Raw genomic sequence first — 113,592 nt, forward strand, 5'->3', positions numbered from 1 at the left:
CAAAAGAGCCTGGTGGATAAACGCGGCAAACGCAAAAATCGGCCTGCCCGCAAGGCGACGCTCTGCCTGCGCAGTGGCAGCATCACCCTCAAACAGGGGTCACTCACGCTCAATGCGGTGCTGGCCGAGGAGGTCAATCCTCCCAAGGGCGAAACGCCATTGAAATGGTTGCTGCTGACCAGCGAGCCGGTAGCGTCACTCGCACAAGCGTTGCGGGTCATCGATATTTACACCCATCGCTGGCGAGTTGAAGATTTTCATAAGGCGTGGAAAACCGGAGCGGGAGCTGAGCGGCAACGCATGGAGGAGCCTGATAACATGGAGCGCATGGTGTCGATCCTTTCGTTCGTGGCGGTCCGCCTGTTACAGCTCAGGGAAAGCTTCACGCTCCCGCAAGAACTCAGGGCCCAGGGGTTACTCAGGGAAGCAGAGCACGTAGAAAACCAGTCATGTGAAACGGTGCTAACCCAGGATGAATATCAGTTGCTGAACTATCTGGACAAGGGAAAACGTAAACGTAAAGAGCGAGAAGGCAGCTTGCAATGGGCCTACATGGCGATAGCCAGATTGGGCGGTTTTATGGATAGTAAGCGAACAGGGATTGCAGGCTGGAGCTCACTCTGGGAAGGCTGGCAAACACTGCAAAGTAAACTGGACGGCTTTATTGCCGCCAAAGAGATGATGGCTTCGGGGATCAAGATCTGATCAAGAGACAGGCCCCGACCTTCTCCAGACTCTTCACCTCTACCTCTGTCTTGTTCCAGCTGTGGTCCACTTCACCACGGATGCGGATCAGATCGTCCGGGCCCACTTCGGTGCCACGCCACACATCCTGATCCACTTCGACTTCCACCTCGCCACTGGCGTCACGGAACACGTAGTTCTCGCCGCCCAGATGCTTGACCAGCTTGCCTTCCAGGGTGGCCCAGCTGTCATCGGCCAGATCCTTCAACTGAGCGACGGAAACCTTGTTCTGCTCCTGCGGACCTGTATAGGCCGCCATGGCGGAAGAAGAGATGGACATCAGGGTCAACAGACCGACTACGCTCGCCTTGTTCATTTCATGCTCCTGTTATTGGGTACAGGAGCAGTGTGCAAGTCGGGGCGTGAAATAAACGTGAAGGCTCCCCATTTGGGTGAAGGGGATGTGACCGTAATCGACTTAATCAGCCTCGCCTGCTGCGCAATTTAATTTGGCTGGATACCTTACAAAATGGCAAAACAGCTTCCCAGCCCGTTTGCCTATCGAGGAAAAGCCCGCAGGCACCACCTGCTTTCAAATCAATGAGAACAACAAAATGAAAAAATGGTTTGTGTGTTTATTGGGACTGGTCGCGCTGACAGTTCAGGCAGCCGACAGCCGTCCCGCCTTTTCCCGGATCGTGATGTTTGGCGACAGCCTCTCCGATACCGGCAAGATGTACCGCAAGATGCTCGGTTTCCTCCCTTCCAGCCCCCCCTACTATGAGGGTCGCTTCTCCAACGGGCCCCTCTGGCTGGAGCAGTTGACCACGCAGTTCCCGGGTCTGACCATAGCCAACGAAGCGGAAGGCGGTGCTACCGCCGTGGCTTACAACAAGATCTCCTGGAACCCCAAGTATCAGGTCATCAACAACCTGGACTACGAGGTCACCCAGTTCCTGGAAAAAGACCGCTTCAAGCCAGACGATCTGGTGATCCTCTGGTTCGGTGCCAACGACTATCTGGCCTATGGCTGGAATACGGAGCAAGATGCCAAGCGGGTACGCGATGCCATCAGCGACGCAGCCAACCGCATGGTGTTACACGGGGCCAAGCAGATATTGCTTTTCAACCTGCCGGATCTGGGTCAGACCCCGAATGCACGCAGCCAGAAGGTGGTCGACAAGGTCAGCCATATCTCCGCCTATCACAATCAGCTAATGTTGAACCTGACACGCCAGCTTGCCCCCGTCGGGCTGGTGAAGCTGTTCGAGATCGACAAGCAGTTCGCCGAAATGCTGAGTGACCCGCAAAACTTCGGCCTGAGCGACACAGAGAATGCCTGCTATGGCGGAGACTATTTGGGGAAACCCTTTTCTTTGCTCAGTGCCAGCACCGACAGTCGTCTCTCCGCCTTCAACCTGCAGGATCGCCTTGCCATCGCTGGCAACCCGCTGCTGGCACAGGCCGTAGCCAACCCTATGGCTCGCCGCAGCGCCAGCCCCCTCAACTGTGAGGGCAAGATGTTCTTTGATGATGTACACCCGACCAAGGTCGTACACGCCGCCCTGAGCGAACGTGCCGCCACCTTCATCGAGAGCCAGTACGAGTTCCTCGCCCACTGATGACAAGGGGTATCTGACGTTCAGCCGTCATTTCCAGGGTCTTGGCGCCGTGTCTGTGGTGTCTGGATAAAAAAACGGGAGGCCTCTGGCCTCCCGTTTTCATTCATGACCGCCTCAGGCGCCCTTGCGCACCTCTGCCGCAATCTGGTCGAGCAGCTGTTGCCAGCCCAGCCCCAGCTCGCTGACAAGGGAACCGTAGCCATCCTCTGGCAACACCCGCACCTGCTGGAAGGGGACGTCACGCAGGACGGTGCCCTCTTCCGTCAGCAGTCGCCAGCGGCCACTGAGCACGGCACGCCCGTCATGGCGCCCCTGGAAGCGCTCGACCGAGATGGTCAACACTGGCCCCTTGCGGGCACCATCCTGACGCACCACCCAACCCGGCAGCCGGCTGGAGAGACCGTTCAGGGTCAACTGATCGAGCTGGGCATCGAGGAAACCCGCCCAGCGATGGTACTCGGCGAAGTGCAACTCCTTGCCTTCCAGCTGATAGACCAGGCTCATCCTGTCCAGCTGGCCGGACAGAGAGACCGGCTTCAGCACCAGCTGGTGCAGCGGTTGCGTCGTCATTATGGTCGGCTGCTGCGCCTCGGCATCGAGGGAATAGTAGTGCAGCGTCGTCGGCGCAGAGCTGCATCCCGCCAACAGGCCCAGCAAGGCCAGGGTCATCATCTGTTTTTTCATTATTGGCCTCGCTTGGGCTCAGGATCACGGGGACGGGCGCGATCGAAGATCAACGAACTCGGCTGCTCGTTGAGCGAATGCACCAGTGGCTGCAACTCACGCATCAGCTGATTGAGCGACTGCACCGACTGACGCAGATCCTGATTGGTCTGGGAGTTGGCATCGTACTCTTGCAGCGTGCTCTGCAACTGCTTCAGGCTGTCGTTCAGGGACGCCGGTAACTGCTGGGTCGCACTCTGGCCGGTAAACTTGTCCAGATTGGCGCTCACCGCGCTGACGCTCTTGAGGGTCTGCTCCAGGGTGGCCAGGGTATGGTTGACCTGGTTCAAGGTCTTGGCCGTGTCCATGTCGACGAACTTGTCGAGGATCAGGTTCACCTTGCGCTCAATCTGGTCCAGCCCGGCCTGCACGGTCGGGAACACCTGATAACCGGCCAGCTCGGTGGGCTTGAACTTGGGTGCATCCGGATAGAAGTTCAGATCCACCACCTTGCCCCCGGTCAGCAGACTGGAGGTCTTGAGCGTGGCCCGCAGTCCTTCCTTGAACTGCTTGCCGAACAAGGCACGCCACTGCTCCTTCTCCGCGTTGGCATAGCGGTGAGAAAGACGCTGCACCTCGATGCTTGCCAGTACCGGGATCTGCCGGTTCTGGAACATCTGTACCCCTTTCTCGTCAATGAGATAGGGGGCCGAGATGACGGTGCCGACCCGAATGCCGCGATACTCTACCGCCGCGCCAGGATGCAAGCCGCCGACGCTGTCCTCGAACAGGAACACATAGTCGATGAACTGATCCAGACTACCGGCCAGCACGCTGGCCTGATCCTGGAACAGGGTAAACTCATCCATCGGCTTGACCGGCTCGCCAGGCGCCCAGCCGGGGGGCAGGCCCATGGTGATGCCGCCGTCGAGCAGGCTCTCGAGCGAATCCATCTTCACCTTCATCCCCTCGCTGCTCATGGAGACCTCGAAGCCCGGGGTCATCCAGAAGCGGGAGTTGCCGCTCACCAGCACGTCATAGGGGGCGTTGATGAAGATCTGGTACTGCATTTCGCTCTTTTCTGGCAGGAATCTCGCCTCTTCCACCTGACCTATGGTGAAGCCCTGGTAGTTAATGGGCGAGCCCACCCCGAGTGCACGGGTATCCCGGCTACTCAAGGAGAGCCGCAGCCCCTTGGCGTCCTGAGATGCCAGCGGTGGCTTGTCCAGCATGGCGTACTCGTCCAGCGGCCTGCCCTTCTTGCCGGGGGCCAGCTCGATGTAGGCACCGGAGAGCAGGGTGCCAAGACCCGAGACCCCGTCACGGCCGACCCTGGGCTTAACCACCCAGAACTGGCTGTCTTTCTTGAGCATGCCGGCGGCGGCATTGGTCAGGCGAGCCTTCAGCACCGCATGGCTGTAATCCTCGCTGAGCTCCACCGCCTCAATGCGGCCCACTTCCACCTCGCGGGAACGGATCACCGTCTTGCCCGCCACTATGCCTTCGGCGGTGGCCACTGTCAGGGTGAAGCTGGGACCTTGCGAATACCAGTGCTGGAACAACATCCAGATGCCGATGAACAGCGCCAGCAGCGGCACCATCCAGATTGCGGCCGCCGAGCTCAGAAAATCAGAGCCGGGTTTCCACCTTTTCTTACGCTCACTCACGTTCGCGCTCTCCTTGTTGTAAATCCCAGATCAGGCGGGAATCGAAACTCATGGCTGCCACCATAGTAATCAGCACCACACCCGCAAATGCGACGGCCGCAGGGCCCGGATATATGGTCATCAGGTTGTCGAGCCGGATCAGGCCCGCCAGAATGGCCACCACGAAGACGTCGATCATCGACCAGCGTCCCACGAATTCAGTCATGCGATAGAGCTTGAGCTTGCCAAGGGGCGAGGCACCGTGGCCGCGCTGTACCATATAGCAAAGCCACAACAGTGCCATGATTTTCACCAGCGGCACCACCACGCTGGCGATGAAGATCACCGCGGCGATGGGATAGGAGCCCAGGGCCCACAGCAAGACCACGCCGCCAAGGATGGTAGAGGGGCTGTCATCGCCGAGAAATACCGTATCCATAATGGGATAGAGGTTGGCGGGCACATAGAGGATCACCGAGGTCAAGAGCAGAGCCCAGGTCCGGCTCAAACCACCCGGCTTGCGGCTGTGCAGCTTGCCGCCGCAGCGCGGACAACTGTGTTCGCCCACCTCGCTCAGGGCGCCGCAGATGTGACAACCCACCAGCCCGGACGCCATGGCAGTGGCCTCGGCATCCAGCTCTCGGGCCCCGGTCGGGCCGAACAGCCGTTGCCACAGCCACATCCGGTCCAGTGACGAGATCGTCTTGATGAGCAACACCGTATAGCCGACAAAGGCCCAGAACGACAGCCCCATCTTGATGTCTGCCATCCCCATCAGCTTGACCAGCGAGATGAGCACCCCGATCAGGAACACATCCACCATCAGCCAGGGCTTGATCCGGCACAGCAGGCGACCGAGGGAGCGCAGGGCATTGCTGTGCAAGTCCTTGTCGATCCGCCACAGCACCAGCATGATAGAGCCAACGTAGACCAATGGCAGACCAATCAGGGTCAGGCTCAGCACTGCGCCCAAAAACAGATAGCCCTGATCCACCAGGGTGGTGATGCACTGCATAAACGTCATCTCCTGCCCTATCCCTTTGGCCGAGAACGACATAAAGGTGAAGGAGTTGGAGAGCACGAACATGATGATGGCCGCAAAGCCGTAAGCGATGGGCCTGCGCTCCTGGTCCGGTAAATGACGGCTCAGGGTATGGCCGCAACGCGGACAGCTGCTCGTCTCCCCGACGGCCAGCGCGGTGGCCGGCACCAGCAGGTCACACTCTTCGCACGCGGTCGCGTCATGGGTATAGGTGGATAGGTGTTGGTTTGAAACCGGATGCAAGATAAAACCCCAGCATGAGGCCCGCCACTGGGCCTGATCTGCCAATTATTACCGCAGCAGCCCCCTGCCGACCAGCTCTGTCGTTGCCCCATCCGGGATGGGAGTGAGAATGACTTTGACAAGCCAGTGACCATTTAGCACAATCAAACGCCACTTTTTTTTCCGCGGGACAATAATTTATGACAACTGAATCCCCAAGCTACTCCACGATCGAGCAAGCCTTCTCCCTCGGGAACGGGCAAGATTCTGCCCTCAACTGGTTGCGCAAGAATCGCAGCCAGGTCGCCATCTTCCTGGTGAGCGGCATCAAGCTGGAGGGGACCATCAGCGGTTTCGACCAGTACAGCGTGCTGTTGACCGATGCCCATGGCAACCAGCAGCTGGTCTACAAGGCCAAGATCTCCACCATCGCCATGCACTCCGGCCGTCCCCAGGTCAGCATACAGCGCGCCCGCAAGCCGCGCGTCTCCATGGCGCCGCGTCCCCATGGCGCCCCCGGTCGTTACGATGACAATCAGGGCGGCAGTAGCAGCGAGCAGTAATATGCTTGCCTGAGTCACTCCCACGCCATTGCTGCGTCAAAGGGTGACCGAGTCCATTCTCATTTATCATGCCTGTCCCGTATGAGAATGGACTCCACTCTTGCTCTGAGTGGCGTCGCCTGTTTCACCTCCCCTCGCTTCAATACTGCAAGTCGACTGGTTTTCCATCCCTGACCATGCAGGTCTGCATGCCCGCAGCCTGACCGGCTTGTACGCCAATCCCCGTATCCTCGAACACCAGACTAGCTGCAGGTTCGATACCCAGCCGATGTGCAACCAGCAGAAACGTATCGGGATGGGGTTTGTGCAGCGCCACATCGTCAGCGGTCACCACCACGGGGAAGTAACGATCCAGCCCGGTATTGCGCAGCACGGCCTCAGCATTGATACGGGGCGAACCCGTGCCTATTCCCATGGGAAGCAGGCCGTGATAGCGCTGTACCAGTGCCAGCATGGCCGGAAAGACGGTGACCTTGTGCAGGTTGGCCACGTAGTGATCCGTCTTGCAACGGGTCACCACCAGCGGATCCAGGGTGATCTGCTGCTGCTCGGCGACCAGCAGGGCGATTTTGCGGCTCGGCATGCCACCTAGCTCATAGAACCAGTCGGCATCGAAGTGAAAGCCAAACTCCCGGGCAGTGTGTGCCCAGGCGGCAAGGTGCAGTGGCATGGAGTCCACCAGGGTGCCATCGAGGTCAAATACCAGGCCTTGAAATCCGGAGAGGGTCATGGTGCGGGATCTGTGTCTGAACATGGGCCCCCATTCTAGCCAGAGCCGCGCCCCGTCGCCATGACCTGGGTGGCGAGAAACGCTTGCCCCCACATTTTTGCCTGAAAAGAGATGGGGTCAGCTTGGCGGGAGCCAGCGGGTAGCTGGGCTCGCAGCGGCCAGTCTCCCGGTTTATCGGTTTTCCCCTGCGCAAACAGATAAAAGAGCGGCCCCTCACAGGGCTCAAACACCCGCTTCACATCCTTGGGCTGATGGGCTTTGAGCTGCTCGGAGAGTAACCACCCATCCAATACCAAGCTCACCAAACAACGCCCAGCTGGCGGCGGCCTTGCCGAGCGCAGTTGCGGCGATCAGCTCGCAGCATTGCATCGTGAGAAGAGTCCATTCGGCGGGATCGGCAAGCGGAGAGTCCATGCCATAGGTAACGAGGGCAAGACGACAATTGAAGAGGGATGGCGACGTCACACCATGGGCTCACCGATAGGCTAGCGTACACGCCCTCCCCTGGGATTTGGCATGATAGAGCGCCTGATCGGCCTGTTCGGTCAAGCTCTGCCATGTGCAATCCAGCGAGGGAACCAGATAGCTAAAACCTATGCTAACCGTAATGAAATCAGTAACTCGGGAAGCCGGATGAGTGATCTTTAATTCATGGAGCCCCTCGTGAATCCGCTCCGCCAACCGCTCGGCCTCTCCGGGTTGTGGGCCGCACAGCAGGATCACGAACTCCTCCCCGCCATAGCGGGCCACCAGGTTGGTGCGCCGCCGCTCCGCCTCCTGCAGCAAACTGGCCACCTGTTGCAAACATTGATCCCCTTTGGCATGGCCGAAGTGATCGTTGTAGGACTTGAAGTCGTCCACGTCGATCATCAGCACCGCCAGCAGGCCCTGGTGACGACGGGCCCACTCCCACTCCCGCTGCATGGTGAGGTCCCAGTGACGACGATTGGCTATGCCGGTCAGGGGATCCTCCAGCGACAGCAGCGACAGTCGCTTGTTGGCCTCCTCCAGCGCCCGGTTGGTCTCCGCCAATTGCATGGTGCGCTCGCTGACCCTCAGCTCCAGCTCCCGATTGAAGCGCTCCAGTGCGGCCTGGGTGCGCTGGCGGATCAACAACTGGGAGAGCATGGCCGCATACTGCTTGAAGATCTCGCTCTGGTACGCCTTGAGCGGCCGCCGCCACAACAGGTTGTCGGCTGCGATCCAGCCGATGGGAGTGGCACCGTCCCACAGTGAAACCATGGCATTCCAGCCACGCCCCACCTCCTGCTTCTCGTAGTAGAGCGGCGCATCTTCCAGCACCAGCACATAGTCCTTGCGGCGCAGGGCCTCCTGCACCGCGGGATGCTCAGGAATGGCGCTGATGAAGTGGCGCTCGTCAATGAGTTCACCCGCTTCGTTGGTGCCCCAGGTGCCGTGCATGGTCTTGAACTCGGCGTCGACCAGGAAGATGGCGATGCGGTCGAACTGCAGATCCTGACGGGCCAGCGCCACCGCATCGTGCAGCAGTTGATGCTCGCTGTCGCAACGGGAAAGTTTGACCCCCACCTGATGCAACGCCTGCAACATGCTGAGGAAAGAGTCTTGCAGCGCCTGGCTGCGGATGAGATCGGCCTGGGTGTGCCTGCGTTGATCCCGCTCCTGATCGATCTGGTTGGCGAGCAACCGGCTCTCCAGCTCGGCGGCTAGATAGTGCATCAGCAGTTGGATGCTCTGCTGCTGGCGTCGGGAGAGGCGATCGAGACGACGGCGGGTCTCCAGATAGACCACGGCCTTCAACCCCTTCTGGCGTTTGAGCGGGAAGCAGGCACGCAGGCGCGGAATTTCGGGTTCGACCGTCTCCCAGACATCGGTCGTCGGGGCTATCTGCTCCACCACCAGCTGGCCCTTGTCGAAGGCCTGTTCGATGAAAATGACGGGGAGTTTGAGGGGGGCAGCAATGTCTGCATTCAGGCAGACCAGCCCCTGATCGAGCTGAAAACTGTAAAGTTGGGACTCGGGAGCCCGCAACCAAAGGTAAATTTGTTCGGCTTCTGTCTTTTCCCTGACCGTTGCCAGCGTCACTTCACAGAGGTGTTCAAAACTGGTGAAGTGCTCTGGATCCCATTCCTGCATACCTGCCATCCTTGGTTGTATCCAAGCGAGTATATCGGCAAACTTTGCCATTAATTGACCAGGCAGTCAAAAGCGCGATCCAGAGCCCAATTTTTATAACAGATTCAATGCCTGCATTGCACTGCGGATGCGTTCGCGGGTCGCCTCGGACAGCGGCATCACCGGCAGGCGGCACTCCTCACTGCAGAAACCGAGCAGGGAAACCGCATATTTGGCACCGGCCGGGCTCGGCTCGGCAAACATCGCCTGATGGAGCGGTATGAGCTGGTCTTGCAGTTCACGCGCTGCTTGCCACTTGCCCGCCAGCGTCAGATTCTGCACCTCGGCCACCAGCTTGGGAGCCACGTTAGCAGTTACCGAGATACAACCCTGGCCACCACCTATGTTGTAGGCCACAGCGGTGGCATCTTCACCGGAGAGCCAGGCAAACGGCGTTTTGATCAGCTGGCGCTCGGTCCAGGGGCGGGCCAGGTCGCCGGTGGCATCCTTCACGCCGGCGATACGCGGCAGTTCGGCCAAGCGGGCCAGGGTAGCCGGTTGCACATCAACAATGGCACGCGGCGGAATGTTGTAAACGATGATGGGCTTGGTCGTCGCGTCGTGCACCGCCTTGAAGTGGTGATAGAGCCCCTCCTGATTGGGACGGTTGTAGTAACCGGCCACATGCAGGGTTGCATCAGCCCCTGCCTGCTCGGCGTGGCGGGTGTACTCAATGGCTTCGACCGGGTTGTTGGAACCGGCGCCGGCAATCACCGGGATGCGCCCTGCCACCTGCTTGACCACCAGCTCGACCACCCGGCAGTGCTCGTCATGAGTCAGGGTCGGACTCTCGCCCGTGGTGCCCACAGGTACAATGCCGTGGGTACCCTGCTCGATGTGCCACTCTACCAGACGCAGCAGCGCCTCTTCATCCAGCTTGCCCTGTCGAAACGGGGTGATCAACGCAACGATTGAACCTTGAAACATGGGCTTTCCTTCTCCTAAATAACGCGTATATGGCAATAAAAAACCCCGGTACGATGCGCGCAACCGGGGTTTTAAGTTTCTCAGCGATGAGAGGTTACGCGCGAACGTCGGCAGGCCCAAATGTCAGGCTTTTTTTGTGCTTTCGTTTCAACCCGTTGAACCGCATTTCATCATCTCTGGTCAAAAAATGGTGTCTGGGCATATTTCGGGAACACGGCATAAATGTCAAGGCGAAAGGGGCTATGTATAATGGCCGCCCAAAATTGAGCGGAGAGACCCGATGAGCAGCCCTATCAGTGCCGTCAGCCAGATGCTGGAACGAAACCAAGCCCTCTTTGTCGGCAAGCGGCTACTTGTCTGTGGCGCGCTGGAGGATGACTATCCGCGCCAGCTGGCCGCTCTGGCCCAGACCCTGACCGTCTTTACCACCGATTACTGCTACTACCGCAGCCAGCAGGCGGCCCTGGGCGAAGGGATCCTGTTCGACCACCAGCTCGGTGGTGCCCCCCGCTTCGACGCCCTGCTGCTGCTGATGCCAAAGGCCAAAGCCGAGGCGCAATATCTGCTGGCCATGATGACTCCCCTGCTGGAAGCCGGCGCCGACCTGTTCCTGGCTGGTGAAAACCGCAGTGGCATCAATGGCGCCGACAAGCTGCTGGCCCCCTATGGCGAGAAGCCGATCAAGCGTGATTCGGCGCGCCGCTGCTCCCTCTACCACGGCGAGCTCTGCAAGCCGGTCGCCCCGTTCGAACTGGAAAGCTGGTTTGGCCGCTACCCGTGCAAGGCGGGTGACACCGAACTGACCGTGCTGGCGCTGCCCGGGGTATTCAGCGCCGCCGAGCTGGATCTCGGCACCCAGATGCTGCTGGCGGCGGTGCCACCGATGCAGGGCGAGCTGCTCGATTTCGGCTGTGGCGCAGGGGTGATTGGTTCAGTGCTGGCCAAACGCAATCCTGACCTCAAGGTCAACATGGTGGATATCAGCGCGCTGGCGCTCGAATCGAGCCGCCGCACCCTGGCGATCAATGGTCTGCAGGGCAAGGTGCATCCCTCTGATGTCTATTCGGATGTTTCCACCCGTTTCCAGCACATCGTCTCCAATCCACCATTCCATGCGGGTCTCAAGACCTTCTATGCCGCAACCGAAACCTTCCTCGCCAGGGCACCGGAGTTTTTGCTGCCAAATGGCTCGCTGACCATTGTTGCCAACGCCTTCTTGCGCTACCAGCCTATACTGGAAACACATTTCAAACGGGCGGACGTGATCAGCAGTGATGCCAAATTCAAGGTCTATCTGAGCAAAGTGTAAATAAGTCTAAGCAGCACAATCAAACCGCTAGAGAGCGCCATCCGGTATCTGATAAGGTACGAATAGCACGATAAAAAACACCCCTTTAGGGGTGTTTTTTATACCTAGCATTGAAAACCTTTTCATCTTGTTTATTCAGGGAGAGAAATACGATGGCAGGCATCTTGACCATGATCCTGGCTGGTGGCGAAGGTACTCGCCTGCAGCCTCTGACCACCACCCGCAGCAAGCCTTCCGTCCCCTTCGGTGGCAGCTACAGGTTGATCGACTTTGTCCTCAATAACTTCGTCAACGCAGACTTTCTGCGCATCTACGTGCTGACCCAATTCAAATCCCAGTCCCTCTATCTGCACATGAAGAAGGGCTGGAATATCGTCGGGATCACCGACCGCTTCATCGACCCCATCCCGGCCCAGATGCGGATGGGCAAACGCTGGTATGACGGCACCGCAGACGCCATCTACCAGAACCTCGGCTTTATCGAGCGGGCCGAACCGGATCACGTCTGCATCTTTGGCTCCGACCACATCTACAAAATGGATGTGAGCCAGATGGTGACCTTCCACAAGCAGAAGAGTGCCGCCATGACGGTCGCCGCCCTGCGCATGCCCATCGAAGAGGCGAGCGCATTCGGGGTGATCGAGGTGGATACCGAAGGGAAGATGATCGGCTTTCAGGAAAAGCCCAAGCACCCCAAACACATCCCCGGCGATCCGACCCAGGCGCTGGTCTCCATGGGCAACTACATCTTCGAAACCGACGCCCTCTGCCGCGAGCTGAAGCGGGATGCTGCCGAGGAGAACTCCAGCCACGACTTTGGCAAGGATGTGATCCCGAGCCTCTACCCGCGCGTTCCCGTTTATGTCTATGACTACAGCACCAACGTCATCCCGGGCGAAAGACCGAGCGTCTACTGGCGGGATGTGGGCACCCTGGACTCCTACTGGCAAGCGCACATGGATTTGGTGGCCGACAATCCTCCCTTCTCCCTCTATAACCGCAAGTGGCCGCTGCACACCCACTATCCGGCACTGCCGCCCGCCACCTTCATCGACAGCGACGAGTGCAAAGTGAAGATAGCCAACTCCCTCATCTCCGCCGGTTGCTTCATTCAGGGCAGCCAGATCCAGCGTTCCATCCTCGGTTTCCGTTGCAATATCGGCGCGTGCAGCCATGTCAGTGAGTCCGTGCTGCTGGGGGAGGTGAAGATTGGTGAAGGCTGCTCCATCCGGCGCGCGATCATAGATAAAAATGTTGAAATTGCGCCCGGCACCGTTATCGGTGAAAATCTGGACCACGATCGAGAGCGATTTACCGTATCCGAAGGCGGTATCGTGGTGGTACCTAAGGGAGCAAGAGTTGGCTATTAACCCACTGAAAATCCTGTTTGTTGCCTCGGAAGTTGAGGGGCTGGCCAAGACCGGCGGTCTGGCAGACGTCGCCAGAGCCCTGCCGATGTACCTGGCCCAGAAGGGACATGATGTCAGGATCATGCTGCCCTTCTACAAGACGATAAAGCGACGGGATGAGGCCAGACTGGTCGCTTCACACTGGTTGCCAACCCATCCAGGGCTGCCAGACATCGGTTATCGCATCTACCAGATGGCACTGGATAGCGTCTGCGTCTACCTGCTCGACTGCCCGCAATATTTCGATCGTCCCCAGCTCTACGCCGAGAACAATCAGGCCTATCCGGATAATGGCGAACGTTTTGCCTTCTTCTCGGCCGCGGCCCTCCATGCCTGCGAGCAGCTCGGCTTTGCCCCGGATATCGCCCACTGCAACGACTGGCATACCGGCCTGCTGCCGCTGCTGCTGAAAACCCGCCATGCCCACAACCCCTTCTTCCAGCAGACCCGCAGTGTGATCAGCATTCACAACGCGGCGTTTCAGGGGGTGTTCGGCCGCGAGCAGTTCTGGGCCATGCCCGAGATCGCGGATTACGAACACCGCCTCAACTATGACTACGGCCACGTCAACCTGCTCAAATGCGGGGTGCTCTACGCCGACAAAATCAATGCGGTCAGCCCCAACTATGCCCAGGAGCTGCTGACTCACCTTGGCGCCCACGGCATGGCGCATATCTTCCAGCAGCGGGCCGCCGATCTCTGCGGCATCCTAAACGGTTGCGACTACAAGGACTGGGATCCGGCGTTCGACGAGTTCCTGCCTGCGACCTATAGCATCGACAACATGGCAGGCAAGCAGATTTGCAAAGAGCACCTGCAAGAGGAAGCCGGGCTTGCCGTTGCGGATCTGCCCATCTACGGCATGGTTTGTCGCCTGACCGAGCAGAAGGGCGTCCCCCTGCTGCTCCCTGCACTGGAGAAATTCCTCCACCATCAGGTGCAAGTGGTGATCGTCGGCTCTGGCGATCCTGCGCTCGCCACACAACTGCAAACCATGGCCCAGCAGTATCCCGGCAAACTCGCTTTCATCAACACCTATGACGATCGTCTGGCCCATCTGGTCGAAGCCGGTGCCGACTTCTTCCTGATGCCCTCGCTGTTCGAGCCTTGCGGCCTCAACCAGATGTACAGCCTCGCCTATGGCACCCTGCCACTGGTGCGTGCAGTGGGAGGTCTGAAAGACACCGTGGTGGATTGGGATGCCGATCCCGAGCATGCCACCGGCTTCTGCTTCAACGATCCGACGGCCTCCATCCTGCTCGATACGATGCGCCGCAGTCTGCTCTACTTCCTGCAGGACAAAGAGCGCTTGGCCAAGGTGCAGCACAACGCCATGAGCACCCGCTTCAACTGGACTGATTCGGTCACCCAGTACGAGCTGATGTACCAGAGTGCATTGGGCCGTTACTGAGCCGTAAACGTCGGCTAATTGCTGAAGTTTTGTACCCTTGGTTTCACCTTGGACGTCAACAACGAAAAAAGTCCCCTTTGGCTGTTGACGCTCCCCCAAAACTCTATAGAATCCCCCTCCGCAGTGATGCGAAGGTGGCGGAATTGGTAGACGCGCTAGCTTCAGGTGTTAGTGTCCCACGGATGTGAGGGTTCGAGTCCCTCTCTTCGCACCAATACTGCCATGCTGATTCAGCAGCATGTAAATCCAACTAGAAAACCCGAATGTGCGAAGGTGGCGGAATTGGTAGACGCGCTAGCTTCAGGTGTTAGTGCCCCCCGGGTGTGAGGGTTCGAGTCCCTCTCTTCGCACCATGCTTCTCCAGACAGCATGTAAATCAAAACTGGTAATACAATGTGCGAAGGTGGCGGAATTGGTAGACGCGCTAGCTTCAGGTGTTAGTGTCCCACGGATGTGAGGGTTCGAGTCCCTCTCTTCGCACCATGCTTCTCCAGACAGCATGTAAATCAAAACTGGTAACACAATGTGCGAAGGTGGCGGAATTGGTAGACGCGCTAGCTTCAGGTGTTAGTGCCCCCCGGGTGTGAGGGTTCGAGTCCCTCTCTTCGCACCATGACTCTGACATGTAAAAACAGAGCAATGCGCTCCAACCGCATTTAAAAACCAGCTGGAGAAAATCAGTGTGCGAAGGTGGCGGAATTGGTAGACGCGCTAGCTTCAGGTGTTAGTGTCCCACGGATGTGAGGGTTCGAGTCCCTCTATTCGCACCATTCATTACATAAAAGGCCCATCACGCAAGTGATGGGCCTTTTATTTTCACTCCTTGTTATGACTATGCTTTTGACGACTTACCGCCCATCGCCATGCCAAGGAACGCATATGCTACCGGATACCGATATTCACAACTTTTACGAACATCTGGTGCTCAAGGAGATTGAGCAACAGGGACTGCAACAGACGCTCACCAGCGACCAGATGGCCGATCTCTGCTGTCTCACCCTCAACCAGCTCCCGGCCCACTATATTCGCCACAGTGTCGACATGCTCTACTTCCTGACCGATGCCAAGCGCACCGAAATGGAGAGGCTGGTTGTCGACTCACTTACACTGGCACAGCAAAAGATCAAGCAGGATCCCGTCAAAACCTCATAACCAGGGCTGCTGCCAGAGCAAAGTGACAATACCGGTCAGCCCTGCCACTGGCAGCAGGATCAAGGCTGGCCTCAAGCTGGGTTCAAGCATGACCCAGGCGGCCAGCACAAAGCCAAGACTCCAGATACCGTACTCCTTATCCTGACCCCAGCCCAGCACAGCCAGCAGCCCGCCCAACAGCATGACTCTCACAATCCAGATCATGGTGATGCATCCCCTCATTATTTGATAACAATTATCATTTGTATTTTAGACGTATGCAATCGGACTTTTCTATCAGATTCAAATGTCCATCGGGGCAAACAGAGCACTCAAAAACGGGTTATGAGATCAACTAATTGGTAAGTTTTCCAATCAAAAGTGCATTTTTGCTAAATCTGTTGGGATTCTCCCCCCCAGGTTTGTGGTAGATTGCGGCCTCTTTTTGGGTTGGCCCCTCGGGATACGTGTATCCACAGGACGAGAGGGACTGACCTTGGCGAGCAAGAGTTTAGGAAGTATCTATGCAAAACCAACAAAACCACATCCGACTACCGAACATGGCGCAGGTGTTTGCCTGTCTGGCCATTTTCCTGGCACTGGCATTTTCGTTCACCAGCGTGCTCGATTTGCCCATCCAACTGGCGCTGTTCATCGCCTGGTTCATCATCATGGGGCTCGGCATCAAGCTTGGCCACGATTACAAATCTCTGGAGCAGGCGGCCGTTGACGGCGTCGCCAAGGGGATGGGGGCTATCCTTATCCTGGTCTCCGTCGGTGCGCTGGTTGGCACCTGGATTGCTGGCGGCATAGTGCCCAGCATCATCTACTTCGGCCTCAAGGTGATCCACCCGTCCATCTTCCTGCTGGCAACCCTGATCATCTGCTCCCTGACCTCACTGGCCACTGGCACCTCATGGGGATCTGCCGCCACGGCCGGTATCGCCATGATGGGGATCGGCCACAGTCTCGGCGTGCCTGCGCCGCTGGTGGCTGGGGCCGTACTCTCCGGCGTCTACTTCGGTGACAAGCTCTCTCCGCTCTCCGACTCCGTGGTGCTGGCCTCGACCATGTCCAACGTCGACGTGGTGGAGCACATCAAAGGGATGCTGCCCATCAGCCTGCTCTCTTATGTCATCACCGCCGTGCTGTTCACCGTGGTGGGCATGCAATACTCAGGCAATGTCAGTCTGGAGCAGGTCAATCTGGTAATGGAGGCGCTCGACAACCAGTTCAACATCACCCCGCTGGCCATAGTCCCCGTGGTGCTGGTGCTGGGCCTGCTGGCCAACCGCAAACCCGCCTTCCCGGTGATCAGCTTCGGCGCCCTGCTGGGCCTGATCTGGGCCATCGCATTTCAGGACATGGATCCGGTCAAGGCGATGCACTCCGCCTACAGCCCGTTTGCCATCAGCTCTGGCATCGACTTTATCGACAACATTCTCGGTCGCGGCGGCATGGAGTCCATGCTGGGCTCGGTCGCAGTCATCATCTTTGGTCTGGGCTTTGGTGGTCTGTTGGAGAAGGTCGGTATTCTCTCCGTCATTGCGAGTGCCTTCGAAAAACGCATCAACAGTGTCGGCAGCCTGACCAGCCACACCATTGGTACCGCTTTTCTGGCCAACGTGTTCGGCTCGGCCATGTATGTATCACTGATCCTGACCCCCAAGATCATGGCCAAGAACTACGACCGGCTGGGACTGGCACGCAAGAACCTCTCCCGCAACGCCGAGTTCGGCGGCACCCTCACCTGCGGCATGGTGCCCTGGAGCGACAACGGCATCTTCATGGCAGGGGTGCTCGGAGTCGCCACCCTCGACTACCTGCCCTACATGTGGCTCAGCTTCACCTGCATCATAGTGACCGTCACCCTCGCCTACATGGGCAAAGGGGTGAACCGGGTTCCGCTGGTGGCCGCAGCCAGCTCTCGCTAATCGTTGCGAGATCAATGACAAAGGCGCCATCACGGCGCCTTTTGTTTGAGCGGGATTCGAGGTTAAGCTGACAGCCACCACAGTCGCGAGTGGCCGGATGCCCGATGAGCTTTACCTTTCGCCAGATCCGTTATTTTGTGGCTGTGGCTGACAGCTTTTCAGTGAGCCGCGCCGCCGCCGAGCTGGGCAGCGAGATCTTCCCGCGCGGCGTCATCTGCGGGCGTGACGAAAGCGTGGGGGCGCCGTTGGTGGAGCACCCGCTGGCGCGGATGGTGTCGCTCACCGGCGATATCGCCACCGGCCAGAAGATCCTGCAGAGCGCTGCACGCACCATGAAGCGCACCCAGCTTGAGCTGGGGGTGACCATCTTCGACGATGCGGATCTGGAGGCGGTGGTGGCGGGTCGGCTTCTACAACGCCGGCCAGGATTGCACCGCCGCCAGCCGTACCTAATGACCAGGGCAAGATCTACGACAAGTTTGTCGGCGGCATGAAGATCTCGGGCTACGGCAAGGATCTCTCCCTCTATGCGCAGGAGGACTGCACGGTGCCGCGCCATATTATGGTCAAACTCTGACAAGGGATTGCTCGCCGCGCACAAAAAGCAGAAGGCCCCGCAATGCGGGGCCTTCTCTCTGAACACTCTGCATGTTCACGCCACTGTGGCGGAACATGACCGAGTCCTTTGCCAGCGACTGCCGGTCTGGCCTGTGGCCATCGTTCTCTGCTTGCGTGTACGGCTTAGCGCTGCTTGCCGCTGCCGATACCAAACGGGATGCGGTAATCACTACTCTGCTCACCCAAGGTGACGGTCAGGTTGCCCTGAGCGCGGCTTGGAATACGAACCTGCTGGGTCCCCACCAGATTGGCGTGGGCGGAGGCAACGATATCGCCAGACTCGTCACGCACTTCCAGCATGGGGTTAGCCTTGCCATCCGCGGCAGCGCTCGCATGCCAATTGACAAACAGCACGCCCGGCGTGGCGTTGAGGTCAGCGGGGACAGAAGCCTGGGCGACACCGGCTGTCATCAGGCCTGCAACGGCCAGCATCTTGATTACGTTTTTCATGTTCATTCACTCTCTTGGTTTTTATGTCATTGCCAAGGCCAGTTCGGCCTGAATCAATGCATCCATGCAAGAGGTTATTCAAATAGTATGTTGTTCTTTCACTGACATCCGACACCCTGTTTGATGGTGCCACAGCCTGGAACGACCTGTTATTTGGCCGCTTGGCGTTCCTGCCTAAGCGTTGAGTGAATATTAGACACCTCTACCCATCTTTGTTAGCGATATAAACTGGCCTAGATATTCAAAAAATCTGATGTGGATATCCATCTTGGGTTCAGGTATCGCCAACGCCGCAACGGGCACTGGTTTATGGCAGGGGAACGACACGGCGTCGCTCCCAATTTGGCTAACGCAGGAAGCACGCTTTGACCCCTATTCCTCGGTGGAATGAGGGTTGGAATAAGTTTACAGACGGACAACACAAAGGGCAGGATCTCCTGCCCTTTGATACTCATATTCCTGCCAGTTCCTCTGTCGTCATGGGCCGCAGCACCTTGCAGGGATTGCCGACGGCAACCACGTTGGCCGGAATATCCCGGGTGACCACTGAGCCCGCACCGATCACGCTGTTGTCCCCTATGGTGACACCCGGGCAGATGACGACGCTGCCACCGATCCAGACGTTGTTGCCGATGCGCACCGGCTTGCCGAACTCGACCCCGGCCACCCGCGGCACCACCGCCACCGGGTGGGCCGCGGTGTAGATCTGTACCCCTGGCGCCAGCAGCACGTTGTCACCGATATGCACCTCGCACACATCGAGGATGGTGCAGTTGACATTGGCGTAGAAGTTCTCCCCTAGGTGGATGTTGGCGCCGTAGTCGCAGAAGAACGGAGGATTGATGGCGCACACAGCGCCACGGCTGCCAAACAGTTCCCGCAGCATGGCGTCCCGCGCCGGCGGTTCCTGCCAACTGGTATTGAAGGTGTGATAGAGGAAACGGCAGCGCTCACGCGCCGCCTTGAGCTCAGGATCTCCTGCATCATAGGGCTCCCCCGCCACCATCTTCTGCCACTCGGGCCCGCGCACGGGTTGCCGAGCCTCTGTTGCCGCCATGGGCGGGGCCTGTGTCATCGTCTATTCCATCAGCCAGATCAGGGATTCATAAGGGCGCAGCATACAAGATTGCGGCCGGGCCGGGCTATCCGGGTAGTTACCAAGCAGCAGGCGTCCCTCTCCAGCCAGCATCTGCGCAGGCAGCACGAACTCTGTCGGCTCGCCGTAGAAGTTGCTAACTACCAACAGGGTCTGGCCGTTGGCACTACGGGTATAGGCCCAGATCCGCTGATGCCCCACCAGCAGCTCCTGATAATCCCCCTGGGTGAAGATGGGGTGCGCCTTGCGCAAAGCGATCAGATCCCGGTAGTACCAGAATACGGAATCGCGGTCGGCCAGCGCTGCCTCTGCGTTGATCTCGGGGTAGTTGGCGGCAGGGGTGAGCCAGGGCTCACCTTTCGTGAAACCGGCGTTGGGGGCGGCACTCCACTGCATCGGGGTGCGCGAGTTGTCGCGCGACTTGGCGCCGAGGATAGCGAGGATCTCGGCCTCGCTCATCCCTTCGGCCTGCTTGATGGCGAAGATATTGCGGCTCTCCACATCCTGATAGTCATCGATGCTCTGATAACCGGGGTTGGTCATGCCGATCTCCTCCCCCTGATAGATGTAGGGCGTACCCTGCAGGCCGTGCAGGGTGCTGGCCAGCATCTTGGCGGCCACAACCCGATGTTCGCCCTCGTCCCCGAAGCGGGAGACGATGCGCGGCTGGTCGTGGTTGCACCAGAACAGCGCCGACCAGCCCTTGCCATGCATGCCGCTCTGCCAGTGGTTGAAGATACGCTTCAGTTCGAGGAAATCGAACGGTGCTTTCGTCCACTTGTCGCCGTTGGGGTAATCCACCTTCAGATGGTGGAAGTTGAACACCATGGAGAGCTCGGAGCCATCGAGCGCGCCGTAGCGCTGGCAGTGTTCCAGCGAGGTAGAGGACATCTCTCCCACCGTCATGACGCCCACCGGTGCAAAAACATCGCGGCTCACATCCTGCAGGAATTCGTGGATACGCGGCCCATCGGTGTAGAACCGGCGGCCATCGCCAATCTCGTCGTTCGGGAAAGTCTGATCCTTGGAGATGAGGTTAATGACGTCGAGGCGGAAGCCATCGATGCCCTTCTCGGCCCAGAAGTGGATAACCTTCTTCACCTCGGCGCGCACGGCCGGATTCTCCCAGTTGAGGTCCGCCTGCTCGCGGGCAAACAGGTGCAGGTAGTACTGGCCGGTGGCCTGATCCAACTCCCAGGCGCTGCCACCAAACTTGGACTGCCAGTTGTTGGGCACGCCGCCGTCCACCGGATCGCGCCAGATGTAGTAGTCGCGGTAGGGGCTGTTTTTATCTCCCAACGCGGATTTGAACCAAGCGTGCTCGGTAGAGGTGTGGTTCACCACGATATCCATCACTATGCGGATGTCGCGCTCATGCGCCGCAGCCAGCAACGCTTCGAAATCGGCCATGGTGCCATAGGCGGGATCGATGGCCAGATAGTCGGCGATGTCGTAACCGTTATCTACCTGAGGGGAAACGTAAACCGGAGTCAGCCAGAGGGCATCGACCCCCAAGGTCTTGAGATAGTCTAGGCGGGCCATGATCCCCTTGAGATCGCCGGTGCCACGGGCAGCGGAATCCTGAAAACTCTTGGGGTATATCTGGTAAATCACGGCACTCTGCCACCAAGGTGTTTGGTTCATGAGTCTTGCTCTTGTTTCGAATGAAAAAGGAGAGGGCGACCCGTTAGGGCCGCCCTGATGACTATGTTCAGGCGCTGGCCTGGGCCAGCTTGCCGGCCGCTTGCTGCCGCTGGTAAACCAACAGGGTCAGCACCATGGGCACCACTATGGCCACCAGCATGGCGACTGAGTAGACGGCCCAATACTGAGGCTGGATGGAGAGAATGCCCGGCAGGCCGCCCACCCCTATGCCGTTGGCCATCACACCGGCGAAGCCGCAGATAAGCGCCGCCAGACTGGAGCCCACCATGGCGCACAGCATGGGGAACTTGTACTTGAGGTTGATACCGTACATGGCAGGTTCGGTCACGCCCAAGTAAGCCGAGATGGCGGCAGGCACGGAAATCTCCCGTTCGTTCTCCTTGCGGCTGATGAGGATGATGCCCACCACAGCCGAAGCTTGCGCAATATTGGAGAGGGCGATCAACGGCCAGATCGGGGTACCACCCATGCTCTGCATCAATTGCAGATCCACTGCGTTGGTGGTGTGGTGGATACCCGTGATAACCAGGGGTGCGTAGAGGAAGCCGAACAGGGCAGCACCGATGGGAGCAAACGAACCTGTCATGGCTGCCTTGGCCGCAAAGCCGACGCCGTCACCAATCCAGCGGCCAAAGGGGCCTATCAGGGCATGGGCCAGGATCACCGCCAGCAGCAAGGAGACGAAGGGGACGATCACCAGGTAGAGATAAGCCGGAATGATGCGCTTGAGGGTGGTCTCGATATAGGCCAGTGCCACGCCCGCCAGCAGGGCTGGAATAACCTGGGCCTGATAGCCCACCTTCTCGATGACAAACCAGCCGAAGTCCCACACTTCCGGGATCTGCTGGCCTATCCCATAGGCATTCATCAGCTGCGGCGAGACCAGGGTAACACCCAGCACTATCCCCAGGATCTCGGAGCCCCCCATCTTCTTCACCGCAGACCAGCAGACGCCAACCGGCAGGAAGTGGAAGATCGCCTCGCCCAACAGCCAGAGGAAGGCGTGGACCTGAGCCCAGAACTGGCTGATTTCGACCAGGGTATGAGTACCATCATCGAACATCTTGATATCGCCGATGACGTTGCGAAAGCCCAGGATCAGACCACCGGTGATGATGGCAGGTAGCAGGGGTACGAAGATCTCCGCCAGATGGGAGATGCCCCGTTCCAGCGGGTTCATGTTCTGACGGGCGGCCAGCTTGGCGGCATCCTTGCTGCCACCACTGACACCTATCTCCTTGGTGAGCGCCTTGTACCAGTCATCCACCTCGTTACCGATCACCACCTGGAACTGGCCGGCATTGGTAAAGCAGCCCTTCACCGCAGGTATGGTCTCGATGGCTTTGCTGTCAGCCTTGGCCGGATCGTTCAGCACGAAGCGCAGGCGGGTCAGGCAGTGGCTGACGGTGGCGATGTTCTCTTTGCCGCCGATCTTGTCGATCAGGGTGGCAAGCTGTTGTGCGTTGATCTTTGACATGAGTCTTCCCTCTGTGACTCTATTGATATTGGTCTACTCCGCCCTTTTGGACCAGTCTGCTGGTCTGAGCGTTTTTGGTATCGTTCTTATTTAGCATGCAGCCAATTTGATACAATCGAAATGGGAACGTTCCCATTTCGTGGTCAGCATCACAAAAAGCACGTTTTTTGTTCAGGGCTAAGTGATGGAGCTCACAGGGTATTGCAGGGGGCTATGGTCGCCAGCGGACGGTGATCCTGCTCGATCTGGCCGAGCAGCTGACGGGCAGCCTGCTCCCCCGCCCCCTGGTAGCCAAGATCCAGGCTGAGGGCGTTGGGAAAGAGGAAGCTGAGCATGGGGTTGTTGCCAAGGCCTGTCACCAGCACCTCGCTACGCCCTTGTTCCTGAAGGTATTTTGCAGCACCTATGGCGAGGGTGTCGCTGGCGCAGACCAGCGCCTGGGTGGCAGGGGTGAGCAGCTCGGCCGCCAGCCGGTAGCCACTCTGCAGGCTAAGATCGCCGAGAGCACTGCGCGCCGTCAATCCCTGCTCGGCGCAGTAGCCGAGATAGGCATTGAGACGGCGCTGGCCCGTGGTGAGGTCCGAGGTATCCACCCCCAGATAGGCGATCTCGCCTACCCCGCGGGTCGCCAGCGCGGCCAGCATGGTGCGCACAGCCCCGGCATCGTCGAAGCAGACAGAGGAGAAACCGGGATGGTCGCGGGCCACCAGTACCAGCTTCTCTTGCAGCGGCGCCATGGCGTCGTAGTCCAGATCGTTGAAAGCAAAGAGGATGATGCCATCCACCCCGCGCCGCTCCAGCACCGACAGATGTTCCAGCACCTTGGCGGGGGAGAACTTGCTCTCCATCAGCACGGCGTCATAGCCACGCTGGTAGAGGGTCTCCAGCATGCCGCGTACCGCCTGGTTCTCGGAACTGGAGTCGAGTCGGGAGACGATGATCCCCACCACCTGCTGGCTCTGGCTGCGCATGGCCCGGGCCGACTTGCTCGGCACAAAGCCGTGCAGAGCAATGATCTGCTCCACCCGCTCGCGGGTCGCCTGCTTCACCTTGGGATCCTGATTGAGCACCCGGGAGACGGTCGACTTGCCGACTCCGCTCAGACGGGCGATATCGAGGATGGTCAGTTTCTTGTCCATGAATTGGCTCACAGGGGGCTCGGCGGCAGAATTGCCCACATTGTTGTGATTAAGCCCTGTGAATACAAGCCCATGGCGTTAGAATGCTTTTTTTCCCCCGGCGAACGCCGTGCCGCTCGCCATCGCACAGGACGCGCATCATGGATCTGCTGGCAAGCCTGCACTTTTCCCTCTCCATCACGGGCCCCATCTGCGTGGTACTAATGCTCGGCATCTGGCTCAAGCAATTGGGCCTGCTGCCAGACAGCTTCGTCGAATCCGCCTCCCGCCTGGTGTTTCAGGTCACCCTGCCGGCCCTGCTGTTCCTCAGCATGGTGCGCACCGATTTTTCCACCATGCCGAGTCCTTGGCTCATCCTCTACGGTTTGCTCGGCACGCTCACCGGCTTTCTGGTGCTGGAGGTACTGGCGGCCCGCTTCATCCCGGAGCGGCGTCAGCGCGGTATCTTCGTGCAGGGCAGCTTTCGCGGCAACATGGGGATCATGGGGCTGGCCTATGTGCAAAACGCCTACGGCGCTGAGGGGATAGGTGCAGCCGCCCTGCTGGTGGGCTCGGTGACCGTGCTCTACAACATACTCGCCGTGATCACCCTGACCCGCAGTCTGGGGGGCAACCAGGGGATCAAGCCGATCCTGAAGGGGATCGCCAAAAACCCCCTGATCATCGCCATCCTGTCCGCCCTGCCATTCGGCCTGCTCGGTATCGAGCTGCCCCAGCTGGTGATCACCACGGGCAACTATTTCGCCAACATGACACTGCCGCTGGCCCTGCTCTGCACCGGCGCCAGTCTCAACCTCAAAGCCCTGCGCGGCGGTGCCATGCTGACCGGCTGGGCCACCGCCAACCGGCTGTTCTGCATTCCGGTGCTGCTGGTGACGGGCGCCTGGGCGCTTGGCTTCAGCCCGCAGGCGCTCGGCATACTGTTTCTCATCAGCTCCACCCCCACAGCCGCCGCCAGCTATGTGATGACCCGCGCCATGGGCGGCGACAGCGTACTTGCTGCCAACATCATCGCCACCACCACGCTGGGCTCACTGATCAGTACCAGCCTGGGTGCCACCCTGATGAACTACCTGAGACTGATGGGATAGCGATCCATCCGATGACGGTGTGTTCGCCGTCAATATGCCATCGCCACCACCACACAGGGCTCACTGATCAGCACCAGCCTGGGCGCCACCCTGATGAACTACCTCGGGCTGATGGGCTGAGGGAGGCTGCCGTTGGCCAGTCCGGCACGGCTTGACCTTGCCGCGGGCGGCAGCTTTAGGCTGACACGACATCAACAGAGGAGATATCCCATGACTATCGAACTCACAGTGTCCGGCATGTCCTGTGGTGGCTGCGCCGCTAGCCTGCAAAAAGCCCTGCTGGCCCAGAGCGCTATTAGTCAGGCCCGGGTGGATTTTGCCAGCAGCAAGGCTGTTATCGAGAGCGAACTGAGCAAGGCAGCGCTGATCGCCCTGATCGAAGCACAGGGCTTTCAGGTAGGTTAATTTATCTCTATAGAGGTATTAAACAGGTTAAAAATCTGTACCCACCTGTCTTTTGGTGAGTGTTATCACAGATATTGCTGTTTAAATGGGCAAACTGGCTGCGATTATTCCAACCATAAGGATTTGCAGCATGACCCTACCGATCCGCAAGACCCTGCTCGCCGCCGTTGTTGGCCTGACCCTCTCCCCCATGGCGATGGCTCTGCCCAGCGTCCATATTCTGGCAACCGGCGGCACCATCGCCGGGGCGGGCCAGTCGGCCACCCAGTCCAACTACGAGGCTGGCAAGGTAGCTATCGAGACCCTGATTGCTGCAGTTCCCGAGATGAAGAACGTGGCCGATGTGCAGGGGGAGCAGGTAGTCAAAATAGGCTCCCAGGACATGAACGACGAGGTGTGGCTGACCCTGGCCAAGCGGGTCAACGAGCTACTGGCCAAGGATGACGTGGATGCCATCGTCATCACCCACGGCACCGACACCATGGAAGAGACCGCCTACTTCCTCAATCTGACCGTCAAGAGCGACAAGCCGGTGGTGCTGGTCGGCGCCATGCGCCCCTCCACCGCCATGAGCGCCGATGGCCCGCTGAATCTGTATAACGCCGTGGTGACCGCCTCCGACCCGAGCTCCAAGGGCCGTGGCGTGATGGTGGCGATGAACGACACAGTGCTGGATGCCCGCGACGTCACCAAAACCAACACCACCGGGGTACAGACCTTCGCCTCCCCCAATTTTGGCCCGCTGGGTTACATTCACAACGGCAAGATCGACTATCAGCGCAGCCCGGCCCGCCTGCACACCAGCAAGACCCCGTTCGATGTGAGCAAGCTCGACAAGCTGCCGCAAGTGGGCATCGTCTACAACTATGCCAACGCCACCGATCTGCCGGCCAAGGCCATGGTGAATGCCAAGTTTGACGGTATCGTCAGTGCCGGTGTGGGTAACGGTAACCTCTACCACACCCTGTTCGATACCCTGGCTCAGGCGAGCAAGGATGGTATCCGCGTGGTGCGTTCCACCCGCGTGCCGACCGGCGCCACCACTCTGGATGCCGAGATCGATGACGCCAAGTACGGCTTCGTGGCTGCCGGTACCCTGAACCCGCAGAAGGCGCGCATCCTGCTGATGCTCTCCCTGACCCAGAGCAAGGATCCGGTCCAGATCCAGCGCTGGTTCCAGCAGTTCTGATCCCGGGGCTCAACCCGCTAACGTCACCCCATGAAAAAAGGGCAGGATCGGCTCCTGCCCTTGCTCATGGCGTCATCTTCACATAGAGCGCGCCATCAGCTCACCATCAGCCAGCCGCAGAAACCCAAGTACACGAGCCCCACGCAGGCCAATCTGCCCGCCGTCATCCGTCCACGGCTAAAGCCCCACCACAGCAGTGCCACCGCCAGCAGGGTCACCAGCGAGGAGACCATCATGGTGCTATCCAGCAACCAGGGGGTGAACAGCAGGCAGAATGCCTTGGGAATGGTGCCCTGGATCATCATGGCGCCGGAGATGTTGGCCAGCGCCAGCCGGTTCTTGCCCTGACGTACCCAGATCAGCACATTCATCAACTCGGGCATCTCGGTCGCCACCGGACTCAGCAGCAGGGCCGCCAGCACGGGAGAGAGGCCGAACAGCTCACCCATGCTCTCCAGCTGATGGACGAACAGCTGCGCCGCCAGCGCCACCACCCCCAACGCCACCAGGGTCTGCAGCAGTACCTTGCCAAGCGCCGGGATCTCGGCCTTGGGATCCAGCTTGAGGGGCTCTGGCAACGCGACCTCGTGGCTGTCGGTCTGTTTCAGTTCACGCCGCACATAGACCAGATAAACCAGCACGAACAGCGGTGCCAGCCAGGCTTTACCGGTGAATGCCACCATGCCAAGGGCCACCGCCACCAGGAAGATACCGACAAACCAGGCCTGATCCCGCCCTATCTCGCGCTGCACCTCGCCATCGATGACTCTGTGCTCACGGCTCATGCACAGCAGCAGGGTCACGCCGACGGCGGCATAGCCTATGGTGGAGAGCACCAGAGGGCCACCGAGGGCGGCGCCTATCCCTATCTGTTGCTGGGCGGGGGCATCCCCCATCAGCAGGGCGGTCAGGGTAACGATGCATTCGGGCAAGGCCGTGCCGAGGGCTGCTAGCAGGGAGCCAGTGGCACTCTGGGAGAACTTGAAGTGATGGCCGGTCCATTCGATACCGTTGACGAAATATTCGCAGGCCAGGTAGATGGTGACGGCAGAGAGCAGAAATAACAGCAGGGTAATCAACATAATAGGCAACCGCCAGGCGAGCAGAACAACCGATGGACCCGATACGGCTCGCCCGGCTGGCTTGCGTATCGAGGCCAAAGGTCTTGCAGAGCGATAGATGCTATCGCCGCTCATGCCATGGATCGGCAGATCCAAGAATGTTGACATGAGCCCTGCCCGGATCACGGGCGGGTTGCTACTCCCCAATGACAGTACGGGCTTTTTACCAAGTTGACCGCCGCCTCACAAGGCAAATGAATGATCATCCGCCCGATAAGTTGTAAGAAAATGTAAGGTTCCCCTTGGTCAGCTCCCTCGCTTTCTCCGTCCGGGTCCCCACTCTTTCCCCCGGCACCCACGCCTTGGCATAACGATTGCTATGAGTTGCCTACTGTCCACAATAGTTTGGGAAGGATGAACGATGAAACGGTGGATCCAACATTTCTATCAACTGAACCGTCTCAACTGGCTTATGGTCTGGTTGCTACTCTGCTGCAGCATCATATTGCTGTTTCCAGCCGGCCTGATGAAGGGTGCCGTCAGCCAGTGGGCCACGCTCCACGCCGCCTGGCTCGGGGTCGGCATGCTGATCGCCATCTCCTACTTCTGCAGCCAGGGCTTCCTGATCGCCTGGGAGTGGGCCTGTGATGAATGGCAATCCCGCCGTCAGCAGGATCAGCTGGCCCAGATGATCGCCTTCCTCGATTTCAACGAGAAGGCGGTGCTGCGCGAGTTCGTGCTACAACGCAAAAGCGTCATAAACTTGCCGATCACCGAACCTGCCGTCAAAAACCTGATGGACGCCGGCGTACTCACCTACGCCTACGGCAAGCCGGTGCGAGAGAAAGAGGACGAAAACCAGATCCGGGCGCTGATGATAGCCCTGCCCGCGCGACCACTGCTCACCTACAAGGTGCTGGGCCTCTCCCGTGGCAAGATGAGCGACGAGCAGGTGGAGCAGATCATGAACGCCAGACCCAAGTTCGCCCAGAAGGGCTTCCAGCGCTAAGTTGCTGCCATCCTTCACATAAAAGAGCCGGACAGTGTCCGGCTCTTTGCTATCTGGCTGTTTTTATTCGGCTCTGGCCTTCAAATCGCCAGCACTGACTGGCGGATCTGCCGTTATTCGGTCCTGGCCTTCAAATAACCAGCACTGACTGGCGGATCTGCCGTTATTCGGTCCTGGCTTTCAAATAGCCAGCATAATCCGGGATCTGCACGCTGAACGCCTGCTGCATGTGAGGGCTGTCCATGATGAAGTCCGCTGTGGCCTCGTTGGTGGCAACCGGTATGTTCCACACGGCCGCCAGACGCAGCAGCGCCTTCACGTCCGGATCGTGGGGCACCGCATTGAGGGGATCCCAGAAGAAGATCAGCACGTCTATCTTGCCCTCGGCAATCAGGGCACCCAGCTGCTGGTCGCCCCCCATGGGGCCGGAGAAGAGGCAGGTGATGGGCAGTTGTGCCTTCTTGCCGAGCATGGTGCCTGTGGTGCCGGTCGCATAGAGATGGTGGAGCTTTAGCTCCTCCTTGCGGCACATCACCCAGTTCAGCAGCGGGGTCTTCATGTTGTCGTGAGCCACCAGCGCCACCCGCTTGTGGGGCGCCATCTCACGTGCAATCAGTTCCATGGAATTCATCCGTAGCATAGTGATGGGAAGAGAGCTGTATCCTAATCGAAAGCAGCGCCCGCTGCCTTGCCGGGCGCCGTAACTGTGATCACTTCGACTGTTCAATCCACTGCTGGTGCTTCTGCTCCAGCACAGAGATGGGCAACATGCCGTATTCCAGCACATGGTGGTGGAACGCCTTGAGGTCAAAGCGGCCGCCAAGGGCCTGCTCGGCAGACTCCCGCATCCGGATCAGCGCCAGCTGACCCGCCTTGTAGGAGGTTGCCTGACCGGTATAGGCCATGTAGCGGGGTACCTCAGAGCTGATGTCCCCCGCCCCCAGTGCCGAGTTCTCCTTCATGTAGCCGACGGCCCTGTCGTGGCCCCAGCCATACCAGTGAATGCCGGTATCCACCACCAGCCGCATGGCCCTGAGCATCTCCTCGTTGAGACGGCCGAAGTACTGCAACTGGTTATTGAAGGCAGGCGAACCCTCGACCTTCACATCCCCCACCGCCGGATCATAGAGGCCACGCCCCTGATAGAGCCCCATGTCGTGATCCGCCAGGTATTCGGTGTAGAGCGCCCAGCCCTCTGCATAGGCGGTATAGGAGGCATTCGCCACATACTGCGGGAAGTCGGGATCCTTGGCCGCCAGCTCCTGGGCTATGGTGATCTGGAAGTGGTGGCCCGGCGCCGCCTCGTGGGCCAGCAGGGTGCTGATGTTCCAGCTCTGCAGGCCATAGGGGTAGTAAGTATTGAGGAAGAACTGCCCCTTGCGGCCGGTCTGCGGGTTACCGTCCTGATACCAGGCGACCCCGCCATAAGGCGCCTCATCATAGGAGACGGGCACCACCTCGTAATCCAATTTGGGAATGGTGCGCTCGGCATCGAAGAAGTCCGGCAACACCAGCGCCGCCTTGCTCTTGAAGCCGTTGTACTCCCGCAACGCCCGCTCATGCTCCGCCAGCGCCTGCTGCTGCGGCTCGCTCAGGGCCGCACCGGCCACATTGCCCGGGTTGAGATTGGCGGACCAGACAGCCAGCGGATTCTGGTAGAAGAAGGCTGGCTCGTTGAGATAACGGAAGAAGTCATAGATCTGGCCGCTCTGCTTGCTCTGGGCCACCTCATCGCTGTCGCACTTGCCGACGGTATGGCACACCTTGACCATGGCACCGAAGATACGTTCCACCTCGCTCAGCCCCAGCTCATGCACCTGCTCCGGCGTCATATTGGTGGTGGTGTGCTTCTTCAGCAACCAGCGATACCAGTCGCGGCCATTGGTCATGCCGCAGAAACCGTCGTCACACTCGCCACTGCCAAGGCGCACCCCATAGGCACCGCCATGCTGGTAATCCAGATAGTCCCGCAGTGCCAGATAGCGGCCATTGATACTGTCCAGCACCGCTTTGTAATCGGTGCTCAGCGCCTCGTCGGCCTCCCCCGGCAGCAGCTGCCAGCCGAGGTAGGCACCGGCGATCACCTCGCCATCCAGCTTGCTGTTGAGCTGGGCCAGCAGACGGTCCACCAGCTCGTCCGGCAAGGTATTGCCCTGGGCGCTGCCCAGCTCGAACTGATGTTTTACCTCGGCCAGATAGGCATCATAGGCCTTGAGCCAGACAAGGTGATCCTGATACCAGGCCAGCGGGGCCGTCGTTGCCCTGGCCTGAGTAGCCAGCGCTGGCGCCGTGGCCGGGCGGTCGAGATCCCGCCGCCAGGCCGCATCCCCCGGTGCGACCCGCTTGGCCGAGCTCTGCTCGAAGTAATCGAAGCCACTGCTGACGGTGCGGGCGGCCTTGCCGCTGGCGGGGGCAGCCCCCACGTCATCGGCCAGATCCACCACCCGGTTGCGGAAGTGGTGGATCGGGATCTGGGATTGGGGCAACTCGTAGCCCGCCAGATTGATCTGCAGATCCCAGCGGATCATGTCGTAGAACAATCGGTCCCGCTCGCTCAGCACGCTTGGGTCCAGGGCATCCAGCCGGGTGAGCAGCGCACTGTCGAGCGCCTTGCGTTTGGCAATGCTGGAGGCATCAATGGCAAAACCGTAGGGGTCGAGCGCCTGACTCTCGCGCAGGGCCTCGTCCATGGTTTGCATCAGAGAGGCCTTGGTGGCAGCGGGATCCGCCGGCGCGTTGGAGCTGTTGTCGTTGCAGGCCGCGAGGGAGAGTGCGATGGCGCAGGCAAGCGCCAGCTTGTTGGGCAAGAAGTGCATGGTGTAGTCCTTTCACCTGTTGTTATTGTGTTTCACGATACGGGGCTCCAATAATGCATCTCTCTCGCCCGTATTGTTGCGACCTGATTAACAAAAAAAGCTTGTTTTTCATACAGATAACAACAATAAAAAGCGATGGTGCCGAACATAAAAAAAACCCGCCAAAGCGGGTTTTGAAATCGGTCTTTCATGCCGAAACTGGTCAGGATGAGCCGTGATGCAGCTGGGACTGCTGATAGTTCTCCAGCCCGATGCGATCGATGAGATCTAGCTGGGTCTCCAACCAGTCCACATGCTCCTCCTCATCTTCCAGAATGTTCTGGCACAGGTCGCGACTGATATAGTCCTGCACCGACTCGGCGTAGGCGATAGCTACTTTCAGGTCCGGGATGGCATCCATCTCCAGCAACAGATCACAGCGCAACATCTCCTCGACCGTTTCACCGATGCGCAGCTTGCCCAGATCCTGCAAGTTGGGCAGCCCCTCCAGAAACAGCACCCGCTTGACCAGTTCGTCGACGTGTTTCATCTCATCGATGGACTCGTGATACTCCTTATGCCCAAGCGCCTTGAGACCCCAGTCATCGTAGATGCGAGCGTGCAGGAAGTATTGATTAATGGCAATCAGCTCATTGGCCAGCACCTTGTTGAGGTGGGTAATGATCTTGGGATCTCCTTTCATCGACAGTGCTCCTTGATGCGTGCCTGAGGCCTCGATCGTTAGAGCTTAGTCCAGAAAGGTGACAACAAAAGGTCTGGCGATCCAGCTCGCTTGAGAGGCAGGGTGAGACTGTTAGCGGGTCGAGCCAGAAAAGGGGCGGTCCGGATCAGGCCACTTCGTAGTAGAGCGGAGTCTGTGCCAGCTCGGCCTTGTCGAGTTCGGCGGCGATGATCTCCATGGTCATGCGCACACACTTGCCACACTGGGCCCCCACCTCCAGCGACTGCTTGAGCTGACGAAACTCGGTCTTGCCTGCCTGTACCGCCTTGCGGATCTGGGTATCTGTGATGCCGCGGCACAAACAGACGTACATAGTGTTTACCTCATGCTGGAACGCAATGAAATCTAAATGAGAATGGTTCGTAGTGCAAATAACCATTAGTAATAAGATCCCCTGCTTGCCAGCCATCAACCCCTTGGTGACAATGTCCCGTCACAGAGGAAAACATCATGCTCAAGAAACTGTTCACTGCCCTGTTCGCAAGCAAGCCAGCCCCTGTCGTTGAGGTGACTCCCACCGAATACGCCGGTTATCTCATCTACCCCGAGCCCATGGCGGAAGGGGGCCAGTACCGGTTGGCGGGCCGCATCACCAAAGAGATGGATGGCATGCTGCAGACCCACATCTTCATCCGCTCCGATCTGTTCGCCAATCCGGCCGATGCGGAGCGTTTCATGGTGCAGAAGGCCCACACCTTCATCGATCAGATGGGGGATCGCATGTTTGAACCTCGCGTCAAAGCGGGCGACAGTTCAGCCTCATGAGCCCTGCCGAGGTGAACGCCCTGCGCCAAGCCCTGGCCCGCGCCGGTGAACGGCGACTGGTCTGGCTTGAAGGGGACGAGGCCGATTGCATCGCCCGTGCCGAAGCGTTGCTGGGCGGCATCATCTATTGGCTAGGAGAAGGTCCGGCCTGCCATGAGCCCGTTCCCACCGCCAAGGCGCTGCAACGGCTCGGTCAGGAGTGCGACACCCTGGTCTTCAACGCTTTCAGTGGTTTTCATCCCGACGCCTTTGGCGCGCTGGCGGGCACACTGCGGGCGGGCGGTCTGCTGCTGCTGCTGACGCCTCCCAGAGTGCAATGGCCCGAGTATCCGGATCCGGACAGGGTGCGGCTGGTCGCCCAGCCAGAAGAGGCGGACCGGGCTGGCCACGGCTTCATCGCCCGGCTGGTGCACCTGCTGGCGGACGATCCTGCGCTCTCCCTGCTTCCGCCCCACAGCCTCGCGCCCTGGCAACCGATCGGCGCACTGCGACGGCTGAGCCATGATCAGGCCGCGGCCCTGCCTGCCATTCACAGGGTATTGCACGGCCATCGTCGCCGCCCGCTGGTGCTGAGTGCCGATCGTGGACGCGGCAAGAGCAGCCTGCTGGGGTTAGCCGCCGCCGAGCTGCTGCGCCAGCAACCCGACCTCAAGATAGTGGTGACAGCCCCTTCCCAGGCCACGGTTGCCACCCTGTTTGACCACGCGGCACAGTCGCTGGGTATAGAGGTGGAACGGCTGATTGGCCTCGAGTTCTGCTCACCGGCCCGGCTGGTAGAGGAAGCCCTGCAACCCGATCTGTTGCTGGTGGACGAAGCCGCCGCCATCCCCACGCCACTGCTGGAGGCCATGCTGGCCCGCCACAGCCGTATCGTCTTTGCCACCACTGAACACGGCTACGAGGGCACGGGACGCGGTTTTCACCTGCGTTTCAAGCGAGTGCTGGACCACCAGACGCCGGATTGGCAAGAGATCCACTTAGGCGAGCCGATCCGCTGGAGCCTTGGCGATCCGCTGGAATCCCTGGTATTTCGCCTGCTGGGCCTCAATGCCGAGGTGGATCCGCCCCTGCCACCGACCAGCCCGGGCTGGCGGCTGATCGGCCAAGAGGCATTGGCAGAAGACGAAAAGTTACTCCATCAGCTGTTCGGCCTGCTGGTGCTGGCGCACTACCAGACCACGCCAAGCGATCTCAGGTCTTTGCTGGAGAGCCCGGATCTCGACATCCACCTGCTGGAACAGGATCAGAGCCTGCTCGGGGTCGCGCTGGTGGCAAGGGAAGGCAACATAGATCCCACACTGGCCGAGCAGATCTGGGCGGGCCGACGACGTCCGCGCGGCCATCTGCTGCCCCAGTCCCTGCTGGCCCACGCCGGTTTCAAAACGGCAGGGGCGCGCAGCTACGCCCGGGTGATGCGTATCGCCATCCACCCGGCGCTGCATCGCCACGGGCTCGGCTCGCAACTGCTCGGCCAGCTGGAGGAGTATTACCGGGAGGAAGGGCTCGACTATCTGGGCTCGGCCTTCTCGGCCAGTGCCGATCTGCTGCCCTTCTGGCGCAGGGCCGGGCTGCAGGTGCTGCGCATCGGCCTGCAACGGGATGCCGCCAGCGGCTGCCATGCCGCTCTGCTGTTCAAGGCACTGAAACCCGAGTGGGAGGCCGAGCTGACCCAGTGGCGCCAACGCTTCGTGTGCCAGCTGCCGACCCTGCTGGCAGGTGAGTTGAAAGGGCTGGATCCCGAACTGGTGTGGCAATGTCTGAAGGGGAGCCCTGCCATACCGATGCAAGATGAGTTTGAGCGCGATGAGCTGGCCTGCTTCGCTCACCACCACAAGCCGTTCGAGCTGTGCCAAGCCAGCTTGCAGCACTGGCTGGCCAACAATCTGCCACGACTGACCTCCCTGACCCCCAGCGAGCGCCAGCTGCTGATCGCCACCATCTGGCAATATGCGGACTGGGGACATCTGGCCAATCGGCTGCAACTGGCGGGCAAGCCGGCCATCATCAAGGCGCTACGCGCCCTGCTGGCTCGCCTGCTGGATATCCCTACCACTCGATAGTCTTGCCCTGCCAGTCGAGATAGCTGAGCTCGCCGTCAGGTATCAGCCCCGCCATCAGACTGACCAGATGGCGAGCTACCTGCTCTGGCGTCTGCAAGCTGCCATCTGGCACATTGGCGTGAAACGGGCGCGAGAGCTGGGTATCCACAGTACCCGGATGAAACGCTAGCAGCTTGACGCCCGGGGCACGCCGGGCGAGTTCGATGGCGGCACACTTGAGCAGCATGTTGAGGGCTGCCTTGGAGGCACGATAGCCATACCAGCCCCCCGCGCGATTGTCCCCAATGCTGCCGACTCGTGCGCTGAGCACCGCTAGGGTGCAGGGCGAGGCGCCAAGCAGCGGGAGCAGCTGGTTGATCCAGCGCAGCGGCAGCAAGGCATTGGTCTGGTAGAGGCTGGCCATGGCCTCGACATCAAGCGCTTCCAGCCGCTTTTCAGGCTTGATCCCCCCCTGATGCAGGACACCATTGCATATCACCAGCCGGTGCGGTCTCGGGGCCAGAGTGGCGATACGGGCCACCACGTCAGCCATCTGCTGATCGCTGTAATCGCAACGCAACCAATGCAAGCGGGGATCATCACACCCGACGGGTGCCGGCTGCCGGCTGACCGCCATGACAGGACCGCCCCCTGTCGCCAGCCAGTGTGCCACCAGCGCCTGACCTATACCGCCCCCGGCTCCAATCACCACGACGCCCTCGTTCATGTTCATCTCCTGTTTGCGGTGAGTGTGATGCCCTTCTCCATCGCCTCTTTCTTTCCCTGTTAAGCTGGTACGCGCCTTCCTGTCTGCCGGATCAAGCAGTTATGAGGGCCAGCTTGTGTGGATCGCCCCGGAGTGGGCGGATCCATTCCTATACTGAGGGAAAACCGCAGCGGGTGCTGCCAGCGCAACCAGAAGCACGAGAGTGACCATGATGTCCAAAGACGGGGAAGATCGTAAATCCATCCTGACCGAGAGCGGTACCAACGAGCTCGAGATCATCGAGTTTCACCTCAAGAAGCAGATGCCAGATGGCAGGGAGAAGATCGCCTATTACGGCATCAACGTCGCCAAGGTGCGCGAGGTGATACGGGTACCGGAAACCACAGACTACCCCAACGCCCAACGTCACATGGTGGGTGTTTTTTCCCTGCGCGAGCGGCTGATCCCGTTGGTGGATCTCGCGGGTTGGCTTGGCATCAAGACCAACCCTGATCCCAGCCACAAGGTGGTGATCGTCACCGACTTCAACAAGATGGCGAACGGCTTTCTCATCGACAGCGTCAGCAGGATCCATCGGGTCTCCTGGGAGGATGTGGAGTCCCCCAGCCAGTTTCTGGAGGCGGGCGAGAATGATTGCGTGGTGGCCGTGGTCAGGCGTGATGGCAACCTCATCATGATCCTCGACTTCGAGAAGATCATCGCCGACATCAACCCCGAGCTGAGCATGGAGAAGTACGATGTGACCCAGGATCGCAAGGTCATCATCGACGAGCGCATGATGGCACTGCGCCAGGCCAAGACGGTGCTGGTGGTGGATGATTCCGCCTTCATCCGCAAGATGATAGAGACCACGCTGCGCACCGCAGGCTACAACGTGGTGACCGCCAAGGATGGGGGGGACGGGCTGGAGATGCTGATGGAGTTCGACCGCCTGTCGCAGGAGGAGAAGATCCCGGTGGCCGAGTTCGTCAGCGGCATCATCACAGACGTCGAGATGCCCCGCATGGACGGCATGCACCTGCTCAAACGCCTGCGGGATACCCCTGCCTTCAAGACCACCCCCATCGTCATGTTCTCGTCGCTGATGAGTGACGACAACCGCCAGAAGGCGCTACAGCTGGGGGCCAACGATACCATCACCAAACCCGAGCTGGGACGCATGGTCGGCATGATAGACAACTTCCTGATCGGTATCCCCATCCCCAAACCGGGCAATCTGTAAGGCCGTTAGCCGGCCAGACAAGCAAAAGGGCGCCGAGGCGCCCTTTTGCTGACTGTCCCTTCACCCAAGCCAGAGGTAGATCTGATGGGCTGCCACCCCGGCACTCAAGCCGCCGATGGTGTGGGCCACGATGGCACGGGAGGTCAGGTGACGATAGCCGAGGGCATCCAGCATGGCGGTGTGGGTGCTCAGGAAACCGCTCCAGCACATGCCCATGGCGGTAAACACCGCGACCTCGTTGCCGGTGATCCACCCCTTGGCGATAAAGGGAGGCATCAGCGACATGGCAGCACCGACCGCCCCCAGCGAGGTCGCCGGGAAGGCGACCAGCTCCGGTTGCTGGAAGCCAAACAGCAGTTCGAACAACCAACCCACCTTGGCCGCCAGCACGGGCAGCAACGCCACCCCCTGGAAAGCCTCGCCATTGTAACCCTGCTCGCCCGGGCCGAAGGTCAGCAGCATCACGAAAGTGCTGATGATAAGCACCCCGGGGATCACCGCCATCCCAAGTTCCACCCCGGACTTGCCGCCATCGAGCAGGGCATTGAGCACCCGCAGCCAGGTGGGGGCCGACTCCTGGCTCAGACCAGGCTTGGCACCCAGGCTCACTACCTCGTCATCCATCAGGGTTTCCCCCACCAGCGGGCGGATCATGTGCTGCATCAACCGGGTCGAGACCACTGAACCGATGAGGGAGCCAAGCAGGCCGATCAGGGCTGCACTGGCAGTGGATTCGCCACTCGGCAGTTGCAGGGTGGCCATGAAGGTCACCACTATCAGTCCCATGCCGAAGGCGGTGCCGAAGTTGGTGAGTGAGACCAGCTGCCAGGGGGTGAAGCCTTTGCGAAAGCGACTGTCTTTGGCGAGGCTGATGACCGCCGGGTTATCGGAGAAAAAGGTCATCAAGGCCGCCAGGGCGGTGCGCCCAGGCAGGCGGAAGATGGGCTTCATCAGCGGCGCCAGCAGCACCTCCAGCAGGCGGATCACCCCGAACTCGCTGAGCAGCTGACTCAGCGCCCCCGACAACACGGTAATCCCCATGATGAAGAGCACAGTATTGAGCAGCAGCTGATGGGCGGTGTTGAACAGGGTATTGACCAAGGAGGAGAGCCCCATCTGGCTGCCGAGGTAGCCGAACAGGCTGCCCAGAATAGCCAGCACCAGTACCGGCTCCAGCCAGCGGCGGAGAGAGGTTTGCGATGTATGCGAATCTTTAACTGCTTGATTTTCCATACCAATCCTGATTGCTGTCTCTGTGTGAATCGTTGTTTTTGTTATTGAACTCATGACGTACTCGCGACAAGGGCTCCTTGAATGGCGTATCCAGCAAGGTTCCGCTGACATCCGGACGAATAGTCAGTAGTGTTGACGACGGCACTCGGGAGGAAGACGCGATTGCCGGGCCAACATAGCCAGCAAGCCCGCATCAGACCAGGTCGGCACGATAAAACCAGCACTCGGGAAAAATTGCGGGGCAGGAGTATAACAACCGCGGCAAGTCAGCGAAAGAACGTGGATAACCTCCGCCAGAGACTTCATCTACCTTACTGGGATTTCGTATCTGAATGCCGCCTATGTTCAACCCGTTACGCATTAGTCCGATGACTTGGTGGCAGGGGACTCCGTCCTGCTGACAGCGCTCGGGCATGACTAGCAAGGCCTTCAGCAACTTGCCAAAATGCATATCGACGGTGATCCACCGTTCGGTCTGGCGGCAGGATTGCCGGCCTCGATACAGTAAGTTAAGATCGCGACACCTCCGGCCAGCGCCGAAGTCCGCCCCCATCACAAACAGAACAGCAATGAATCAGCTCATCACCTATATCAAAGCCATCCATCGGCAGCCGGGGCCGGCGACCATCACACGCCAGCAGAGTGAACACTATAGCGAGCATGACGAGAGTGGCACCCTGATCCAGCACCAGCAAACCACCTATTGGTTCGCCAATAGGGTCGTCATCTGTCATCAGACAGAGCAGGATCAAGTCCCCTCTGCACAGCTGTGTGCCGAATGCTGGATAAGCTACAGCGTCGTCACCAGCCCCATGCCCATCACGCCGCTACGCAAGCTGTTCCACAATCCCTGTCAGGAGGCATTCTGGCTGAAAATGCAAGGTATCACGCCGGAAAGACAGCGATAACGCTGGCCGCTGATGAAACAACAGCAGACATTAAGTGCCATCCCTGTCGAACGGAGATACTAGAAAGACGCTACTATCTCGGCCGGCCATGCTCTCACTCAGCCAGTAACAAACGAACCTGTCACGTGAATCTGGTCGGCCGTAAACGACAGACAAAGAAAAAGCCCAGCATTGCTGCTGGGCTTTTGTGTTGGCTCCTCCTACTGGACTTGAACCAGTGACATACGGATTAACAGTCCGCCGTTCTACCGACTGAACTAAGGAGGAATTGTACTTGGTGCCCAGAGACGGAATCGAACCGCCGACACGGGGATTTTCAATCCCCTGCTCTACCGACTGAGCTATCTGGGCAATCTATAAATGGTGCCGGCTACCGGAATCGAACTGGTGACCTACTGATTACAAGTCAGTTGCTCTACCTACTGAGCTAAGCCGGCACACTTAAACCACTGTGCATGAACAAATTTTTATTTCATGGCACCAAATTTTGGTGCCCAGAGACGGAATCGAACCGCCGACACGGGGATTTTCAATCCCCTGCTCTACCGACTGAGCTATCTGGGCGTGGGCGCTATTAAACGGATTTTAAGGCGGATGGTCAACGGGAAATTTCACTTTTTGTCTCGTTCGTCTCTTTTTTGCGCAACATCATACATTTCCCCTACTTCTTCCTGACCGGACTGCGCCGGACGGCCCCAGACTCTGGGCTCCTCCCCTTTCAGCAGGCGGGCTATGTTCTCATGATGGCGGATAAGGATGAGGCAGGAGAGCAACGAGACCGGCAGCGTGTATTCGGGTTTGAGCAGGTAAGTAAAGAGCGGGGTCAGCAGCACGGTAATGATGGAGGCCAGCGAGGAGTAGCCGCTCACCAGCAGTACCAGTAGCCAGGTGCCGATGACGGCACCGCCCATGGTGAAACCGATAGGCATCATGGTACCGAGCGCCGTCGCGACCCCCTTTCCTCCACGGAAGTGGAAGAAAATGGGGTACATGTGGCCGAGGCAGGCCGCCACCCCGATCAAGCCGAGGTAAACGGGTTTGATTTGCAGATACCAGGCGAGATAGACGGGGGCCGTGCCCTTGAGCACGTCGAGCAGCAACACCACAACGGCAGCCACGCGGCCGCCGAGGCGCAATACATTGGTCGCCCCCGGATTGTGTGAGCCATGATCGCGAGGATCCGGCAGACCCGTGATACGGGAAACCAGCACAGCACTGGACAGCGAGCCGCCCAGATAGGCCAGAATAATCATCAAAATCGTCAGGGCCGTCATCTTGGTCGTTTTTACCACGATATGAATGGGGTATGATGCGGGCCACATTCTCTGGCTTGGCGTTGCCCAAAAGCGTGTCGTTCAAACCGACCGCGCGGCAAACTGGTTGCCAGGCCTGCATCCCTGCGCTGTTATCACAGCCCATCAAGAGTAAAGAAGAAGTACTGTCATGGACAAGGTGTTTATTCGCGGACTCGAGGTTTTGGCCACTATTGGTGTTTATGAGTGGGAGAAAGGCATTCGCCAGAAGCTCTGTTTCGACCTCGAAATGGGGTTTGACAACCGTCCCGCCGCAGCAACCGACGATATCAATCTGGCACTGGATTACGCCACCCTCTCTCGCAAGATTTGTGATCACGCCGCCAGCAAGGTGGTGGAACTGGTCGAAACCATGGCCGAGCAGGTCGCCATGCTGGTGCTGGCCGACGAGCGGGTGCAATGGGTCAAGGTCATCCTGACCAAACCGGGCGCCGTGCCCAATGCCGCCGGCGTCGGGGTCGAGATCCTGCGCCACCGTACTCCGGCCACGAGCGCCAACTGATGGCCTCCTTCTATATCCGTCTGGGTGCAAGCCCGATGACAGGGAGCGCCGCATGACCCGCATCTATATCAGTCTGGGCTCGAACATAGAGCGGGAGCACCACATCCACGCCGGACTCGATGCCCTGCAGGCCGAGTTCGGCGAGCTGGCGGTCTCCAGGGTATTCGAGAGCGAGGCGGTGGGCTTCAATGGCCGCCCCTTCTACAACCTGGTCGTGGGGGCCGACACCGATCTGCCGCTGGCAACCCTGTGCCAACGGCTGCGCGCCATGGAGTTCGCCCACGGCCGCGAGCCGGATGCCAAGAAGTTCGCACCGCGCACTCTGGATCTGGATCTGCTGCTCTATGGTGATCGGGTCTGCGAGACCCCGGTTGCCCTGCCCCGCGGCGAGATCCTCACCAATGCCTTTGTGCTCTGGCCACTGGCCGAACTGGCCCCAAGCCTGCGCCATCCGGTCGATGGCCGCACGCTGGGCGAGCTGTGGCAGGATTATGACAAGGCCTCCCAGCGACTCTGCCCTATTCCCTTTCACTGGGAAGCGTGCGAGCTGCAGCCTTACTGAATCAACAAGGGCACCCGAGGGTGCCCTTATTGCATCTTGCAAGGCGGCTTATCCGCCATAAGAAAGTGTGATTGGGCCCGGCCCGCCATGGCTGGCAGGATAAGGCTCGCCACAGGAGATCCCCATGCCGCTCGACACCATTCACGACTTCAACTGCCAGCTGCTGGCCGAGTTGCCCCATCAGCGCTACCAGCATGAACCCATTCTGGATTACGCCACCGACGAAAGAGTCAGGGCCCGCTTGGGCTGGCAGGCGGTGTTCAGCAAGACGCTGTTTCTCAAATTCAAGGATGGTCGCTTCGCCCTGCTGCTGACCCATCAGGGGGGGCGACTCGACAACAAGGCGGTCAAAGCCGCGCTCGGTGCCAAGCCCTCCATCTGCACCGCAGAAGAGATGCAGGCCGAGATCGGCTGTCTGCCGGGCGCCGTCTGCCCCTTTCTGCCCCGCGCCGATATTCCGCTGCTGGTAGACCCTCAACTGATGGACCATCACGCCTTCACCTGGACGCCGGGTCACCCGGAGCAGACCTTTCTGCTGGAGACTACCCACCTTGCCCGGGTGCTTGAGCAGCTGCCCTGTCAGGTCAGCTATCTGCCTGCACCATCAGCCTGACGGCTGACGATACCAACCCGCTTACCCCTTGTCCCTCGCCAGCTGGGCGAAGATCAGCGCCGCCAGCATGGACATGAGGCCGATGCAGAGATAAGTGAGGTGGAAGCCTCCCAGCCACTGCCCATTCGACGCCGACAACCCCGCAGAGAAGAGCCCCAACAGGCTGGCGGCGATGGCCACCCCCAGGCTCATGGAGAGCTGCATCACCACCGACAACAGACCGTTGCCACTGCTGGCATGCTCGGTGCTCAAGTCTTGCAGCGTGAGTGTGTTCATGGCGGAGAACTGCAGCGAGTTGATGGCGCCAAACACCATCAACCAGCCCAGCAGTACCCCATAGGGCAGCTGGTTGTCGATGAAGTAGAAGCTGGCGATCATGGCCCCCAGCGCCAGGGTATTGCCGATCAGGATGCGCCGATAACCGATGCGCGGAATGAGCTTGTTCACCAGCGTTTTGGTCAGCATGGCCCCAAGTACAGTGGGGATCATGGTCATACCCGCCTTGCTCGGCGAGAAACCCAGTCCCAGTTGCAGGAAGAGCGGGGTGAGGAAGGGCATGGCACCGCTGCCGAGGCGGGCGAACAGGTTACCCCAGACACCGATGGCGAAGGTGCTGGTCTTGAACAGAGCCAGACTGAACAGTGGCTCCTTGGCAGTGGCGGCATAGAGCCAGTAACTTGCCATGGCGGCCAGACCGAACAGCAGGGCAAACAGCGCCCAGCCAGTGGAGATGCTGTGCTCACCCAGCCCCTGCAAGCCCACCGACACCAGCACCATACCGGCACTGAACATCACGAACCCCTGCCAATCGAACTTGGCCGTGCCTTGCCGCAGGTCGGGCATGAAGTGCCAGCTGGCGATAAAGCCGATTATTCCCACCGGCAGATTGATGAGAAACACCCAGTGCCAGCTCGCCACCTCCACCAGCCAGCCTCCCAGTGCCGGGCCGATCAAGGGCCCCACCAGCCCGGGGATGGTGACGAACGACATCACCCGCAACAACTCGTGCTTGCTGTAGACCCTCAGCACGGCGAGGCGCCCCACTGGCATCAGCAGGGCACCACCTATGCCTTGCAGCACCCGGGCCGCCACCAGCATGGGCAGGGTGTTGGAGGCGGCGCAGGCCAACGAACCCAGAGTGAACAGCAGGATGGCGGCCAGATAGATACGGCGGGTGCCGAACCTGTCCGCCAGCCAGCCGGAGGCGGGAATGAGCAGTGCCACCGTCAGCATATAGGCGATGATCACCGACTGCATCTGCAGCGGGCTCTCGCCCAGGGTCTCGGCCATGCTGGGCAGGGCCGTGTTGAGGATGGTGCCATCCAGGGTCTGCATGAAGAAGCCGACCGCCGTCAGCAACGGCAGCCACTTGCGTTGGGCAGGGGTCACCATGTGTGTGCTATCGGGCATGAGCAACCACCTCCTCTTCAGATAAAAAAAGACCCGCACGCAAGCGGGTCATATCAGCCGGTCAGGCATCCGGTTGGCCAAGCATGGCTTTGAGCCGCTCTTCCAGACTGGGCTCGGGGGCCTTGAGCGTATCAAGGAACAGCCGCTCGATCCCCGCTTTGTCCTGACTTTTCACGATAAACACCAGCCGGGACTGGGCCTTGCCCTCAGGCCAGTCGCCCAATGCCTGCAACGGATAGAGCTGACCGTGTACGCCGTGGATCACCACAGGTTGGCTTTCACCCTCCAACTGCAAGATCCCCTTGAGCCGCAGCAGGGCATCGCCATATTGGGCCTGCACCGCATCGATGGCGGCCAGCAGGCGAGACGGCTTGAGCGGCTCACCGATGCGCAGGGAGAAGCTCTCGATGTTGCCATGCTCGAAGTGGGTCGGCGCGGCGGTGCCCACCTTAGCGGCGAATGGCTGCATCTTGGGCTGCATCGGCGAGGCCAGCCCCTGCTTGGGGGATTCGGTGCGCAGCCAGGCCAGCAGCTGACGCACGTCGCGCCCCGCCGCCTCGTTGTAGGCACCGAGCTTCTCCAGCACCGCTGGCGACAACTCGCCATTAGTCACCCGCTCGATGGGGGCCGCCGGGTTGAGGGATGCCAGCTGGGCTTCGACCCGCGCCAGCTGTTCGTCATCCACCAGATCCCCTTTGCTCACCACCAGCAGATCCGCCAGCGCCACCTGCTTGACCGCCTCATATTGAGCCGCCAACTGCTGTTCGATATGACCGGCATCCACCACTGTCACAGTGCCATCGAAGCGGTAACGCTGGGCGATAAAGCCCTCTTCGCGCAGGGTAAACAGCACGGGAGCAGGATCGGCCAGGCCGGTTGTTTCTATGATAAGTCGCTTGAACGGCTTAATTTTTCGCTGGATGGCGCGCATGAAGAGCCCCTGCAACGCCTCCACCAGGGAGCCCTGCACCGAGCAGCAGATGCAGCCCGAATCGAGCAGCACCACCTGCTCGTCCACCTGCTGCACCAGATGGTGATCCAGCCCCACCGAGCCGAACTCGTTGATCAGCACGGCGCACTCGCCAAGCTCAGGCTGCTTGACCCAGTGGTTGAGCAAGGTGGTCTTGCCGCTGCCGAGAAAGCCGGTCAGCAGGGTCACAGGGATACGGGTGTCTTGCATATCGGTCATGTCGGGTCCTTACCGGTTGGCAAACAGGTCGCTGAGCCAGCGGTTTTCGAAGCGGCCGTGAGGGTCGAGCTCGCGCTTCAAAGCCACAAAGTCGTTCCAGCGTGGCAACAGGGCCGGGAAGTCGTAGAGATCCATCGCCAGATGCTTGCCAAAATGGGGAATGCCGCCGAGCGGCACCAGCAGTTGCTGCAGCTCGCGCATCTGCTCCATGGAGCCGTTGACGAAGGTGCCGTCCGCCGCCAGATAGACCAAGAAACCCACCCAGCAGACCGACTGCCCATGGGCGGCGCTGAGCCAGGCCTCGGAGGGGCCGGTGCAGCGCAGGATAAAGGGGTAGTGCAACACGCCGGGATTGGCCTGCTGCCACGCTTGCAGGGTCTCCAGCGCCTCGTTCATGCGATGCAGCGGCACCGCCACCTCGCAGTTGATCTGGGGCGCCGGGATGCCCTTGCAGAGGATCTGGTAGACGTTGCCCACCAGATCGGAGGCATCCTTGAAACGGCGCACCGTCTCGAAGTGCTCCCCTGCCAGCGCTTCATCCTTGGTGTCTTTCGCCATCTTCTGCAGGGTGGCATCTATGGTGGCATTCATACGGGCGTCGATATCGCCCTCCAGCAGCAGCGGCTCGCTGCCAGCGGCGCGGTAGCGGGCCACCTCGTCATCGGAGGCGGGATCCACCAGCCAGATGTGGCTCTCGCCGGTCCAGGCGAACCACCAGCTCTTCACGAAGCCCTGCTCGCGGTTGAGCCGCTCGTTGTGTTCCAGCAGGAAGGGATAGTCGGTGGTGAACTTTGTGCAGCGCATGATGCGGTTAGGCACGGTACGCAGGGTGACGTCGAGCAGGATACCGAGCATCCCCATCCCCATCACGAAGGCGCCGAAGCGCGGATCGGTGCGATCGACCCGGATGATCTCGCCACTGGCCAGCATCACAGTCATCGCCTCCACCGCATCGCAGAGGGCAGACTGGTGCAGCCCCTGACCATGGGTGCCGGTGCTGAGCGCACCGCCCAGGGTCTGGATGCCAATGACGCCGGGGGATGCCGGCAGCATCCGCTCCATGGCGATGAGATCAGCGTAAATGGTATCGAGCGGCGTACCCGCCTGATAGGTGACGGTATCGGCGGTTTTCGCCAGCTGGCCGCGCAGGTGGTACAGATCCACCAGCAGCGCCTGACTGCCCTCGGCATAGACGCTGTGGATGGGTTCGAAGGAGAGGCCTGAGCCGATCAGCCGCAGCTTGCGCCCGGGGTGTTCGCGCAGCAGCGCTTGCAGCTCGTCGCTATGGGTCGGACGCCACACCTGATCCAGCGCGCCGAGGGGGTTGGTCCTGGACCAGTTGAACAGCACCTCCCGATTGTTGATCGCCTTGATGCTGTGAAATGCCTGGAACTTGACCGTCATACCGCGCCTCATCTGACTTCAAAATGAGCGGCAATTCTACCGAAAAGCGGACCACAAGGCATGAAAAACAAGCCCCTACAGTCGAGAGTGGATAAGGGGGATGACTCACCCACTTCCTCAGCGCGATTGATGGGTCAGTGCCAGCAGCATGCCAAACCCCACCAGCAAGCCGCCAAACACCCGATCGATCCAGTGGCGCACCGCCAAGAGACGGGCCCGTACCGACGCGGTGGAGAAGAAAAGCGCCACCGCACTGAACCAGGCCCCGTGGGCCAGCACGATAAAGGCGCCATAGCCAAGCTGGACGCCAAGGGCCGTGTCCGGTCGCACCACCTGCATAAACAGGCTGACGATGAAGATGGTGGTCTTGGGGTTGAGCACATTGGTCAGAAACCCGGTGCGCAGGGCCCCCAGGCTGGAGAGCGCTGGCTGGCTGGCCAGCTCATCATGGGTCACAGGCCTGGCACGCAACATCTTGATGCCGAGGAAGATGAGGTAGGCAGCCCCTGCCAGCTTGATGAGGTTGAACAACCAGAGCGACTGCTGGATCAGCAGGCCGACCCCCAGCAGGGTATAGGCCACATGGACACAGACCCCGGCCGCTATGCCGAGCGCCGTCAGCACGCCGGTGCGACGGGAGAGCAGCAGGCTGTTGCGCGACACCATGGCAAAATCGGGCCCCGGGCTGATGACGGCAAAGAAGGTAATGGCCACTACGGCTAACAGTTCGGTCATGAAAAAGAGTCCTGATGCTGAGAGATATCGGCTATTTTATTTGGCATTCACACCAATAACGAACGATAACTTCTGACATGAATGGTGATAATAACTCACAGAAAGACCTCTCCCTCCCCTCCCTGACGGCACTGCGCTGTTTCGAGGTGGCAGCCCGCACCGAAAACTTCAGCCGCGCCGCCGATGAGCTACATCTCACCCATGGCGCCATCAGCCGGGCGGTGCGCCTGCTGGAGGAGGATCTGGGGATCAGGCTGTTCGAGCGCCGCCAGCGCCGGGTCTTTCTGACCGAGGCGGGCCGCAGGCTTCATGAGGCCGTCAGGGAAGGGCTGGGCAGGATCCGGGAGACGGTGCAGGCGCTGCGCCAACAGAGCCAGCCCCAGTCGCTGGTCATCTCCTGCGAGCCCACCCTGCTGATGCGCTGGCTGATCCCGCGCTGGCCTGCCTTTCAAGCCCTGCATCCCGAGCTTGACGTGCATCTGATGGCGGGAGGTGGCGCCCTCAGCTTTGGCAACGGCATAGATCTCGCCATTCGGCGCAATGACTTTCACTGGCCTGATGACCTTTACAGCCAGCTGCTGTTTGAGGAGCAGACCGGGCCCGTCTGTCAGCCGGGCAAGGTGGCGCAGTTTTTCGAGCCACAAGGGGAACTGCCAGCGCTGCGCCCCTCTGCCCCCCGCCTGCACACCAAGACCCGTCCCGCCGCCTGGCAAAGCTGGCAGGAACAGGCCGGACAGAGTGCAAGCGACGAGGCGCCGACCCAGACCTTCGAACACTTCTACTTCAGCCTGCAGGCCGCCGTGGCAGGCCTTGGCGTCGCCATCGGCCCCTACCGGCTGGTGTGCGACGATGTCGCCGCCGGCCTGCTGGCCGCCCCGCTCGGATTCATCCCGGATGGCACCGGCTATCACCTGCTCGCTCCCACACCACCGATTCCGGGCAGCCCCCATGAAAAACTGGCGAACTGGCTGCAATCCCTCAATGCCTGAGCCCTGGCAGGCAAGATAGAACCAGAAGCAAGGGTCGGCCAAACAAAAGCCCCGGCATGAGCCGGGGCTTTTTATCAGACTGTTTGCGCCAACCGGCGCCAATCCTTATACCGCTTGCTGCAGGATCACCGCATCGGCCTTCTTGGTGTAGAAAGCGATCTCGTTGAAGTTGAGGTAGCGATAGGTGTCAGCCGCAGTGGCATCCAGGGTCTTGGCGTACTGCAGGTACTCAGCCACAGTCGGAATCTTGCCGAGGATGGCGGCCACGGCAGCCAGCTCGGCAGAGGCCAGATAGACATTGGCCCCCTTGCCCAGACGGTTCGGGAAGTTGCGGGTGGAGGTGGAGACCACGGAGGCCCCTTCCGCCACGCGCGCCTGGTTGCCCATACAGAGGGAGCAGCCCGGGATCTCGATGCGGGCCCCGACGCGACCAAAGATGCCGTAGTAGCCCTCTTCGGTCAGCTGATCTTTGTCCATCTTGGTGGGCGGCGCTATCCACATGCGGGTTGGCAGTTCGCCCTGGAACTTCTCGAGCAGCTTGCCGGCGGCGCGGAAATGGCCGATGTTGGTCATGCAGGAACCGATGAACACTTCGTCGATCTTGTCGCCAGCCACAGTGCTGAGCAGACGGGCATCGTCAGGATCGTTCGGCGCACACAGGATCGGCTCCTTGATGGTGGCCAGATCGATCTCGATGATTTCGGCGTACTCGGCATCCTTGTCCGCTTCCATCAGCACAGGATTAGCCAGCCACTCCTCCATCCCCTTGATGCGACGGGTGATGGTGCGCGGGTCGCCGTAGCCCTCGGACAACATCCATTTCAGCATGACGATGTTGGACTTGAGGTACTCGATGATCGGCGCCTGATCCAGCTTGATGGTGCAACCGGCGGCGGAGCGCTCGGCACTGGCGTCGGCCAGCTCGAACGCCTGCTCCACCTTCAGGGTCGGCAAACCTTCGATTTCGAGGATGCGGCCGGAGAAGATGTTCTTCTTGCCCGCTTTCTCGACGGTCAGCAGCCCTTTCTGGATGGCAGCGTAAGGGATGGCATGAACCAGATCACGCAAGGTGATGCCCGGTTGCAGTTCGCCCTTGAAGCGCACCAGCACGGACTCCGGCATGTCCAGCGGCATGACGCCGGTGGCGGCAGCGAAGGCCACTAGACCGGAGCCCGCCGGGAAGGAGATCCCGATGGGGAAACGGGTGTGGGAGTCACCACCGGTACCCACGGTATCGGGCAGCAACATGCGGTTCAGCCAGGAGTGGATGACGCCATCACCCGGACGCAGGGAGACACCACCACGGTTCATGATGAAGTCCGGCAGGGTGTGGTGAGTCTGCACATCGATGGGCTTGGGATAGGCCGCGGTGTGGCAGAAGGACTGCATGGTCAGATCGGCGGAAAAGCCGAGGCAGGCCAGATCTTTGAGCTCATCGCGGGTCATGGGGCCCGTGGTGTCCTGAGAGCCGACCGTGGTCATGCGAGGCTCGCAGTAAGTGCCGGGACGAATGCCCTTCACGCCGCACGCCTTGCCAACCATCTTTTGGGCCAGGGTGTAACCCTTGCCGGTATCGGCCACAGGCACAGGACGGCGGAACACGGTGGAAAACGGCAGACCCATGACTTCCCGCGCCTTGTCGGTCAGGCCGCGGCCGATGATCAGCGGAATACGGCCACCGGCACGTACCTCGTCGATCAATACCTCTGTCTTGAGTTCAAACTGGGCCAGCACCTGCTCGGTGCCGTGCTTGCAGATCTTGCCGGCAAACGGGTAGATGTCGATCACATCGCCCATCGCAAGCGCAGAGACATCCACTTCGATGGGCAGGGCGCCGGCATCTTCCATGGTGTTGAAGAAGATCGGGGCAATCTTGCCACCCAGGCAGACACCGCCGGCGCGCTTGTTCGGCACAAACGGAATGTCGTCGCCCATGAACCAGAGCACCGAGTTGGTGGCGGATTTGCGGGAAGAACCGGTGCCGACCACGTCACCCACATAGGCCAGCGGGAAGCCTTTCTCTTTCAGGGCATCGATGGTCTTGATGGGGCCAACGGTGCCGTCATTGTCCGGAGTGATGCCGGGACGGGCGTTTTTCAGCATGGCCAGGGCATGGAGCGGAATGTCGGGACGGGACCAGGCATCCGGCGCCGGAGAGAGGTCGTCGGTGTTGGTTTCGCCAGTCACCTTGAACACGGTGACCGTGATCTTCTCGGCAAGCTCTGGGCGGGAGAGGAACCACTCGGCATCGGCCCAGGATTGCATCACCTGCTTGGCGTGAGCATTGCCCGCCTTGGCCTTCTCTTCCACGTCGTGGAAGGAGTCAAACATCAGCAGGGTGTGGGAGAGGCCCTTGGCGGCAAGCGGGGCCAGGGTGCTGTGGTCCAGCAGGTCGATCAGCGGCTGAATGTTGTAACCACCCTGCATGGTGCCCAGCAGCTCAACAGCTTGCGCGGCAGTCAGGATGGGAGAGTGGGCTTCGCCCTTGGCGATGGCGGTGAGGAAACCGGCTTTGACATAGGCCGCTTCATCAACACCGGGGGGAATACGGGAGGACAACAGCTCTTTCAGAAAGTCTTGTTCGCCAGCGGGCGGGTTCTTGAGAAGCTCAACCAGGGCGGCGACCTGCTCTGCATCCAGAGGTTTGGCTACCACGCCCTCGGCGGCACGTTCTGCGACGTGTTTACGGTATGTTTCAAGCACGACTAATTCCTCTTTGGTCTTTTTTGGGGGTCGCCCACGCTCGCGGCGATCGTCCTTGCGGGACACCCTTAGGGTGCCCCCCACTATATAAGTTTTAACGACTAATTAAAATCCAAACACTGTACATATATTCACCAAAACAACATAACCATCTAAACTTGCTCATGTTTTGCCAGCATATAAAAGACACACCAGAAATAAGTTAACAAAAAAGCATCATTTGGCCGTTATTCGAATGTGGTGCCCAATTGCAGATAGAACATGTTGTTGCCCCCCTCTGCCACGCCATAGCCGAGGAAGATGGGGCCGAGGAAGCTCTCCACCCCCACATAGACGGAACCGGCGGTAATGGAGCTGTCGAAGTCGATCTCCGCCCCCTTGTTCCATACCCCGCCCTGTTCGAGGGAACTGCCCAGATAGAGCGGCATCCTGAATGCACCAAAGTCGTTATCCGCCACCCGGTAGATATAGCGAAGTCCTCCCAGCAGACTGTAGCGACCGCTCAGCTGATAGCGCTGGAAGCCGGAGAGGCGGAAAGGACCACCAAGATCCTGGACGTAGAGCGGTACTATCTCGTCACTATTGGAACCGCCCCCTTCCAGGATCAGGTTGAGGCTGTGCCGATCCCACGACCAAGGCTTGACCATGGCGAAGTTGTAGTTCAGTCCCCTGTCCCTGCCCATCTGATCAAGTTCTCCCCCAGTGAGATTGACGCGGGAGTAACCCAGCTTCATGTCCCACTTATTTCCCGAGTAGGGGAAGTAGAGGCTATCCAGGGTGTCATACTCAAAGTGAATGAAAGGGCCCCAAGTGGTGGCATCTACATTGGCATTCCCCGCCTGTTTAATCTCGATACTGCCTATTTGCCCCTCCAGTCCCGTGTAGATACGGCTCCAGGGCTGACTGTTCCAACCCACGGCCAGCTCGGAGCTGAAGAATGAGTAGCTGATGTCGGGATTAGTCGATGCATCCAACCCAATATTGAAGATGCGCCGCGGGGTTTTGTTATAAGCCAGGCTCGCCTCACCGTAGAAGGTCTGGGATGGTTCCAGCGGGGTGTAGAAGACTGTTTTAACGTGCTTTGAGGTACCAAGCGCGGCCTCTGTTAACCACTCGGCCCCCCACTTGTTGACATTGGTCAGGGTATAGGACATGCCGACGTTGTAGTTGGAATTACTCTCGAAATCGTCAGAGAAGCCAAACTGGAAGTTGAGGAAACCCGGACCCCAGCTCTTCTCGTTGGCATCCACCACCAGCACGTTCTCCCCATCCCGTTCCTCTATCTTGTAGGTGATACGGTCAAATGACTCCAGCGCATAGAGACGGCGGATCCCAGCCTCCAAGCTCTCATTGGTCTGGATCTGATCGGGACGTACGTTCAACATGGCGCGCACAGTCTCGTCCGAGAGGCGCGAGTTGTTGATGATCTCCACCTTGTCGATGAAGTAGGCGGGCTGGCCACTACGCTCGGCCCGCCGGCTCAGTTTGTGATCGCGATACTCCTTGTAACGCTCCTTGCTCAGGGCAAGCCGATCCAGTTCCGGTGCAGCCTTCATGGCAGCCATCTCACCCCGTTTGATCCCATCCGGCATACGGGCAAAATCAGCGATCCCGATGTCGTCTATGTCAGGTGTCAGCAGGATATCTCCATCCTCCAGCAGCGCCTTCTGCCTGTCGGTACCGACCCGGGTCATGAAGGTGGTGAGCTGGCCAATCATGGCAAGGCCAGAATTGAGGGATTCCTGAGTGCGCAGCCTGGCCCCAATATCCACCGCGATCACCACATCAGCCCCCATCGCCTTGGCAACATCAACCGGCATGTTATTGACGATGCCACCATCGGCCAGAATGTGCCCCTCCCACCTGACCGGCTTGAGCGCCCCCGGGATGGACATGGAGGCCTGCATCGCCTTAGCCAAGCTACCGTGATCCAGCACGAAGGGGGTGACGGTCTCCATGTCGGTCGCCATGGCACGATAGGGGATGGGCAGATCGTCGAAACTCTGCAATGACGGCAGGTTGAAGGTCGCGAGTCGTAGCAAACTAGCCATAGTCTGCCCCTGAATGAAGCCATTCGGTAGTTGGAAAGCGCCATCATTAAAACCGATGTCGGTACGCAGCTGAAACCTCTCTATCTGCTGCTTTTTACGCAACGAGAGCTCTTCGCGGCCCACTCGGTCCTGATATCCCTTACTCCAATCGATGGCGAGCATGGTTCGCTCCACCTCTTCGGCACTGAGCCCCATGGCGGACATGCCCGCCACATAGGCACCCATGCTGGTGCCCACTATGATGTCGACCGGAATGCGCTTCTCCTCCAGCACCTTGAGGATACCGATATGGGCTGCCCCCTTGGCACCACCACCACTCAGTACCAGAGCAATCTTGGGGCGATCGGACTGGGCCGCCACCATGAACGGCAGGCAAGCCAGCAAAACCAGAAACAGGTGGGTCCATCCCCGATGAAAGATGCGCATATGATTTTCCATTGAATCCAGTTCGAGCCAAGTGAGCAATGAAGCCTACTATAAAGTGCGAAAAAGGAACCGCAACCGCTACGACAGCGATATAGCGCACTCACCGAGCAGCCAATGGGTCTGAACAATCCGGTGCCGCTGTGTGAGCCCACCGCCACCGAGGGGCAGTCCTGCGTGGTGATCGAGCTCAACCGCAACGTGGATGACATCAAGACGATCGACATAGCCCACTGGCTTGTCGAGCCGCAGCCTGCTGCCGCTCTGCGGCCAGTTCGGCAAGCTGGTCGGTCATTACCGTCTGTAACCCTTTCCAGCCCCTTATCCCCCACAGCCGCGCTCCCTGTCATATCAGCGGCAAGCCGTGACGCATACTCGCAAACTCGCCTCCGCCCCAGCCTGGAAATGCCCCATAATCAGGGAAATAACAGGAGGCATTATGGGCAAGCTGGTTGTGACTATGTTGCTGGGGAGTCTGCTCTGCGCCTGCAGCAGCGGACCTGTACGCGTGCACGGGGCCGATGTCAGCGTAGACGATACCCGGATCCGGGTCAGTGATGGCGATCGTGGAGGGTATGGTACCTTCTGTCCGCCGGGACAAGCCAAGAAAGGGCGCTGCTAGCGCCCTTTTTTACAATCGTACATCTGCTTGTCCGCCTGTTGCAGCAGCAGATCCAGCGCCGGTGGCGAAAGCGCATCATAGTGCCCCACCCCGGTCGCGCAGGTCAGCCGATAGGGTTTTCCGCTCTCCCGGTTGAACCCGGCCAAGGCCTCATCGAGCCGTGCCAGCACCCGTGGCACCTCTGCCGGTCCCGTGCCCGGCAGCAATACCGCAAACTCATCCCCACCCAGTCGGGCAAAGATGTCCGCATCCCGAAAGACGCCACACATCAGACACGCCATCTGTTGCAGGGCATCGTCACCGACGTCATGCCCCAGCCGGTCGTTGATCTCCTTGAACCGGTTGAGATCGAGAAACAACAGGGTTGCCGCTCGCCCCTGACGATGAGCGAGCTGCAGACACTTGTGTGCCAGCAGCATGAAACCGCGCCGGTTGGTGATGCCGGTCAGCTCATCCATGGTGGCCATCTGGATCGCAGCCAGTTCGCGCTCCACCATGCCGGCCAGATCCGTCAGCAAGTCCCGCTGCCGTTCATCCAGCAGGCGTGGCTTGCGATCTATGATGCACAGGGTCCCCAGCTTGTACCCCTCCGCAATCTGCAGCGGGCTGCCCGCATAGAAACGTATATGGGGATCCCCGGATACCAGCGGGTTGTCGGCGAAGCGCAGATCCCGAGTCGCATCTTCCACCACGAAGAGACCATCGCCAAGAATGGCATGACCGCAGAAGGAGATGTCCCGCGGCGTCTCCAGCACGGGCAAACCACAGCAGGATTTGAACCACTGCCGATCCTTATCCACCAACGACACCAGCGAAATGGGCACATCGAACATGTTGCGGGCCATGCGGGTGATCCGGTCGAATCTTTCTTCGGCAGAGGTATCCAGAATGGTGATGCGGCGCAGCGCATCGAGGCGCAGGTGCTCGTTGTCAGGGGTGGCCGGTGTTTGCATGGCTGACTCCAGCAAGTGACATAGAAGTCATTAGCATAGCAACCAGCTCCGAACAAATCTTAGCTATATACAAAAAGCCGCTCGAGTGAGCGGCTTTTTCCATGCTGGCTGCGAGAAGAGGATTATTTCTTCTTCTTGGCCTTGGCGTTCGGCAGGTCGGTGATCGAACCTTCGAACACTTCTGCAGCCAGACCCACGGACTCGTGCAGAGTCGGGTGAGCATGGATGGTCAGCGCGATATCTTCGGCGTCGGCACCCATTTCGATGGCCAGACCGATTTCACCCAGCAGTTCACCGCCGTTGGTACCGACGATGGCACCACCGATGACGCGGCCGCTCGCCTTGTCGAAGATCAGCTTGGTCAAACCGTCGGAGCAATCAGACGCAATAGCGCGACCGGAAGCAGCCCACGGGAAGGTGGCCACTTCGAAATTCAGCCCTTGTTGCTTGGCTTCCTTCTCGGTCACACCAACCCAGGCCATCTCTGGCTCGGTGTAGGCGATGGACGGGATCACTTTGGGGTCGAAGTAGTGCTTCTTGCCAGCGATCACTTCGGCGGCAACGTGGCCTTCGTGAACACCCTTGTGGGCCAGCATCGGCTGACCAACGATGTCACCGATGGCGTGGATGTGAGCCACGTTGGTACGCAGCTGCTTGTCCACCTCGATGAAACCGCGCTCGGTCACGGCAACGCCGGCCTTCTCGGCATCCATCAGCTTGCCGTTCGGCACACGGCCTACGGCAACCAGCACGTTGTCGTAACGTACCGGCTCGGCCGGGGCGTGCTTGCCTTCGTAGGAGACATACAGACCGTCTGCACGGGCTTCAACTGCGGTGACTTTGGTCTCCAGCATGATGTTGAATTTCTTGGCCACGCGCTTGGTGTAGATCTTGACGATGTCTTTGTCGGCAGCCGGTACCAGCTGGTCGGCAAATTCCACCACATCGATCTCGGAACCCAGAGAGGAGTACACGGTACCCATCTCCAGACCTATGATGCCACCACCGATAACCAGCAGCTTGCCCGGTACGGAAGTCAGTTCCAGCGCATCGGTTGAATCCCATACGCGCGGATCATCATGGGGGATGAAAGGCAGTTTTACCGGACGGGAGCCAGCTGCAATGATGGCGTTGTCGAAGGTCACGGTCGTCTTGCCGTCGGCACCTTCCACTTCCAGAGTATTCGGGCCGGTAAATTTACCGAAGCCGTTAACAACCTGCACCTTACGCATCTTGGCCATGCCAGCCAGACCGCCGGTCAGCTGGTTGATGACCTTCTCTTTCCACAGGCGGACCTTGTCGATGTCGGTCTGCGGGGCACCGAAGATGATGCCGTGTTCGGACAGCGCCTTGGCTTCTTCAATGACTTTGGCGACGTGCAGCAGTGCCTTGGACGGGATACAACCCACGTTCAGGCAGACGCCACCCAGGGTGGAGTAACGCTCGACGATAATGGTATCCAGACCCAGATCGGCAGCACGGAAAGCAGCGGAATAACCGGCAGGGCCAGCACCCAGTACTACGACCTGAGTTTTGATTTCTTTACTCATCATGACCTCTTTGTCGTTCTTATATATCCCCGGACGGCGCAGTCTTATGCCGACTCAATGCCAAACAAGGCGGCTGCAACCGTGAAAAAACGGGGCAAGTTTACAATCCTGTTAATGAAATGAGAAGTAAAAAGGGCAGGCTCTGGGCCCGCCCTCTCACTTACAGGACCAGTCGACGAATGTCGGACAGCACACCACTCATGGTGGTGATGAAGCGGGCTCCATCAGCACCATCGATGACACGGTGATCATAGCTCAGGGCCAGCGGCAGCATCAGGCGCGGTACGAACTCCTTGCCATTCCACTTCGGCTTCATCTCGGACTTGGATACGCCCAGGATGGCCACTTCCGGCGCGTTGACGATCGGGGTAAAGCTGGTACCACCGATGCCACCCAGGCTGGAGATGGTGAAGCAGCCGCCCTGCATGTCGGCAGCGGTCAGCTTGCCGGCACGGGCCTTCTTGGAGATCTCGGCCAGATCGCGAGACAGCTCGTAGATGCCCTTCTTGTTGACGTCACGCACCACAGGCACCACCAGGCCCCCCGGGGTGTCTACCGCCACACCGATGTGGATGTACTTCTTCATGATCAGCTTGCTGCCGTCTTCGGACAGGGCGCTGCAGAAGCGCGGATGGGCTTCCAGGGCCTTGGCGGCGGCTTTCAGGATGAACACCAGCGGGGTGATCTTCACGTCCAGCTTCTGCTTCTCGGCCAGCAGGTTCTGCTCTTTGCGGAACGCTTCCAGATCTGTGGTATCGGCTTCGTCGAACTGGGTAACGTGCGGGATCATGGCCCAGTTGCGATGCAGGGCAGGACCGGAGATCTTCTGGATCCGGGTCAGTTCCAGCTCTTCGACCGGGCCGAACTTGCTGAAGTCAACCTTGGGCCACGGCAGGACACTCATGCCGTTGCCAGTGCCGGTACCGGCTGCCGGGGCGGACTCGGCGCGCTTGACCGCATCCTTCACATAGGCCTGCACGTCTTCTTTGACGATGCGACCCTTGCGACCGGAGGCTTTCACCTTGGCCAGGTTGATACCAAACTCACGGGCCAGGCGACGTACGGCCGGGGCGGCATGTACGTAGGCGTCGTTGGCAACGAAGTCGGAAGCGGCAGCAGCCTGGGCAACCGGAGCCGGAGCAGCGGCAACAGGGGCGGCAGCCTGAGCAACCGGGGCAGCTGCGGCGGCCGGAGCTGCACCAGCTACTTCGAATACCATGATCAGGGAACCGGTGGAGACCTTGTCACCCGCCTTCACCTTGATCTCTTTGACGATGCCGGCGAACGGTGCAGGCACTTCCATGGAGGCCTTGTCGCCTTCCACCGCGATCAGGGACTGGTCGGCGTCGACCTTGTCACCCACGGCGACCATGATCTCGGTCACTTCGACTTCGTCACCGCCAATGTCAGGTACATTGACCTCTTTGGCAGCGGCGGCCACCGGGGCAGCAGCCACGGGAGCGGCAGCCTGAACCGGCGCGGCAACGGCAGCAGGAGCGGCGCCAGCCACTTCAAATACCATCACCAGGGAACCGGTAGAGACCTTGGCGCCAGCGGCAACCTTGATCTCGACCACGCGGCCCGCGAACGGCGCAGGGACTTCCATAGAAGCCTTGTCACCTTCCACCGCGATGATGGACTGGTCGGCTTCAACCATGTCGCCCACGGCAACCATGATCTCGGTCACTTCGACTTCATCATCACCTATGTCGGGGACGTGCACGTCTTTGGCTGCAGCAGCAACAGGGGCAGCCGGTGCAGCAGCAACCGGAGCGGCGGCTTGAGCAGGCGCCGGCGCAGCTGCGCCTTCCGCTTCGAAGATCATGATCTGGGAACCGGTGGCAACCTTGTCGCCCACCTTGATCAGGATCTCTTTGACGATACCGGCAGCCGGAGCCGGGACTTCCATGGAGGCTTTATCACCTTCTACGGCGATCAGGGACTGGTCGAGCTCGACCTTGTCACCCACGGCCACCATGATCTCGGTGACTTCAACTTCATCGGCGCCGATATCCGGAACCATAATCTGTTTGGACATAGTGCTTTATCCTCTTGCGTGTATCCGCGTGACTGACTGACCGCCCTCACGCGTATCTCGCGTTAACCTTTGCAAGGCCATGCCGGGCAGCTTGTCCCGACACGGCACTTGATCCTCTTACGCGTACAGCGGGTTGACCTTGTCGGCATCGATGCCGTACTTGGCGATGGCGTCGGCCACAACCTGCTTGTCGATTTCGCCGCGCTTGGCCAGTTCGGTCAGGGCAGCAACCACCACGTAGAATTCGTTCACTTCGAAGTGACGACGCAGGTTGGCACGGCTGTCGGAACGGCCATAACCGTCGGTACCCAGTACACGATAATGCTCGGTCGGTACGAAGGCACGGACCTGATCGGCGAAGGACTTCATGTAGTCGGTCGCGGCGATGGTGGCGTCGGAGCCCAGTACGGTAGCGATGTACGGTACGCGAGCCTCGGCGGTCGGGTGCAGCATGTTCCAGCGATCCACGTCCTGACCGTCACGGGCCAGTTCGTTGAAGGAGGTGACGCTGAACACGTCGGAACCCACGCCGTATTCGCTGGCCAGGATCTGGGCAGCGGTGCGCACATGACCCAGGATGGAACCACAACCCAGCAGCTGTACCTTGCCCTTGGTGCCGGCAACGGTTTCCAGCTTGTAGATACCCTTGCGGATACCCTCTTCAGCGCCTTCCGGCATGGCCGGCATCGCATAGTTCTCGTTCAGGGTGGTGATGTAGTAGAACACGTTCTCCGGGTTCTCACCGTACATACGGCGCAGGCCGTCCTGTACGATAACCGCCACTTCATAGGCGTAGGACGGGTCATAGGAGATGCAGTTCGGGATGGTGTTCGCCAGGATGTGGCTGTGACCATCTTCGTGCTGCAGACCTTCGCCGTTGAGGGTGGTACGACCCGAGGTCGCGCCCAGCAGGAAGCCACGGGCTTGCTGGTCACCGGCTGCCCACGCCATGTCGCCGACTCGCTGGAAGCCGAACATGGAGTAGTAGATGTAGAACGGGATCATCGGGCAGTCGTTGGTGCTGTAAGAGGTCGCAGCAGCCAGCCAGGAGGACATGGCGCCCAGCTCGTTGATACCGTCTTGCAGAACCTGACCCTGCTTGTCTTCCTTGTAGTAGGAGACGATGTCGCGGTCTTGCGGGGTGTACTGCTGACCGTGCGGGCTGTAGATACCGATCTGGCGGAACAGACCTTCCATACCGAAGGTACGGGCTTCGTCAGCCAGGATAGGGACGATGCGCTTGCCGATGGACTTGTCTTTCAGCAGCACATTCAGGGAACGCACGAACGCCATGGTGGTGGAGATCTCGCGAGCCTGCTCGCCCAGCAGGGGACCAAAGGTCTCCAGCGCCGGGATGTCCAGCTGAGTGGTGGTCTCACGCAGACGGGTCGGTACATAGCCTTTGAGCGCTGCGCGACGAGCGTGCAGGTACTTGTGCTCTTCGGTACCCTCTTCGATCTTCAGGTACGGCAGCGCTTCGAGCTGCTCGTCGGTGACCGGCAGGTTGAAACGATCGCGCAGGTGACGGACAGAGCCCAGATCCATCTTCTTGACCTGGTGAGCAATGTTTTTGCCTTCGGCCGCTTCGCCCATGCCATAACCCTTGATGGTCTTGGCCAGGATGACAGTCGGCTTGCCCTTGGTCGCTGCGGCTTTGGAGAAAGCGGCAAACAATTTACGGGGGTCGTGACCACCGCGGTTCAGGGCGAAGATCTCCTCGTCGGTCATGTCTTTGACCAGCGCGGCGGTTTCCGGGTAACGGTTGAAGAAGTGCTCACGCACGTAGCCGCCATCACGGGACTTCATGGTCTGATAGTCGCCATCCACGGTTTCGTTCATCAGCTGGATCAGCTTGCCGGAGGTGTCTTTCTTCAGCAGCTCATCCCACTTGCGACCCCAGATAACCTTGGTGACATCCCAGCCGGCGCCTGCGAACAGCCCTTCCAGCTCGTTGATGACCTTGCCGTTACCGACAACAGGACCGTCAAGACGCTGCAGGTTGCAGTTGACCACGAACACCAGGTTGTCGAGCTTTTCACGCACGGCAACAGTCAGGGCGCCCTTGGCTTCCGGCTCGTCCATCTCGCCGTCACCCAGGAAGGCGTAAACGGTCTGCTCGGAGCAATCCTTGATGCCACGGTCGGTCAGGTACTTCAGGAAGCGAGCCTGATAGATGGCGGCGATGGGGCCCAGACCCATAGAGACGGTCGGGAACTGCCAGAAGTCCGGCATCAGCTTCGGGTGCGGATAGGAAGGGATACCCTTGCCGTCCACTTCCTGACGGAAGTTGTCCAGCTGATCTGCGGTCAGACGACCTTCAGCGAACGCACGAGCGTAGATGCCCGGGGAGATGTGACCCTGGAAGTAAACCAGATCACCACCGTCCTTCTCGCTGCGAGCGCGGAAGAAATGGTTGTAGCAGACTTCGTAGATGGTCGCGGAGGAAGCGAAGGAAGACATGTGACCGCCGAGGTCCAGGTCTTTCTTGGAGGCGCGCAGCACTATCATCATGGCATTCCAGCGGATGATGGCGCGGATGCGACGTTCCATCTCCAGATCGCCCGGGTAAGCCGGTTCGTCACTGGACGGGATGGTGTTGATGTAGTCGCGATTCGCCTTGGCAGCTACATCCACACCGCTTACGCGGGCTTTCTCGGCAAGCTGTTCAAGAATGAACTGAGCGCGTTGCGGACCCTCTTCACGCAGCAGGGATTCCAGAGAGGCAAGCCACTCCAGCGTTTCTATCGGGTCCACATCGTTCTTCAGGATATCAGACATGGCTGGTTCCTATTGTTATTGCACGGCGGTTAAGATGCGCAAGAATTCGACAATAAAGCCTTGTGGGATTAGTTTTCCTGCTGACGGATCCGACGCATGGATCGCTGGATCCGGCTGTCTTCCCTCTGCATATCCAACAAGGTGTCCTCGATAAAGGCCAGGTGCTCATGACAAGCAGCCCTGGCCCGCTCCGGAGCCCCCGACAGGATAGCCTCGATCAGATGCGCACGATGGCGACGGATCTTGGCTACCACTCCCGGACGGCGATTCAAAATTTCGTTATTGCGTAAAATGTTCTGCTCAAGCATGGGGCCCATGGCCCGCAGCAGGTGCAGCAGCACCACGTTGTGGGACGCCTCGGCCACCGCCAGATAGAACTGGGTCACGGCGGCGGATTCGGTGACCAGCGAACCTTGCTGGCCAGCTTCCTCAATGGCGGACTGCGCCTGACGAATACGCTCGGCATCGGCTTCCGTCCCCCGCAACGCAGCATAGTAGGCACAGATGCCTTCCAGTGCGTGACGAAACTCCAGCAGGTCATACTGGGCCTCGGGGTGGGTGCTGAGCAGCTCGAACAGGGGATCTGCAATCCCCTTGCTCAAGGCATTTTGTACGTAAGTGCCACCGCCCTGACGGCGATACAAGAGTCCTCTGGCTTCCAGGCGCTGGATGGCTTCGCGCAGGGAGGGGCGCGACACCTGAAACTGGATGGCGAGTTCCCGCTCGGGCGGCAACTTCTGGCCCGGCTGCAAACTGCCTTCCAAAATCATGCTTTCCAGCTCGGCGACGATGGCGTCGGCCAGCTTGGGTTGAGTTATCTTGAGATAGGGCATGAGGCTACTTTGTTAAATTGGTATTACCAATTTCATGAATGGGGCGAAAATTAGCAGAGGACTTGGGAAAAGTCCACCCAAAAGATGATCTGAATCAAGGTTCAACCTTGCCACTGAAGGGGTAAATGGAGGGATTTATGATGTGGCGCATAGAAATTGGTCTGACCAATATTTTTGAGCTGGCTCACAGGTAACATTTGTTCAACAGCACAATAAAATGGCCTGCTATAAAGGCAAGCCATTGATTTTAAAAACACTAACTTATTTTTAGAATATTTACTTAAAGTTGAGCATTTTTCTATATCGATTCCATTCGAAACTTCCGCCCGGATCTGTCTTGCGCCCTGGCGCTATATCGCAATGACCGACAATTCGTTGCGCTGTAATGGCAGGATAATGGCCGGATATGGTTCGACTGAGCCCCACCAGCACCTCATATTGTGCATCGCTGTAGGGCAGCTCATCGGTCCCTTCCAGCTCAATGCCGATGGAAAAATCGTTACAGGCCTCCCTTCCCTCCCAGCTCGATATCCCGGCATGCCAGGCACGTGCGCCAAATGGCACGTATTGCACCAGCTCGCCGTCCCGCCGGATCAGGCAGTGGGCCGAGACCCGCAGCTGATGAATGCCAGCGAAGTAAGGGTGCGCCCCAGGGTCCAGCCGTCCCATGAAGAGATCGTCGATCCAGGGACCGCCGAACGCCCCTGGTGGCAGGCTGATGCCGTGTACCACCAGCAGGGAGATATCGTCCAAACTGGTCCGCTCGTTGTGGTGCGGTGACGGCACCTTGCGGGCCTGCTCACACCAACCGTCTGAATCAATGGAAAAAACTGTTTTAGGCTGGGTCATCATCTACTCAATCTGCAATGGAATGACACATGTGATGGCGCCGGATGGGCAACAAAGCGATCCGTCTCTCAGGCTCCTCGCAATCCTCTCAATCCACCAAGGCAACTGTGATAGGCTGAACCATCTTCTGTTCAACTCTGGAAAGGATATGCACCCGATAGCGCGCCGCTTCTGGTTGCTGGCCTGGCTCTCTCTGATGGGGCTGCTGACCCTCTACTTTCACGCCCGCTCGCAACCCACAGTCACCGCCAGCGGCGACCTGCTGCTCAAGGCCGATGCCAGCGGCCACTATCGACTGGAGGGTGCCATCAACGGCCAACCGGTGCAACTGCTGCTGGACACGGGGGCAACCCGGGTCACTGTGCCACGTCAGGTGGCCGAGCGCATCGGCCTGAGCCCCAATGGCAACAGCCTGGTCAACACGGCAGCAGGTACGATCCAGGTGCAGACCGGCCAGATTGAAACTCTGGTGATGGGTCCGCTGACCTTGTACGATTTGCCTATCTATATCAATCCGGCGGCCGACGGGGACGTGATCCTGGTGGGCATGAATGCCCTGGGCCGGCTGGAATTGCGTCAGAAAGACAGACAGTTGCTTCTCAGACCCTTGCAGGAATAACAGGCATGTTACAACAGGACATCCGCTGCGCCGTGCGCGCCGCACTTCTCGAAGACTTGGGTCAAGCCCTCACCACGCTGGACCAACCGGATGCCAGCGCCGATATCACGGCCCAGCTGATCCCGGCGGATCGCCTGGCCAGCGCCCGGGTCATCACCCGCGAAGCTGGCGTATTCTGTGGCCAACCTTGGGTGGATGAGGTGTTCGTCCAGCTCGGTGGCGAGGTAAAAGTGGAGTGGTTAGTACAGGATGGCGAACGGCTCACCCCCAATCAGGAGCTGTTCCGCCTGCATGGTCCGGCCCGTGTGCTGCTGACCGGCGAGCGCAACGCACTGAACTTCGTGCAGACCCTCTCGGGTGTCGCCACCCTCACCGCCCGCTACGTGGCCGAGCTGGCAGGCACCTACTGCCGCCTGCTCGATACTCGCAAGACTCTGCCGGGGCTGCGCACCGCCCAGAAATATGCCGTGACCTGCGGCGGCGGCAAGAACCACAGAATCGGCCTGTTCGATGCCTACCTTATCAAGGAGAACCATATCCTTGCCTGCGGCGGCATAAGCGAAGCCATCAGCGAAGCGCGCCGCCTCAATCCGGGCAAACCGGTCGAGGTGGAGGTTGAATCCCTGGCTGAGCTGGAACAGGCGCTGATGGCCAGCGCAGACATAGTGATGCTGGACAACTTCGATGTGCCCATGATGCGCGAAGCAGTGGCCCTCAATCGGGGCCGTGCCAAGCTGGAGGTCTCTGGCAACGTCACGCTGGATACACTCGCGGAGTTTGCCGCCACCGGCGTCGATTTTATCTCGGTAGGGGCGCTGACCAAGCATGTGCGAGCACTGGATCTCTCGATGCGCTTTATCTAGCCGGGGAAGTGTCACAGTCGCAGGATTGCACCGTGACATATAACAAGATGAAGGACTTGCAAAAGGCGCCATGGGCGCCTTTTCTTTATGCTGACTCCCTCAGCAAAGGAGTGATGATGGATCCTATCCCGCCAGTTAAAAAGAGTTCGCACAGAATTTTTGTCTATGATTTATATCAAATTTTTATTAAATGACAAAAAGGTTGTTAACAAGGGCCACACCTCTGTTGCCAAGCCGGACAGCTCGGATAAGATATTGACGGGTGGATAGTTTTCCACCACCACTGCCCAGGAACCAAGGACAAAAGGACATTTGACATGAAGAAGCAATCAGGCTTTACCCTTATCGAACTGATGATCGTGGTCGCGATCGTGGCCATTCTGGCCGCCATCGCGCTGCCGGCATATCAGAGTTACACAAAGAGAGCCAAATTTACTGAAGTTATATCCGCAGTTGGGCCAGGGAAGACTGCCGTGGAAGTATGCGTACAGGGCTACACTGGTGCAGCAGGGAGCATCGGTGCTGACTGTGCTGCCGCAGGAACAGCAGCGGTGTCTGCTGGTGCAACAACTAATTTGAGTGATGTAACAGTTACAAATGCTGCAGGTGTTATCACGATTTCTGGTATTGCTACGACAGCTCTTGATAGTTCAACTTATGACTTAGTGACTTCTGGTGCTGTGACACCAGGAGCACAAGTACTTTGGAATATTTCTGGTTCCTGTAGAACCGATGGTAAATGCTAACGCATGACCTCTAGCCCCAATAGCGGCCTGGCGTTAAGCCTGGCCGCCTCTTCCCTGATCAGTGAAGAGGACTCCCAGCGCTATCTGAGCCAAGCCAAGGCCCAGCGCAAACCCTTTGTGACCTTTCTGATAGAGAGCGAGATCCTCGACAGCAAGACGCTGGCGGATTTCTGTGAGCTGGAGTATGGGGTACCTCTGCTGGATCTTGCCGCCTTCGACCTGGCCGAGATACCGCAGAAATACCTCAATCAGAAGCTGATTGAGAAACACCATGTGCTGCCCATCTACACCCAGGGCCATACCCTCTATATCGCCATGTCGGATCCGACCAATGTATCGGCGCTGGAGGATTTTGGCTTCAGCTTCGGGCTGCATACCGAGGCGCTGCTGGTCGAGGAGAACAAGCTTACGGCCGCCATCGGCAAACTGCTGGAAAGCGAGCAGGAAGCCCTCGGTATGGAGGACATCGACGAATCCGAGATCTCCGAGCTGGAAGTCTCGGACGAAAACTCCCGGCTGGATGAGAGCGTCAATGCCGCTGACGACGATGCCCCCATCGTCAAATACATTAACAAAATCATGATGGATGCCATCAAGCGTGGCGCATCCGATCTGCACTTCGAACCCTATGAGACCAAATACCGCATCCGCTTCCGGATCGACGGCATCTTACACGAAATCGCGACGCCACCGGTTAATCTGGCCAACCGCTTCTCCGCCCGCCTCAAGGTCATGGCACGGCTCGACATTGCTGAGCGGCGGCTGCCGCAGGATGGCCGCATCAAGCTGAAGCTGTCCCGCAACAAGTCGATGGATATGCGGGTCAACACCCTGCCCACCATGTGGGGTGAGAAGATCGTCATCCGGCTGCTGGACTCCTCGGCGGCGCGGCTCAACATAGAGCAGCTCGGCTTTGACGAGCGGCAGAAAGCGCAATATCTACACGCCCTTTCCAAACCGCAGGGCATGATACTGGTCACAGGCCCCACCGGCTCGGGCAAAACTGTCTCCCTCTACACCGGTCTTAATATTCTCAACACCACAGAGGTGAACATCTCCACCGCCGAAGATCCGGTGGAGATCAACCTGCCCGGCGTCAATCAGGTGCAAGTCAACCCAAAGGCAGGGCTGACCTTCGCCAGCGCCCTGCGCTCGTTTCTTCGCCAGGATCCCGATGTGGTCATGGTGGGGGAGATCCGGGATCTGGAAACCGCCGAAATCGCCATCAAGGCCGCCCAGACAGGCCACCTGGTGCTCTCCACCCTGCACACCAACTCGGCCGCCGAGACACTAACCCGGATGATGAACATGGGGGTGCCCGCCTTCAACATTGCCTCCTCGGTGACCCTGATCATGGCCCAGCGACTCGCCCGCAAGCTGTGCGATCACTGCAAGACACCCGAAGCAGTACCAGAAGCCGAGCTGCTGGAGCTGGGATTCACCCAGCAGCAGCTGGCCGCCGGGCTGCGCCTGTTCAAACCCGTGGGCTGCAAGGATTGCTCGGGCGGTTACAAGGGGCGGGTCGGTATCTACGAAATCATGCTAATGTCTGAAAACATTGCAAAATTGATCATGCAAGGTGCCAACTCGCTGCAAATTGCAGCCATTGCCCAAAAAGAGGGGATGCGCACTCTGCGTGTATCCGGCCTTGAGAAAGCTCGTCTGGGAGTGACCAGCCTGGCAGAAATCAATCGGGTGACCACCAACTGACAGTGCATATCGATCAAGCTGATTCATCCAGGTATCGCCCAGCCGGCACTCCTGAGGATTTCCATCAAGCCAAGGCAACCCGCATAGCAAGGTGTTGAGCGGGATACCAGAGCCCAATTGCAGGACGCAGTGATGGCAACGCTAACGCAGAAACAGAATGCCCCCAAGAAAGTCTTCTCCTTCCGCTGGAGCGGAGTGAACCGCAAGGGTCAGAAGGTCTCCGGTGAGCTGCAGGCCGACAGTATCAACACGGTCAAAGCTGAGCTGCGCAAGCAGGGTGTCAACGTCACCAAGGTGAGCAAGAAGAGCCAGGGATTATTCTCCAAGGGTGGTGCCAAGATCAGGCCGATGGATATTGCCATCGTCTCCCGTCAAATCACTACCATGCTTTCCGCTGGCGTCCCCTTGGTACAGAGCCTGCAGATAATCGCCCGCAGCCACGAAAAAGCCGCGATGCGTGAACTCATGGGACAGATCGCCGCCGATGTGGAAACCGGCACCCCCATGTCCGAGGCGCTGCGCCGCCATCCTCGCCACTTTGATGCGCTCTATTGTGATCTGGTGGAGGCGGGGGAACAATCCGGTGCGCTGGAGACCATCTATGACCGGATCGCCACCTATCGGGAAAAGTCGGAGGCGCTCAAGTCCAAGATCAAGAAGGCGATGTTTTACCCGGCCATGGTCATACTGGTTGCCATCGTTGTCACCTCCATACTGCTGCTGTTCGTCATTCCGCAGTTTGAGGATATTTTCAAGAGCTTCGGTGCCGAATTGCCCATCTTCACCCAATTTGTCATCGGCATCTCCCGCTTCATGCAGCATTGGTGGCTTGTCATCTTTGGCGGCACTGCACTCGCCATTTTCCTCTATGTACGGGCATGGCGCGCCTCCCAGAAGGTCAAAGACAACACCGACAAGTTCATCCTCACCATACCTGTGGTCGGCATGATACTGCACAAGGCGGCCATGGCCCGTTTCGCCCGAACCCTCTCCACCACCTTCTCCGCCGGGATCCCGCTGGTGGATGCACTGATCTCGGCCGCAGGTGCCTCCGGCAACTATGTCTATCGCACCGCCGTCATGGCCATTCGCAACGAGGTGGTCGCCGGCATGCAGATCAACGTGGCCATGCGTACAGTGGATCTCTTCCCCGACATGGTGATCCAAATGGTGATGATCGGCGAGGAGTCCGGTGCCATCGATGATATGCTCTCCAAGGTTGCAACCATCTTTGAGCAGGAGGTGGACGATCTGGTCGACGGCCTCACCAGCCTGCTCGAGCCCCTCATCATGGTAGTGCTGGGGGTGCTGGTTGGCGGCATGGTTGTGGCCATGTACCTGCCCATCTTCAAGCTGGGTGACGTAGTAGGCTGATTCACGAGGGTATGCGCTGATAAAACGCATGCCCTTCCCCCCATTTCATGACAGACGGTTGGTTATGACACTTCTCCTCGAGCTGGCACACAGCTTGCCCTGGCTCTATTTCTCGCTGGTATTTCTCTTTTCCCTGATGATCGGCAGTTTTCTCAACGTGGTGATCCATCGCCTGCCTATCATGCTGGAACGGGAGTGGCAGGCCGAATATCACAGCTACTTCACCCCTGATGACGCGGGGGTCGACGAGCCGCCCTACAACCTGATGGTGCCACGCTCCTGCTGCCCCCACTGCAATCACCCCATCACGGCACTGGAAAACATCCCCTTGCTGAGCTGGCTCTGGCTAAAGGGTCGCTGCCGAGGCTGCCAGGCTCCCATATCGCCCCGCTATCCGCTGGTCGAGCTGCTGACCGCCCTGCTCTCGGTTGCCGTTGCCATGACGGTTCCCCCCGGCTGGGGCACGCTGGCAGCCCTGCTACTGACCTGGGTGCTGGTGGCCCTCACCTTTATCGATCTCGACAAGATGCTGCTGCCGGACCAGCTCACCTTGCCCCTGCTGTGGGGCGGGCTGCTGTTCAACATGCTGGGCGGTTTTGTATCGCTTGGCGATGCGGTGATCGGCGCCATGACCGGTTATCTGGTGCTATGGAGCCTCTATTGGGCCTTCAAGCTGCTCACTGGCAAGGAGGGCATGGGCTATGGTGACTTCAAGCTGCTGGCCGCGCTGGGCGCCTGGCTGGGCTGGCAAGCGCTGCCCATAGTCCTGCTGCTCTCCTCCCTGGTCGGTGCCTTCATGGGCATAGGCCTGATCCTGTTGCGCAACCACCATCAGAGCAAACCCATTCCCTTTGGCCCCTATCTCGCTATCGCGGGCTGGATTGCGCTGCTGTGGGGCGATAGCATCACCCGCTGGTATCTCACGACTTTCCTCTAAAAAGGTGATCTGCCCCATGTATGTAGTCGCAGTCACAGGTGGCATTGGTAGCGGTAAAACCACCATAGCCAACCAATTTGCCGCACTGGGCATAGACGTAGTGGATGCGGACGTCATCGCTCGCGACGTCGTGGAACCCGGCGCCCCGGCCCTTGCGGCCATCGCGGCCTACTTTGGTCCGGATGTCATCGCCCCCGATGGCCAGCTCGATCGACGGAGCCTGCGGGAGCGGGTGTTCAGCGACCCGAACGCCAAGGCCTGGCTCAATGCCCTGCTTCACCCCCTGATCCGTCAGGAGATGCTGCGCCAGTGCGCCGCAGCTCGCTCGCCCTACTGCCTGCTGGTGGTGCCCCTGCTGGTGGAGAACAAACTCACTGGCTTGGCCAACCGGGTACTGGTGATCGACGTGGATGAAGCAACCCAGATTGAGCGCACCTGCCGCCGGGATGGGGTATCGGCCGAGCAGGCCAAGGCGATCATCGCAGCCCAGGCAAGCCGGTCGGAGCGGCTCGCAGCGGCGGATGATGTCATCGATAACCACAATCGCAGCCAAATGGCGATTAAAACGCGGATTTTGGCGCTGCACGAAACATATCTCGCATTTGCCTCTCAACAACCCCGTCAAGTGTGAGTACACTAGGCCGGTTTATGGCTGGCCAGGATTAGGCATGATTTACGATTTTCCCCTCAATGAAAAAAGCCGGACCTATCTTCGTCTGGAGTCCCTGTTTTCCCAGATCCGCGACAATCTGGAGAGTGACCAGTCCTGGGCACACATCGCCTTCTTCAAGGGGCTGTTCGATCTGCAAGAGCTGCTGGAGCGTGGTGATCTGCGCGCCGATCTTATCAAGGATCTGGAACGTCTAGGCCAGCGTCTGAGCCACTGGGCCAGCCTGCCGGATGTCGACCTGGAACAGATCAAGCAGATGCAGCAGGAGAGCACCCAGCTCTCTCGCAACCTGCTCAGTGCCCCACGTCCGGGCGCCAGACTGAAAGAAGATCGGCAGCTCGGCGCCATCCGTCAGCGCTTTTCCATCCCTGGCGGTCTTTGCGCCTTCGATGTGCCGCAGCTGCACCACTGGCTCGGCACCCCGGCTGCCGCTCGCCATCAGCAAATGCAGCTGTGGCTCAGCGACATCAACCTGCTGATGAATGCCATTTCCCTGCTGCTGCGGCTGTGGCGCGAATCAGGCAACTTCAGCGATCAGATCGCCACCAACGGTTTCTTCCAGGATACCGCCGAGAGTGCTGAACTGATCCGGATCCGCCTGCCCGGCGCCCAGCAGTGCTATCCGACGCTGAGCGGCCACAAGAACCGTTTCGCCCTGCGCTTTCTGCCAACCGCAGAACAGCAGATTGGCGATGTCCCCTTCCAGCTCGCCTGCTGCTAAGGAGCAAGAATGGTCACCAAGATAAAATGCCCGACCTGTAAAACCGAGCTGGAGTGGGGTCCCCAGAGCCCGTTTCGCCCCTTCTGTTGCAAGCGCTGCCAGCTGATCGATCTGGGCGAGTGGGCCAACGAGGAGAAGCGTATCCCGGGCCCCATCAATCCGGACCTGCTGCCTTACCCGGAAGAGGGTGAGCAGTGGCAATGAGCCGCACACAAAAAGGGCCCGCAAGGCCTAATGCCAGTCAGTTAAGCCTGACTGGCATTGTTTTTATTGGTTTTTTTAACTCCATACTTCTGTGGCCTTGGCTTCACGCTGCGGGGATAACTTCGCTCCCTTCGGGCCGGCAACACAAACTGGCCCGCCTGTTTCTCCAGCTCCGCAACGCGTCCCGGGATATTCCCCGGCGATACATACGGCATGCAGCTCAGCTCATGGATGAGATAGACCGATGCCATGTGAAAACTCAACTGGCTCGCCGTGTATCCCTTCAGGCTCGCCGCCATCTTCACCATCTGGCTGCGCAGCAGGTTGTACGCCAGCAACACACCCCATAGCTCTTGCCGTATCCCCGTCGCCTTCTTGCTGCGCAGGGTCAGCCGGTGCTGTTGCAGGCTGTGCTTCATCTCCCGATAGCCCAGCTCGATTTCCCAACGATGACCATACAAGTCGACGATGTCGGCGCCAGGGAAACGCATCGGGTCGACCATCGAGGTCAGCACCTGCCGCTCTTTGCCGTTGATAGTGCGAGTCAGCAAGCGGGCTTCTAGCGTGTCCGGCAGTTGCGGCCACTTCTTCCTCCCCTGTGGACTGGTGTTGAGACGCACCAGGGCATCCTGACGCCCCAGCTTGCGCACCACCTCATATTGCGTGCCCTTTTTGAGTGGCAGCAACCAGTGCCGCTCGCTGCCAGTGGTCTGCCATGCATGGAGCAAACCGAGGGAGTAAAACCCCTTGTCGAACAGGGTCAGCGAGTGGTCCGGCGTGCGCGCGACAAGCTGCTCGGCCAACACCATCTCGTTGACGGCGCAACTCTCCATGACCGCCTGAACAAGCAGGTGACTGGTCAACTCCATCTGGCAGAGCATGCGCACCTGCGGATAAGCGGTCTCCCCATGCTGGGTACCGGGCTTGGCAAACGCGGCGGCATTGTCCGGGGTATCAGGCGTGCGCCACATCACGCCATCGACGGCGAGCAGTTGCAGCCCGGCCCAGCCGGGGTGATTGGCCTGCTGGTGCCAGCCTGCGGCGGTCTCGTGAAACAGCCGCTCAATGCTCTTGTGGCCAAGCTTCTGGCGAGCTTGCAGGAAGGCGCTGGGGGCGACAAAGGGGCGGTTACCGGGCAGCAGGATATCGAGCTGATTGACCAGCTGAGTCATGGGGACGTTGCGGAAGATGGCCATGCCGATGATGGCCCAGACCAGTCGCTCCATGGGCATACGGCGACGGCGCAGGGTAGCAACGCCCTCTTCGCCGAGCAGAGTGGTGATGAGCTCGTTGGGAATGAGGTCGGAGAGTGACTCAAACTGAGCGGCCTTGCTGGCGTGTAGGAAGTCGAGAGCTTGAGCGATACGCATAAAAAATCCGAAACCAATCAACAGGTTTCGGATTTTCACACATCAGAAGGATCGGTCAATGGATCCTTAACTGATCGGCATTACCCGCAAGGCCCTTTTTTAATCTCTGTCATATCCGCGCGACCCAGCTACACCGCATCAGACGGTCAAACAGGCCTGCAACCGCGCGACGATAGGACCGTTGGCATCCGGGAACCGGTATTCATGCAGCGATGCCAGCGGCACCCACAGACACGCCTGACCCTCCTTGCCGAACGGCTCACCGCTGAAACGGGTCACCTTCCAGATATCCAGCAACACCTGCTTCTCTGGGTAGTCGTGATGCAGCTCCATGAAGGGGGCACAATCCAGTACCCGGATGCCAATCTCTTCCCACAGCTCCCTGTCCAGTGCGGTGAGCAGGTCTTCCCCCGCCTCCACCTTGCCACCCGGGAACTCCCAGCGATCGCCCTGATGGCGGTCTGAAGAGCGCTTGGCGATGAAGATCTCGCCCCGTTCATTCTCGATGACGCCAACCGCCACCCAGAGCCGTTTTTTCTGTTCCATCATTGTCCTCAACGTAAACACGGCAACTTGGCCATCCAGGGGGCCAACCGGCGGGCCTGGCGTTCCCCTTGTGCCGTAAAGATATCCTGCCCCACATGCTCACCCCCATCGGGAGCAGGACGCGGCCAGGGGAGTGCCCCTGGCGGGGTGAAGCAGCGATCATGAACCAGACAGCTCTGGGCCAAATAGCCCCAAAGCGTGTCGCGCAGAAACCATTGATCGATGTTCGGCGTTTCCATCGCCTCGGGTTGATAGGCATTGAGCAAGGGGGCCAACGGCGGCAGAACGCCAGCGATCCCTCCCCACATGCCCGCCAACACCAGATCGGTGTGACTCCACCAATCCCGCATGATATGAAACCAGCGCCCCGATACAAGCCAGTCATCGACGGCGACACGCTCTCGCACGCTCAGCACTGAATCTACATCCCGCACCAGGAAGCGTCCCACCTGCGGGTCATTGACCACCAGGAAGCGCCAGCACAGACGCTGACGCTGGGATTGACCGGGCGCTTGCACCAGCACCTCGGCCCCCAGTTCCTGCAGACAAGTCACCATTGCCGACGGCACACTCTCATCCACATAGAAGCGCACACGCCACTCAGGGTAGAGATAGGTGGCCGCCAGTACGTTGTCGATAGCCCCTCGAAGATAGCGAGGAGCCTTGCCCCACAGAGAGAAGGCGATGACATCCTGCTTGCTTTCACGGCTCGCCAGCCAGGTTGACGGATCATCGTCGGGTAACGACCAGTCGTCGGGCTGATATCGGGCCACACGATCTTTCAGGGTCAGCGCGCTGGTGCCTGCCACTGCCGCCTCAGCATGACGCCCCAGCTTGGCCAGCGAGGCGCAGAGCGCGTCCAGCGCATGGAAATCCGCCGGCGCTCGTACCAGCAGGATCTGCAGCCTCTCGACCGCACGTTCGTATTGTCCCGAGCGCGACAAACTGATGCCGAGATTGCGCAGCACCTCGTCATTCTCGGGTGCCATCTGGTGAGTCATCTCCAGCACTTGCGCGGCAGAGGCCGGGTCATCACACAGGAAGAGGTAATAGGCAAACTGCAGCTGCCATGCCACAGGTTTGACTGCGGCACCGTTCAGTCGCACCAGCAACTGCTGGATCGCCGCCTGTCGCTGGCCTCCGAGCCAGCGCTCATGGGCACCGGCATCCCATCCTGTCGGCATCTTGCTCATCCAGTCCCTCTCCTTTGCCGCCCTTAAATGAATGCACCGCCCGGAGGCGGTGCATTGAAGCGTCACTGACAGATCAGGTCAACTGACCATGGCAGTGCTTGTATTTCTTGCCGGAGCCGCAGGGGCAGGGATCGTTGCGACCGACCTTCTGCTCGTCCCGCACGAAGGTGGTGTGACCCTCTTTGGCATCGGCCTCTTCATCGGCCAGCTGGCTCTCTGCGGCAGCATGGGTGTAAGTGTGGGGAGCGGCTTCCGCCTGTTGGCGTTGCTGTTCTTCCAGCGCCTCCACATCACGTCCCTGCACCTGTACCCGGCTCAGTATGCTGACCACGTCGCGCTTGAGGGTTTCCAGCATCTGGGTGAACAGATCGAAGGATTCGCGCTTGTACTCCTGCTTGGGGTTCTTCTGGGCGTAACCGCGCAGATGAATACCCTGACGCAGGTGATCCATGGCCGCCAGATGCTCCTTCCACAGGCCATCCAGGGTTTGCAGCATCACGGCTTTCTCGAAGTTGCGCAGCACATCGATACCAACCATCTCCTGCTTGTGGGCATAAAGCTTGTTGGCTTCGTCCAGAATGCGCTCGCGCAGCTTCTCTTCATACAACTTGTCATCTTCCGCCAGCCACTGCTGCAGCGGCAGATCCAGCGCGAAGTCGGCCTTCAGACGCGCTTCCAGACCCGGTACATCCCACATCTCTTCCAGCGACTGGGACGGAATGTACTCGTCGATCACGGCGCCGTAGACGTCGTCACGGATGACGTGAATGGTCTCGGAGATGTCGTTGGTGTCCAGCAGCTCGTTGCGCTGCTCATAGACCACCTTGCGCTGGTCATTGGCCACGTCATCAAACTCGAGCAGGCTCTTGCGGATGTCGAAGTTGCGACCTTCCACCTTGCGCTGGGCGTTTTCGATGGCCTTGGTCACCCAGGGATGCTCGATGGCTTCGCCCTCTTCCATGCCCAGCTTCTTCATCATGCCGGTGACACGATCGGAGGCGAAGATCCGCATCAGGGTATCTTCCATGGAGAGATAGAAGCGTGAGGAACCCGGGTCACCCTGACGACCGGAACGACCGCGCAGCTGGTTGTCGATGCGACGGGATTCGTGGCGCTCGGTACCTATGATGTGCAAACCACCGGCAGCCAGCACGGCATCGTGGCGGATCTGCCAGGCAGCCTTGATGTCGCTGATCTGCTCGTCGCTTGGATTCTCCAGCTGGGCAATCTCTGCCTGCCAGTTGCCACCCAACACGATATCGGTACCACGACCGGCCATGTTGGTGGCGATGGTGACAGCACCGAGTTGACCCGCCTGAGCAACTATCTCCGCTTCCATGGCGTGGAACTTGGCGTTCAGCACCTTGTGCGGGATCTCCTCCTTGGTCAGGATACCGGAGAGCAGCTCGGAGTTTTCGATGGAGACAGTACCCACCAGCACCGGCTGACCACGGGAGACGCAACCGCGAATATCTTCGACGATGGCAGCGTATTTCTCCTGAGCGGTCAGATAGACCAGATCGCCCATGTCTTTGCGCACCATCGGCTTGTTGGTCGGGATAACGACGGTATCCAGACCATAGATCTGCTGGAATTCAAAGGCTTCGGTATCCGCAGTACCCGTCATCCCCGCCAGCTTGTCATAGAGACGGAAGTAGTTCTGGAAGGTGATGGAGGCCAGCGTCTGGTTCTCGTTCTGGATCTTGACCCCTTCCTTCGCCTCGACGGCCTGATGCAGGCCATCGGACCAGCGACGGCCCGGCATGGTGCGACCCGTGTGTTCATCGACGATGACGATCTCGCCTTTTTGCACTATGTAGTCGACGTTGCGCTCAAACAGGGTGTGAGCACGCAGACCGGCATTGACATGGTGCAGCAGGCTGATGTTGGTGGCGGAGAACAGGGAGTCCTCTTCTGCCAGCAAACCCTCTCGCTTGAGCAGCTCTTCCACGAAGATCTGGCCATTTTCGGTCAACAGGGCCTGACGGTTCTTCTCGTCCACCGTGTAGTGACCTTCACCCGTGTACTCCTCGGTGTCTTCCTTGTCCTGCTTGATCAGCTCAGGGATCAGCTTGTTAACCTGGATATAGAGGGCTGAGCTGTCTTCGGCCGGGCCAGAGATGATGAGCGGGGTACGAGCTTCATCGATGAGCACTGAATCCACCTCATCCACCAGCGCGTAGTTGAGCGGACGCTGCACGCGCTGCTCCGGCGAAAACGCCATGTTGTCGCGCAGGTAATCGAAACCGAATTCGTTGTTGGTACCATAGGTGATGTCGGCGGCGTAGGCGTCACGCTTCTGGGACGCATCCATGCCTGGCACGTTGCAATCGACCGTCATGCCGAGGAAGGTGAACAGGGGGCGGTTCGCCTCGGCATCGCGCCTGGCCAGGTAGTCGTTGACCGTCACCACGTGCACACCGCGACCGCTCAGGGCGTTCAGATACGCCGGCAATGTCGCCGTCAGCGTCTTGCCTTCACCGGTTTTCATCTCGGCGATGCGGTTGGAGTCAAGCACCATGCCACCGATCAGCTGCACGTCGAAGTGACGCATGCCAAACACCCGGCGGGAGGCTTCACGCACGGTGGCGAACGCTTCCGGCAGCAGCTGCTCCAGCGTCTCACCCTGCTCCAGACGCTGACGATATTCAGCTGTCTTGGCCTGCAACTCGCTATCGGACAGGGCCTCGTACTGAGGCTCCATCGCATTGATCTGTTTTACAATTTTGCGCAAAGCCTTGAGCGTTCTGTCGTTCCGGCTGCCGATAATCTTGGTGAGCAGTGTGCTAATCATGGGTACCAACTATTTCTGGTTATATACATGTTCCGTCACTGGAACCTGGAGAAAAAAAACCTAACCCCGTCTGGCATTAAGAAAGCGTGCGGGGTTGACCTGACGACCGTCTTTCAACACTTCGTAATGCAAATGGACCCCGGTCGCGCGACCGGTGCGTCCCATCAAGGCAATCTTCTGGCCCTGATCGACCAGGGTGCCCACTTCGACCAGCAACTTGGAGTTGTGGGCATAGCGGGTCACCAGACCATTGCCATGGTTGATCTCCACCATGTTGCCAAATTCCGGATGGCGGCCTGCCCAGCTGACGACGCCCTGGCCTGTGGCCAGGATAGGAGTACCGGGCTTGCCACGGAAATCCACCCCTTTATGCATCTTGGCGCGACCGTTGAACGGATCGACCCGACCACCGAAGCCAGAGGAGACCCAAATCCGCTCCTGCTTGACCGGCGATCCGGAAATAAAACCGGCATCGGTTATATGGTGATTCATGATGAAAGATTCAAGTACCGACAGCTGCTCTTCACGACTGCCGAGCTGCTGGCTGAGATGCTTCATGGAATCCTGCAACTCATTGAGGTTGACTTCCAGATCCGCATCATAGGAAGGGCCGCCCATGGGGGGCAGCTCCTTGAAATTGAACTCCTCGGGATCGAGGTCTGCCTGCTCGGTCAGCCGCTCGCCGAGCGCATTGAGACGACCCAGCTGCCCCTGCATGGTGCCCACCTGGGCGGCCAGCATGGCAAGCTGTTCGCGGGCTTCATCGGCCCCTTGCGTGTTTTTTTGCTGTTCGGCCATGGCCAGCGCGACTGTCAGCGCCTCCATTTTCTGGTGCCAGCTCTGCCAGAGCCAACCACCGCTCAGGGCCAATACAGTGAAGAGGATACCGCCGACCCAGGCCAGACGTTGTTTGGGTAAGTGCAACTTGCGTCGCTGCTTGCCGTTGAGGATCAGGGTAATGCTCATAGAAATCTGTCTGCTCGGTCAGGTGAGGCCAGGAGCCAGCACGGGGAATAAAACCGGGAGATAATCGGTATTAAAGGATGGAGTCAATAAATGACGGAACGTCGGTGCGGAGAGAGGACCGACGTTCCGTTGCACAGCTATCAGGCCAGAACCAGACCGTTATCGTAGTAAGCGATGGGCGCTTTATCGCCCTCACCCTCGAAGGTCACCAGTTCCCAGGCCTCCTGCTTGGCCAGCAAGGCACGCAGCAGCATGTTGTTCAGGGCATGACCCGTCTTGTAGGCACGGAATTCGCCAATGATGCTGCGGTTACACATGTACAGGTCACCGATCGCATCCAACATCTTGTGTTTGACGAATTCGTCTTCATAGCGCAGACCATCTTCGTTCAGTACCCGATAGTCATCCAGCACCACGGCGTTTTCCAGGCTTCCGCCCAGCGCCAGGTTCTGGGAACGCAGGTACTCGATGTCACGCATGAAACCGAAAGTACGGGCACGACTGATCTCTTTCACGAAAGAAGCACCGGAGAAATCCAGCACGCAACGCTGGTTGCGTCCTTCAAATACCGGATGCTGGAAATCGATCTCGAGATCCATCTTGAAGCCATTGCGATAAGGGTGGAATTCCGCCCACTTGTCGCCGTCTTCAACCCGGATGCTCTGCTTGATCCGCACAAACTGCTTGGCCGCATTTTGCTCACGGATACCGACTTCTTGCAGCAGGTAGATAAAGGGGTGCGCACTGCCGTCCATCACCGGGATCTCGGGTGCGTCAACCTCGACATAGAGGTTGTCGATCCCCATTCCGGCCAGCGCGGCAGAGAGGTGCTCAATGGTAGAGACACGGACACCGGCTTCGTTGACCAACGCGGTACAAAGCACGGTATCGCGCACCTGATCGGCATTGGCTGGCAGCGCCACCACAGGATCAAGATCGGTACGCAAGTAAACGATCCCTGTGTTAACAGGCGCCGGACGGAACGTCATTGTGACTTTCCGGCCCGAATGCAGGCCCACACCAGTGGCCTGGACACTCGTTTTCAAGGTTCTTTGTCTAATCATGGGCGTATCCGCTTAACAGCTCATATTCCGGACCAGATGGTCGTGGCAGGCCATCTTAGCACATTCCTTAAACAACAAACAAACTAGTGCCATTAGGGGCTTAGTCAGCTTGCTTGCGCAGGAACGCAGGAATATCGAGATAATCCGGTTCGCGACGAGCTTGCGGCTCGGCGTTGACCACCTTGGCCGGGGCCTCTTCCATCACGCGAGACTGCAGGGCTTCGCTGATCAGGGGCTGACGGGCCGGACGCTCTTGTACCATGTTGTTCTTCACCAGCGTGATGTCGGGCTTGCGCTCGGCACCGATACCGGTGGCAACCACGGTCACACGCAGTTCGTCGTGCATTTCCGGATCGATAACGGTACCCACCACCACGGTGGCGTTCTCGGATGCGAAGGCCTTGACCGCGTTACCCACGGTTTCGAACTCTTCGATGGTCATGTCCATCCCTGCGGTGATGTTGACCAGGATGCCACGGGCACCGGCCAGATCCACGTCTTCCAGCAGCGGGCTGGAGATGGCTTTCTCAGCCGCTTCTTCGGCACGGTCATCGCCGGTGGCGGAACCGGTACCCATCATGGCGGTACCCATTTCACGCATCACGGTACGCACGTCCGCGAAGTCGACGTTGATCAAGCCCGGACGGGTAATCAGCTCGGCAATGCCCTGTACCGCGCCCAGCAGTACATCGTTGGCAGCCTTGAAGGCGTCCAGCAGGGAAATACCGCGACCCAGCACCTTCAGCAACTTGTCGTTGGGGATGGTGATCAGGGAGTCGACGTTCTTGGAGAGCTCTTCGATGCCGTGGGCGGCGAAGCCCATCCGCTTCTTCCCTTCAAAGGAGAACGGCTTGGTTACGACAGCAACTGTCAGTATGCCCATCTCACGGGCTACTTCGGCCACGATCGGCGCAGCGCCTGTACCTGTACCACCACCCATACCGGCGGCGATGAACACCATGTCAGCACCGGTCAGCAGCTCACGCAGCGCTTCCCTGTCTTCCATGGCCGCATCACGACCCACTTCCGGATTGGCTCCGGCGCCCAGACCCTTGGTGATGCCACCGCCGATCTGCAGAGTGGTGTTGGCACTGGAGTTACGCAGAGCCTGGGCGTCGGTGTTGACGGTAATGAACTCGACACCTTCGATGTTTTGACGAACCATGTGCTCGACCGCGTTACCGCCGCCGCCACCTACACCGATCACTTTAATGACGGCTTCGTCAGTGTGGCTATCCATAAATTCAAACATGTTGTCTCTCCGCTTTATTTGCCTGACTCAGCAAAATTCTTAAAACTCGCCACGCAACCAGTTGCTGACCCGTTTGACCAGCCCACCGACGCTTGCTTTGGCGGCATATTCCTTGCTACTGCCTGAAGATTGATGGGTGCGGCCGTACTGCAATAGCCCGACCGCGGTCGAGTACACAGGCGCCTGCACATAATCACTCAATCCCCGTATATTCATGGGCTCCCCTACCCGGACCTGGCTCTGGAAGATCTGCTCTGCACACTCCACAATGCCTTCGATCTGGGCAGCGCCGCCGGTCAAAACCACACCGGCGGCCAACTGATGCTTGACCCCCTGCGCTTTCAATTCGCTTTGTACCCGCACCAGCTCATCATTCACCATGGAGAGCAACTCGGTGTAACGGGGCTCAATCACTTCGGCCAGTGTCTGCCGTTGCAGGCTACGCGCCGGACGACCGCCGACACTGGGTACTTCAATATTGTCTTCCTTGCTGACCAGACGGCCGAGGGCGCAGCCGTAGCGCACCTTGATCGCTTCTGCGTCCAGCGGCGGCGTGCCGAAGGCGTAGGCGATGTCGCTGGTCACAGTGCTGCCAGCGTAGGGGATCACCTTGGTATGGCGCAGGGCACCGCCGGTAAACAGCGACATGTCCATGGTACCGCCACCTATGTCCACCACGCAGACACCCAGCTCTTTCTCGTCTTCGGTCAGCACGGCATAGCTGGAAGCCAGCGCGGAGAAAATCAGCTGATCCACCCGCAGACCGACCTTCTCCACACATTTCTCGATGTTGCGGGCCATGTCGTTGTGGCAGGTGATCAGGTGCACCTTGGCTGCCATACGGACCCCGGACAGACCGACCGGGTTCTTGATGCCTTCCTGATAGTCGATGGCAAACTCCTGGGGCAGCACATGCAGCACCCGCAGCTCATCGGACAAACGCACCGATTTGGCGGTGTGGATGACGTTATCCACGTCCTCCTGGGTCACCTCCTCATCGGAGATGGGCACCATACCGGTTTCGTTGCGGCAATCGATGTGCTTGCCGGACAGCCCCAGATACACGGAGCTGATCTGGCAGTCGGCCATCATCTCGGCCTCTTCCACCGCACGACGCAGGGACTTGACCACGGAATCAAGATCGTTGACCCCGCCCTTATCCATGCCACGAGAGGCGTGACTGCCCATGCCGATGACATTGAGCTCACCGTCTGGCAGCACTTCGCCAACCAGAACCGCCACCTTGGTTGTGCCGATATCCAGTCCGACAATCAGATTTCTATCTGCGGTTTTGGTCATTCACTTTCTCTTCGTTCTTCTTCCAGCCAACTGCCATTCCGGTGTCGTATCGAAGATCCACATAAGCAACCTGCTCACGGGGTTCGATGATCGGAAAAGCATCGATAAACCGCTGCAATCGAAGCGCTATATCCGAGCGCCCCAAAAACAACTGAATGTTGCCATCCAGGGTCAGTTCCCAGGCATGGCGGGGGGTCAGATTCACTCCCAGCAGCTTGTATCCCTTGGCTGCCAGCTGCGCCTCGTACTGACGGCTGGCTTCCAGTACCTTAACGGCCTGATCTTCCGGCCCGGATAGCTGCATCAGGGGGGTCTTCACCCTGTCCGGCGCACTGAACACCTCACCCTTGGTGTTGACGAAGCGGTTGCCATTCCAGCGTGCCGCTACCGCCTGCTCGGTGAGATAGACCTTGATCTTGTTTGGCCACTTCTTGCGTACAGAGACCTGGGCCACCCAAGGCAAGGCATTCAATCGCGCCTGTAATTCGTTTACATCCAACTCGAAGAAGTTACGCAGCTCGGCACCATCCAGCACGGCGTTACGCAACTCGTCGGTCTGCAAATACTGGTGCTGCCCCTGCAGCAACAACTCGCTCATGGGCAACCGATTGGCATCCGTCAGCCAACCTTTAACATCCAGCGCTGTCTGGTAGAAGCCCCACATGACCAGGATGAAAAATGCCACCCCTGCGATGAAGCCACCCTTGGTGCGCCCTTGTGCCCTTGCCTCCACCCGATCTTTCCCCGTTTAACGCGCCATGCCGGCCCTTTACAGACCGGTCCGCCATTATATAGGCCCCGGCTTGGCGGTCAAAATACTGATTGGGCCCTCAGGCGCCGGATTTCATGCTCTCAATGCTCAATTTCATCTCGCCGAGACGACGTGCCAGCGCACCGACGTTCCCCGCCCCCTGGGTCAGCACCAGGTCCCCCTCTCCGACCAGTCCTGCCAGCACTGAGGGTACGTCGTCCGGGGTCGCGACAAAGATGGGCTCCAGGTTGCCACGGGAGCGGATGGAACGGCACAGGGCGCGGCCATCAGCCCCCGGTATGGGCTCTTCACCGGCGGCATAGACCTCCAGCATCACCAACACGTCTACCTTGGAGAGCACATCGGCGAAGTCCTCGTAGAGGTCGCGGGTGCGGGTATAACGGTGCGGCTGGAACACCATGACCAGGCGCTTCTCGGGCCAACCGGCGCGAGCGGCATTGATGGTGACCTTCACTTCGCTCGGGTGATGACCGTAATCGTCCACCAGCATGGCCTTGCCGCGGCCAGTCTCGAATTCACCATATTGCTGGAAGCGGCGACCCACGCCTTCAAACTTGGCCAGCGCACGGATGATGGCATCATCGCCGATCCCGTCTTCGGTAGCGACCGCAATCGCTGCGGCGGCATTGAGCGCATTGTGGATGCCTGGCAGGTTCAGGGTCACTTCCAGCTCACCAGCGCCCGCTCGACGGACCCGGAAACGGCTGCGATTGCTGGTCTGCACAAAGTCCAGCACCTGTACGTCGGCATCATCGCAGAGACCATAGGTGATGGTCGGGCGGGCGATCTCGGGCAGCAGGCCACGGATCACGGGATCATCCACACACACCACGGCCAGACCGTAGAAGGGCAGGTTGTGCAAAAAGTCGATGAAGGTGGCTTTCAACCGGGAGAAGTCACCGCCGTAGGTATCCATGTGATCCGCTTCGATGTTGGTCACTATGGATACCATCGGCTGCAGATGCAGGAAGGAGGCGTCACTCTCGTCCGCTTCGGCGATCAGATAACGGCTGCTGCCCAGGCGGGCATTGGTGCCGGCGCTGTTGAGCAGGCCGCCGATGACGAAGGTCGGATCACGCTCAGCCTCGGCATAGATGCTCGCCACCAGACTGGTGGTGGTGGTCTTGCCGTGGGTGCCGGCGATGGCGATGCCATGGCGGAAACGCATCAGCTCGGCCAGCATCTCGGCGCGGCGCACCACCGGGATGCGCAGCTCGCGGGCGGCCAGCAGCTCCGGGTTGTCCTGCTTGATGGCTGTAGAGACCACCACCACACTCGCCTCGCTCACATGCTCGGCGCTGTGGCCGACGAAGATATGAGCCCCCAGCGACGCCAGCCGCTCGGTCACCGCATTGCGGGCCAGATCCGAGCCTGTTACCTGATACCCTTCGTTGGCAAGCACCTCGGCGATCCCGCCCATACCGGCGCCACCTATGCCGATAAAGTGGATGCGACGCACGCGACGCATTTCGGGGATCACAGTACGCAGTTTTGCCAGTTCAACCTTGGTCATAATGTTCTCTCAGTCTGCCCAGCGGCGAGTCGTTTACACTCATCGGCTACCCGCTCGGCGGCATCGGTAATCGCGACGCGACGGGCAGCTTGGGCCATGTTCAATAGGGTTTCTCTGCGTCCGGCAAGCCAGCTGAGGCGTGCGGCCAGCGAGGCCGTGGTCAGCTCGGATTGGGGCAGGAATTCAGCACCGCCGCCATCGACCAGGGTCAGGGCGTTGCGGGTCTGGTGATCATCCACCGCATGAGGCAGTGGCACAAAAATGGCGGCAACTCCGGCTGCAGCCACTTCGGAGACGGTCAGGGCCCCCGCGCGGCATACCACCAGATCGGCCCAGGCATAGGCATCAGCCATGTCTTTGATGAACTCGCTCACCTCGGCCTCAACGCCCTGATTGGCATACTCCTGCGCGACAACCTCCCGGTTGCCCTTGCCGCACTGATGGCGCACCGCGATGGGGACACCGGCAGCGGCAACGGCTGGCGGAACCTGTTCGTTGAGCACTCGGGCCCCCAGGCTGCCACCGACGATCAGCAGGTGCAGCGGTTCGCTGCTGCTGCGCAGTTGGGGATCCGGCAAGGCCACCACCTCCGGGCGCACCGGATTGCCCACCACAGCGGTGCGACGGCTCGGGGCGAAGGCCCCCGGAAATGCCATCAACACCCGCTTGGCGATGCGCGCCAACAATTTGTTGGTCATACCGGCCGCCGCATTCTGTTCATGGAGCAGCAACGGGATGCCGGAGAACCAGGCGGCCACGCCACCCGGGCCGGAGGCAAAGCCGCCCATGCCGAGCACCACGTCTGGGCGAACTGTCTTGAGCACCTGACGCGCCTGCAGGATCGACTTGACGATACGGTAGGGTGCCACCAGCAACCGCTTGATGCCATTGCCGCGCACCCCCTGAATATCGATGAAGGAGATGGGATAACCGTGGGCAGGCACCAGTTCGGCCTCCATCCGGTCGGCGGTGCCGAGCCAGTGGATGGTCCAGCCCTGGGCCTTGAGGCGATCGGCCACGGCCAAGCCGGGGAACACATGGCCCCCGGTTCCGCCCGCCATCACCAACAGAGTCTTGCTCACGAAACCTCCCGCACGCGCGCCTGGGCACTGGCCTGACGCAGCTCGAAATCGATACGAATCAACATACTCACCGCCACCATCATGATGATGAGACTGGAACCACCGTAGCTGACCAGCGGCAGGGTCAGCCCCTTGGTAGGCATCATGCCGCTGGCAGCACCGACGTTGACGAAGGTCTGGAAGCTGAACCAGATGCCAATACCGATGGCCAGGTAGCCTTCATACAAGCGCTCGGCCACCAGTGCCTGGTGCCCCAGCTTGAGTGCCTTGAACGCCAGCGCGAAAATGAGGAAGAGCGCGCCCAGCACGCCCACATAGCCCAGCTCTTCGCCCAGGATCGCAAACACGAAGTCGGTATGCGCCTCCGGCAGGTACTCCATCTTCTGAATGGAGTTGCCAAGTCCCTCGCCAAACCAGCTGCCACGACCGAACGCCATCAGTGACTGGGTCAGCTGGTAGCCGCTGCCGAACGGATCGGCCCAGGGGTCGAGGAAGGAGGTTACCCGTCGCATCCGGTAAGGCTCGACGATGATCAGGGTCACCACGGCGCCCACCCCCACCAGGATGAGGCCGATGAACTGCACCAGCCGCGCCCCCGCCAAGAACAACATGCCCAGCGAAGTGACAAACATCACCACCACGGATCCCAGGTCGGGCTGAGCCAGCAGCAGTATGGCCACCACGAACAGCACAGCCATCGGCTTCATGAAGCCGATGAAGCGCTCGCGCACCTCGTTCTGGCGGCGCACCAGGTAGCCCGCCAAATAGACAAACAGGGCCAGCTTGCCGAACTCGGCCGGCTGCAGGTTGAAGGGGCCGAGCGGCAGCCAACGGATGGAACCGTTGACGCTGCGCCCCACCAGCAGCACCAGCACCAGCATGATGATGGCAAGCACCAGCATGGGGCCGTTGTAGTGTTGCCAGCGAGCCATGGGCACTTGCAGCACGAACCAGGAGATGCCGAGCGCCATCACCAGGAAGAGGCCGTGGCGCTTCACGAACATGAAGGGATCGTTGTTGATGGCGATCCCCTCCGGGATCGAAGCCGAGGCCACTATCACCAGACCCACCGCCATCAATGCCAGTGCCAGCACCACCAGTTGCCGATCGTAGAGGCCTGCTGGACGCGCAGGTAGCAACCAGCGTTTCAGCACACCTGCGACGGCGCTAAGGGCGTTCATAAGGTGTGTACCAGCTCGGTGAAACGATCACCGCGCGCTTCAAAAGACGTGAATTGATCCAGGCTGGCGCAAGCAGGCGCAAGCAGCACCCAGTCACCAGGTCTGGCATCGGCGGCAGCCTTGGCAACGGCGGCCTCGAGGGAGGCGACCTGCTCGGTCTGCTCGCCCAGAGCCAGCAGCACCTCGGCATCCTGACCGAAGCAGTACATGTGATCGATCTGGTTGCCCAGCAGCGCCTGGATCGGGCCAAAGTCTTGGCCCTTGCCCTGACCACCGGCCAGCAGCAACAGGCGCCCCTTGACCGACTCGCGCACACCGGCAACGGCAGCCAGAGTAGCCCCCACGTTGGTGGCCTTGGAATCATTGATCCAGCGCACCCCATTCACCTCCCGCACGAAGCGGGCACGGTGGGGCAGGCCTTCGAAGCGGCGCAGCACGGCCAGTTGTGGTTCGCGGGGAATGCCTACCGCATCGCACAGGGCCATGGCGGCCAGGGCATTGGCCTGATTGTGGGCACCGACGATCTTCATGTCGTCCACCGCGAGCAGTGGCTCCCCGTGCAGGGTCAACCAAGGGCGCCCCTCCAGCAAGCAGCGGCCATAGCCGTTGCAGTCGAGGCCGAAGCTCTGCCACACCTGACCCACATCGGGCAGGGTCTGGGCATCGTCGCGGTTGATCAGGATGTGCTGGGAATGCTGATGGATCTCCATCTTGGCGGCGCGGTAGTCAGCCATGCCCTGATAGCGATCCATGTGGTCCTCGGAGAGGTTGAGCACCACGGAGGCGGCGGCACGCAGGCTGTGGGTTGTCTCCAGCTGGAAGCTGGAGAGCTCCAGCACACAGAGATCCATCGGCTGCTTGAGCAGATCCAGCGCCGGGATCCCTATGTTGCCACCGACGCCGACCTTGAGGCCCGCCTCGGCAATCATCTCGCCCACTAGCGTGGTGACAGTGCTCTTGCCGTTGGAACCCGTGATGGCGATGACTGGCACCTGGGCCTCGCGCACGAACAACTCGATATCGCCGACGATGCTCACCCCGAACTCGGCCGCGGCTTTCAGCTCGGGGGTCGCCAGGGCGATGCCCGGGCTCGCGACTATCATGTGCGCCTGCCTGAGCAGATCGCCGTCAAGTCCCTGGATCAGTGCTACCTCGGCGGGCAGTTGATCCTTGCCCGGCGGGTTGGCGCGGGTATCCATCACCAAAGGCGTGACACCACGGCCGAGGAAGTAATCGACGCAGGAGAGTCCGGTTTTGCCGAGTCCTATGATGATGACCATGGCTTACCTCACCTTCAGGGTGGCGAGACCGAGCAGCACCAGCATGAGGGTGATGATCCAGAAGCGCACGATGACGCGCGGCTCCGGCCAGCCCTTCTTCTCATAATGGTGATGGATCGGAGCCATGCGGAAGATCCGCACGCCACGCAGCTTGTAGGAGCCCACCTGCAGGATCACGGAGACAGTCTCCATCACGAAGACACCACCCATGATCACCAGCAGGAACTCCTGGCGTACCAGCACGGCTATGGTGCCGAGCGCGCCGCCAAGAGCCAGGGAACCTACGTCCCCCATGAAGACCTGGGCCGGGTAGGTGTTGAACCAGAGGAAGCCCAGACCCGCCCCGACAATGGCGGTACAGACGATCACCAGCTCGGAGGTATAGGGCACGTAGGGAATGTGCAAGTAGTTGGCGAAGTTGACGTTGCCGGTGGCCCAGGCGATCAGCGCGAACCCCCCAGCCACCATCACGGTCGGCATGATGGCCAAGCCGTCCAGTCCGTCGGTCAGGTTGACCGCGTTGGAGGTACCGACGATGACAAAATAGGTCAGCACAATGAACATCAGACCGAGCTGCGGCATCACATCCTTGAGGAAGGGCACCACCAGCTGGGTCTGACCATCGTGGGTGGCCGTGGCGTAGAGAAACACAGCCACGCCCAGCGCGACCGCCGACTGCCAGAAGTACTTCCAGCGGGCGATCAGACCGTCGGTATTCTTGCGCACCACCTTGAGGTAGTCGTCGGCAAAGCCGATGGCACCGTAGGCACCGAGCACGAACAGCACCAGCCAGACATAGGGGTTGTCGAGACGGCTCCAGAGCAGCACAGAGATGAAAATGGCCGCAATGATCATCAGGCCACCCATGGTCGGGGTGCCTTTCTTGCTCAGGTGGGACTCGGGACCGTCGTTGCGGATCACCTGGCCGAACTTCATGATCTGCAGACGGCGGATGAGGTGTGGCCCCATCCAGAGCGCCACCACCAGGCCGGTGATGATCGACAGGATGGCGCGAAACGTCAGGTAGGAGAAGACGTTGAAGAAGGTGAAATGCGGGGTGAGCAGTTCCGCCAGCCAGACTAGCATGTGGCTGACTCCTGACGGTCAACGACCATCTTGACGATATCTTCCATGCGGGAGCCGCGGGCGCCCTTGACCAGAATCGAAATTTCTTGATGTGTATTTATCATTTGCGCAAGCACTTCAAACAACGACGCCTTGTTATCGAAATGTCGGCCAACCGCGGCATCTGCGGTATGGCGACTATGTTCTCCTACTGTCAGCACGGCATCCAGACCGCACTCGCGGGCATGACGGCCCACCCGGGCATGTTGCTCGGCAGACTCATCACCCAGTTCCCGCATGTCACCAAACACCAGTACCTTGAAGCCGCCCATGGCGGTCAGGGCATCAATGCCCGCCAGCACGGATTCCACGCTGGCGTTATAGGTATCATCTACCAGTTTCAGACCGCCCCAGCGCTGAACGCAGAAACGCCCCTTGACCGGCGCCATCTGCTCCAGCCCCGCCTTGACGGAGTCGAGGGATGCACCGAGGGCCAGACAGCCCGCAGCGGCAGCCAGCGCATTGGCCACATTGTGGCGACCGGGGATCGCTAGGGTCAGTTGCAACTCGCCCTGTGGGGTCACCAGCACAAATTCGGCGCAGCCTTCATTGTTAAGCACCACGTTTCGAGCGTGGTATGGCTGGCTCTGGTCTTCGATGGAGAAGGCGTTATGGATGCCGCGTTCCCGCCACTTCGGCCAAAATTCGTTATCAGCGTTGACGATGGCGCTACCGCCCTCGCTCAGGCCTTCAAAAATTTCGCTCTTGGCGTGGAAAATCCCTTCAAGAGAACCAAACCCCTCCAGATGAGCGGCCGCCACGTTGTTGATGATGGCGGCATCAGGTTTGGCCAGTGACGTGGTCCAGGAAATCTCACCCTTGTGGTTGGCGCCCAGCTCCATCACCGCAAACTTGTGCTGCGGCTCGAGCCGCAGCAGTGTCAGCGGTACGCCCACCTCATTGTTGAAGTTGCCAGCGGTGGCCAGCACCTCGCCTTCGTGACGCAGGATAGCGGTAGCCATCTCCTTGACCGTGGTCTTGCCGCAGCTGCCGGTGATGGCCAGCACTTTGGGATGGATGCGCTCGCGCACCAGCTTGCCAAGGCGGCCCAGCCCCTTGAGGCTGTCGCTGACAACCAGCTGGGGAATGGCCAGTGGCAATTCCCGCTCCACCAGCAGGGCAGAGGCCCCTGCGGCAACGGCCTGATCGCAAAAATCGTGGGCGTCGAAACGCTCACCGCGCAGCGCAACAAACAGGGCGCCCTTTCCCAGGGTGCGGGTGTCGGTACTCACAGCCGTGATCTCGCCGTCGCCACCGATCAGACGGGCATCGAGTACCTGCGCCAGCTCGGCAAGCCTGAGGGTCATCATGTGAATGACTCCAATAATGTGTGCAAGGCGACCACGACGGTTTCCCGGTCGCTGTAGTGCCGCTTGTCGGTTCCAATGATCTGATAATCCTCATGACCCTTACCGGCCACCAGGATGATGTCCTGTTTGCTCGCCTGACCGATGGCCAGCGCAATCGCCTTGGCCCGGTCGTGCTCCACCTGCACCGCAGCAGGATCGCGAAGACCCGCCACCATGTCGGCCATGATCCGGGCCGGCTCCTCGGTACGGGGATTGTCGTCGGTCAGGATCACGCGATCCGCATACCGTTCAGCCATGGCCGCCATCATGGGGCGCTTGCCGCGATCCCGGTCGCCACCACAACCCACCAGACACCAGAGCTGACCTTTGCAATGCACTCGCAGGGCCTGCAATGCCTTCTCCAGCGCATCCGGGGTATGGGCGTAATCGACCACGGCGAGCGGCGCATTGCCGCCACCGAAACACTCCATGCGGCCGGTCACCGGCTGCAATTGGGGGGCGGTCGCCAGCAACTCGTTGAAGTCGTAACCGAGCACCAGCATGACGCCCATTGCCGCCAGCACATTGCTGACGTTGAAGCGGCCGAGCAAGGGGGCGGATAATACACCATTCCCCCAACTGGAGTTAATCTGCGCGCGAAAACCTTGCTGGTGAAAATCGAGTTGCTGCGCCGTTAACTGACGGCCAACATGATTTTCAATCGGGCCATCAACACTGAAAGCTACTGCAGTCGGGTATTTTTCGAGCCACTTGGCGCCCAGCTCATCATCCCGGTTGATCACCGCATTCGGTGCATCGACCCGTTGCAGCAACAGCTCCTTGGCCGCGCCATACGCTTCCATGGTGCCGTGATAGTCGAGATGATCCCGGCTCAGGTTGGTGAACACGGCCGCCGCGAAAGGCAAAGCCGCCACACGATGCTGCACCAGACCGTGGCTTGAAACCTCCATCGCCACCAGATCCGCCCCCTGCAACTGCAGCTCAGCCAGATTGGCCTGCACCTGCACGGCACTGCCGGTGGTATTTTCCGCTTCGATCAGCTTGCCAAACAAGCCATTGCCTATGGTGCCCATCACGCCAGCCTTGCCACCGAGCAGAGTACGCCAGTTGGCAACCAGCAGCGCCGTGGTGCTCTTGCCATTGGTGCCCGTGATGCCGACCAGTTCCAGCCTGTTGGCAGGCTGCTGGTAGAAGTAACCGGCCAGTTCGGAGAGTCTGGCTGGCAGACTGGGAATACCGATGCAAGGAACGGCCAGCTGAGGTGCGATAAATTCACCATCCTCCTCAAATACAACAGCGGTCGCGCCCTGAGCCACCGCCTGTTCGATAAACCGTCTGCCATCCACCTGATGACCACGAATGGCCACGAAGAGACAACCGGGCCCGACCCGCCGACTGTCCAGCTGGATATCGGTCAGGGCAAGCGCCGGGGCACGGATGCCGAAGGGGCGCAGTAATGCATCAAGTGCGCGGTGCAACATGGGAAGCCTCCGTATGGGCAGGAATGCAGACGCTCACACCGCGAAACAGCATGGAATACGCCCCAGAACAGATGGGATGGAGGGCCAGGTCAAGTGCGCGGTGCAAGGGGGGCCTCCGTACGGGCGAGTTTGGCAGGTACTGCAGGCGGTAACGCATCGGGACGAATATTGAAGAGCTGCAGCACCCCGCCCATGGCTTCGGCAAAGGGCGGCGTCGCAACGGCACCACCGTAGTAGGCATCGCCCTTGGGCTCGTTGATCACCACCACCATGACGAAACGGGGGTTGCTGGCCGGGGCAAAACCGGCAAACCAGGCCATGTAATCCTTGCCGTAGCCGCCAGCGACGGCGACCTTGGCGGTACCACTCTTGCCACCGACCCGGTAACCGGGGATCTGCGCTCTCGGAATGGCATTGCTCACCACGTACTCCAGGGCCTGCAACATGGCGGTGGCGTTGTTGTGGTCGATGACCTGCTCACCCTTGGGCGGCTCGGTCACCTTGACGATGGAGAGCGGCACCCGCTTGCCCTTGTTGGCCAGGGTGGCGTAGGCGGAAGCCAGCTGCAACGGAGTGACCCGCAGGCCGTAACCGAACGAAAGGGTAGCCCGCTCGATATCGGACCAGCGACGACGCTGGGGCAGCATGCCGCTACTCTCGCCCATCAGTCCGCTGCCGGTATCCATGCCGAAACCGACCATGCTGAGGGTATTGATCATCTCCTGCGCCGGCATACGCAGCGCGATGCGCGACATGCCAATGTTGGAGGAGTAGCGCAGTATGTCGTACAGGTTGGTCGCCTTGTGGATGCTCACATCACGAATCTGCTTGGCCCCGATATACAGTGGCCCGCCCGGGATTGTGTCTTTCCAGCTGGTGACGCCTGCCTGCAGGGCACTCAACAAAATCAAGGGTTTGATGGTCGAACCCGGCTCATAGGTATCGGTCACGACCCGGTTGCGTACCCGGAAACTCTGGTACTGACCGCGGTTATTCGGGTTGTAGGAGGGGGTGTTGACCATGGCGAGCACTTCGCCGGTCTTGATATCCAGCATCACCATGGAGCCGGAGGTTGCCTTGTTCTCGTCAGTGGCCCGCTTGAGAGCACGGTAGGCCAATGCCTGTACCCGCTGGTCGATACTCAGCTGCAGATCGTTCGCGTTCTTGCCCTCCTTGACAAGGCCAAGCCGTTCGATGACCCGGCCCTGCCTGTCCTTGCGCACCCGCATCTCACCCGGGGTCGCGGTCAGCCACTCGTTGTAGCTGCGCTCTATCCCTTCTATCCCGCTGCCATCTATGTTGGTCACCCCCACCAGATGGGCACTGATCTCACCGGTGGGATAGAAACGACGCGCCTCTGGGCGCAGATAGATGCCACCCAGCTTGAGGCCCTTGATGTACTCCGCCACCGCTGGAGTCACTTGCCGCTGCAGGTAGACGAAGCGCTTGCTCGGGTTGGAGATGCGGTGTTTGAGGGTATTGATGTCGAGCTTGAGCACAGCGGAAAGCGCCAGCCAGGCGCGCTCGTTATGAATAGCGCCGGATTCGTGCACCGTCTTGGGGTCGGCCCAGACGGCCTCCACAGGCACAGATACGGCAAGCTGTTCGCCGTTGCGGTCGGTGATCATGCCGCGCACTGCCTGGGTGGCGGTGGTCCGCAATGAGCGCATGTCCCCTTCCTGGCGCAGCCGATCCGGGTCTATCACCTGGATCCAGGCCAGCCGCAGGATCAAGCCAGCAAACGCAATGCCGATGAAGAACACCAACGTGCGAAAGCGCCACGGATAGAGTGACGGTGCTTTCGTCTTGGGTGGGGCCTTGGCAGATGCCTTGCGTTTCATGGTTGTGTGATTACCTTCTCGGTGGTCACCAGCGGGCGAGCCATATGCAATTTGTCCATGGCCAGGCTCGCTACGCGAGAGTGCTCAGCCAGCGTCCCCTGCTCCAGCAGGAGGTGACGCCATTCGATGTTGAGCCGATCCTCTTCCGCCATCAGATCATTCTGCTGGGCGGTCATGCCACGGGTCATGTTGGTCACCAGGATCACAGCAAAGGCGGTGATCAGCACCGCAACGGCCAGCACGACCTGCAGCTTGTGCCGCCAGAGATCGCCGAGGATCTCCCTGGCCAGATGAACACGCACCTCGCTCATGACTTACTCCGCCAGTCGCTGGGCGACCCGCAGCACAGAGCTGCGCGATCGGCTGTTTTCGGTGACTTCATGCTCGGAAGGTTTGAGCGCCTTGCCGACCGCCTTCAATTTGCGGCCACCGGCCAGCTGGGCCTCGGTCAACGGAATGCCGCGCGGCACCTCGGGGCCTTTCTCGTGCTTGCGGATGAAGTGCTTCACCAGCCTGTCTTCCAGCGAGTGGAAGCTGATGACGGAAAGACGCCCCTCGGGAGCGAGCGCCTGCAGGGCACCGTCCAGCGCGGTCTCGATCTCGTCCAGCTCGCTGTTGATATAGATGCGGATGGCCTGGAAGCTGCGGGTGGCGGCGTGTTTGCCCTTCTCCTTGCTCGGATTGACCCTGGCAATCATCTCCGCCAACTGGCGGGTTCGCACATAGGGCTCGGTGACCCGATCATGGACGATGGCGCGGGCTATTTTCTTGGCAAAACGCTCCTCGCCGAAGGTCTTCAATACCCAGGCAATGTCATCCACATCGGCGCGAGCCAGCCACTGTGCGGCACTCTGGCCTGAGGTGGGGTCCATCCGCATGTCGAGCGGGCCGTCTTTCATGAAACTGAAACCACGCTCGGCATCGTCCAGCTGGGGGGAGGAAACACCCAAATCCAGCAGAAAGCCGTCTACCTTGCCCAGCAGATCGCGCTCGGCCAGATAGGTGGTAATGCCGGAGAAGGGGCCGTGCACGATTTCGAAACGGGGATCCTGGATCTTGGCAGCCTCTGCAATGGCCTGGGGATCCCGGTCAATGGCGATCAGCCGGCCGTTCGGGCCCAGGTGCTGGAGAATGAGACGAGAGTGACCACCCCGGCCAAAAGTACCGTCGACGTAGATGCCGTCCGGCTTGATGGCCAGCCCTTCAACGGCTTCGTGCAACAGCACTGTGATGTGTTCAGCGGCTTGGGTCATTTATAAAGAAAAATCCTGTAGTCGTGGCGAGCTTGCCCAGTCGTCCTCGGGCAGGCCCTGAATGTCATCATTGACCTGTTGTTGCCAGCGGGCTTCATCCCACAGCTCAAACTTGTTGAGCTGGCCCACCAGCATGATCTTCTTGTCCAGCCCCGCGTGGTTACGCAGTGGCTGGCTCAACAGCAGACGGCCATTGCCATCCAGCTCGCATTCGGTCGCATGGCCGAGCAACAACCGCTGCAAGCGGCGCTCTACGGGGTTCATGCTGGAGAGCATCTTGAGCTTGCGCTCTATCTCTTCCCATTCGTTCAGGGGGTAAAGCAGCAAGCAGGGATGAGCAATATCTATGGTGCAGACCAGCTGGCCCTCGCTTTCGTCGCGCAGCCAATCACGGTACTTGGTCGGAATTGCCAATCGCCCTTTGCTGTCCAGGCTGATGGCGTGAGCACCACGCAACAAATTGCAGTCCCTGAAAATGAGTTAAGGGGGCAAATCGCCCGATAAAAACCACTTTGATCCACTTTTCCCCACCTTGAAGTTTAAGGACGTGCTGAGGGCTTTTCAAGCGAGGATATCGGGCATAGGGAACATATTGACGCAGTGCTTGGGCAGCGCTGATTAAATGAGTTGATTTTCCACGAGTTATTTGAGTTAACGGCAATCTGATTAATTGAAATCAACTAAAAAATAAACAAAGAGGACAAAAAAGATACATTGGAGGCATCCCTCGTTTCTTGGTACTCGATCAGCGCCTAAATCATATATAAAAAATAATAAGCATTTGATTTTAAATATAAAATATCAAAAAAAACACTCAACAGAAAACATCACAGCCCAAACGGTGACAATATTTTTCCAGATAATAAAAAAGAGCCTCGCGATAAATCGCAAGGCTCTTCAGGAAGAGGTCGGAGTCGGCCTGTAAGCCGGGTTCTGTTCCGGGTTGCCCCGGTAGCAATCATTCCTCTAGGCCAGCAATCGCTCACTGGCTCAAGCAACCTACCCGCCCCCAACGCGGGCCGCGCCAATAGGGGCCTATTTGGTCTTGCTTCGGGTGGAGTTTACCGTGCCACGAACTGTTGCCAGTCGCGCGGTGCGCTCTTACCGCACCCTTTCACCCTTACCTGATCCCTTGCGGGCCATCGGCGGTTTGCTCTCTGTTGCACTGGTCGTGGGCTCGCGCCCCCCAGGCGTTACCTGGCACCCTGCCCTATGAAGCCCGGACTTTCCTCCCCTTCGCCCGTCTGTCCCGAAGGACACAACGACGAAGCAGCGATTGCCCAGCCGACTCCGGGCGCGGATTATAGCCTTGTCCGCCGGCCCGGGTAAACCTGCAATTGGCCTTTCCCCGGATTAATAGTGATCGAGACCGTATTTGTAGAGGGCATTCTTCTTGACGCCATGGATCTCTGCAGTCAGGGCTGCCGCTTTTTTCAGCGGCAGTTCGGCGACCAGCAGCCCCAGTGTGCGGATAGCCTCGGCGGGCAGCTCTTCATCCACCTTGCTGGCACCGGCGACCACCAACACGATCTCGCCACGGCAGCGGTTATCGTCCTGGCCGAGCCAAATCAGCATCTCGGAGGCCGGCAGACCATGGATGGACTCAAAGGTCTTGGTCAGCTCGCGGCATACCACCACCTGACGCTCCCCCAGAATGCGAGCAATCGCTTCCACCGTATCTTGCACCCGGCGCGGGGATTCATAGAACACCAGCGAACGGGTGTCTTCGATTACCGCCTGTAACCGATCATCACGCCCCTTGGTCTTAGCGGGCAAGAACCCTTCGAAGGCGAAGCGGTCGGTCGGCAGGCCAGCGGCGCTCAACGCCGTGATGGCGGCACAGGGACCGGGCAGCGGCACCACCTTGACCCCGGCCTCACGACAGCGGGTGACCAAGTGGTAACCGGGGTCGCTGATGAGCGGGGTGCCCGCATCCGAGACCAGGGCGACATTCTTGCCCTCCTTGATCCTGCCGATCAGCACATCGGCTTTCTGCTGCTCGTTGTGATCGTGCAGCGCGAAGGTCGGCACCGAGATTTGGTAATGGCTGAGCAGGATACCGGTATGACGCGTATCCTCGGCAGCCACCAGATCGACACTGCGTAAAATGTCCAATGCACGCTGGGTGATGTCCGCCAGATTACCGATCGGAGTGGGGACTATATACAGGGTTGGGATGTCACTCATGGGATCTCCGAGTGTCCCGACAATTGTGTCGCCATATTGGCCCGTTTACACTATGGAGAACTTCAACACTGGTCGGGGAATGAACTTGAACCGGGTTACAAAGCAGCTAAGTGTATCACGACTCTTCGGCATCCTACTCGCGGCAGTACTGCTCGCCGCCTGTGCGTCGGAGCCCAACCAACCTTCCGTGCAACCAGGCATGCCGTCTGCGTTCTCCAATCTGACCAAGAATGCCCAGTGGTATCTGGAGCAGGTGGACCAAGCCAAACCGGCCGACGCCTTCACCTGGCAGGTGATGGCGGCGCGCAGCTATCTGGCACTCGGCCAGGCCAAACCTGCCTCAGCCCTGTACCAGCAACTGCAGAAGCAGGCCCAGAGCGCGGAGCAGAATGCGCAGTTGCAACTGTTGCAGGCACATCTGTTACTCGCCCAGGGCAACGCCAACCAGGCGCTGATCCTGCTGGAGGGCAAGCCGGAGGTGGCGCTGGATGCCGATACCCAGAAGAATTGGTATCGCCAGCGGGTAGTACTGCAACTGGACATCAACAACAAGTTTGGAGCCGCCAAATCGCTGATCCTGCTGGAGCCCTATCTGGCCCAGAATGAGCTGGCGACCAACCATCAGCAGATCTGGTCACTACTGAAAAGCATGACCCCGTCCACCCTGCAGGCGCTGGAAGAAGCCCCCGCCCCCGATGTGACCACTGGCTGGCTGCGACTGGCAGCACTGGTGAACGAGTTCGGTGCCCAGCCCAATCAGATGGCCCGCCAGCTGGCGGGCTGGAAGCAAGCCTTCCCGCACCACCCGGCCCAGAAAGACATGCCGGCGGGTCTGGGTGATCTGGCAACCAGCAACCTCAATACACTGCAACAGATCGCCGTGTTCCTGCCGCTCTCCGGTAACCTGGAGCCTCAAGGCGCCGCCATTCGCAACGGCATGTTGATGTCTTACAAGGAAAATCAGGGCCAATTCACCCTGAACTTCTACGACACCCAGTCCAAGACGATGGGCGAGCTCTACAAGCAGGCCATTCAGGAAGGGGCCGACATGATCATAGGCCCGCTGCTCAAGGACAGGGTCGAGGAGCTGCTCAAGTCCAATCCGACCGTCCCCGTGCTGGCGCTCAACGAGCTGGACCAGCCGATCGTCAACGACAACACCTTCTACTTTTCCCTCTCGGCTGCCGCCGATGCGGCCCAGGCCGCGCAATATCTCTACGGTCAGGGTTATCGCAAGCCGTTGCTGATCGCCGCCCAGGGGCGGATCGGCTACAGCAGCATCAAAGCGTTTGAGCAGGCGTGGGCCGCCGTGAGCCAGGACCCGCCGGTCGTGGCCACCTTCGGTGCCCGCAACGAGGTGCAGGGGATGGTCAAAAATGCCCTGAGCGGCCGCTCGACCGCCCGGGCCGGGGAAGTGGTGCAACTCTCAGCCGCAGCGCCGCGCAGCATAGATGTGGTCTATGTGGTCGCTAACAGCCTGGAGACCCGGATGATCAAGCCCTATGTGGACATCTCGGTCAATCCCATGGGCAGTCTGCCCATCTACAGCAGCTCACGTGGCTACGACAGCGCCACCACAGAGGTTGCCTCCGAGCTCAATAGCATGCATATCTCCGACATGCCACTGCTGCTGGGTGGCTACGAGAAGCAACGGGAGCAAATTGCCCTGCTCTGGCCACAGACCCAGGGTGACCTGCTACGCCTGTTCGCGCTCGGTTACGATGCCGTCAGCCTGGCGGAAAACCTGCAGCAGATGCGCAAGGTCAATGCCATGCAGCAGCCTGGCATGAGCGGCCAGCTGAGCGTGGACGCCAGTGGCAACATAGTGCGGGTACTGGACTGGGCCACCTACCAGAACGGCAAGCTGGTCAGTGACAGTGCCATGCCCCAGCTAGAGGGAGCCTCCGATGAAGGGTCTATTGGCACGGATGAACCAGCAGTGGCAGAACCTGTTCCCGTCACCGACGAGCAAGGGACCGCACTTTGAGCAGGTAGCGGAACGCTGGTTGCAGGCCCGAGGTCTGCAACCGGTGACCCGCAACTACCGCTGTCGGGGGGGCGAAATCGATCTCATCATGCGCCAGGGGGAAACCCTGGTGTTTGTTGAGGTCCGCTACCGCGCCAACACCAGCCATGGCGGAGCAGCCAGCTCAGTCACCCGGCGCAAGCAGCACAAGATCGTGCTGGCAGCGCGCCACTATTTCAAGCAACATGCCATCAACGAGGCCAGCCAGGCCTGCCGATTCGATGTGATTGCGTTCGAGGGAGACCAGCCAGACTGGATCCAGAACGCATTTTAAGAGGACCCTATGACTGACCGCATCAAAGAGAACTACACCGAAAGCATCCAGACCAAGATTGCCGCCGCCGAGGCGCTGCCGGACGCTATCCATACTGCGGCCCAGATGCTGACCATCTGTCTGCTCAATGGCCACAAGGTGATGGCGTGCGGTAATGGTCCTTCTGCGGCGCTGGCCCAGCTGTTCATCTCGGAGTTGGTCAACTGCTACGAGACAGAGCGCCCCTCCCTGCCCGGCATGGCACTGACCCCCGACATGGCCACCATCAGCGCCATCGCCACCGACCATGGCTTCGAGGAAGTCTATGCCAAGCAGATCCGGGCTCTGGGTCAACCCGGCGACATCCTGGTGGTCATCACCACCACGGGCAACAGCCGCAGCCTTATCAAGGCAGCCGAAGCCGCGCTCTCCCGCGACATGACGATAGTCGTGCTGGGTGGCGGTGACGGCGGCGAGATCGCCGGCTTGCTCGGCCCCAACGATGTGGAGATCCGGGTGCCATCCGCCCGTCGCCCCCGCATTCTGGAAGTAAACCTGTTGACCCTGCACTGCCTGTGTGACCTCATCGACCAGACTCTTTTCCCGCAACAGGAAGATTGAAACCATGAAGAAGCAAACTCTCCTGCTCGGCCTGCTGGCCGGCACCCTTCTGCTGCAAGGCTGCGCGGCCGTGGTGGTGGGCGGTGCCGCCGGTACTGCCAAGGCTTCCGGCGATCGCCGCACCCTGGGGGCCCAGTGGAGCGATCAGGCCATAGAGCTGAAAGCGGCCAACCTGCTGGCCGACAACAAGCCGCTGAGCGCGGCCAGCAAGATCAGCGTCTACAGCAACAACGGCCGTGTGCTGCTGGTCGGTCAGACACCCTCTGACGCTTACAAACTCGAAGCAGGCAAGATAGTGGCCCGTATCGACGGGGTACGCCACGTCTACAACGAACTGCGCCTCGGCCAGCCGGTCAGCATAGGGGTTCGCAGCAATGACTCCTGGATCACCTCCAAAGTCCGTGCAGACATGCTGGGAGCCAAGAACTTCGACAGCGCCAAGGTCAAGGTGGTCACCGAGAATGGCGAGGTGTTCCTGATTGGCCTGGTCACTCGTCAGGAAGGGGATCGAGCCGTTGAGATAGCCCGCCACGTCAGCGGCGTGAAGCGCGTTATCAAGGCTTTCGAGTTCGCCCAGAACTGAGCGACGAGCAAACCGCTATAAAAAAAACGCAGCCAACTGGCTGCGTTTTTATTTGATGACTTTCAGCGTCGGACGACCAGTCGGACGCGGTGGTTCCGGCTCAGGCTCCGCCGGTGCTTCGGCCTGCTCCAGCCAAAGGTCGTAACCCGGCTCGGGCGGGAACAGGGTACCCACGCCATTTTCCCGGGCATGAATGGCCAGCACGGCCGCCATCGGGATATAAACCTGCTGGGAGACACCACCGAAACGGGCGCTGAAGCTGATGGCTTCATTGTCCATGTGGAACTGCCCCACCGCACGCGGCGCTATGTTCAACACAATTTGTCCATCCTGGACAAACTGCATCGGCACCATCACATGAGGGATATTGACGTTGACCACCAGATGCGGGGTCAGCTCGTTATCCAGTAACCAGTCAAAGAACGCCCGTAACAGATACGGGCGACTGGGTGTCATTGTCGGTTCCATGCTCATACGCCAGCACGGATCTCGCGCTCGGCTTCAGTCAGGGAAGCCTGGAAGGATTCACGCTCGAACAGACGAACCATGTAGGCCTTCAGCTCCTTGGCTCCACGGCCGGCGAAGTCAATGCCGAGACTCGGCAGACGCCACAGCAGCGGGGCCATATAGCAGTCGACCAGACCGAACTCTTCGCTCATGAAATAGGGCATTTCACCGAAGATGGGCGCAATGGCCAGCAGGTTGTCTCGCAGCTCGGCGCGTGCCGCATCCACGTCAGTACCCGCCATGATCTTGTCAGCCAGGGAGTACCAGTCCAGCTCGATGCGATGCATCATCAAACGGCTGTTACCACGGGCTACCGGGTAAACGGGCATCAGGGGCGGGTGCGGGAAGCGCTCGTCCAGATACTCCATGATGATGCGTGAGGTGTACAGTGCCAGCTCACGATCGACCAGAGTCGGTACTGTGTTGTACGGGTTCAGCTCGGCCAGCTCATCCGGCAGGTTGCTTGGGTCAACCTGGCAAATATCTACGCTAACACCCTTCTCCGCCAGGACAATGCGCACCTGATGGCTGAACATATCGTTGGCACCGGAAAACAGCGTCATTACCGAACGCTTATTGGCAGCTACAGCCATTGAACCCTCCCGTCATTAAAAAGCAGAAACGGCAATGAAGCATCTTGGTCTTCATTGCCGTGCATTATATTACCCGGATCTGGTCGCTTAGTGAACGTCGCGCCAGAATTCCTTCTTCAACAGCACAGTGAAGATGAAGAAGATCACGATGAATCCGAGTACCCAGAAGCCCATGCGTTCGCGCTCCTGTTGTACCGGTTCAGCTGAGTAGACCAAGAAGTTTACCAGATCCAGTACCATCTGATCATACTCTTCGTTATTCATTTCACCGTTGCCGTCAGATTTAACACTGACAACCTGCTGGGTTTCCACCCCATCGACCATATGAGTGGCAAACTCGGCACGCGGCGTGCCTTGCAGCGGCTCCAGTACGTGGGGCATACCCACCGACGGGAACACCACGTTGTTCACACCAAACGGACGAGTCTCGTCCACGTAGAAGGAGCGCAGATAGGTGTAGATCCAGTCTGCACCTCGCACCCGCGCCACCAGTGTCAGATCGGGGGGAGGCGCACCAAACCACTTGGCCGCATCCTGCTCTGAAACCGAGTTTTCCATCAGATCACCGATCTTGGCACCGTTGACGATCAGGTTGGCAGCCATCAGGTCTTCCGGAATGCCTATGTCTGCCGCAACCCGGTTGTAACGCTGGTACTGGGTGCTATGGCAGCCAAAGCAGTAGTTCATGAAGGTGGTGGCACCACGCTGCAGGGACGCCTTGTCGTTCAAGTCATAGTTGGCCTTGTCCAGCTGCACGGCACCGGTATTGGCAAACACCAGCGCTGGCAGCAGGGTCAGCACTGCAAAAATTATTCTTTTCATTTAAATGTCACCCTCTCCGGCAGCGGCTTGGTGCGTTCGTTCTTGCTGTAGAAGAACAGCAGGACGAAGAACCCGAAATAACCCAGGGTACAGATCTGGGCAATCAGCGTCAGGGTCGGGGTCGATGGCAACACGCCGAGGACACCGAGAATGACGAAGCAGACCACGAACTGGGCGATGTTCAGCCTGTGCAGAGTGCTGCGATAACGCACTGAGCGCACCTTGCAGCGATCCAGCCAGGGCAGCAGGAACAGCACTAGGATAGAGAGACCCATCATGATGACGCCCAGCAGCTTGTCCGGCACCGCACGCAAAATGGCGTAGAAGGGTGTGAAGTACCACACGGGGGCAATGTGCGCCGGGGTTTTCAGGCCGTTGGCCACTTCAAAGTTCGGCTTTTCGAGGAAATAGCCCCACATGTCCGGCTTGAAGAAGATGACGGCGCAGAACAGGAACAGGAAGCCTGCCACCCCGATCATGTCCTTCACGGTAAAGTAAGGGTGGAATGCCACCGCATCCAGCGGCCAGCCTTTCTCGTCCTTGTGCTTCTTGATGTCGATGCCGTCCGGGTTGTTGGAGCCCACCTCGTGCAGCGCCAGAATGTGCATGACCACCAGCATCACAAGCACCAGCGGCAGTGCGATGACATGCAGGGCGAAGAAGCGGTTAAGGGTCGCACCCGAGATGACATAATCACCACGGATCCACAGGGTCAGATCGTCGCCAATCACCGGGATGGCGCCAAACAGTGAGATGATAACCTGGGCCCCCCAGAATGACATCTGACCCCAGGGCAGCAAATAGCCCATGAACGCTTCGGCCATCAGGCAGAGGAAGATCAGCATGCCGAAGATCCACAGCAGCTCGCGCGGCTTCTGGTAGGAGCCGTAGATCATGCCGCGGAACATGTGCAAATACACCACCACAAAGAACGCAGACGCGCCTGTGGAGTGCATGTAGCGCAACAACCAGCCATAGTCCACATCCCGCATGATGTACTCTACGGAGGCAAAGGCGCCTTCTGCAGAGGGGTTGTAGTTCATGGTTAGCCAGATGCCGGTGATAATCTGGTTGACCAGCACCAGCATGGCCAGCGAGCCGAAGATGTACCAGAAGTTCAGGTTCTTTGGCGCCGGGTACTTGGCCATATGGTCGTTGTACATGGCAGTGAGCGGGAAGCGATCGTCGATCCAGCCCATCAGTTTGGCAAACATGGTCAAGCCTCCTTGCCGTCGGCACCGACCAGGATGGTGGTGTCGCTAAGATATTGGTACGGCGGAATGACCAGGTTCAAAGGTGCAGGCACCCCCTGGAACACTCGACCAGCCATGTCGAACTTGGAGCCATGGCACGGGCAGAAGAATCCGGAGGTCACGCCCTGAACCTGTTCACCGAAGCTGTCCGGCAGATAGGAGGGAGAGCATCCCAGATGGGTGCAAATACCGACGGCAACGAAGATTTCCGGCTTGATGGACCTGTGCTCGTTGTGGGCATAGTCGGGCTGCTGGGGTTCGTCGGAGGCTGGGTCGCGCAACTTGTCATTATGAGCAGCCAAGGCATCCAGCGTCTGCTCGGTACGTTTTACCACCCAGACCGGTTTGCCTCGCCACTCAACGCGAATGAGCTGACCTGGTTCCAACTTACTGATATCCACTTCTACCGGAGCACCCGCCGCTTTGGCTTTGGCACTCGGGTTCCATGACTTTATAAACGGCACTGCGGTAAAAGCAGCTCCTACCCCACCAACGGCGACCGTTGACCAGGTAAGAAATCTGCGGCGACCGGTATCAACTGGCGCATTGCTCATCCAAAAACTCTCCCATGTGGACTCCGCACATTCTTATTGTGTCCCTGTTCCCCTTTCTTCCGTGACAACAGCGGCGGAAGCGGAGTTACAATTGTCACAGAAAAACCGAGGGAATTTTAAAGAAAAGATAACAACTTGACAAGAAAGAGAAGCGAAGGGCAAAAACAATAAATACACAAATATTTGTCTTTTGTGACGTGGTGTTAGCATTGGCGTAAATAATATTACCAATAAAAAAAGCCTGGCACATGGCCAGGCTTTTTTGACACTCGTGAGAGTGCGTACCAAAAGCGAATTAACGCTTGGAGTACTGCGGACGCTTACGAGCTTTGTGCAGACCGACTTTCTTACGCTCAACCTTACGGGCATCGCGAGTAACAAAGCCTGCTTTACGCAGTTCGGCACGCAGGGTCTCATCGTACTGCATCAGAGCACGAGTGATACCGTGGCGGATTGCACCAGCTTGACCGGAGATGCCGCCACCGTTAACGGTGATGTACAGATCCAGTTTTTCGGTCATCTCAACCAGTTCCAGCGGCTGACGAACTACCATGCGGGCAGTCGGACGGCCGAAGTACTGCTCCAGGGAGCGTTGGTTGATGATGATTTTACCGCTACCCGCTTTGATAAACACGCGAGCAGTGGAGCTTTTGCGACGGCCGGTACCGTAGTATTGATTTTCTGCCATGTTGCCAGTTCCCGATTAGATATCCAGTACTTGAGGTTGCTGAGCAGCATGAGCATGCTCGGCGCCTGCGTAAACTTTCAGTTTACGGAACATGGCACGGCCCAGAGGACCCTTCGGCAGCATACCTTTGACAGCAGCTTCGATTACCATTTCCGGTTTACGCTTGATCAGCTTGTCGAAGCTGATTGACTTGATACCACCCGGGAAACCGGAGTGAGCATGGTACATTTTGTCGGTAAATTTCTTACCGGTTACGTGTATCTTCTCAGCATTTACAACGATGATGTAATCACCGGTGTCAACGTGCGGAGTGTACTCAGCTTTGTGCTTACCACGCAGACGAGAAGCGATCTCGGTTGCGATACGACCCAGAGTTTTACCTTCTGCGTCCACAATGTACCAGTCACGTTTTACGGTTTCTGGCTTGGCAACGAAAGTTTTCATTAAGTTAAACCCAATTACCTGTTACAGACCCAATTGCTTATGGGGGCTCTCCCACAAACAACAAACGATGGCCTACCTGTACCCCTTCGAATACAAGTAAAGCTTAAAGTGTTGCTGCCTTATCGACAGCTGTAACGTGGGCCGGGCGATTATAAGTGAAGTTGCCTTAAATATCACCTGCTAATTTCACTGCCATGAAGCTAGCAAATGTCGCCCGGCCCTACCTGCCGCAGATGCCCATCCGACTGGCAGGCGCGGTATTGTGACTAAGGAAGGTGCACTCTGGCAAGGTATTCGTGCGATTGCATTTCCTGAAGCCGTGAAAGACAACGTTTGAATTCGAAATTCAGCAGCCCGTCCCCGTAGAGTTCTGTCATGGAGACAGCCGCCGACATAATGAGTTTGACGTGCCGCTCATAGAACTCATCCACCATGGCGATGAAGCGGCGAGCCGCGTCATCCGTGCCCGCCCCCATGGGCTGCACATTGGCCAGCAACACGGTGTGAAACAGTCGTGCCAGTTCTATGTAGTCGCCCTGCGAGCGCGGAGTGCAGCAAAGTTGCTCGAACTCCATGTAGAGCACCCCTTCTCCCATCCCCAGCGACGTCAATTGACGATGGTTGATCTCGACACTGCCCGCCCGAGCCTCTTCCAACCCTGTTAACTGTTGAAAATAACGATCAAGATTCGCTTTTGCCTGCTGATCCAACGGAGAGTGATAAATCTCAGCCTGCTCCAGAGTACGCAAGCGATAGTCGATCCCGCCATCCACGTTAAGTATCTCGCAATGACGCTCGATCAATGCGATGGCTGGCAGAAAACGGGCGCGCTGCAGGCCATTTCGATAAAGATCCTGTGGTGGTATGTTCGAGGTGGCCACCAGTACCACACCGTGCCCGAACAACTCCTGGAACAAGGTCCCCAGCAGCATGGCATCCGTGATGTCGGAGACAAAGAACTCATCGAAACAGATGACGTCTATCTCGCTGGCCAGCTTGCTGGCGATGAGCTTGAGCGGATCGGCCTGACCGGTCAGCCCCTTGAGTTCGTCGTGTACCCTGTGCATGAAACGGTGGAAGTGGATACGCAGTTTTCCCGTCCCCGGCAGGCTTTCGAAAAAAGTATCCATCAACCAGGTCTTGCCTCTGCCCACTCCACCCCACATATATAACCCGAGGACAGGTTCCTGGGCCTTGGGCTTTTGCAACCAGCCCAACAGGCCGCGGGATCTGGTCGGAGTCGGGCTTTGGCACAAATCCTGATAGAGTCGCTCCAGGCGGGTCACGGCCATCGCCTGGGCCGGGTCGGCCACAAAGCCGGGGCGCTGCAAATCCTGCTGATATTTTTGCTGCGGGGTCATCCTGTCAACCGCCTCCAAGTCCCTGAACAGAGGACAAAATGGTATCACGCTCTCGGGGTGCACGGTATAGTGCCATCAAGGCGTAGCGGCCACCCAGGCCGCATCAACACACACTGATTTAGCTGTAATAAGGAGCATCTATGAGTCTGTTAAATGGGATCCTGCTGGCTGTCGCCGCCTTGATTATCGGCATCATCATCGGTCGTTTCACGGTGCGCAGCCGGGATGCAGGACGTCTGGAACAAGAGCTGAAAAAAGCACACTCGGAGCTGGAAAACTACCAGGGCCAGATCAATACCCACTTTGCCGACAGCGCCGCCCTGATGGAGCAACTGGCCGAGCAGTATCAGACCCTCTATCGCCACATGGCAGAACAGAGCAAATTCCTGGCCAAGGCACAGGAGCCGCGATTCCGCGAAGCGCTGCTCGACGATAACGCAGATACCCAGGTCAACGAAGAACCCGGTATCCCGCCCCGTGACTATGCTGGCGCGTCCGGTTTGCTCAAGCAGTCCAGCTAGTTCTTTGCGGAACTAACTGCGCTGTATCGTGGTCAGACCTTGACGATTGCATTGCAACTTTTTCTGGGAGCCGTTTTTCATATGCGTAAACCTCTTTCTGTGTTCAGTGTGTTAGCCCTCAGTGTCGGTATCGCTATGTCAGCGACCCCGGTGCAGGCTGCGCTGCCCTCTTTGCTGGCGAACAACCAGGAGATGCCGAGCCTGGCGCCGGTTCTCGAACAGGTCACGCCAGCTGTGGTCAATATCTCGGTCTCTGGCAAAAAAATCACCCGCCAGCGTCTGCCGGAACAATTCCGCTTCTTCTTCGGCCCCAACATGCCTGGTGAGCAGGTGAGCGAGCGGCCCTTCCAGGCGCTGGGCTCAGGCGTCATCATAGATGCCAAGAAGGGCTACGTGATCACCAACGCCCACGTCGTGCACGAGGCGGACGAGATCAAGGTCAACCTGAAAGATGGTCGTGAATACGCGGCCAAGAAGATAGGTGAAGACAGGCAGTCCGACATCGCGCTGCTGCAAATCAAGGCTGAGGATCTGGTCCAGATCAAATTTGCCGATTCGGACGAATTGCGAGTCGGCGACTATGCACTGGCCATAGGCAACCCGTTTGGCCTGGGCCAGACAGTCACCTCCGGCATCGTCAGCGCCCTGGGCAGAAGCGGCCTCAACATCGAAAATCTGGAGAACTTCATCCAGACCGATGCAGCCATCAACTCCGGTAACTCGGGTGGCGCCCTGCTCAACCTGCGCGGTGAGCTGATCGGCATCAATACCGCCATCCTGGGCCCGAACGGTGGCAACATCGGCATCGGCTTCGCCATCCCCTCTAACATGGTGCGGGATCTGTCCGAACAGATCGTCAAGTTCGGTGAAGTACGCCGTGGCCAGCTGGGGATTACGGGTACCGAGCTGACCTCAGAGATCGCCAAGACCTTCGGCTACAACAAGAAGGATGGCGCCTTCGTCAACCAGGTCATGCCCGGCTCTGCCGCCGCCAAGGCAGGCATCAAGGCTGGCGACATCATCATCAGCATAGATGGCAAAGCCATCCGCTCGTTCGGTGAGTTGCGCGCCAAGATAGCGACCATGGGGGCCGACAAGCAGGTTTCCCTGGGCCTCATCCGTGATGGCAAGGAACAGACCGTCAAGGTCATCCTGAAGAAAGCAGATGACAGCGAGATCCTCGCCAGCGCGCTGCACCCGGCCCTGGAAGGCGCCAAGCTCAGCACCACGACCGAACCAGTCACCGGCGTGGCTGTCTCTGATATCGATCCGCGTTCTCCTGCTGCCGCCTCCGGCCTGCAGAAGGGCGACATCATCATCGGGGTCAACCGCCTGCACATCAACTCGCTGGAGGAGCTGACCAAGGCGCTCAAGAACAAGCCCGAGGTACTGGCACTGAACATACAGCGCGGGGAGTCCTCCCTCTATCTGGTTTTACGTTAACGCCCTCACACCCGCGGCCGTCGCCGCGGGTGATTTTTATCCACCGATAGTGTTATTCTCTGCGCGCTGCATGTACGGATGAGAATGACATGAAAATCCCACCTTTGATCAGTTACTTGGGCAAGTCTATCGGCTTCGGTTTAACCGTGGCGGCTCTCCTGTTGCTGATGTTTCCCGATTTCCGTGGCGGTGCCCAGCTGCCTGGCCTCATCACCAATGCCCGCGATCTGAGCTTCTCCTATGCGGCACACCGGGCCGGCCCTGCCGTCGTCAACATTTATACCCGCAGCTTCGCCCGCAATCAGGGCAACCAGGCCGAACTCAGGCCTCAGGGGCTGGGTTCGGGCGTCATCATGAACCCGCGTGGCCATGTGCTGACCAACTACCATGTCATCGCCGATGCGGACCAGATAATAGTCGCGCTGCAGGATGGCCGCGTGTTCAGTGCCGAGCTGGTCGGTACCGATCAGCTGACCGATCTGGCGGTGCTCTACATAGAGTCGGATAACCTGCCGGTGATCCCGCAGGATCCCGATCGGCTGCCAGATGTGGGGGATGTCGTGCTCGCCATCGGCAACCCCTACAACGTCGGCCAGACCATCACTCAAGGCATTATCAGTGCCACCGGCCGGATCGGTCTCTCCAGCATGGGGCCGGACAGCAACGGGCGGCAGGATCTGTTGCAGACCGATGCCGCCATCAACGAGGGCAACTCAGGTGGCGCCCTGGTCAACGGCCGTGGCGATCTGGTCGGCATCAACACGGCCGCCTATCACCTCAATAGCAATCAGGAGAGCTATGGCATCAGCTTCGCCATCCCCTACAAGCTGGCCAAGCGGATCATGGACGAGCTGATCGCCAATGGCCGGGTCATCCGCGGCTACCTCGGCATCTCCAGCGTCGAGATCAACCCCATAGTGGCACGCATGATGAACTTGGGCGATCTGCGTGGCCTGGTGATCGAGAACCTGGATCCCAATGGCCCGGCGGCCAGGGGGGGGCTGGCACGGGGAGATGTGCTGCTCAAGATCAACGGGGAAGCCATCAGTGGCGTGCGCTCTGCCATGGACAAGATCGTAGAGAGCCGCCCCGGCACCAAGCTCACTATCTCGGTGTTTCGCGATGGCAAGCCACTGGAGCTGCAGGTCACCATAGAAGAAGACCTGCGCTACCAGCAAAGACAACAGAACAAGAACAAGGACAATGCCAACGCGAGTGCCGCTGCCGCCAGCTGACGCTCAGTGCTCTCCATTACAAGGGCGGGATACCGCCCTTTGTCATCTCTGCGCCCCTTCTTTTCCTTATCATCCGTGAGGCGACTCACAGTTTCCGCCAAGCCTTATCGGGTCAGTCCCGCGGGCCAAGTGTGCCTTTGATCACACTAAGTTGGCCCCGATAGCAGCCCTCCGCCCCCACCAACGCACAAAAATCACCGTTTTCAGCCCAAGCGCACGGGAATTTCCGCTTCGAATCGGAAAAACGCTGCCTCCTCTGCACGCCCCTGCGGGCTTAGGGTAACGCCATCCCTTCTGCCAGCCTTGGAGAGCAGACATTGCAAACAGAGACCCACGACCAGACCCTGACCCCGAACAGCCCGGCGTTGCTGCGCAAGACCGACCTGGTCCTGGCACGCATCCATCCCCTGCTGGCCGAACAGGGCATCATCCCCAACGAGGTGCAACGGCAGATGCTGGCCTCCCATGTCAAGGCCATGGTGTGGCGCTCCCATAGCGGCGAATCCTTGCCAGAGGTCGACCTCAGCCTGTTCGAGGAGATCTCCCCCCTTTCCCTGCAGCTGGCCGAACAGGTCGTCGCCTGGCTGGACAAGCTGGCCTATGAAGAGGCTCACCTCTTGTCCGTCCATTTCGAAGTCGCCAAAGAAAACGAACTCAGCTCACTCAAAGGAGATATCTAAATGTCAGCCATCAAACTCGTGATTGGAGATCGTCTCGGCAAGGGCCAGAAAGTGGGTGCAGGGGCAGAAACCGCCGGTGCCAGCGTGACCGTGATCCCTGGCATGGCCGCCGACATGAAGCTCGGTGATGTGATGAACAAGGAGCAGGCGGATCTTGGCATCTCCTTCTGCGGCAGCGGTGGCGCCGGTGCCATCACGGCCCAGACCAAATACGGCTACAAGTGCCGCTATGGCATGCGTTCCGTCGAGGAGGGTGTCACCGCCATCAATGACGGCTGCGTGGTGCTGGGCTTCGGCTTCATGGACAAGGAAGAGCTGGGCCAGAAGCTGGTCGAAGCCTTCGCAAAGAAGCACGGACGCGTCTGATGAAAGAGAACTTCACCACCCAGGTCATCGTCAACGGCAAGGGGACGACCCGCCAACAGGCGTTCGCCGCCGCCCTCAGTCAGGTGCAACCAACCCTGCTCAAGGACAACCCGCGCGTGATGCTACGGATCGAACCGGTCGAGGTGCAGGTGCTCAAGGCCGAAGAGTCAGTCCGGGTGGAGAAGTTCCTGTTCTTCTTCCTGCCGCGCCAGCGCCACGAGTTTCGCGTCCAGCTCGAGATCACGGTCAAGGTCACCAGCCTGGACGCCGAACAAGTCACGTTCACCCGGGTGTGACGCCACCCGCAGGCACCACCTCACAAGAAGGATACCCTGGATGTTTCTAATCATATTTATCAAGTCACTCATCATCGGCGGCCTGGTGGGCGTCGGGGTGGGGGCTGGCGCGGCGCGGATGTTCCACGCCCCGACCGTACAGGGCATGGGCGCCTTCCGTACCCTGGGCGAGCTCAACTCCTGCGAAGGGGATCCCGCCTCCCACTTCTCGTTCGGCCTCGGCTTCTTCTTCAACGCCTGGGCCTCGACGGTGGCGGCCGGTGCCTTCACCCAGGATGTGGATCACCGCATCATTCCGCACTGGGCAACAGCCGCACTGCTGGTCAAGAATCGGGATCTCGCCACCACCTTGCACGATCCCAAGAAGATGGCCATCGCCGGCGGCATCATAGGCGCCATCGTCGTCGCTTTCCTCAACAGCACGGCCGCCGCTGTGCCGGAAGCCCTGCAAGTCACCGCCGTCAAGGTGCTGGTGCCGGCTGCAAACCTGTTGGTCAACACCGTCATGCCGGTCATCTTCTGGCTCGCCGCCATCGAGGCGGGCAAGAAATCCGGCTTCTGGGCCACCATCTTCGGCGGTCTGGCGCAACTCATCATGGGCAACGCAGTACCGGGGCTGGTGCTCGGCATCCTGGTCGGCAAGGGGGTAGAGGAGAGCGGCTGGAACCACGTCACTCGCGTGATGATGGCCGCCATCGTGCTGCTGTTCGTGCTGAGCGGCTTCTTCCGCGGCTTCGACATTAAACTGATTGAATCCTTCCACATGGGCATTCCCCTGTGGCTGGAGAACGTCCATAACCTGCTTAGCGGCAAATAAGGGGCCATGCCATGGATGAGAAACTGAGAAACAACTTCTGGTACGCCGACTGGTCATTCCCCATCTTCGTCGGCCTGCTCTCGGCCGGCGTCTTTGCCGGAACCCACATGTTCTACCTGTACGGGGTCGGCGCCTTCAACGAGGTGGCCTTCGTCGCCATGCTAAAAGCCGGCATGGACACAGGCGCCTACGGCGCGGTCGCCGCATTCGGTGCCAGCTTCCTGTTTGCCCGCATCATCGAGGGATCGCTGGTGGGGATCCTGGATATTGGCGGCGCTATCCAGACCGGGGTCGGGCTGGGCGTGCCCGCCCTGTTGCTGGGTGCCGGTATCGTCTATCCGGTGGAGAACTTCGGCGCCTCGCTGGCTACCGGTATGGCCATCGGACTTGCTATTGGCGGCATCATCATTCTGGCGCGCAAGTTCACCATCAACCAGAGCAACTCCACCTACGGCGCCGACGTGATGATGGGGGCTGGTAACAGCTCGGGCCGCTTCCTTGGCCCCTTGATCATCCTCTCCGCCATGGGGGCCTCCATCCCCATAGGGCTGGGTTCACTGCTGGGTGCACTGCTGTTCTACGTGTGGAACAAGCCCATCACAGGTGGCGCTATTCTGGGGGCCATGCTGCTCGGTACCTTCTTCCCGGTCGCCCTGGCATAAGCACTCGCCGCCCTGCGGGGCGGCCTCTTCGAGGTCATCACCATGCATGACATGATCATCAGAGCCGGGCGCCAGGGAGATGGCCAGCTCGTCGATATCGCCATCCAGGAGGGCAAACTGGCGGCCATTGGTCACCTGCCTGCTGAGGCGGTTGCCAGAGAGACCCTTGAGCTCGCCGGTCGTATTCATGTGAGCGCAGGCTGGATCGACGGCCATACCCACTGCTACCCCGCCTCCCCCATCTATCACGATGAACCGGACAAGGTCGGGGTGGAATCAGGCGTCACCACCGTCATCGACGCGGGCAGCACGGGCGCCGACGACGTGGACGACTTCCAGCGGATCGCCGCTGGCTGCAAGACCCGGGTGCACGCCCTGCTCAACCTCTCCCGCATTGGCCTGCTGCGCCAGAACGAACTGGCTGATAGCCGGGATTTGGATATGGATCTCGCCTCGGCAGCCATTCGGCGCCACCCCGAGTTTATCGTCGGCATCAAGGCGCGGATGAGCGGCAGCGTGGTGGGCGAAAACGGCCTGCAACCACTGCGCATGGCCAAGTCGCTGCAGCAGGCCCACGGCCAGCTGCCGCTGATGGTACACGTGGGCAACACACCGCCGGATCTGGACGAGATCGTCACCCTGCTGGGGGATGGCGACCTGCTGACCCACTGCTTCAACGGCAAACCGAACCGCATCCTGACCCCGGCTGGCGAGCTGCGGGTTGCGGTGCGCGAGGCGATGCAGCGCGGCATGTTGCTCGACATTGGCCACGGCGGCGCCAGCTTCAGCTTTGACGTGGCGGAGCTTGCCATCCGTCAGGGGATCCTGCCCCACACCATCAGCTCGGATATCTACTGCAAGAACCGCATCAAGGGGCCGGTCTACAGCCTGGCCCACGTGATGTCGAAGTTTCTCGCCATCGGCATGACGCTGGAGCAGGTACTGGCCTGTGTCACCCACCATGCGGCCGATGCACTGCGGCTGACCGGAAAGGGGCGACTCGAGGTGGGCGCCGATGCAGACCTGACCCTGTTCGAGGTCGCCAGCGGCCCGAGCCTGTTTATGGATACCGAAGCCCAGTCCCGCAACGGTGACCAACAACTGCTGCCTCTCGCCGCCCTGGTGGGGGGCGAACTGGTTCTGACTCACAATGGGAAATCACACCATGCCTTCTGTTTATGAGAAATATCAGCTCAAACCGGTGATCAACGCCTCCGGGCGCATGACCATTCTCGGTGTCTCCACCCCCGAGCAGGAGGTGGTCGATGCGGTCAACTTCGGCCTCGGCCACTACTTTGAGGTCAAGGATCTGGTCAACAAGACAGGTGCCTATCTGGCTGGCTTGCTGGATGTGGAGGATGCGGTGGTGGTCTCCTGTGCCAGCGCTGGCATCGCCCAGTCGGTGGCCGCCGTGATAGTGCGTGGCGACCCCTACCGCCTTGAGCAGCTGCACGCCCATGCCCACGGGGTGCCGAGCGAAATCGTGCTGCCCAAGGGGCACAACGTGAACTTTGGCGCCCCGGTCGGCACCATGGTCAATCTGGGTGGCGGCAAGGTGGTGGAGGCTGGCTATGCCAACGAGTGCTCCCCTGCCCAACTGACCGCCGCCATCAATGCCAACACCGCCGCCATCCTCTATATCAAGTCCCACCACTGCGTGCAGAAGAGCATTCTGTCGGTGGCCGAGGCCGCCGGGGTGGCCCGGGCGCACAACCTGCCGCTGATCGTCGATGCCGCTGCGGAAGAGGATCTGCGCCTCTATTACAACCAGGGGGCGGATCTGGTTATCTACAGCGGCGCCAAGGCCATTGAAGGGCCCACCAGCGGGCTGGTGCTCGGCAAACGGCAATACGTGGAGTGGGTCAAACAGCAGGCCAACGGCATCGGCCGCGCCATGAAGGTAGGCAAGGAGGGGATCC

The 113,592-nt window shown here is 59.5% G+C and carries 108 protein-coding genes, 9 tRNA genes, 1 other RNA gene and 1 riboswitch (1 of these 119 only partly in view); of the genes, 50 read left to right on the forward strand and 68 right to left on the reverse strand.

Annotated elements, in window-relative coordinates; translation table 11 throughout:
* Positions 1–705 (forward strand): IS4 family transposase (locus tag GWQ22_RS00745; RefSeq protein ID WP_275929196.1); only part of this gene is annotated, 705 nt, incomplete at its 5' end.
* Here GWQ22_RS00745 and GWQ22_RS00750 read toward each other — a convergent pair.
* Positions 695–1,060: a NirD/YgiW/YdeI family stress tolerance protein gene (locus GWQ22_RS00750; protein WP_275929197.1), complete on the reverse strand. Its 366-nt coding sequence runs from the start codon at positions 1,058–1,060 to the stop codon at positions 695–697. The genes GWQ22_RS00745 and GWQ22_RS00750 overlap by 11 nt on opposite strands.
* 238 nt (positions 1,061–1,298) lie before the next feature.
* On the opposite strand from GWQ22_RS00750, the gene GWQ22_RS00755 reads away from it, so the two are divergent.
* Positions 1,299–2,306: an SGNH/GDSL hydrolase family protein gene (locus GWQ22_RS00755; protein WP_042035588.1), complete on the forward strand. Its 1,008-nt coding sequence runs from the start codon at positions 1,299–1,301 to the stop codon at positions 2,304–2,306.
* A 114-nt stretch (positions 2,307–2,420) separates the two neighbouring features.
* Here GWQ22_RS00755 and GWQ22_RS00760 read toward each other — a convergent pair whose 3' ends face one another.
* The 3 genes from GWQ22_RS00760 to GWQ22_RS00770 are packed head-to-tail and all read right to left on the reverse strand — an operon-like array spanning position 2,421 to position 5,900.
* On the reverse strand, positions 2,421–2,990 hold the full coding sequence (locus GWQ22_RS00760) for a PqiC family protein (protein WP_275929198.1): 570 nt from the start codon (positions 2,988–2,990) through the stop codon (positions 2,421–2,423).
* The gene (pqiB, locus tag GWQ22_RS00765) at positions 2,990–4,636 is read right to left on the reverse strand and encodes an intermembrane transport protein PqiB (RefSeq protein WP_275929199.1); all 1,647 of its coding nucleotides are present in this window, start codon (positions 4,634–4,636) and stop codon (positions 2,990–2,992) included. The genes GWQ22_RS00760 and pqiB overlap by 1 nt, the downstream gene beginning before the upstream one ends.
* Positions 4,629–5,900: a paraquat-inducible protein A gene (locus GWQ22_RS00770; protein ID WP_275929200.1), complete on the reverse strand. Its 1,272-nt coding sequence runs from the start codon at positions 5,898–5,900 to the stop codon at positions 4,629–4,631. The genes pqiB and GWQ22_RS00770 overlap by 8 nt, the downstream gene beginning before the upstream one ends.
* A 179-nt stretch (positions 5,901–6,079) precedes the next feature.
* Here GWQ22_RS00770 and hfq point away from each other — a divergent pair, with 179 nt between their 5' ends.
* Complete coding sequence (gene hfq, locus GWQ22_RS00775; protein WP_042035593.1) at positions 6,080–6,442, forward strand: RNA chaperone Hfq; 363 nt, start codon at positions 6,080–6,082, stop codon at positions 6,440–6,442.
* Positions 6,443–6,581: 139 nt separating this feature from the next.
* Here the strand turns inward: hfq and GWQ22_RS00780 are convergent, their stop codons facing one another.
* From GWQ22_RS00780 to dapA, 4 genes are all read right to left on the reverse strand, one after another.
* The gene (locus GWQ22_RS00780; protein ID WP_275929264.1) at positions 6,582–7,172 is read right to left on the reverse strand and encodes a beta-phosphoglucomutase family hydrolase; all 591 of its coding nucleotides are present in this window, start codon (positions 7,170–7,172) and stop codon (positions 6,582–6,584) included.
* Between the two features lie 35 nt (positions 7,173–7,207).
* A complete protein-coding gene (locus GWQ22_RS00785; protein ID WP_275929201.1) occupies positions 7,208–7,474 on the reverse strand; it encodes a hypothetical protein in 267 nt (88 codons plus the stop codon).
* Between the two features lie 172 nt (positions 7,475–7,646).
* Positions 7,647–9,287 (reverse strand): GGDEF domain-containing protein, encoded by a 1,641-nt coding sequence (locus GWQ22_RS00790; RefSeq protein WP_275929202.1) that lies wholly within the window; start codon positions 9,285–9,287, stop codon positions 7,647–7,649.
* 93 nt (positions 9,288–9,380) lie between these two features.
* A complete protein-coding gene (gene dapA / locus GWQ22_RS00795) occupies positions 9,381–10,253 on the reverse strand; it encodes a 4-hydroxy-tetrahydrodipicolinate synthase (protein ID WP_042035597.1) in 873 nt (290 codons plus the stop codon).
* Positions 10,254–10,533: 280 nt separating this feature from the next.
* Between dapA and rsmC the strand changes: the two genes are divergently transcribed.
* From rsmC to GWQ22_RS00840, 9 genes are all read left to right on the forward strand, one after another.
* The gene (gene rsmC / locus GWQ22_RS00800) at positions 10,534–11,562 is read left to right on the forward strand and encodes a 16S rRNA (guanine(1207)-N(2))-methyltransferase RsmC (RefSeq protein ID WP_275929203.1); all 1,029 of its coding nucleotides are present in this window, start codon (positions 10,534–10,536) and stop codon (positions 11,560–11,562) included.
* A 152-nt stretch (positions 11,563–11,714) separates the two neighbouring features.
* Positions 11,715–12,932 (forward strand): glucose-1-phosphate adenylyltransferase, encoded by a 1,218-nt coding sequence (gene glgC / locus GWQ22_RS00805; protein WP_275929204.1) that lies wholly within the window; start codon positions 11,715–11,717, stop codon positions 12,930–12,932.
* Positions 12,922–14,382, forward strand: coding sequence for a glycogen synthase GlgA (gene glgA / locus GWQ22_RS00810; RefSeq protein ID WP_275929205.1), 1,461 nt, complete (start codon positions 12,922–12,924; stop codon positions 14,380–14,382). The genes glgC and glgA overlap by 11 nt, the downstream gene beginning before the upstream one ends.
* 128 nt (positions 14,383–14,510) lie before the next feature.
* Positions 14,511–14,596, forward strand: a tRNA-Leu gene (locus GWQ22_RS00815).
* Between the two features lie 53 nt (positions 14,597–14,649).
* Positions 14,650–14,735: transfer RNA gene (locus tag GWQ22_RS00820), tRNA-Leu, on the forward strand.
* Between the two features lie 44 nt (positions 14,736–14,779).
* Positions 14,780–14,865, forward strand: a tRNA-Leu gene (locus GWQ22_RS00825).
* A gap of 44 nt (positions 14,866–14,909) precedes the next feature.
* A tRNA-Leu gene (locus tag GWQ22_RS00830) sits at positions 14,910–14,995 on the forward strand.
* 71 nt (positions 14,996–15,066) lie between these two features.
* Positions 15,067–15,152: transfer RNA gene (locus GWQ22_RS00835), tRNA-Leu, on the forward strand.
* A 109-nt stretch (positions 15,153–15,261) separates the two neighbouring features.
* The gene (locus tag GWQ22_RS00840; RefSeq protein ID WP_181364681.1) at positions 15,262–15,534 is read left to right on the forward strand and encodes a late competence development ComFB family protein; all 273 of its coding nucleotides are present in this window, start codon (positions 15,262–15,264) and stop codon (positions 15,532–15,534) included.
* Here GWQ22_RS00840 and GWQ22_RS00845 read toward each other — a convergent pair.
* A complete protein-coding gene (locus GWQ22_RS00845; RefSeq protein ID WP_275929206.1) occupies positions 15,529–15,738 on the reverse strand; it encodes a hypothetical protein in 210 nt (69 codons plus the stop codon). The two genes, GWQ22_RS00840 and GWQ22_RS00845, sit on opposite strands and share 6 nt — an antisense overlap.
* A 299-nt stretch (positions 15,739–16,037) precedes the next feature.
* Here GWQ22_RS00845 and nhaC point away from each other — a divergent pair, with 299 nt between their 5' ends.
* Together nhaC and GWQ22_RS00855 are read left to right on the forward strand one after the other, a co-directional pair.
* Entirely contained in the window at positions 16,038–17,447 is a 1,410-nt protein-coding gene (nhaC, locus tag GWQ22_RS00850) for a Na+/H+ antiporter NhaC (protein WP_042038947.1), read from the forward strand.
* A gap of 104 nt (positions 17,448–17,551) precedes the next feature.
* Positions 17,552–17,941, forward strand: coding sequence for an aldehyde dehydrogenase family protein (locus GWQ22_RS00855; RefSeq protein ID WP_275929207.1), 390 nt, complete (start codon positions 17,552–17,554; stop codon positions 17,939–17,941).
* 247 nt (positions 17,942–18,188) lie between these two features.
* On the opposite strand, the gene GWQ22_RS00860 is transcribed toward GWQ22_RS00855, so the two are convergent.
* The 5 genes from GWQ22_RS00860 to treR form a co-directional block, all read right to left on the reverse strand.
* Complete coding sequence (locus GWQ22_RS00860) at positions 18,189–18,521, reverse strand: hypothetical protein (protein ID WP_275929208.1); 333 nt, start codon at positions 18,519–18,521, stop codon at positions 18,189–18,191.
* Positions 18,522–18,966: 445 nt separating this feature from the next.
* Positions 18,967–19,590 (reverse strand): sugar O-acetyltransferase, encoded by a 624-nt coding sequence (locus GWQ22_RS00865; RefSeq protein ID WP_275929209.1) that lies wholly within the window; start codon positions 19,588–19,590, stop codon positions 18,967–18,969.
* 3 nt (positions 19,591–19,593) lie between these two features.
* Complete coding sequence (gene treC, locus GWQ22_RS00870) at positions 19,594–21,255, reverse strand: alpha,alpha-phosphotrehalase (RefSeq protein WP_275929210.1); 1,662 nt, start codon at positions 21,253–21,255, stop codon at positions 19,594–19,596.
* Between the two features lie 67 nt (positions 21,256–21,322).
* Positions 21,323–22,753 (reverse strand): PTS trehalose transporter subunit IIBC, encoded by a 1,431-nt coding sequence (treB, locus tag GWQ22_RS00875; protein ID WP_212514653.1) that lies wholly within the window; start codon positions 22,751–22,753, stop codon positions 21,323–21,325.
* 191 nt (positions 22,754–22,944) lie between these two features.
* On the reverse strand, positions 22,945–23,892 hold the full coding sequence (gene treR / locus GWQ22_RS00880; protein WP_275929211.1) for a trehalose operon repressor TreR: 948 nt from the start codon (positions 23,890–23,892) through the stop codon (positions 22,945–22,947).
* Between the two features lie 140 nt (positions 23,893–24,032).
* Between treR and GWQ22_RS00885 the strand changes: the two genes are divergently transcribed.
* From GWQ22_RS00885 to ansB, 3 genes are all read left to right on the forward strand, one after another.
* Positions 24,033–24,983, forward strand: a complete 951-nt coding sequence (locus tag GWQ22_RS00885; RefSeq protein WP_275929212.1) for an AEC family transporter — start codon at positions 24,033–24,035, stop codon at positions 24,981–24,983.
* Positions 24,984–25,193: 210 nt separating this feature from the next.
* Positions 25,194–25,388 carry a heavy metal-associated domain-containing protein gene (locus tag GWQ22_RS00890; RefSeq protein WP_108537601.1) on the forward strand — a complete coding sequence of 65 codons (195 nt, stop codon included), beginning with the start codon at positions 25,194–25,196 and terminating at the stop codon, positions 25,386–25,388.
* Positions 25,389–25,518: 130 nt separating this feature from the next.
* Positions 25,519–26,577, forward strand: a complete 1,059-nt coding sequence (ansB, locus tag GWQ22_RS00895; RefSeq protein WP_042038960.1) for an L-asparaginase 2 — start codon at positions 25,519–25,521, stop codon at positions 26,575–26,577.
* Positions 26,578–26,672: 95 nt separating this feature from the next.
* Here the strand turns inward: ansB and GWQ22_RS00900 are convergent, their stop codons facing one another.
* Positions 26,673–27,659 (reverse strand): sodium:calcium antiporter, encoded by a 987-nt coding sequence (locus GWQ22_RS00900; protein WP_275929213.1) that lies wholly within the window; start codon positions 27,657–27,659, stop codon positions 26,673–26,675.
* An 89-nt stretch (positions 27,660–27,748) separates the two neighbouring features.
* A riboswitch (yybP-ykoY riboswitch) is annotated at positions 27,749–27,855 on the reverse strand.
* A gap of 204 nt (positions 27,856–28,059) precedes the next feature.
* Between GWQ22_RS00900 and GWQ22_RS00905 the strand changes: the two genes are divergently transcribed.
* A complete protein-coding gene (locus GWQ22_RS00905) occupies positions 28,060–28,647 on the forward strand; it encodes a superinfection exclusion B family protein (RefSeq protein WP_042038963.1) in 588 nt (195 codons plus the stop codon).
* Positions 28,648–28,810: 163 nt separating this feature from the next.
* Here the strand turns inward: GWQ22_RS00905 and GWQ22_RS00910 are convergent, their stop codons facing one another.
* The 4 genes from GWQ22_RS00910 to GWQ22_RS00925 form a co-directional block, all read right to left on the reverse strand.
* Positions 28,811–29,269 (reverse strand): methylglyoxal synthase, encoded by a 459-nt coding sequence (locus tag GWQ22_RS00910; protein WP_042038964.1) that lies wholly within the window; start codon positions 29,267–29,269, stop codon positions 28,811–28,813.
* Between the two features lie 88 nt (positions 29,270–29,357).
* On the reverse strand, positions 29,358–31,463 hold the full coding sequence (locus GWQ22_RS00915) for a DUF885 domain-containing protein (RefSeq protein ID WP_275929214.1): 2,106 nt from the start codon (positions 31,461–31,463) through the stop codon (positions 29,358–29,360).
* A gap of 202 nt (positions 31,464–31,665) precedes the next feature.
* Positions 31,666–32,145 carry a bacterioferritin gene (gene bfr / locus GWQ22_RS00920; protein ID WP_275929215.1) on the reverse strand — a complete coding sequence of 160 codons (480 nt, stop codon included), beginning with the start codon at positions 32,143–32,145 and terminating at the stop codon, positions 31,666–31,668.
* A 145-nt stretch (positions 32,146–32,290) separates the two neighbouring features.
* Entirely contained in the window at positions 32,291–32,497 is a 207-nt protein-coding gene (locus tag GWQ22_RS00925; protein ID WP_275929216.1) for a bacterioferritin-associated ferredoxin, read from the reverse strand.
* A 137-nt stretch (positions 32,498–32,634) separates the two neighbouring features.
* Here GWQ22_RS00925 and GWQ22_RS00930 point away from each other — a divergent pair, with 137 nt between their 5' ends.
* Together GWQ22_RS00930 and GWQ22_RS00935 are read left to right on the forward strand one after the other, a co-directional pair.
* Complete coding sequence (locus GWQ22_RS00930) at positions 32,635–32,949, forward strand: HlyU family transcriptional regulator (RefSeq protein ID WP_042868079.1); 315 nt, start codon at positions 32,635–32,637, stop codon at positions 32,947–32,949.
* The gene (locus GWQ22_RS00935) at positions 32,946–35,009 is read left to right on the forward strand and encodes a GNAT family N-acetyltransferase (RefSeq protein WP_275929217.1); all 2,064 of its coding nucleotides are present in this window, start codon (positions 32,946–32,948) and stop codon (positions 35,007–35,009) included. The genes GWQ22_RS00930 and GWQ22_RS00935 overlap by 4 nt, the downstream gene beginning before the upstream one ends.
* Here GWQ22_RS00935 and GWQ22_RS00940 read toward each other — a convergent pair.
* Positions 34,996–35,715: an SDR family NAD(P)-dependent oxidoreductase gene (locus tag GWQ22_RS00940; protein ID WP_275929218.1), complete on the reverse strand. Its 720-nt coding sequence runs from the start codon at positions 35,713–35,715 to the stop codon at positions 34,996–34,998. The two genes, GWQ22_RS00935 and GWQ22_RS00940, sit on opposite strands and share 14 nt — an antisense overlap.
* Positions 35,716–35,923: 208 nt before the next feature.
* On the opposite strand from GWQ22_RS00940, the gene GWQ22_RS00945 reads away from it, so the two are divergent.
* On the forward strand, positions 35,924–36,937 hold the full coding sequence (locus tag GWQ22_RS00945) for a chemotaxis protein (RefSeq protein ID WP_275929219.1): 1,014 nt from the start codon (positions 35,924–35,926) through the stop codon (positions 36,935–36,937).
* Between the two features lie 60 nt (positions 36,938–36,997).
* On the opposite strand, the gene GWQ22_RS00950 is transcribed toward GWQ22_RS00945, so the two are convergent.
* Positions 36,998–38,170, reverse strand: a complete 1,173-nt coding sequence (locus tag GWQ22_RS00950) for a nucleoside recognition domain-containing protein (protein ID WP_108537870.1) — start codon at positions 38,168–38,170, stop codon at positions 36,998–37,000.
* 569 nt (positions 38,171–38,739) lie between these two features.
* Here GWQ22_RS00950 and GWQ22_RS00955 point away from each other — a divergent pair.
* Positions 38,740–39,078: a hypothetical protein gene (locus GWQ22_RS00955; protein WP_275929220.1), complete on the forward strand. Its 339-nt coding sequence runs from the start codon at positions 38,740–38,742 to the stop codon at positions 39,076–39,078.
* Between the two features lie 191 nt (positions 39,079–39,269).
* On the opposite strand, the gene GWQ22_RS00960 is transcribed toward GWQ22_RS00955, so the two are convergent.
* The 5 genes from GWQ22_RS00960 to plsY form a co-directional block, all read right to left on the reverse strand.
* Positions 39,270–39,345, reverse strand: a tRNA-Asn gene (locus GWQ22_RS00960).
* An 8-nt stretch (positions 39,346–39,353) separates the two neighbouring features.
* A tRNA-Phe gene (locus GWQ22_RS00965) sits at positions 39,354–39,429 on the reverse strand.
* Between the two features lie 10 nt (positions 39,430–39,439).
* A tRNA-Thr gene (locus GWQ22_RS00970) sits at positions 39,440–39,515 on the reverse strand.
* A 51-nt stretch (positions 39,516–39,566) separates the two neighbouring features.
* Positions 39,567–39,642 (reverse strand) — tRNA-Phe (locus GWQ22_RS00975).
* 47 nt (positions 39,643–39,689) lie between these two features.
* Positions 39,690–40,352, reverse strand: a complete 663-nt coding sequence (plsY, locus tag GWQ22_RS00980) for a glycerol-3-phosphate 1-O-acyltransferase PlsY (RefSeq protein ID WP_146181775.1) — start codon at positions 40,350–40,352, stop codon at positions 39,690–39,692.
* 169 nt (positions 40,353–40,521) lie between these two features.
* Between plsY and folB the strand changes: the two genes are divergently transcribed.
* The 3 genes from folB to GWQ22_RS00995 all read left to right on the forward strand — a co-directional run bounded on the left by folB (position 40,522) and on the right by GWQ22_RS00995 (position 42,068).
* Positions 40,522–40,893 carry a dihydroneopterin aldolase gene (gene folB, locus GWQ22_RS00985; protein ID WP_275929221.1) on the forward strand — a complete coding sequence of 124 codons (372 nt, stop codon included), beginning with the start codon at positions 40,522–40,524 and terminating at the stop codon, positions 40,891–40,893.
* A 52-nt stretch (positions 40,894–40,945) separates the two neighbouring features.
* Entirely contained in the window at positions 40,946–41,455 is a 510-nt protein-coding gene (folK, locus tag GWQ22_RS00990; RefSeq protein ID WP_275929222.1) for a 2-amino-4-hydroxy-6-hydroxymethyldihydropteridine diphosphokinase, read from the forward strand.
* Between the two features lie 124 nt (positions 41,456–41,579).
* A complete protein-coding gene (locus tag GWQ22_RS00995; protein WP_275929223.1) occupies positions 41,580–42,068 on the forward strand; it encodes a YbaK/EbsC family protein in 489 nt (162 codons plus the stop codon).
* 21 nt (positions 42,069–42,089) lie between these two features.
* On the opposite strand, the gene mdtD is transcribed toward GWQ22_RS00995, so the two are convergent.
* From mdtD to GWQ22_RS01015, 4 genes are all read right to left on the reverse strand, one after another.
* Positions 42,090–43,478 carry a multidrug transporter subunit MdtD gene (gene mdtD, locus GWQ22_RS01000; RefSeq protein WP_275929224.1) on the reverse strand — a complete coding sequence of 463 codons (1,389 nt, stop codon included), beginning with the start codon at positions 43,476–43,478 and terminating at the stop codon, positions 42,090–42,092.
* A 61-nt stretch (positions 43,479–43,539) separates the two neighbouring features.
* A complete protein-coding gene (locus tag GWQ22_RS01005; protein WP_275929225.1) occupies positions 43,540–44,667 on the reverse strand; it encodes a GTP-binding protein in 1,128 nt (375 codons plus the stop codon).
* A gap of 9 nt (positions 44,668–44,676) precedes the next feature.
* The gene (locus GWQ22_RS01010; RefSeq protein ID WP_275929226.1) at positions 44,677–46,071 is read right to left on the reverse strand and encodes a D-arabinono-1,4-lactone oxidase; all 1,395 of its coding nucleotides are present in this window, start codon (positions 46,069–46,071) and stop codon (positions 44,677–44,679) included.
* Between the two features lie 117 nt (positions 46,072–46,188).
* Positions 46,189–46,806 (reverse strand): LysE family transporter, encoded by a 618-nt coding sequence (locus tag GWQ22_RS01015; protein WP_275929227.1) that lies wholly within the window; start codon positions 46,804–46,806, stop codon positions 46,189–46,191.
* A 77-nt stretch (positions 46,807–46,883) separates the two neighbouring features.
* Here GWQ22_RS01015 and GWQ22_RS01020 point away from each other — a divergent pair, with 77 nt between their 5' ends.
* Positions 46,884–47,795: a LysR family transcriptional regulator gene (locus GWQ22_RS01020; RefSeq protein ID WP_275929228.1), complete on the forward strand. Its 912-nt coding sequence runs from the start codon at positions 46,884–46,886 to the stop codon at positions 47,793–47,795.
* Between the two features lie 105 nt (positions 47,796–47,900).
* Here GWQ22_RS01020 and acnB read toward each other — a convergent pair whose 3' ends face one another.
* Together acnB and GWQ22_RS01030 are read right to left on the reverse strand one after the other, a co-directional pair.
* Positions 47,901–50,498 carry a bifunctional aconitate hydratase 2/2-methylisocitrate dehydratase gene (gene acnB / locus GWQ22_RS01025; protein WP_275929229.1) on the reverse strand — a complete coding sequence of 866 codons (2,598 nt, stop codon included), beginning with the start codon at positions 50,496–50,498 and terminating at the stop codon, positions 47,901–47,903.
* A gap of 227 nt (positions 50,499–50,725) precedes the next feature.
* A complete protein-coding gene (locus GWQ22_RS01030; protein ID WP_275929230.1) occupies positions 50,726–52,975 on the reverse strand; it encodes a patatin-like phospholipase family protein in 2,250 nt (749 codons plus the stop codon).
* 436 nt (positions 52,976–53,411) lie between these two features.
* Between GWQ22_RS01030 and GWQ22_RS01035 the strand changes: the two genes are divergently transcribed.
* Positions 53,412–53,594 carry a hypothetical protein gene (locus GWQ22_RS01035; RefSeq protein ID WP_043137314.1) on the forward strand — a complete coding sequence of 61 codons (183 nt, stop codon included), beginning with the start codon at positions 53,412–53,414 and terminating at the stop codon, positions 53,592–53,594.
* Here GWQ22_RS01035 and GWQ22_RS01040 read toward each other — a convergent pair.
* The 6 genes from GWQ22_RS01040 to ampD all read right to left on the reverse strand — a co-directional run bounded on the left by GWQ22_RS01040 (position 53,591) and on the right by ampD (position 62,595).
* The gene (locus GWQ22_RS01040; RefSeq protein WP_212513307.1) at positions 53,591–54,547 is read right to left on the reverse strand and encodes a sensor domain-containing diguanylate cyclase; all 957 of its coding nucleotides are present in this window, start codon (positions 54,545–54,547) and stop codon (positions 53,591–53,593) included. The two genes, GWQ22_RS01035 and GWQ22_RS01040, sit on opposite strands and share 4 nt — an antisense overlap.
* A 122-nt stretch (positions 54,548–54,669) precedes the next feature.
* Positions 54,670–56,097: a dihydrolipoyl dehydrogenase gene (gene lpdA / locus GWQ22_RS01045; RefSeq protein ID WP_275929231.1), complete on the reverse strand. Its 1,428-nt coding sequence runs from the start codon at positions 56,095–56,097 to the stop codon at positions 54,670–54,672.
* Positions 56,098–56,257: 160 nt separating this feature from the next.
* Positions 56,258–58,135, reverse strand: coding sequence for a pyruvate dehydrogenase complex dihydrolipoyllysine-residue acetyltransferase (gene aceF / locus GWQ22_RS01050; protein ID WP_275929232.1), 1,878 nt, complete (start codon positions 58,133–58,135; stop codon positions 56,258–56,260).
* Positions 58,136–58,252: 117 nt separating this feature from the next.
* Positions 58,253–60,913 (reverse strand): pyruvate dehydrogenase (acetyl-transferring), homodimeric type, encoded by a 2,661-nt coding sequence (aceE, locus tag GWQ22_RS01055; RefSeq protein WP_275929233.1) that lies wholly within the window; start codon positions 60,911–60,913, stop codon positions 58,253–58,255.
* 68 nt (positions 60,914–60,981) lie between these two features.
* Positions 60,982–61,746, reverse strand: a complete 765-nt coding sequence (pdhR, locus tag GWQ22_RS01060; RefSeq protein WP_042039018.1) for a pyruvate dehydrogenase complex transcriptional repressor PdhR — start codon at positions 61,744–61,746, stop codon at positions 60,982–60,984.
* A 276-nt stretch (positions 61,747–62,022) separates the two neighbouring features.
* On the reverse strand, positions 62,023–62,595 hold the full coding sequence (gene ampD / locus GWQ22_RS01065; protein ID WP_275929234.1) for a 1,6-anhydro-N-acetylmuramyl-L-alanine amidase AmpD: 573 nt from the start codon (positions 62,593–62,595) through the stop codon (positions 62,023–62,025).
* 148 nt (positions 62,596–62,743) lie between these two features.
* On the opposite strand from ampD, the gene GWQ22_RS01070 reads away from it, so the two are divergent.
* From GWQ22_RS01070 to yacG, 9 genes are all read left to right on the forward strand, one after another.
* A complete protein-coding gene (locus GWQ22_RS01070) occupies positions 62,744–63,214 on the forward strand; it encodes a retropepsin-like aspartic protease (RefSeq protein WP_181364745.1) in 471 nt (156 codons plus the stop codon).
* Between the two features lie 5 nt (positions 63,215–63,219).
* A complete protein-coding gene (gene nadC / locus GWQ22_RS01075; RefSeq protein ID WP_042039021.1) occupies positions 63,220–64,077 on the forward strand; it encodes a carboxylating nicotinate-nucleotide diphosphorylase in 858 nt (285 codons plus the stop codon).
* A 317-nt stretch (positions 64,078–64,394) separates the two neighbouring features.
* Complete coding sequence (locus GWQ22_RS01080; RefSeq protein WP_108536832.1) at positions 64,395–64,823, forward strand: prepilin-type N-terminal cleavage/methylation domain-containing protein; 429 nt, start codon at positions 64,395–64,397, stop codon at positions 64,821–64,823.
* A gap of 3 nt (positions 64,824–64,826) precedes the next feature.
* Complete coding sequence (gene tapB / locus GWQ22_RS01085) at positions 64,827–66,533, forward strand: PilB family type IVa pilus assembly ATPase TapB (protein WP_275929235.1); 1,707 nt, start codon at positions 64,827–64,829, stop codon at positions 66,531–66,533.
* A 132-nt stretch (positions 66,534–66,665) separates the two neighbouring features.
* Positions 66,666–67,907, forward strand: a complete 1,242-nt coding sequence (locus GWQ22_RS01090; protein ID WP_275929236.1) for a type II secretion system F family protein — start codon at positions 66,666–66,668, stop codon at positions 67,905–67,907.
* A gap of 64 nt (positions 67,908–67,971) precedes the next feature.
* On the forward strand, positions 67,972–68,844 hold the full coding sequence (tapD, locus tag GWQ22_RS01095) for a type IVa prepilin peptidase/methyltransferase TapD (protein ID WP_212513300.1): 873 nt from the start codon (positions 67,972–67,974) through the stop codon (positions 68,842–68,844).
* Between the two features lie 16 nt (positions 68,845–68,860).
* Positions 68,861–69,475, forward strand: a complete 615-nt coding sequence (gene coaE / locus GWQ22_RS01100; RefSeq protein ID WP_275929237.1) for a dephospho-CoA kinase — start codon at positions 68,861–68,863, stop codon at positions 69,473–69,475.
* 37 nt (positions 69,476–69,512) lie between these two features.
* Positions 69,513–70,235, forward strand: coding sequence for a cell division protein ZapD (gene zapD, locus GWQ22_RS01105; protein ID WP_181364744.1), 723 nt, complete (start codon positions 69,513–69,515; stop codon positions 70,233–70,235).
* A gap of 9 nt (positions 70,236–70,244) precedes the next feature.
* A complete protein-coding gene (gene yacG / locus GWQ22_RS01110) occupies positions 70,245–70,439 on the forward strand; it encodes a DNA gyrase inhibitor YacG (RefSeq protein ID WP_042039030.1) in 195 nt (64 codons plus the stop codon).
* Positions 70,440–70,480: 41 nt separating this feature from the next.
* On the opposite strand, the gene GWQ22_RS01115 is transcribed toward yacG, so the two are convergent.
* The 22 genes from GWQ22_RS01115 to rsmI form a co-directional block, all read right to left on the reverse strand.
* The gene (locus GWQ22_RS01115; RefSeq protein ID WP_275929238.1) at positions 70,481–71,809 is read right to left on the reverse strand and encodes an IS4 family transposase; all 1,329 of its coding nucleotides are present in this window, start codon (positions 71,807–71,809) and stop codon (positions 70,481–70,483) included.
* 138 nt (positions 71,810–71,947) lie between these two features.
* Positions 71,948–72,355, reverse strand: a complete 408-nt coding sequence (gene mutT / locus GWQ22_RS01120) for an 8-oxo-dGTP diphosphatase MutT (RefSeq protein WP_212513328.1) — start codon at positions 72,353–72,355, stop codon at positions 71,948–71,950.
* Between the two features lie 8 nt (positions 72,356–72,363).
* Positions 72,364–73,548, reverse strand: a complete 1,185-nt coding sequence (locus GWQ22_RS01125; RefSeq protein ID WP_275929239.1) for a tetratricopeptide repeat protein — start codon at positions 73,546–73,548, stop codon at positions 72,364–72,366.
* Positions 73,549–73,621: 73 nt separating this feature from the next.
* Complete coding sequence (secA, locus tag GWQ22_RS01130; protein WP_275929240.1) at positions 73,622–76,342, reverse strand: preprotein translocase subunit SecA; 2,721 nt, start codon at positions 76,340–76,342, stop codon at positions 73,622–73,624.
* Positions 76,343–76,402: 60 nt separating this feature from the next.
* On the reverse strand, positions 76,403–77,308 hold the full coding sequence (locus tag GWQ22_RS01135) for a peptidoglycan DD-metalloendopeptidase family protein (RefSeq protein WP_275929241.1): 906 nt from the start codon (positions 77,306–77,308) through the stop codon (positions 76,403–76,405).
* A 140-nt stretch (positions 77,309–77,448) separates the two neighbouring features.
* Positions 77,449–78,372: a UDP-3-O-acyl-N-acetylglucosamine deacetylase gene (gene lpxC / locus GWQ22_RS01140; RefSeq protein WP_042039037.1), complete on the reverse strand. Its 924-nt coding sequence runs from the start codon at positions 78,370–78,372 to the stop codon at positions 77,449–77,451.
* Positions 78,373–78,472: 100 nt separating this feature from the next.
* On the reverse strand, positions 78,473–79,624 hold the full coding sequence (gene ftsZ, locus GWQ22_RS01145; protein WP_042039038.1) for a cell division protein FtsZ: 1,152 nt from the start codon (positions 79,622–79,624) through the stop codon (positions 78,473–78,475).
* Between the two features lie 39 nt (positions 79,625–79,663).
* Entirely contained in the window at positions 79,664–80,923 is a 1,260-nt protein-coding gene (gene ftsA / locus GWQ22_RS01150) for a cell division protein FtsA (RefSeq protein WP_005314183.1), read from the reverse strand.
* The gene (locus GWQ22_RS01155; protein WP_042039042.1) at positions 80,904–81,656 is read right to left on the reverse strand and encodes a cell division protein FtsQ/DivIB; all 753 of its coding nucleotides are present in this window, start codon (positions 81,654–81,656) and stop codon (positions 80,904–80,906) included. The genes ftsA and GWQ22_RS01155 overlap by 20 nt, the downstream gene beginning before the upstream one ends.
* Before the next feature lie 97 nt (positions 81,657–81,753).
* Complete coding sequence (murC, locus tag GWQ22_RS01160) at positions 81,754–83,208, reverse strand: UDP-N-acetylmuramate--L-alanine ligase (protein ID WP_042039045.1); 1,455 nt, start codon at positions 83,206–83,208, stop codon at positions 81,754–81,756.
* Positions 83,205–84,290 carry an undecaprenyldiphospho-muramoylpentapeptide beta-N-acetylglucosaminyltransferase gene (gene murG / locus GWQ22_RS01165; RefSeq protein WP_275929242.1) on the reverse strand — a complete coding sequence of 362 codons (1,086 nt, stop codon included), beginning with the start codon at positions 84,288–84,290 and terminating at the stop codon, positions 83,205–83,207. The genes murC and murG overlap by 4 nt, the downstream gene beginning before the upstream one ends.
* A complete protein-coding gene (gene ftsW / locus GWQ22_RS01170) occupies positions 84,287–85,471 on the reverse strand; it encodes a cell division protein FtsW (RefSeq protein WP_042039047.1) in 1,185 nt (394 codons plus the stop codon). Before ftsW ends, murG begins: the two co-directional genes overlap by 4 nt.
* Positions 85,468–86,751, reverse strand: coding sequence for a UDP-N-acetylmuramoyl-L-alanine--D-glutamate ligase (gene murD, locus GWQ22_RS01175; RefSeq protein ID WP_275929243.1), 1,284 nt, complete (start codon positions 86,749–86,751; stop codon positions 85,468–85,470). Before murD ends, ftsW begins: the two co-directional genes overlap by 4 nt.
* A 3-nt stretch (positions 86,752–86,754) precedes the next feature.
* Positions 86,755–87,837, reverse strand: coding sequence for a phospho-N-acetylmuramoyl-pentapeptide-transferase (mraY, locus tag GWQ22_RS01180; RefSeq protein WP_042039051.1), 1,083 nt, complete (start codon positions 87,835–87,837; stop codon positions 86,755–86,757).
* Positions 87,831–89,186 carry a UDP-N-acetylmuramoyl-tripeptide--D-alanyl-D-alanine ligase gene (gene murF / locus GWQ22_RS01185; RefSeq protein WP_275929244.1) on the reverse strand — a complete coding sequence of 452 codons (1,356 nt, stop codon included), beginning with the start codon at positions 89,184–89,186 and terminating at the stop codon, positions 87,831–87,833. The genes mraY and murF overlap by 7 nt, the downstream gene beginning before the upstream one ends.
* Positions 89,183–90,667 carry a UDP-N-acetylmuramoyl-L-alanyl-D-glutamate--2,6-diaminopimelate ligase gene (murE, locus tag GWQ22_RS01190; RefSeq protein ID WP_275929245.1) on the reverse strand — a complete coding sequence of 495 codons (1,485 nt, stop codon included), beginning with the start codon at positions 90,665–90,667 and terminating at the stop codon, positions 89,183–89,185. The genes murF and murE overlap by 4 nt, the downstream gene beginning before the upstream one ends.
* Positions 90,668–90,756: 89 nt before the next feature.
* A complete protein-coding gene (locus GWQ22_RS01195) occupies positions 90,757–92,508 on the reverse strand; it encodes a penicillin-binding transpeptidase domain-containing protein (RefSeq protein WP_042039057.1) in 1,752 nt (583 codons plus the stop codon).
* Positions 92,505–92,819, reverse strand: coding sequence for a cell division protein FtsL (gene ftsL, locus GWQ22_RS01200; protein WP_042039059.1), 315 nt, complete (start codon positions 92,817–92,819; stop codon positions 92,505–92,507). The genes GWQ22_RS01195 and ftsL overlap by 4 nt, the downstream gene beginning before the upstream one ends.
* Positions 92,820–92,822: 3 nt before the next feature.
* The gene (gene rsmH / locus GWQ22_RS01205; RefSeq protein ID WP_042039060.1) at positions 92,823–93,761 is read right to left on the reverse strand and encodes a 16S rRNA (cytosine(1402)-N(4))-methyltransferase RsmH; all 939 of its coding nucleotides are present in this window, start codon (positions 93,759–93,761) and stop codon (positions 92,823–92,825) included.
* Positions 93,762–94,220: a division/cell wall cluster transcriptional repressor MraZ gene (mraZ, locus tag GWQ22_RS01210; protein ID WP_042039062.1), complete on the reverse strand. Its 459-nt coding sequence runs from the start codon at positions 94,218–94,220 to the stop codon at positions 93,762–93,764.
* A gap of 447 nt (positions 94,221–94,667) precedes the next feature.
* An RNA gene (rnpB, locus tag GWQ22_RS01215) (RNase P RNA component class A) lies at positions 94,668–95,053 on the reverse strand.
* A 61-nt stretch (positions 95,054–95,114) separates the two neighbouring features.
* Positions 95,115–95,948, reverse strand: coding sequence for a 16S rRNA (cytidine(1402)-2'-O)-methyltransferase (gene rsmI, locus GWQ22_RS01220; protein WP_275929246.1), 834 nt, complete (start codon positions 95,946–95,948; stop codon positions 95,115–95,117).
* A 199-nt stretch (positions 95,949–96,147) separates the two neighbouring features.
* On the opposite strand from rsmI, the gene GWQ22_RS01225 reads away from it, so the two are divergent.
* The 4 genes from GWQ22_RS01225 to dolP are packed head-to-tail and all read left to right on the forward strand — an operon-like array spanning position 96,148 to position 99,431.
* Positions 96,148–97,935 (forward strand): penicillin-binding protein activator, encoded by a 1,788-nt coding sequence (locus tag GWQ22_RS01225; protein WP_275929247.1) that lies wholly within the window; start codon positions 96,148–96,150, stop codon positions 97,933–97,935.
* On the forward strand, positions 97,877–98,248 hold the full coding sequence (locus tag GWQ22_RS01230) for a YraN family protein (RefSeq protein WP_345893610.1): 372 nt from the start codon (positions 97,877–97,879) through the stop codon (positions 98,246–98,248). The genes GWQ22_RS01225 and GWQ22_RS01230 overlap by 59 nt, the downstream gene beginning before the upstream one ends.
* A gap of 9 nt (positions 98,249–98,257) precedes the next feature.
* On the forward strand, positions 98,258–98,848 hold the full coding sequence (locus tag GWQ22_RS01235; RefSeq protein ID WP_005305871.1) for an SIS domain-containing protein: 591 nt from the start codon (positions 98,258–98,260) through the stop codon (positions 98,846–98,848).
* Between the two features lie 4 nt (positions 98,849–98,852).
* Positions 98,853–99,431 carry a division/outer membrane stress-associated lipid-binding lipoprotein gene (gene dolP, locus GWQ22_RS01240; RefSeq protein WP_042039066.1) on the forward strand — a complete coding sequence of 193 codons (579 nt, stop codon included), beginning with the start codon at positions 98,853–98,855 and terminating at the stop codon, positions 99,429–99,431.
* 48 nt (positions 99,432–99,479) lie between these two features.
* Here the strand turns inward: dolP and GWQ22_RS01245 are convergent, their stop codons facing one another.
* The 8 genes from GWQ22_RS01245 to zapE all read right to left on the reverse strand — a co-directional run bounded on the left by GWQ22_RS01245 (position 99,480) and on the right by zapE (position 105,653).
* The gene (locus GWQ22_RS01245) at positions 99,480–99,905 is read right to left on the reverse strand and encodes a ClpXP protease specificity-enhancing factor (protein WP_042039067.1); all 426 of its coding nucleotides are present in this window, start codon (positions 99,903–99,905) and stop codon (positions 99,480–99,482) included.
* Positions 99,902–100,531: a stringent starvation protein SspA gene (gene sspA, locus GWQ22_RS01250; protein WP_005314352.1), complete on the reverse strand. Its 630-nt coding sequence runs from the start codon at positions 100,529–100,531 to the stop codon at positions 99,902–99,904. Before sspA ends, GWQ22_RS01245 begins: the two co-directional genes overlap by 4 nt.
* Before the next feature lie 87 nt (positions 100,532–100,618).
* On the reverse strand, positions 100,619–101,353 hold the full coding sequence (locus GWQ22_RS01255; protein ID WP_042039068.1) for a cytochrome c1: 735 nt from the start codon (positions 101,351–101,353) through the stop codon (positions 100,619–100,621).
* A complete protein-coding gene (locus GWQ22_RS01260) occupies positions 101,350–102,567 on the reverse strand; it encodes a cytochrome bc complex cytochrome b subunit (protein ID WP_042039069.1) in 1,218 nt (405 codons plus the stop codon). Before GWQ22_RS01260 ends, GWQ22_RS01255 begins: the two co-directional genes overlap by 4 nt.
* A 2-nt stretch (positions 102,568–102,569) precedes the next feature.
* On the reverse strand, positions 102,570–103,160 hold the full coding sequence (gene petA, locus GWQ22_RS01265) for a ubiquinol-cytochrome c reductase iron-sulfur subunit (protein ID WP_108536272.1): 591 nt from the start codon (positions 103,158–103,160) through the stop codon (positions 102,570–102,572).
* 295 nt (positions 103,161–103,455) lie between these two features.
* Complete coding sequence (rpsI, locus tag GWQ22_RS01270) at positions 103,456–103,848, reverse strand: 30S ribosomal protein S9 (protein WP_042019610.1); 393 nt, start codon at positions 103,846–103,848, stop codon at positions 103,456–103,458.
* Between the two features lie 15 nt (positions 103,849–103,863).
* The gene (rplM, locus tag GWQ22_RS01275; RefSeq protein WP_275929249.1) at positions 103,864–104,292 is read right to left on the reverse strand and encodes a 50S ribosomal protein L13; all 429 of its coding nucleotides are present in this window, start codon (positions 104,290–104,292) and stop codon (positions 103,864–103,866) included.
* A 266-nt stretch (positions 104,293–104,558) separates the two neighbouring features.
* Positions 104,559–105,653, reverse strand: coding sequence for a cell division protein ZapE (gene zapE / locus GWQ22_RS01280; protein ID WP_275929250.1), 1,095 nt, complete (start codon positions 105,651–105,653; stop codon positions 104,559–104,561).
* A 140-nt stretch (positions 105,654–105,793) separates the two neighbouring features.
* Between zapE and GWQ22_RS01285 the strand changes: the two genes are divergently transcribed.
* From GWQ22_RS01285 to GWQ22_RS01330, 10 genes are all read left to right on the forward strand, one after another.
* Entirely contained in the window at positions 105,794–106,174 is a 381-nt protein-coding gene (locus GWQ22_RS01285; protein WP_042039073.1) for a YhcB family protein, read from the forward strand.
* Between the two features lie 81 nt (positions 106,175–106,255).
* A complete protein-coding gene (locus GWQ22_RS01290) occupies positions 106,256–107,617 on the forward strand; it encodes a Do family serine endopeptidase (RefSeq protein ID WP_212514170.1) in 1,362 nt (453 codons plus the stop codon).
* Positions 107,618–107,706: 89 nt separating this feature from the next.
* Positions 107,707–108,852, forward strand: a complete 1,146-nt coding sequence (degS, locus tag GWQ22_RS01295; protein WP_275929251.1) for an outer membrane-stress sensor serine endopeptidase DegS — start codon at positions 107,707–107,709, stop codon at positions 108,850–108,852.
* 317 nt (positions 108,853–109,169) lie between these two features.
* Positions 109,170–109,532, forward strand: a complete 363-nt coding sequence (locus GWQ22_RS01300; RefSeq protein WP_275929252.1) for a transcriptional regulator — start codon at positions 109,170–109,172, stop codon at positions 109,530–109,532.
* Positions 109,533–109,898 carry a glycine-rich SFCGS family protein gene (locus GWQ22_RS01305; RefSeq protein ID WP_042039079.1) on the forward strand — a complete coding sequence of 122 codons (366 nt, stop codon included), beginning with the start codon at positions 109,533–109,535 and terminating at the stop codon, positions 109,896–109,898. It abuts the gene before it with no gap.
* Positions 109,898–110,194: a DUF4312 family protein gene (locus tag GWQ22_RS01310; protein WP_108537392.1), complete on the forward strand. Its 297-nt coding sequence runs from the start codon at positions 109,898–109,900 to the stop codon at positions 110,192–110,194. The genes GWQ22_RS01305 and GWQ22_RS01310 overlap by 1 nt, the downstream gene beginning before the upstream one ends.
* A 40-nt stretch (positions 110,195–110,234) precedes the next feature.
* On the forward strand, positions 110,235–111,011 hold the full coding sequence (locus GWQ22_RS01315) for a DUF4311 domain-containing protein (protein WP_275929253.1): 777 nt from the start codon (positions 110,235–110,237) through the stop codon (positions 111,009–111,011).
* An 11-nt stretch (positions 111,012–111,022) separates the two neighbouring features.
* Positions 111,023–111,673, forward strand: coding sequence for a DUF4310 family protein (locus GWQ22_RS01320; RefSeq protein ID WP_042039086.1), 651 nt, complete (start codon positions 111,023–111,025; stop codon positions 111,671–111,673).
* A 42-nt stretch (positions 111,674–111,715) separates the two neighbouring features.
* The gene (locus tag GWQ22_RS01325; protein ID WP_275929254.1) at positions 111,716–112,855 is read left to right on the forward strand and encodes an amidohydrolase/deacetylase family metallohydrolase; all 1,140 of its coding nucleotides are present in this window, start codon (positions 111,716–111,718) and stop codon (positions 112,853–112,855) included.
* On the forward strand, positions 112,839–113,592 hold the 5' portion of the coding sequence (locus GWQ22_RS01330) for a DgaE family pyridoxal phosphate-dependent ammonia lyase (RefSeq protein WP_275929255.1). The gene runs 362 nt beyond the window's last position; 754 of the gene's 1,116 nt are visible here — the first part of the coding sequence; its start codon is at positions 112,839–112,841; its stop codon lies off the right edge, out of view. Before GWQ22_RS01325 ends, GWQ22_RS01330 begins: the two co-directional genes overlap by 17 nt.

Origin of the sequence: Aeromonas sp. 1HA1, assembly GCF_029237385.1 — a bacterium.
GTDB lineage: Bacteria > Pseudomonadota > Gammaproteobacteria > Enterobacterales > Aeromonadaceae > Aeromonas > Aeromonas popoffii.

Bases quoted from the DNA above. Each gene is read 5' to 3' on its own strand.
- GWQ22_RS01115 (WP_275929238.1), bottom strand. From the start codon at position 71,809: ATGCGTATCGCTCAAGCTCTCGACTTCCTACACGCCAGCAAGGCCGCT.
- GWQ22_RS01315 (WP_275929253.1), top strand. From the start codon at position 110,235: ATGTTTCTAATCATATTTATCAAGTCACTCATCATCGGCGGCCTGGTG.
- sspA (WP_005314352.1), bottom strand. From the start codon at position 100,531: ATGGCTGTAGCTGCCAATAAGCGTTCGGTAATGACGCTGTTTTCCGGT.
- murD (WP_275929243.1), bottom strand. From the start codon at position 86,751: ATGGTCATCATCATAGGACTCGGCAAAACCGGACTCTCCTGCGTCGAT.
- plsY (WP_146181775.1), bottom strand. From the start codon at position 40,352: ATGACGGCCCTGACGATTTTGATGATTATTCTGGCCTATCTGGGCGGC.
- yacG (WP_042039030.1), top strand. From the start codon at position 70,245: ATGGTCACCAAGATAAAATGCCCGACCTGTAAAACCGAGCTGGAGTGG.
- GWQ22_RS01195 (WP_042039057.1), bottom strand. From the start codon at position 92,508: ATGAAACGCAAGGCATCTGCCAAGGCCCCACCCAAGACGAAAGCACCG.
- GWQ22_RS00855 (WP_275929207.1), top strand. From the start codon at position 17,552: ATGAGCTTTACCTTTCGCCAGATCCGTTATTTTGTGGCTGTGGCTGAC.
- GWQ22_RS01090 (WP_275929236.1), top strand. From the start codon at position 66,666: ATGGCAACGCTAACGCAGAAACAGAATGCCCCCAAGAAAGTCTTCTCC.
- GWQ22_RS00930 (WP_042868079.1), top strand. From the start codon at position 32,635: ATGCTCAAGAAACTGTTCACTGCCCTGTTCGCAAGCAAGCCAGCCCCT.
- dolP (WP_042039066.1), top strand. From the start codon at position 98,853: ATGAAGAAGCAAACTCTCCTGCTCGGCCTGCTGGCCGGCACCCTTCTG.
- ftsL (WP_042039059.1), bottom strand. From the start codon at position 92,819: ATGAGCGAGGTGCGTGTTCATCTGGCCAGGGAGATCCTCGGCGATCTC.
- tapD (WP_212513300.1), top strand. From the start codon at position 67,972: ATGACACTTCTCCTCGAGCTGGCACACAGCTTGCCCTGGCTCTATTTC.
- GWQ22_RS00935 (WP_275929217.1), top strand. From the start codon at position 32,946: ATGAGCCCTGCCGAGGTGAACGCCCTGCGCCAAGCCCTGGCCCGCGCC.
- GWQ22_RS01255 (WP_042039068.1), bottom strand. From the start codon at position 101,353: ATGAAAAGAATAATTTTTGCAGTGCTGACCCTGCTGCCAGCGCTGGTG.
- aceE (WP_275929233.1), bottom strand. From the start codon at position 60,913: ATGTCTGATATCCTGAAGAACGATGTGGACCCGATAGAAACGCTGGAG.
- GWQ22_RS01125 (WP_275929239.1), bottom strand. From the start codon at position 73,548: ATGAGCAAGATGCCGACAGGATGGGATGCCGGTGCCCATGAGCGCTGG.
- murC (WP_042039045.1), bottom strand. From the start codon at position 83,208: ATGACCAAGGTTGAACTGGCAAAACTGCGTACTGTGATCCCCGAAATG.
- GWQ22_RS01320 (WP_042039086.1), top strand. From the start codon at position 111,023: ATGGATGAGAAACTGAGAAACAACTTCTGGTACGCCGACTGGTCATTC.
- mraY (WP_042039051.1), bottom strand. From the start codon at position 87,837: ATGCTAGTCTGGCTGGCGGAACTGCTCACCCCGCATTTCACCTTCTTC.
- GWQ22_RS01010 (WP_275929226.1), bottom strand. From the start codon at position 46,071: ATGACGGTCAAGTTCCAGGCATTTCACAGCATCAAGGCGATCAACAAT.
- GWQ22_RS01325 (WP_275929254.1), top strand. From the start codon at position 111,716: ATGCATGACATGATCATCAGAGCCGGGCGCCAGGGAGATGGCCAGCTC.
- GWQ22_RS00755 (WP_042035588.1), top strand. From the start codon at position 1,299: ATGAAAAAATGGTTTGTGTGTTTATTGGGACTGGTCGCGCTGACAGTT.
- GWQ22_RS00945 (WP_275929219.1), top strand. From the start codon at position 35,924: ATGATGTCCAAAGACGGGGAAGATCGTAAATCCATCCTGACCGAGAGC.
- rsmI (WP_275929246.1), bottom strand. From the start codon at position 95,948: ATGAGTGACATCCCAACCCTGTATATAGTCCCCACTCCGATCGGTAAT.
- lpxC (WP_042039037.1), bottom strand. From the start codon at position 78,372: ATGATTAGACAAAGAACCTTGAAAACGAGTGTCCAGGCCACTGGTGTG.
- GWQ22_RS01225 (WP_275929247.1), top strand. From the start codon at position 96,148: ATGCCGTCTGCGTTCTCCAATCTGACCAAGAATGCCCAGTGGTATCTG.
- GWQ22_RS00910 (WP_042038964.1), bottom strand. From the start codon at position 29,269: ATGGAACTGATTGCACGTGAGATGGCGCCCCACAAGCGGGTGGCGCTG.
- GWQ22_RS00750 (WP_275929197.1), bottom strand. From the start codon at position 1,060: ATGAACAAGGCGAGCGTAGTCGGTCTGTTGACCCTGATGTCCATCTCT.
- GWQ22_RS00955 (WP_275929220.1), top strand. From the start codon at position 38,740: ATGAATCAGCTCATCACCTATATCAAAGCCATCCATCGGCAGCCGGGG.
- murE (WP_275929245.1), bottom strand. From the start codon at position 90,667: ATGTTGCACCGCGCACTTGATGCATTACTGCGCCCCTTCGGCATCCGT.
- GWQ22_RS01015 (WP_275929227.1), bottom strand. From the start codon at position 46,806: ATGACCGAACTGTTAGCCGTAGTGGCCATTACCTTCTTTGCCGTCATC.
- pdhR (WP_042039018.1), bottom strand. From the start codon at position 61,746: ATGCCCTATCTCAAGATAACTCAACCCAAGCTGGCCGACGCCATCGTC.
- GWQ22_RS01080 (WP_108536832.1), top strand. From the start codon at position 64,395: ATGAAGAAGCAATCAGGCTTTACCCTTATCGAACTGATGATCGTGGTC.
- ftsA (WP_005314183.1), bottom strand. From the start codon at position 80,923: ATGACCAAAACCGCAGATAGAAATCTGATTGTCGGACTGGATATCGGC.
- GWQ22_RS00760 (WP_275929198.1), bottom strand. From the start codon at position 2,990: ATGAAAAAACAGATGATGACCCTGGCCTTGCTGGGCCTGTTGGCGGGA.
- ftsZ (WP_042039038.1), bottom strand. From the start codon at position 79,624: ATGTTTGAATTTATGGATAGCCACACTGACGAAGCCGTCATTAAAGTG.
- rplM (WP_275929249.1), bottom strand. From the start codon at position 104,292: ATGAAAACTTTCGTTGCCAAGCCAGAAACCGTAAAACGTGACTGGTAC.
- treC (WP_275929210.1), bottom strand. From the start codon at position 21,255: ATGAACCAAACACCTTGGTGGCAGAGTGCCGTGATTTACCAGATATAC.
- GWQ22_RS00925 (WP_275929216.1), bottom strand. From the start codon at position 32,497: ATGTACGTCTGTTTGTGCCGCGGCATCACAGATACCCAGATCCGCAAG.
- petA (WP_108536272.1), bottom strand. From the start codon at position 103,160: ATGAGCAATGCGCCAGTTGATACCGGTCGCCGCAGATTTCTTACCTGG.
- GWQ22_RS01290 (WP_212514170.1), top strand. From the start codon at position 106,256: ATGCGTAAACCTCTTTCTGTGTTCAGTGTGTTAGCCCTCAGTGTCGGT.
- rpsI (WP_042019610.1), bottom strand. From the start codon at position 103,848: ATGGCAGAAAATCAATACTACGGTACCGGCCGTCGCAAAAGCTCCACT.
- GWQ22_RS01070 (WP_181364745.1), top strand. From the start codon at position 62,744: ATGCACCCGATAGCGCGCCGCTTCTGGTTGCTGGCCTGGCTCTCTCTG.
- nhaC (WP_042038947.1), top strand. From the start codon at position 16,038: ATGCAAAACCAACAAAACCACATCCGACTACCGAACATGGCGCAGGTG.
- zapD (WP_181364744.1), top strand. From the start codon at position 69,513: ATGATTTACGATTTTCCCCTCAATGAAAAAAGCCGGACCTATCTTCGT.
- treB (WP_212514653.1), bottom strand. From the start codon at position 22,753: ATGTCAAAGATCAACGCACAACAGCTTGCCACCCTGATCGACAAGATC.
- rsmC (WP_275929203.1), top strand. From the start codon at position 10,534: ATGAGCAGCCCTATCAGTGCCGTCAGCCAGATGCTGGAACGAAACCAA.
- murF (WP_275929244.1), bottom strand. From the start codon at position 89,186: ATGATGACCCTCAGGCTTGCCGAGCTGGCGCAGGTACTCGATGCCCGT.
- GWQ22_RS01230 (WP_345893610.1), top strand. From the start codon at position 97,877: ATGAACCAGCAGTGGCAGAACCTGTTCCCGTCACCGACGAGCAAGGGA.
- GWQ22_RS01235 (WP_005305871.1), top strand. From the start codon at position 98,258: ATGACTGACCGCATCAAAGAGAACTACACCGAAAGCATCCAGACCAAG.
- folB (WP_275929221.1), top strand. From the start codon at position 40,522: ATGGACAAGGTGTTTATTCGCGGACTCGAGGTTTTGGCCACTATTGGT.
- GWQ22_RS00940 (WP_275929218.1), bottom strand. From the start codon at position 35,715: ATGAACGAGGGCGTCGTGGTGATTGGAGCCGGGGGCGGTATAGGTCAG.
- GWQ22_RS01020 (WP_275929228.1), top strand. From the start codon at position 46,884: ATGAATGGTGATAATAACTCACAGAAAGACCTCTCCCTCCCCTCCCTG.
- mutT (WP_212513328.1), bottom strand. From the start codon at position 72,355: ATGGAACAGAAAAAACGGCTCTGGGTGGCGGTTGGCGTCATCGAGAAT.
- tapB (WP_275929235.1), top strand. From the start codon at position 64,827: ATGACCTCTAGCCCCAATAGCGGCCTGGCGTTAAGCCTGGCCGCCTCT.
- GWQ22_RS01305 (WP_042039079.1), top strand. From the start codon at position 109,533: ATGTCAGCCATCAAACTCGTGATTGGAGATCGTCTCGGCAAGGGCCAG.
- coaE (WP_275929237.1), top strand. From the start codon at position 68,861: ATGTATGTAGTCGCAGTCACAGGTGGCATTGGTAGCGGTAAAACCACC.
- bfr (WP_275929215.1), bottom strand. From the start codon at position 32,145: ATGAAAGGAGATCCCAAGATCATTACCCACCTCAACAAGGTGCTGGCC.
- secA (WP_275929240.1), bottom strand. From the start codon at position 76,342: ATGATTAGCACACTGCTCACCAAGATTATCGGCAGCCGGAACGACAGA.
- GWQ22_RS01260 (WP_042039069.1), bottom strand. From the start codon at position 102,567: ATGTTTGCCAAACTGATGGGCTGGATCGACGATCGCTTCCCGCTCACT.
- treR (WP_275929211.1), bottom strand. From the start codon at position 23,892: ATGGACAAGAAACTGACCATCCTCGATATCGCCCGTCTGAGCGGAGTC.
- GWQ22_RS00860 (WP_275929208.1), bottom strand. From the start codon at position 18,521: ATGAACATGAAAAACGTAATCAAGATGCTGGCCGTTGCAGGCCTGATG.
- rsmH (WP_042039060.1), bottom strand. From the start codon at position 93,761: ATGACCCAAGCCGCTGAACACATCACAGTGCTGTTGCACGAAGCCGTT.
- ftsW (WP_042039047.1), bottom strand. From the start codon at position 85,471: ATGAACGCCCTTAGCGCCGTCGCAGGTGTGCTGAAACGCTGGTTGCTA.
- GWQ22_RS00915 (WP_275929214.1), bottom strand. From the start codon at position 31,463: ATGCACTTCTTGCCCAACAAGCTGGCGCTTGCCTGCGCCATCGCACTC.
- zapE (WP_275929250.1), bottom strand. From the start codon at position 105,653: ATGACCCCGCAGCAAAAATATCAGCAGGATTTGCAGCGCCCCGGCTTT.
- GWQ22_RS00840 (WP_181364681.1), top strand. From the start codon at position 15,262: ATGCTACCGGATACCGATATTCACAACTTTTACGAACATCTGGTGCTC.
- GWQ22_RS00900 (WP_275929213.1), bottom strand. From the start codon at position 27,659: ATGTTGATTACCCTGCTGTTATTTCTGCTCTCTGCCGTCACCATCTAC.
- GWQ22_RS01040 (WP_212513307.1), bottom strand. From the start codon at position 54,547: ATGCAAACACCGGCCACCCCTGACAACGAGCACCTGCGCCTCGATGCG.
- ampD (WP_275929234.1), bottom strand. From the start codon at position 62,595: ATGACCCAGCCTAAAACAGTTTTTTCCATTGATTCAGACGGTTGGTGT.
- mdtD (WP_275929224.1), bottom strand. From the start codon at position 43,478: ATGCCCGATAGCACACACATGGTGACCCCTGCCCAACGCAAGTGGCTG.
- GWQ22_RS00890 (WP_108537601.1), top strand. From the start codon at position 25,194: ATGACTATCGAACTCACAGTGTCCGGCATGTCCTGTGGTGGCTGCGCC.
- GWQ22_RS00780 (WP_275929264.1), bottom strand. From the start codon at position 7,172: ATGACCCTCTCCGGATTTCAAGGCCTGGTATTTGACCTCGATGGCACC.
- glgC (WP_275929204.1), top strand. From the start codon at position 11,715: ATGGCAGGCATCTTGACCATGATCCTGGCTGGTGGCGAAGGTACTCGC.
- aceF (WP_275929232.1), bottom strand. From the start codon at position 58,135: ATGTCCAAACAGATTATGGTTCCGGATATCGGCGCCGATGAAGTTGAA.
- nadC (WP_042039021.1), top strand. From the start codon at position 63,220: ATGTTACAACAGGACATCCGCTGCGCCGTGCGCGCCGCACTTCTCGAA.
- GWQ22_RS01285 (WP_042039073.1), top strand. From the start codon at position 105,794: ATGAGTCTGTTAAATGGGATCCTGCTGGCTGTCGCCGCCTTGATTATC.
- GWQ22_RS01030 (WP_275929230.1), bottom strand. From the start codon at position 52,975: ATGCGCATCTTTCATCGGGGATGGACCCACCTGTTTCTGGTTTTGCTG.
- GWQ22_RS00865 (WP_275929209.1), bottom strand. From the start codon at position 19,590: ATGACACAGGCCCCGCCCATGGCGGCAACAGAGGCTCGGCAACCCGTG.
- dapA (WP_042035597.1), bottom strand. From the start codon at position 10,253: ATGTTTCAAGGTTCAATCGTTGCGTTGATCACCCCGTTTCGACAGGGC.
- GWQ22_RS00995 (WP_275929223.1), top strand. From the start codon at position 41,580: ATGCCGCTCGACACCATTCACGACTTCAACTGCCAGCTGCTGGCCGAG.
- folK (WP_275929222.1), top strand. From the start codon at position 40,946: ATGACCCGCATCTATATCAGTCTGGGCTCGAACATAGAGCGGGAGCAC.
- GWQ22_RS00845 (WP_275929206.1), bottom strand. From the start codon at position 15,738: ATGATCTGGATTGTGAGAGTCATGCTGTTGGGCGGGCTGCTGGCTGTG.
- lpdA (WP_275929231.1), bottom strand. From the start codon at position 56,097: ATGAGTAAAGAAATCAAAACTCAGGTCGTAGTACTGGGTGCTGGCCCT.
- GWQ22_RS00950 (WP_108537870.1), bottom strand. From the start codon at position 38,170: ATGGAAAATCAAGCAGTTAAAGATTCGCATACATCGCAAACCTCTCTC.
- GWQ22_RS01245 (WP_042039067.1), bottom strand. From the start codon at position 99,905: ATGAGCATGGAACCGACAATGACACCCAGTCGCCCGTATCTGTTACGG.
- GWQ22_RS00885 (WP_275929212.1), top strand. From the start codon at position 24,033: ATGGATCTGCTGGCAAGCCTGCACTTTTCCCTCTCCATCACGGGCCCC.
- ansB (WP_042038960.1), top strand. From the start codon at position 25,519: ATGACCCTACCGATCCGCAAGACCCTGCTCGCCGCCGTTGTTGGCCTG.
- degS (WP_275929251.1), top strand. From the start codon at position 107,707: ATGAAAATCCCACCTTTGATCAGTTACTTGGGCAAGTCTATCGGCTTC.
- GWQ22_RS01310 (WP_108537392.1), top strand. From the start codon at position 109,898: ATGAAAGAGAACTTCACCACCCAGGTCATCGTCAACGGCAAGGGGACG.
- GWQ22_RS01005 (WP_275929225.1), bottom strand. From the start codon at position 44,667: ATGACCGATATGCAAGACACCCGTATCCCTGTGACCCTGCTGACCGGC.
- GWQ22_RS01135 (WP_275929241.1), bottom strand. From the start codon at position 77,308: ATGAGCATTACCCTGATCCTCAACGGCAAGCAGCGACGCAAGTTGCAC.
- GWQ22_RS00905 (WP_042038963.1), top strand. From the start codon at position 28,060: ATGAAACGGTGGATCCAACATTTCTATCAACTGAACCGTCTCAACTGG.
- GWQ22_RS01035 (WP_043137314.1), top strand. From the start codon at position 53,412: ATGGGCAAGCTGGTTGTGACTATGTTGCTGGGGAGTCTGCTCTGCGCC.
- GWQ22_RS00790 (WP_275929202.1), bottom strand. From the start codon at position 9,287: ATGCAGGAATGGGATCCAGAGCACTTCACCAGTTTTGAACACCTCTGT.
- hfq (WP_042035593.1), top strand. From the start codon at position 6,080: ATGACAACTGAATCCCCAAGCTACTCCACGATCGAGCAAGCCTTCTCC.